The sequence below is a fragment of the Clostridium sp. AM22-11AC genome, assembly GCF_003473545.1.
Classification (GTDB): Bacteria; Bacillota; Clostridia; order Lachnospirales; family Lachnospiraceae; genus Enterocloster.
Map to the genome: position 1 here is coordinate 1 of NZ_QUCM01000009.1, position 104050 is coordinate 104050.

Annotated in this window: 84 protein-coding genes, 2 tRNA genes, 1 other RNA gene, 2 pseudogenes and 1 riboswitch; of the genes and pseudogenes, 72 read left to right on the forward strand and 17 right to left on the reverse strand. The window is 43.2% G+C overall.

What is annotated here, in order from left to right; translation table 11 throughout:
- Positions 1 to 58: 58 nt before the first annotated feature.
- From DW251_RS09990 to DW251_RS10000, 3 genes are all read left to right on the forward strand, one after another.
- On the forward strand, positions 59 to 1009 hold the full coding sequence (locus DW251_RS09990; protein WP_021869117.1) for a GTP-binding protein: 951 nt from the start codon (positions 59 to 61) through the stop codon (positions 1007 to 1009).
- A 249-nt stretch (positions 1010 to 1258) separates the two neighbouring features.
- Complete coding sequence (locus DW251_RS09995; protein WP_021869116.1) at positions 1259 to 2284, forward strand: transglutaminase domain-containing protein; 1026 nt, start codon at positions 1259 to 1261, stop codon at positions 2282 to 2284.
- Positions 2281 to 3282 carry a DUF3878 family protein gene (locus DW251_RS10000; RefSeq protein WP_118300942.1) on the forward strand — a complete coding sequence of 334 codons (1002 nt, stop codon included), beginning with the start codon at positions 2281 to 2283 and terminating at the stop codon, positions 3280 to 3282. The genes DW251_RS09995 and DW251_RS10000 overlap by 4 nt, the downstream gene beginning before the upstream one ends.
- 99 nt (positions 3283 to 3381) lie before the next feature.
- On the opposite strand, the gene DW251_RS10005 is transcribed toward DW251_RS10000, so the two are convergent.
- Positions 3382 to 4635, reverse strand: a complete 1254-nt coding sequence (locus tag DW251_RS10005; protein WP_118300944.1) for a RelA/SpoT domain-containing protein — start codon at positions 4633 to 4635, stop codon at positions 3382 to 3384.
- A gap of 262 nt (positions 4636 to 4897) precedes the next feature.
- Between DW251_RS10005 and DW251_RS10010 the strand changes: the two genes are divergently transcribed.
- On the forward strand, positions 4898 to 5206 hold the full coding sequence (locus tag DW251_RS10010; protein WP_021869113.1) for a metal-sensing transcriptional repressor: 309 nt from the start codon (positions 4898 to 4900) through the stop codon (positions 5204 to 5206).
- Positions 5207 to 5313: 107 nt separating this feature from the next.
- Positions 5314 to 7890, forward strand: a complete 2577-nt coding sequence (locus tag DW251_RS10015; RefSeq protein ID WP_118300946.1) for a heavy metal translocating P-type ATPase — start codon at positions 5314 to 5316, stop codon at positions 7888 to 7890.
- Positions 7891 to 8043: 153 nt separating this feature from the next.
- On the opposite strand, the gene DW251_RS10020 is transcribed toward DW251_RS10015, so the two are convergent.
- Entirely contained in the window at positions 8044 to 8496 is a 453-nt protein-coding gene (locus DW251_RS10020; RefSeq protein ID WP_243034916.1) for a MarR family transcriptional regulator, read from the reverse strand.
- Here DW251_RS10020 and DW251_RS10025 point away from each other — a divergent pair.
- The 6 genes from DW251_RS10025 (at position 8491) to nagE (ending at position 14345) form a co-directional block, all read left to right on the forward strand.
- A complete protein-coding gene (locus DW251_RS10025; protein WP_243034917.1) occupies positions 8491 to 9360 on the forward strand; it encodes an aminotransferase class I/II-fold pyridoxal phosphate-dependent enzyme in 870 nt (289 codons plus the stop codon). The genes DW251_RS10020 and DW251_RS10025 overlap by 6 nt on opposite strands.
- 18 nt (positions 9361 to 9378) lie before the next feature.
- Positions 9379 to 10614, forward strand: a complete 1236-nt coding sequence (locus tag DW251_RS10030) for a dicarboxylate/amino acid:cation symporter (RefSeq protein ID WP_118300950.1) — start codon at positions 9379 to 9381, stop codon at positions 10612 to 10614.
- Between the two features lie 148 nt (positions 10615 to 10762).
- Positions 10763 to 11131: a hypothetical protein gene (locus tag DW251_RS18305; protein WP_243034923.1), complete on the forward strand. Its 369-nt coding sequence runs from the start codon at positions 10763 to 10765 to the stop codon at positions 11129 to 11131.
- Positions 11080 to 12078 carry a Na+/H+ antiporter NhaC family protein gene (locus DW251_RS10035; protein ID WP_243034919.1) on the forward strand — a complete coding sequence of 333 codons (999 nt, stop codon included), beginning with the start codon at positions 11080 to 11082 and terminating at the stop codon, positions 12076 to 12078. Before DW251_RS18305 ends, DW251_RS10035 begins: the two co-directional genes overlap by 52 nt.
- Before the next feature lie 218 nt (positions 12079 to 12296).
- The gene (locus DW251_RS10040; RefSeq protein ID WP_021869107.1) at positions 12297 to 12785 is read left to right on the forward strand and encodes a PTS glucose transporter subunit IIA; all 489 of its coding nucleotides are present in this window, start codon (positions 12297 to 12299) and stop codon (positions 12783 to 12785) included.
- 102 nt (positions 12786 to 12887) lie between these two features.
- Entirely contained in the window at positions 12888 to 14345 is a 1458-nt protein-coding gene (gene nagE, locus DW251_RS10045; protein ID WP_021869106.1) for an N-acetylglucosamine-specific PTS transporter subunit IIBC, read from the forward strand.
- 109 nt (positions 14346 to 14454) lie between these two features.
- On the opposite strand, the gene DW251_RS10050 is transcribed toward nagE, so the two are convergent.
- Genes DW251_RS10050 through DW251_RS10060 form a run of 3 tightly spaced genes read right to left on the reverse strand, consistent with a single transcriptional unit; the run spans position 14455 to position 17540 of the window.
- On the reverse strand, positions 14455 to 15237 hold the full coding sequence (locus DW251_RS10050; RefSeq protein ID WP_021869105.1) for an ABC transporter permease: 783 nt from the start codon (positions 15235 to 15237) through the stop codon (positions 14455 to 14457).
- Positions 15215 to 16006: an ATP-binding cassette domain-containing protein gene (locus DW251_RS10055; protein WP_118300952.1), complete on the reverse strand. Its 792-nt coding sequence runs from the start codon at positions 16004 to 16006 to the stop codon at positions 15215 to 15217. The genes DW251_RS10050 and DW251_RS10055 overlap by 23 nt, the downstream gene beginning before the upstream one ends.
- Before the next feature lie 40 nt (positions 16007 to 16046).
- Positions 16047 to 17540 carry a polysaccharide deacetylase gene (locus DW251_RS10060; RefSeq protein ID WP_118300954.1) on the reverse strand — a complete coding sequence of 498 codons (1494 nt, stop codon included), beginning with the start codon at positions 17538 to 17540 and terminating at the stop codon, positions 16047 to 16049.
- 188 nt (positions 17541 to 17728) lie between these two features.
- On the opposite strand from DW251_RS10060, the gene DW251_RS10065 reads away from it, so the two are divergent.
- From DW251_RS10065 to DW251_RS10100, 9 genes are all read left to right on the forward strand, one after another.
- Positions 17729 to 18169, forward strand: coding sequence for an HIT family protein (locus DW251_RS10065; protein WP_021869102.1), 441 nt, complete (start codon positions 17729 to 17731; stop codon positions 18167 to 18169).
- Between the two features lie 263 nt (positions 18170 to 18432).
- On the forward strand, positions 18433 to 19587 hold the full coding sequence (locus DW251_RS10070) for a D-alanyl-D-alanine carboxypeptidase family protein (protein ID WP_243034921.1): 1155 nt from the start codon (positions 18433 to 18435) through the stop codon (positions 19585 to 19587).
- A 194-nt stretch (positions 19588 to 19781) separates the two neighbouring features.
- Positions 19782 to 21371, forward strand: a complete 1590-nt coding sequence (locus tag DW251_RS10075) for a potassium/proton antiporter (protein WP_118300956.1) — start codon at positions 19782 to 19784, stop codon at positions 21369 to 21371.
- A gap of 331 nt (positions 21372 to 21702) precedes the next feature.
- Positions 21703 to 32955, forward strand: a complete 11253-nt coding sequence (locus tag DW251_RS10080; RefSeq protein ID WP_243034918.1) for a class B sortase — start codon at positions 21703 to 21705, stop codon at positions 32953 to 32955.
- Positions 32956 to 33033: 78 nt separating this feature from the next.
- Complete coding sequence (locus DW251_RS10085; RefSeq protein ID WP_118300960.1) at positions 33034 to 35166, forward strand: transporter substrate-binding domain-containing protein; 2133 nt, start codon at positions 33034 to 33036, stop codon at positions 35164 to 35166.
- A gap of 7 nt (positions 35167 to 35173) precedes the next feature.
- Positions 35174 to 35308, forward strand: a complete 135-nt coding sequence (locus tag DW251_RS18495; RefSeq protein WP_279217530.1) for a hypothetical protein — start codon at positions 35174 to 35176, stop codon at positions 35306 to 35308.
- Positions 35309 to 35439: 131 nt separating this feature from the next.
- Positions 35440 to 36822, forward strand: a complete 1383-nt coding sequence (locus DW251_RS10090) for an ATP-binding protein (RefSeq protein ID WP_182433605.1) — start codon at positions 35440 to 35442, stop codon at positions 36820 to 36822.
- A 213-nt stretch (positions 36823 to 37035) separates the two neighbouring features.
- Positions 37036 to 37299: a phage holin family protein gene (locus DW251_RS10095; RefSeq protein WP_021869095.1), complete on the forward strand. Its 264-nt coding sequence runs from the start codon at positions 37036 to 37038 to the stop codon at positions 37297 to 37299.
- Positions 37300 to 37315: 16 nt separating this feature from the next.
- Positions 37316 to 38110: a M15 family metallopeptidase gene (locus DW251_RS10100; RefSeq protein ID WP_021869094.1), complete on the forward strand. Its 795-nt coding sequence runs from the start codon at positions 37316 to 37318 to the stop codon at positions 38108 to 38110.
- Positions 38111 to 38183: 73 nt separating this feature from the next.
- Here the strand turns inward: DW251_RS10100 and ssrA are convergent.
- Positions 38184 to 38523: a transfer-messenger RNA gene (ssrA, locus tag DW251_RS10105) on the reverse strand.
- Between the two features lie 287 nt (positions 38524 to 38810).
- Here ssrA and DW251_RS10110 point away from each other — a divergent pair.
- On the forward strand, positions 38811 to 39569 hold the full coding sequence (locus DW251_RS10110) for an SIMPL domain-containing protein (RefSeq protein WP_021869093.1): 759 nt from the start codon (positions 38811 to 38813) through the stop codon (positions 39567 to 39569).
- Between the two features lie 154 nt (positions 39570 to 39723).
- Here DW251_RS10110 and DW251_RS10115 read toward each other — a convergent pair whose 3' ends face one another.
- The 5 genes and pseudogenes from DW251_RS10115 to dpaL all read right to left on the reverse strand — a co-directional run bounded on the left by DW251_RS10115 (position 39724) and on the right by dpaL (position 46009).
- On the reverse strand, positions 39724 to 41052 hold the full coding sequence (locus tag DW251_RS10115; RefSeq protein WP_021869092.1) for a nucleobase:cation symporter-2 family protein: 1329 nt from the start codon (positions 41050 to 41052) through the stop codon (positions 39724 to 39726).
- A gap of 18 nt (positions 41053 to 41070) precedes the next feature.
- Complete coding sequence (arcC, locus tag DW251_RS10120) at positions 41071 to 42024, reverse strand: carbamate kinase (RefSeq protein ID WP_021869091.1); 954 nt, start codon at positions 42022 to 42024, stop codon at positions 41071 to 41073.
- Between the two features lie 120 nt (positions 42025 to 42144).
- Positions 42145 to 43338, reverse strand: coding sequence for a knotted carbamoyltransferase YgeW (gene ygeW / locus DW251_RS10125; protein WP_021869090.1), 1194 nt, complete (start codon positions 43336 to 43338; stop codon positions 42145 to 42147).
- Positions 43339 to 43437: 99 nt separating this feature from the next.
- Positions 43438 to 44748 carry a YgeY family selenium metabolism-linked hydrolase gene (locus DW251_RS10130; RefSeq protein ID WP_347474650.1) on the reverse strand — a complete coding sequence of 437 codons (1311 nt, stop codon included), beginning with the start codon at positions 44746 to 44748 and terminating at the stop codon, positions 43438 to 43440.
- A 53-nt stretch (positions 44749 to 44801) separates the two neighbouring features.
- Positions 44802 to 46009, reverse strand: a pseudogene (dpaL, locus tag DW251_RS10135) (diaminopropionate ammonia-lyase).
- Positions 46010 to 46183: 174 nt separating this feature from the next.
- On the opposite strand from dpaL, the gene DW251_RS10140 reads away from it, so the two are divergent.
- The 3 genes from DW251_RS10140 to DW251_RS10150 all read left to right on the forward strand — a co-directional run bounded on the left by DW251_RS10140 (position 46184) and on the right by DW251_RS10150 (position 46852).
- A tRNA-Leu gene (locus tag DW251_RS10140) sits at positions 46184 to 46267 on the forward strand.
- Positions 46268 to 46307: 40 nt separating this feature from the next.
- Positions 46308 to 46391, forward strand: a tRNA-Leu gene (locus tag DW251_RS10145).
- 107 nt (positions 46392 to 46498) lie between these two features.
- Positions 46499 to 46852, forward strand: a complete 354-nt coding sequence (locus DW251_RS10150; protein WP_021869070.1) for an MGMT family protein — start codon at positions 46499 to 46501, stop codon at positions 46850 to 46852.
- A 4-nt stretch (positions 46853 to 46856) separates the two neighbouring features.
- On the opposite strand, the gene DW251_RS10155 is transcribed toward DW251_RS10150, so the two are convergent.
- Together DW251_RS10155 and DW251_RS10160 are read right to left on the reverse strand one after the other, a co-directional pair.
- On the reverse strand, positions 46857 to 48695 hold the full coding sequence (locus DW251_RS10155) for a histidine kinase (RefSeq protein WP_118300963.1): 1839 nt from the start codon (positions 48693 to 48695) through the stop codon (positions 46857 to 46859).
- Positions 48692 to 50242, reverse strand: coding sequence for a response regulator (locus tag DW251_RS10160; protein WP_118300965.1), 1551 nt, complete (start codon positions 50240 to 50242; stop codon positions 48692 to 48694). Before DW251_RS10160 ends, DW251_RS10155 begins: the two co-directional genes overlap by 4 nt.
- Before the next feature lie 202 nt (positions 50243 to 50444).
- Here DW251_RS10160 and DW251_RS10165 point away from each other — a divergent pair, with 202 nt between their 5' ends.
- The 14 genes from DW251_RS10165 to DW251_RS10230 all read left to right on the forward strand — a co-directional run bounded on the left by DW251_RS10165 (position 50445) and on the right by DW251_RS10230 (position 66562).
- Complete coding sequence (locus DW251_RS10165) at positions 50445 to 50672, forward strand: HPr family phosphocarrier protein (RefSeq protein WP_021869073.1); 228 nt, start codon at positions 50445 to 50447, stop codon at positions 50670 to 50672.
- A gap of 273 nt (positions 50673 to 50945) precedes the next feature.
- Positions 50946 to 51968, forward strand: a complete 1023-nt coding sequence (locus DW251_RS10170) for an MBL fold metallo-hydrolase (protein WP_118300967.1) — start codon at positions 50946 to 50948, stop codon at positions 51966 to 51968.
- A gap of 93 nt (positions 51969 to 52061) precedes the next feature.
- Positions 52062 to 52173: riboswitch (THF riboswitch) on the forward strand.
- A gap of 64 nt (positions 52174 to 52237) precedes the next feature.
- A complete protein-coding gene (locus DW251_RS10175) occupies positions 52238 to 52792 on the forward strand; it encodes a folate family ECF transporter S component (protein WP_021869142.1) in 555 nt (184 codons plus the stop codon).
- A gap of 108 nt (positions 52793 to 52900) precedes the next feature.
- Positions 52901 to 54475, forward strand: a complete 1575-nt coding sequence (locus tag DW251_RS10180; RefSeq protein WP_118300969.1) for a polysaccharide biosynthesis C-terminal domain-containing protein — start codon at positions 52901 to 52903, stop codon at positions 54473 to 54475.
- Between the two features lie 134 nt (positions 54476 to 54609).
- Complete coding sequence (nifS, locus tag DW251_RS10185) at positions 54610 to 55797, forward strand: cysteine desulfurase NifS (RefSeq protein ID WP_021869144.1); 1188 nt, start codon at positions 54610 to 54612, stop codon at positions 55795 to 55797.
- 38 nt (positions 55798 to 55835) lie between these two features.
- Positions 55836 to 56273 (forward strand): Fe-S cluster assembly scaffold protein NifU, encoded by a 438-nt coding sequence (nifU, locus tag DW251_RS10190; RefSeq protein WP_021869145.1) that lies wholly within the window; start codon positions 55836 to 55838, stop codon positions 56271 to 56273.
- Complete coding sequence (gene mnmA / locus DW251_RS10195) at positions 56270 to 57346, forward strand: tRNA 2-thiouridine(34) synthase MnmA (RefSeq protein WP_021869146.1); 1077 nt, start codon at positions 56270 to 56272, stop codon at positions 57344 to 57346. The genes nifU and mnmA overlap by 4 nt, the downstream gene beginning before the upstream one ends.
- Complete coding sequence (locus tag DW251_RS10200) at positions 57343 to 58650, forward strand: N-acetylmuramoyl-L-alanine amidase (RefSeq protein ID WP_118300971.1); 1308 nt, start codon at positions 57343 to 57345, stop codon at positions 58648 to 58650. Before mnmA ends, DW251_RS10200 begins: the two co-directional genes overlap by 4 nt.
- A gap of 92 nt (positions 58651 to 58742) precedes the next feature.
- Positions 58743 to 59564 (forward strand): DUF6612 family protein, encoded by an 822-nt coding sequence (locus tag DW251_RS10205; RefSeq protein ID WP_118300973.1) that lies wholly within the window; start codon positions 58743 to 58745, stop codon positions 59562 to 59564.
- Positions 59565 to 59680: 116 nt separating this feature from the next.
- The gene (locus DW251_RS10210) at positions 59681 to 60508 is read left to right on the forward strand and encodes an SseB family protein (RefSeq protein WP_021869149.1); all 828 of its coding nucleotides are present in this window, start codon (positions 59681 to 59683) and stop codon (positions 60506 to 60508) included.
- 113 nt (positions 60509 to 60621) lie between these two features.
- Positions 60622 to 63519 (forward strand): TetM/TetW/TetO/TetS family tetracycline resistance ribosomal protection protein, encoded by a 2898-nt coding sequence (locus DW251_RS10215; protein ID WP_118300975.1) that lies wholly within the window; start codon positions 60622 to 60624, stop codon positions 63517 to 63519.
- Positions 63520 to 63521: 2 nt separating this feature from the next.
- Positions 63522 to 64658: a flagellin lysine-N-methylase gene (gene fliB, locus DW251_RS10220; protein WP_118300977.1), complete on the forward strand. Its 1137-nt coding sequence runs from the start codon at positions 63522 to 63524 to the stop codon at positions 64656 to 64658.
- A 329-nt stretch (positions 64659 to 64987) separates the two neighbouring features.
- Positions 64988 to 65824, forward strand: a complete 837-nt coding sequence (locus DW251_RS10225; RefSeq protein WP_021869152.1) for an Mrp/NBP35 family ATP-binding protein — start codon at positions 64988 to 64990, stop codon at positions 65822 to 65824.
- 24 nt (positions 65825 to 65848) lie between these two features.
- Entirely contained in the window at positions 65849 to 66562 is a 714-nt protein-coding gene (locus tag DW251_RS10230) for a GTP pyrophosphokinase family protein (RefSeq protein WP_021869153.1), read from the forward strand.
- On the opposite strand, the gene DW251_RS10235 is transcribed toward DW251_RS10230, so the two are convergent.
- Positions 66559 to 67404 (reverse strand): GNAT family N-acetyltransferase, encoded by an 846-nt coding sequence (locus DW251_RS10235; RefSeq protein WP_021869154.1) that lies wholly within the window; start codon positions 67402 to 67404, stop codon positions 66559 to 66561. The genes DW251_RS10230 and DW251_RS10235 overlap by 4 nt on opposite strands.
- Positions 67405 to 67621: 217 nt before the next feature.
- Between DW251_RS10235 and DW251_RS10240 the strand changes: the two genes are divergently transcribed.
- From DW251_RS10240 to DW251_RS10300, 14 genes are all read left to right on the forward strand, one after another.
- Positions 67622 to 67984 (forward strand): CidA/LrgA family protein, encoded by a 363-nt coding sequence (locus DW251_RS10240; protein WP_118300979.1) that lies wholly within the window; start codon positions 67622 to 67624, stop codon positions 67982 to 67984.
- A 4-nt stretch (positions 67985 to 67988) separates the two neighbouring features.
- Positions 67989 to 68690: an LrgB family protein gene (locus tag DW251_RS10245; RefSeq protein WP_021869156.1), complete on the forward strand. Its 702-nt coding sequence runs from the start codon at positions 67989 to 67991 to the stop codon at positions 68688 to 68690.
- A 164-nt stretch (positions 68691 to 68854) separates the two neighbouring features.
- Positions 68855 to 70639, forward strand: a complete 1785-nt coding sequence (pepF, locus tag DW251_RS10250) for an oligoendopeptidase F (RefSeq protein ID WP_118300981.1) — start codon at positions 68855 to 68857, stop codon at positions 70637 to 70639.
- Positions 70640 to 70819: 180 nt separating this feature from the next.
- A complete protein-coding gene (pyrF, locus tag DW251_RS10255; protein ID WP_021869158.1) occupies positions 70820 to 71737 on the forward strand; it encodes an orotidine-5'-phosphate decarboxylase in 918 nt (305 codons plus the stop codon).
- 32 nt (positions 71738 to 71769) lie between these two features.
- Positions 71770 to 72555 (forward strand): dihydroorotate dehydrogenase electron transfer subunit, encoded by a 786-nt coding sequence (locus DW251_RS10260; RefSeq protein ID WP_118300983.1) that lies wholly within the window; start codon positions 71770 to 71772, stop codon positions 72553 to 72555.
- A 67-nt stretch (positions 72556 to 72622) separates the two neighbouring features.
- Positions 72623 to 73525 (forward strand): dihydroorotate dehydrogenase, encoded by a 903-nt coding sequence (locus DW251_RS10265; RefSeq protein WP_021869160.1) that lies wholly within the window; start codon positions 72623 to 72625, stop codon positions 73523 to 73525.
- Between the two features lie 56 nt (positions 73526 to 73581).
- Positions 73582 to 74262, forward strand: a complete 681-nt coding sequence (pyrE, locus tag DW251_RS10270) for an orotate phosphoribosyltransferase (RefSeq protein ID WP_021869161.1) — start codon at positions 73582 to 73584, stop codon at positions 74260 to 74262.
- A gap of 20 nt (positions 74263 to 74282) precedes the next feature.
- Entirely contained in the window at positions 74283 to 74432 is a 150-nt protein-coding gene (locus DW251_RS17950; protein WP_021869162.1) for a hypothetical protein, read from the forward strand.
- 15 nt (positions 74433 to 74447) lie between these two features.
- Positions 74448 to 74915: a VanZ family protein gene (locus tag DW251_RS10275; protein WP_021869163.1), complete on the forward strand. Its 468-nt coding sequence runs from the start codon at positions 74448 to 74450 to the stop codon at positions 74913 to 74915.
- Positions 74912 to 75235, forward strand: coding sequence for a hypothetical protein (locus DW251_RS10280; RefSeq protein ID WP_118300985.1), 324 nt, complete (start codon positions 74912 to 74914; stop codon positions 75233 to 75235). Before DW251_RS10275 ends, DW251_RS10280 begins: the two co-directional genes overlap by 4 nt.
- A 77-nt stretch (positions 75236 to 75312) precedes the next feature.
- Positions 75313 to 77394: an aminopeptidase gene (locus tag DW251_RS10285; RefSeq protein ID WP_118300987.1), complete on the forward strand. Its 2082-nt coding sequence runs from the start codon at positions 75313 to 75315 to the stop codon at positions 77392 to 77394.
- 178 nt (positions 77395 to 77572) lie between these two features.
- Positions 77573 to 79318, forward strand: a complete 1746-nt coding sequence (locus DW251_RS10290; protein ID WP_118300989.1) for an ABC transporter ATP-binding protein — start codon at positions 77573 to 77575, stop codon at positions 79316 to 79318.
- Positions 79308 to 81215 carry an ABC transporter ATP-binding protein gene (locus DW251_RS10295; protein ID WP_118300991.1) on the forward strand — a complete coding sequence of 636 codons (1908 nt, stop codon included), beginning with the start codon at positions 79308 to 79310 and terminating at the stop codon, positions 81213 to 81215. The genes DW251_RS10290 and DW251_RS10295 overlap by 11 nt, the downstream gene beginning before the upstream one ends.
- Positions 81216 to 81441: 226 nt before the next feature.
- Positions 81442 to 82254, forward strand: coding sequence for a GTP pyrophosphokinase (locus DW251_RS10300; protein WP_118300992.1), 813 nt, complete (start codon positions 81442 to 81444; stop codon positions 82252 to 82254).
- Positions 82255 to 82380: 126 nt separating this feature from the next.
- Here the strand turns inward: DW251_RS10300 and mgtE are convergent, their stop codons facing one another.
- Together mgtE and DW251_RS10310 are read right to left on the reverse strand one after the other, a co-directional pair.
- Positions 82381 to 83781, reverse strand: coding sequence for a magnesium transporter (mgtE, locus tag DW251_RS10305; RefSeq protein WP_118300994.1), 1401 nt, complete (start codon positions 83779 to 83781; stop codon positions 82381 to 82383).
- 611 nt (positions 83782 to 84392) lie between these two features.
- Positions 84393 to 85811, reverse strand: coding sequence for an FAD-binding oxidoreductase (locus tag DW251_RS10310; RefSeq protein ID WP_021869170.1), 1419 nt, complete (start codon positions 85809 to 85811; stop codon positions 84393 to 84395).
- Between the two features lie 513 nt (positions 85812 to 86324).
- Here DW251_RS10310 and guaA point away from each other — a divergent pair.
- The gene (gene guaA / locus DW251_RS10315; protein WP_118300996.1) at positions 86325 to 87869 is read left to right on the forward strand and encodes a glutamine-hydrolyzing GMP synthase; all 1545 of its coding nucleotides are present in this window, start codon (positions 86325 to 86327) and stop codon (positions 87867 to 87869) included.
- A 105-nt stretch (positions 87870 to 87974) separates the two neighbouring features.
- Here the strand turns inward: guaA and DW251_RS10320 are convergent, their stop codons facing one another.
- Entirely contained in the window at positions 87975 to 88523 is a 549-nt protein-coding gene (locus DW251_RS10320; protein WP_118300998.1) for a helix-turn-helix transcriptional regulator, read from the reverse strand.
- 396 nt (positions 88524 to 88919) lie between these two features.
- Between DW251_RS10320 and DW251_RS10325 the strand changes: the two genes are divergently transcribed.
- The 19 genes and pseudogenes from DW251_RS10325 to DW251_RS10410 all read left to right on the forward strand — a co-directional run bounded on the left by DW251_RS10325 (position 88920) and on the right by DW251_RS10410 (position 103964).
- Positions 88920 to 89105, forward strand: coding sequence for a MarR family transcriptional regulator (locus DW251_RS10325; RefSeq protein WP_012740026.1), 186 nt, complete (start codon positions 88920 to 88922; stop codon positions 89103 to 89105).
- A gap of 92 nt (positions 89106 to 89197) precedes the next feature.
- Positions 89198 to 90394, forward strand: coding sequence for a site-specific integrase (locus tag DW251_RS10330; RefSeq protein WP_118301000.1), 1197 nt, complete (start codon positions 89198 to 89200; stop codon positions 90392 to 90394).
- 104 nt (positions 90395 to 90498) lie between these two features.
- Positions 90499 to 90840 carry a hypothetical protein gene (locus DW251_RS10335; RefSeq protein ID WP_012740024.1) on the forward strand — a complete coding sequence of 114 codons (342 nt, stop codon included), beginning with the start codon at positions 90499 to 90501 and terminating at the stop codon, positions 90838 to 90840.
- Positions 90833 to 91207 carry a TnpV protein gene (locus DW251_RS10340; RefSeq protein ID WP_012740023.1) on the forward strand — a complete coding sequence of 125 codons (375 nt, stop codon included), beginning with the start codon at positions 90833 to 90835 and terminating at the stop codon, positions 91205 to 91207. The genes DW251_RS10335 and DW251_RS10340 overlap by 8 nt, the downstream gene beginning before the upstream one ends.
- Before the next feature lie 27 nt (positions 91208 to 91234).
- Complete coding sequence (locus DW251_RS17955; RefSeq protein WP_172676034.1) at positions 91235 to 91489, forward strand: hypothetical protein; 255 nt, start codon at positions 91235 to 91237, stop codon at positions 91487 to 91489.
- A gap of 266 nt (positions 91490 to 91755) precedes the next feature.
- Positions 91756 to 92118 (forward strand): plasmid mobilization relaxosome protein MobC, encoded by a 363-nt coding sequence (mobC, locus tag DW251_RS10345; protein WP_118301002.1) that lies wholly within the window; start codon positions 91756 to 91758, stop codon positions 92116 to 92118.
- On the forward strand, positions 92097 to 93920 hold the full coding sequence (locus tag DW251_RS10350; RefSeq protein WP_118301004.1) for a relaxase/mobilization nuclease domain-containing protein: 1824 nt from the start codon (positions 92097 to 92099) through the stop codon (positions 93918 to 93920). The genes mobC and DW251_RS10350 overlap by 22 nt, the downstream gene beginning before the upstream one ends.
- Positions 93921 to 94112: 192 nt before the next feature.
- Positions 94113 to 94277, forward strand: a complete 165-nt coding sequence (locus DW251_RS17960) for a hypothetical protein (protein ID WP_182433606.1) — start codon at positions 94113 to 94115, stop codon at positions 94275 to 94277.
- 394 nt (positions 94278 to 94671) lie between these two features.
- A pseudogene (gene dfrF, locus DW251_RS10355) lies at positions 94672 to 95167 on the forward strand (trimethoprim-resistant dihydrofolate reductase DfrF).
- Positions 95168 to 95271: 104 nt separating this feature from the next.
- A complete protein-coding gene (locus DW251_RS10360; RefSeq protein WP_002303420.1) occupies positions 95272 to 95928 on the forward strand; it encodes a hypothetical protein in 657 nt (218 codons plus the stop codon).
- 181 nt (positions 95929 to 96109) lie between these two features.
- Complete coding sequence (locus DW251_RS10365; protein WP_002303421.1) at positions 96110 to 96640, forward strand: dihydrofolate reductase family protein; 531 nt, start codon at positions 96110 to 96112, stop codon at positions 96638 to 96640.
- Between the two features lie 545 nt (positions 96641 to 97185).
- A complete protein-coding gene (locus DW251_RS10370) occupies positions 97186 to 97428 on the forward strand; it encodes a DUF3781 domain-containing protein (protein ID WP_002303262.1) in 243 nt (80 codons plus the stop codon).
- A complete protein-coding gene (locus DW251_RS10375) occupies positions 97425 to 97916 on the forward strand; it encodes a GyrI-like domain-containing protein (protein WP_118301006.1) in 492 nt (163 codons plus the stop codon). The genes DW251_RS10370 and DW251_RS10375 overlap by 4 nt, the downstream gene beginning before the upstream one ends.
- 92 nt (positions 97917 to 98008) lie before the next feature.
- Positions 98009 to 99223, forward strand: a complete 1215-nt coding sequence (locus DW251_RS10380) for an XRE family transcriptional regulator (RefSeq protein ID WP_002303260.1) — start codon at positions 98009 to 98011, stop codon at positions 99221 to 99223.
- A 988-nt stretch (positions 99224 to 100211) separates the two neighbouring features.
- Positions 100212 to 100421: a hypothetical protein gene (locus tag DW251_RS10390; RefSeq protein WP_002303258.1), complete on the forward strand. Its 210-nt coding sequence runs from the start codon at positions 100212 to 100214 to the stop codon at positions 100419 to 100421.
- A gap of 111 nt (positions 100422 to 100532) precedes the next feature.
- Positions 100533 to 102146: a recombinase family protein gene (locus DW251_RS10395; protein WP_002303255.1), complete on the forward strand. Its 1614-nt coding sequence runs from the start codon at positions 100533 to 100535 to the stop codon at positions 102144 to 102146.
- Positions 102147 to 102189: 43 nt separating this feature from the next.
- The gene (locus tag DW251_RS10400) at positions 102190 to 103218 is read left to right on the forward strand and encodes an ImmA/IrrE family metallo-endopeptidase (protein ID WP_118301008.1); all 1029 of its coding nucleotides are present in this window, start codon (positions 102190 to 102192) and stop codon (positions 103216 to 103218) included.
- Complete coding sequence (locus tag DW251_RS10405) at positions 103215 to 103664, forward strand: DUF4411 family protein (protein ID WP_118301009.1); 450 nt, start codon at positions 103215 to 103217, stop codon at positions 103662 to 103664. The genes DW251_RS10400 and DW251_RS10405 overlap by 4 nt, the downstream gene beginning before the upstream one ends.
- Before the next feature lie 114 nt (positions 103665 to 103778).
- A complete protein-coding gene (locus tag DW251_RS10410; protein ID WP_118301011.1) occupies positions 103779 to 103964 on the forward strand; it encodes a DNA-binding protein in 186 nt (61 codons plus the stop codon).
- Positions 103965 to 104050: the final 86 nt, after the last annotated feature.

Consider the following 104050-nt stretch of genomic DNA (forward strand, 5'->3'; position numbering starts at 1 on the left):
ATTAACCAAAATATATGTATTTATGTATCTAAAAGATATTATACGAGGAGTGAAAGATATGATAAAGATCGATCTGATCACCGGATTTTTAGGTGCCGGGAAGACAACTTTTATAAAAAAGTATGCTTCTTATCTGATGAAACAGGGAAAGAAGATCGGAATACTGGAAAATGATTTTGGCGCCATCAATGTGGATATGCTCCTTTTACAGGATTTAGAAGGGGATAACTGCACATTGGAAATGATCGCCGGAGGCTGTGACGCAGACTGCCACAGACGCAGATTTAAAACCAAGCTGATCGCAATGGCTATGGAAGGCTATGACCGGGTGATCGTAGAGCCGTCTGGCATTTATGATGTGGATGAATTTTTTGACACCCTTTATGAAGAGCCGTTAGACCGCTTTTATGAGCCGGGAAATGTGATCGCACTGGTGGATGCAGGCCTGGAAGAGGATCTTTCAAAAGAGGCAAAATATCTGCTGGCATCAGAAGTAGCAGATGCAGGCTGCGTGCTTTTCAGTAAATGCGATGAAGTGTCTCAAGAACAGTTGAAAGCCACCCTTTCTTATCTGAACCAGGCAATGGAACAGGTACATTGTAAACGAAGGTTTACCCTGGATCAGATCCTGTGCAAAAACTGGGAAGATCTGGAAGAGGCTGATTATAAGCGTCTGCTGAATTGTGAATACCGCATGGAAGATTATGAAAAAATGCATTTAGAACAGGGGAAAGTGTTTGATTCTCTGTACTATCTGAATTTTTCCATGGATCCGGATCAGCTAAAAACAGCAGTAGAAAATATGTTTAGGGATCCTTCCTGCGGAAAGATCTTTCGCATCAAAGGCTATATAAAAAAGGGAGAAAACGGCTGGTTGGAGTTAAATGCCACCAGCAGGGAATTTTCTCTGAAACCGGCGCCAAAAGGCCAGGAAGTGCTGATCGTTATTGGCGAAAACCTTTCAAAAGAGGCAGCAGCTCTTTATTTAGGCCGTAAACCGGATGTTTAAGCCAGGTTTTAAACAAAAAACAGTTTACAAAAGATAAGGGACAGGTTATAATATTTCCCGTTGGACAAGGACAGATATGGCAGAGTTGCAGATGCTCTGTGCATAAATAAAATGTTCTCACAAAATCAGGCACAGAAAGATTTTGAGAGGACATTAAGAAAAAGCTGATGGCTTCTGTGAGACAGATGGATTGCAGATGACATCAGCTTTTTTACGGTGACTTTCATCTGATCATGAAAGGAAATTATTATGGAACCATATTACTATACAAAGATGAGCAAGCCCCAACAGGCTGTCTACTATGCCATTTACCAGGGGCTCATGGCACTTTCCGACAGCTTCCAGGTGCCGAAATTAGAAGGACGGGAACTAAGCGACGTATTTTTCCAGCTGCGTTTGGACCATCCGGAGATCTTCTGGGCAGAGGGATTTCATTACCGGTATTATCAGGACTCGGCCAATATCACTTTTTTGCCGGAGTATATTTTTGAAAAAGGAAAGATCAAAGAACACCAGAAAGCATTAAAAGCCAGAGTGGAAAAGCTGGTCCGCCCTGCTATGAAGCTTTCGGAATGGGAAAAAGAAAAGTATGTACATGATTTTATCTGTGAAAATGTACATTATGATAAGTTAAAGAAATCTTATTCTCATGAGATCATCGGTCCTTTAGGACAGGGTGTAGGGGTATGTGAAGGGATCGCCAAATCTGTAAAAGTGCTTTGTGACGCCTTAGGTATCTGGTGTATGATCGCTATCTGCGGAAATAATCCTGAAAAAGGGATCAAATACCGTCATACCTGGAATATTGTAAAAATTGGCGGCACGTATTATCACCTGGATGCTACCTTTGACAATACGTTAGGTAAGCACAGCTTTGGTGCAAAGGAGATCCGCTACGATTACTTTAATCTGGATGATAAAAATATTTTCCGGGACCATGAGCCGCTGATCGCGCCGGCGCCGGCCTGTACGGACGGGGATCATTTTTATTACAAAGAGAAGAAAATGTCCTTTACAAAGACAGAAGATGTGTATAAACGTTCTCTTCAGGCGGCGAAAAAGGGAAAAATGCTTACCTTTCACTGGAGAGGCGGTTATCTTACAAGGGCAGTCCTGGACGAATTGCTGGATCTGATCAAAAAAGCAGGAGCAGAAAAGGGAAAAGTAGCCCGTATTGCTTTAAACTGGCCCCAGGCAGTGCTGCGTCTGGAGTATGTGGAAGATGGCCAGGAAAATGTTACTATGGAAGAGGCAAATGAAGGAGAGCAGGAGTGAGATTAGACTGTTCGGGAATGGAATTTGAAAAGCTGGCAGATCTGTTGGAACAGGGGCAGTTTGAACTTTTGAATCTGCCGGTTGGTGATGAGAGGAAAAAGCCATCGGATATCCGTCTGGTGTATATGATGAATGACACAGCGGAAAGCTTTCTGGTATTCCATGAGGCAGTGCTTACAGGAAATTACCTGCCGGATTACGAGGGAGAACTAAGCGCTTCCCTGGATAAAGAAGAAACAGATAACACGGACGCGGAAGGTGAAGAAAAGGGGCGGTATATCCTGGCGGTCCATCAGGGAGATACAGTCTGCACCCTGTTTTTTAAAGATATCAGCCTGGAATGTGAGCTGTATGATTATGGTGAGATCGGTCATTTCTGGGTGAAGGGATATGAGTATCTGCGCCAGTTAGAATATAAGATCGCTATTTTAGGGGATAAATGGGAATATCTGGGAGAAGATTGCTGCAGTGAAGAAGAGAAAAAACTGGCATCTTTAAGAGAATTTCCGCCTTTAAGTTATCTGTTTTATCCGGCAGCTTCACTGGCCTATGTAAGAGAAAAAGAAGAACCGTGGAAATGTTCGCCGCTGGCAGCAAAACTGGTGGAAGAGGCTGCAAAACAGGAGAAAGATACCTGGTTTGCAAAAATGGTATCCCTGTATAAAAGATACCCCGTCAGGGTACTTGCCAGATACATTGCCTGGATGTTTCACAGAGAAGCCCATAAGAGAGTAACCGATCATCTGATCCGGCAGATGGATCAGGCAGCGGTCATTTATCCAAGACGTTATTTTGGAGAAGAGAACGAAAAAAAGCATAAAATTCTGTTTGAAAAAGCCAACAAACGTAAAAGAGATCTTGAAAAACAGGGGATACAGGCGGAAATCTTTAGAGAAGAACCTTTTGCAAAAGGCGACGATGGACCCTTTAAAGTGTATGTAATGCAGTTTACAGTTAAGAAGGGAAATCGCATATCTGCAGTTGAAGAAATCCGATAATTGCAAATGATCATAACCACATACTGCTATGCATCAGCCCCGTGCGGCTGTTGGCAGGTTTTGCAGACAATATCTATTATATAAAAACAGCAGAGGAATTTACCCCTCTGCTGTTTTCGTTTCTAATAATTTCGTTAATTTTTCCAGTAAAACTTTCGCTTCCTCGCCCTGTTCCCGGATATAAGAAGCTTCCGGTACTTCAATATCATGGATCAGGGAATTTCGCATTTTTCGTAAAAAGGCGATCTGGTTAATACATTCTTTATCAAGCACTCCCAGTCGTTTTAAAGCGTTGATATTAAATACGCTTACGGAACGGGAACTGCGCTTGGTCACACGGTTTAAGAGATTTTCAAGAGGCACCCATTGGCCAAAGAAGTAGTTGATGGCTTCCTGATGTTCCACCGTTAAATTGGAGTCATCGGAGCGCAGCTTCTGGTATGCCTGGTATCTCTTTTCATTTCCGCTGATGATCTGGTCAATGATCTGCTGGGAAATGGTACGTTTGTCTTTTTCAAATTTTACAGACTTTACGATAGGTCCGATATCTTTTGCCCGTAATATCTTTAAGCTGCTTAAAAAGCGGAACAGCAGCTCAATATTTCCCATACGAAGCTTGATATCTTCCGGAAGGAAATTATTGCTTAAATAATTATATAAATAAGAGGCAAGCTCAAACTGATTGGCAAAAGTAGCTTTACTGTTCTGAATCCTTTCATTTCCAGCAGCCTGAAGCCGTTCCAGGGCGATTTCACCGGTAAGCACCAGACCATTTAATTCATCTAAGATAGCCAGTTCTTCCTCAGAAAGTGTTCCCTGCATAGGCTTATACACCAGGTCATGTTCCACCTCAGACCAGGCATGCATCAGGACAGAAGCTACCTGGATCTCGATCCTGGCAGCGCAGTAGCGTTTTTCGGAAGGCTGTACCATTTCCTCTTTCATATGCACCCGGTAATGATTGGCCCAGTAGCCGGAAAAACGTTTGTTATAGGTAGGCGGTTTGGACTGTTCCGGGAACTGTTTGCGCTCGATCACCTGAAAAAGATCGCTGATCAGGGAGTCTACTTTTATGCGGTCACCTGGGAAATACAGGGACACACGGATGCCGCAAAGGTCAGCAATATCCTCGTAGATCTCTTTCATGTTCTTATAGGGAACCGTGCGCTTGACATTTCTGCGCAGTATCTTACTTTTTAAACGGCCGGGGTTTTTGATCCTGTAAGTGACCATAGCCCGGATACCGGCTGACTGTAAGGCATCTTCCAGTTGAGAAGAGGAAATACGTCCCAGATTTTCATAAAAAGTAAGTTTCTTTTTATAGTTTTCAATAAACTGGTTGATCAGATCCATAAATCCTCCTTTGCAGTCGGATATCTGTAAAAATACAGATATAGTAATTTTCAGAATTTTCTGTCACTATTATAGCACAGGAGCAATCGCTCTGCAAGAAAGAGAGCAGTATCCGGGGGGAAAATGATCATGGTCCAGCCAAAATATCTTAATGAGAAAAATTATGGGAACAGCCTACTTGACAATATACCCTGGTGGGGTATATAATGCGTATATTCCCAGGGGAATGGTGGGAAAATAAAGGAGAAAGACAGGAACGTTTATGGAAGAAGAAAAATGCTGCTGTTGCCACCATAAAACAAAAGAGCGTTCAGAAAAGGAATACAAAGACCTGATCCACCGCTTAAACCGCATTGAAGGCCAGATACGGGGAATTAAAGGGATGGTGGAAAAGGACGCTTATTGTCCGGACATATTAATACAGGTGGCTGCAGCCAATGCAGCGTTAAACAGTTTTAATAAGGTCCTTCTTGCAAATCATATCAGGACCTGTGTAGCAGAAGATATAAGAGCGGGAAAAGATGAGGTGATCGATGAACTGGTGACCACCTTGCAGAAACTTATGAAATAAGTGGAGAGGAAAATGAAGGTTCCGCCTGCGTCAGCAGGCAGTGGAGCACGACCGTGTGTGGAACCTAAACAGGTATGAACAGGTATAAGAAAGGAGCCAGTAATACAATGAAGCAGTATACAGTAACGGGAATGAGCTGTGCAGCCTGCAGCACCCGTGTAGAAAAGGCGGTTTCCAAGGTGCCGGGAGTAACTTCCTGCTCTGTCAGCCTTTTAACCAACTCCATGGGCGTGGAAGGAAGTGCCACAGACCAGGAGATCATAAAAGCAGTAGCAGATGCAGGCTATGGCGCGTCTGCAAAAGATGCCGAAGGAGAAAAAAACGGTGGAGCAAACAGCGCTGCAGCTTCTGAAGAGGCCCTTGCAGACCATGAAACTCCTATTTTAAAGAAACGTTTATTATATTCCGTAGGTTTTTTACTTGTCCTTATGTATTTCTCCATGGGACATATGATGTGGAACTGGCCGCTGCCGGCATTTATGGACGGCAACCATGTGATGATGGGTCTGGTACAGCTGTATCTGACAGTGATCATTATGGTCATCAACCAGAAGTTCTTTATTAACGGTTTTAAGAGCCTGTTCCATGGTGCTCCAAACATGGACACCTTAGTAGCCTTAGGTTCCTTTGCCTCCTTCGGCTACAGCTCCTATGCACTGTTTGCCATGACTTATGCTGAACATCAGGGAGATGCAGAGGCAGTGATGGGCTACATGCATGAATTCTACTTTGAGTCCGCTGCCATGATCCTGACACTGATCACAGTCGGAAAAATGTTAGAGGCCCGTTCCAAAGGAAAGACTACAGATGCCTTAAAGAGCCTGATGAAGCTGTCACCAAAGACTGCCGTAGTGGAAAAAGAGGGAAAAGAAACAGAAGTACCTGTTGAACAGGTACGCATCGGTGATGTATTTGTTGTCCGCCCTGGTGAAAATATACCGGTAGATGGTGTCGTATTAGAAGGAAACAGCGCTGTAAACGAAGCTGCTCTTACAGGTGAAAGTATTCCTGTAGACAAGCAGGCAGGAGACCGTGTTTCCGCAGCCACCATTAACCAGTCCGGTTTTATCCGCTGTGAAGCTACCCGCGTAGGAGAAGATACTACACTCTCCCAGATCATCCGTATGGTCAGTGACGCGGCAGCTACCAAGGCACCCATCGCAAAAGTGGCAGATAAAGTTTCCGGTATTTTCGTTCCTGCTGTTATTTCCATTGCAGTGCTGACGGTTATTGTATGGCTGATCGCAGGTGAAAGCGTTGGTTTTGCCCTTGCAAGAGGTATTTCTGTTCTGGTTATCAGCTGCCCTTGTGCTTTGGGACTTGCAACACCGGTTGCGATCATGGTAGGAAATGGTATGGGTGCAAAGAACGGTATCCTCTTTAAGACTGCCGTTTCCCTGGAAGAAACAGGAAAAGTTGAGATCGTTGCATTAGATAAAACAGGAACCATTACAAGTGGTGAGCCAAAAGTAACAGATGTACTGGCGGCAGATGGAACTTCAGAAGAAGAGCTGTTAAAATTAGCATATTCACTGGAAAGCAGGAGCGAGCATCCGTTAGCAAAGGCGATCGTAGCCTATGGGGCAGAAAAACAGGCAGAACAGATCCCGGTTAGTGAATTTAAGGCACTTCCGGGAAATGGCCTGGAAGGAAAAGTGGGAGATGCGGATGTAAAAGGCGGCAGCCTGAAATTTGCACAGAGCCAGACGGAGATATCCGAAAAGATAAAAAGCCAGGCAGAAAAACTGGCAGAAGAGGGAAAAACACCTCTTATGTTCTTAAAAAATGGTATACTTGCAGGTATGATCGCAGTTGCCGATGTGATCAGAGAAGACAGCCCACAGGCAGTAAAAGAGCTGCAGAATATGGGTATTGAAGTAGTTATGCTGACCGGTGATAATGAACGCACAGCCAAGGCCATTGGCCGCCAGGCCGGCGTAGACCGTGTCATCGCAGGCGTTCTTCCGGATGGTAAGGAAGAAGTGATCCGCAGGTTAAAAGAACAGGGAAAAGTTGCCATGGTTGGTGACGGTATCAATGATGCCCCTGCTCTCACAAGAGCGGATATGGGTATTGCCATTGGAGCCGGTGCAGACGTTGCCATTGACGCAGCAGATGTCGTTCTGGTAAAGAGCCGCTTAAGTGATGTGCCCGCAGCCATCCGTTTAAGCCGCGGAACCCTTAGAAACATCCATGAAAACCTGTTCTGGGCCTTCTTCTACAATGTGATCGGTATCCCCCTTGCAGCAGGTATCTGGATCCCCATCTTTGGATGGAAGTTAAACCCGATGTTTGGTGCAGCAGCCATGAGCTTATCCAGCTTCTGCGTTGTGACCAATGCATTAAGGCTGAATTTATTAAATATCAAAGACAGCCGCAAAGATAAGAAGATCCGCCGTAAAGCAGCCGCTCCTGCAGGAGCAGTAGTTGCTGCGGCAGAAATAAATACAGAAACAAAAAAGGAGAACAAAACAATGACAAAGACTATGAAAATTGAGGGAATGATGTGCGGACACTGCGAGGCAGCTGTTAAGAAGGCTCTGGAAGCATTAGACGGAGTAGCGAGCGCAGAAGTAAGCCACGAAAAGGGAACTGCTGTTGTAACCTTAGATAAGGACGTAGATAATGCAGTCCTTACAAAGGCAGTAGAAGATAAGGATTATAAGGTAGTTTCTGTTCAGTAAGCGATCATAGATGAACAAAAATGAATAAAATAGTATAAAATACAAAATAGTATAAAATGAATGAAAGAAACGCAGGAACCGGTCCGAAAAGATGGGTTTCTGCGTTTTTTGTGCCACGGCACATTCTTTTTATAAATTTAGTATATAAAAAAATCAGGGAAGAGGTGTTACGTCTGTCCGTTTGCGTGGGGATTTGTTGATCTCAAAATCTTTTTTAATGACTTCGTTGTAAACAGAGATCACATGGTAAAATGCCTCGATCTCTTCGGCGCTGCACTGTTTCTGAAGCTGGGACATGGTCTTGGCGATATCCAGGATATCATACATTTTATGTGCCTTACTGACACGGGAACCTTCTGCTGTCACATATAGATAAAGGTTTTTCGCGTTTCCATCTTTTTTGCGCTTTTCGATCAGTTCCAGTTTTTCTAATTTAGTAAGGATCTGGGAAATAGTTCCCTTTGTTTTATCCCAGTACTGGATCAGTTCACCGGAAGAGGTTCCGGGATGGTCTTCAATATAACTGAGTGTGTGGACTTCCATCATGGTAAGCGTATAGTTATCACCATACTGGTGTGCGGACATGATGTAGTCATTATAATGCATAAAGAAGGCGATGCGCTTCTGATCCAGCAGCCGGTTTACTATCCATTCCGCGAAGTGATCGAAGATAACGGAAGAATTTTTGTAAATAACCAGCTGCATTATGAAGATGGAAAATACACCATTGATTTTGAAGATTTTGAAAAGAAGATCGTAGATAACAATGTAAAAGTATTTATCCTGTGCAATCCTCACAACCCTGTTGGCAGAGTATGGACAAAAGAAGAACTGGAGAAAATGGGAGATATCTGCTTAAAGCACAATGTAGTGATCATGGATGATGAGATCCATTGTGACTTTACATATCCTGGCTTCAAATTTACAAGCTTCATGACTCTGGATAAAAAGTACCATAACAGTCTGGTACTGTATACTTCTCCAAGTAAGACTTTTAACGTAGCAGGACTTCAGCCAGCCAACATTATTATTAAAAATCAGGAACTCCGCGCAGCATACCGTAAGGCAAATGTAGCAGCAGGTTACAGCCAGGGAAGCATTATGGGACAGGTTGCAGTAAAATCTGTTTATACAAAGGGTGATGAATGGGTAAATGAACTGGTAGAGTATATTACCGGAAATATGAATTACATGCGTGATTTCGTAAAGGAAAACTTCCCGAAGGCTCAATTCGTAGATCCTGAAGGAACCTATCTTACCTGGGTTGATTTTTCAGGATATGGTTTTACAGATGAAGAATTAGAGCACATTATGGTAGAAGAAGCACATCTCTGGTTAGACAGCGGTAAGGTATTCGGACCGGCAACTGCACAGTTTGAAAGATTTAACCTTGCATGCCCGAGAGCTACCGTAGTAAAGGCAATGGAGCAGTTAAAAGCTGCACTGGACAACCACACAAAGTGGGCATAGTCAGGGGGAGGATAAGAGATGAAAACTTTCTGGAATACATATAAATCGTCTATTTTACTGCTGGCAGCTATGGTAGCAGGCGGTGTGATTGGATTTTTCTGGGGACCTGGAGCAAGTGTGCTCCAGCCCATTGCCGATACATTTTTAAATCTGCTGTATTGCTGTGTTGTACCGCTGATCTTCTGTTCTTTAACAGCGGCGATCGCAAAAATGCAGGATCTTGCAAAACTCAGAAAGATCTTAATGATCTTCCTGATCGGTGTTATTGTCTCCGGTGTTATTGCATGCCTGTTTATGGTAGCTCCTTGTCTGGTCATTGATCCGGCGGAAGGTTCTACTGTTTCTTTAACACAGGATGTAGCAGATGCCAGTGGAAGCATGAATGTACTGGGAATGTTTACAGTCGGTGATTTCCCGCTTCTGTTCTCTAAATCTAACCTGATGGCACTGATCGTATTTACTGTTATTTTCTCTATTGCGATCATCCAGACCGGTGAAAAGGGCAAGCCGATCGTAGAAGCTATGGATCGCCTTACAGCAGCTATCGTAAACGTGATCAATATCGTTATGAAACTGGCCCCTTTAGGACTTGGCTGTTATTTTGCGATCCTGATCGGTTCTAACGGCAGTGATGTGATCGGACCGTTGTCAAAAGCAATTGTCATGTACCTGTTTGTGATCGTTGCCTATTATGTTGTTTCACAGACAGTATTTGCTTATATCGGTGGCGGCATGGAAGGTGTACGCATATGGTGGGCAACCTGCGTGCCATCTACCTTAACTGCTCTTGGTACCTGCTCTTCAGCAGCAACTCTGCCAGTTAATTTACAGCAGGCAAAGAAAATTGGTATTCCCGATGAGATTGCAGATCTTGTTATTCCTTTAGGTGCAAATCTTCACAAAGATGGCGCATGTGTGATCCAGATCATTAAGGTAGCGTTTTTATGCTCAGTATTCCATATGGAATATGCAACCCCACGAAACATTTTAATGTCTATCCTGGTAGCTGTTATCGCATCTGTTGTTATGGGAGGAATCCCTGCAGGCGGTTATGTAGCTGAGATCTTTATCATATCTGCATTCGGCTTCCCTACAGTAGCTATCCCGATCATGGTTCTCATCGGAACCATTACCGATGCACCGGCAACTGTAGTCAATGTAACAGGTGATACTGGACTTGTCATGGTCATTACAAGATTTGTAGAAGGAAAAGACTGGATCCACAGAAAAAAAATGGCACAAAAAGCAGCATAAAATAATAATATAACTACGCATCCCTCATGGTCGGACCGGATCTGACATATGGGGGGTATTGCGCGTTTCTTTACAAGCATTTATAATGGTTTAATGGGAATACAAAAATGCTTTGCAGAAGATGCAGGCACGAAAAGGAGAATTTCTTATGGAAAACAAGAAACTGGGGGCGTTGGCCTTTCTGCCGCTGATCATATTTTTAGGAACTTACATTGGTTGTGGTATTGTGTTTTCGGTTATGGGAGCGGAAAGTCCTTTTGGCTATTTCCCACGCCATGTAGCGTTGCTTGTGGGAATTGCGTCTGCCCTTATTCTGGCACCGGGGGTGAAGATTTCAGAGAAGGTAGATGTCCTTACGGAAAATATGGGCCGCAGCGGTGTTATGATGATCGTTCTGATCTATCTTATGCCAGCGGATTTCAGGGCGCAGCAGCAGCTATTGGCGGCAAGACTTCTGTTATTAACCTGTGTTTACACTATATTCCGGTCAAACTTCTGGTTCCTGGCGTATTTATGATGTGCTGCTTTATCTCTACAGCCATCGGAACATCCATGGGTACCATGGCAGCTATGGCTCCGGTTGCTTTGGGCGTAGCGGAAGGCGCAGGCTTAAATCCGGCTATCGTCTGTGCGGCAGTGATCGGCGGTTCTTATTTTGGTGATAACCTGTCCATGATCTCTGATACCACCATTGCAGCAGCAGAAGGCTGCGGATCTGAGATGCGTGATAAGTTCCGCATGAACTTCTTCATTGCCTTTCCGGCAGCTGTTCTTTCTCTGATCTTTTATGGATTTATAGGGGGAGCAGGCAGCGGAAGCATTGAAGTAGGTGCTTTTGACCTGTTCCAGATCGCTCCTTATATTGTCGTTTTAGTAACTGCGTTAATGGGTATCAATGTAGCTGTGGTACTGTTCATTGGTATTTTAATGACCTTTATTGTAGGACTCTTACAGGGAAATGTAGGCTTCTTTGATATCGCCATGGCAGTAGGTGATGGAATGGCTGATATGTTCAGCATCAGTATTGTTGCTATCCTGGTATCCGGTGTGATCGGTCTGGTACGGTATTACGGCGGTATTGAATGGATGATCGATACGATCACCAAAAAGATCAAAAACAGAAAACAGGCAGAATATGGTATCGGTATCCTTTCCGGTATTTTATCCGGTGCTATGGTCAATAATACGATTGCTATCATCGTTACCTGTCCTATTGCAAAAGAGATCGGCAGCAAGTACAAGATCGCGCCAAAGCGTCTGGCAAGCCTGGTAGATATTTTTGCCTGTGCATTCTTAGCTGTTATGCCTCATGACGGCGGTATGCTGATGACATCTGAAATGGCGAACATATCCCCGTTTGCTATCCTGCCATACTCTGTTTACCCATTATTCCTGATTATTGCAACCTGCATCACGATCCAGGCAGGACTTTTAAGGACAGCGGAAGAAAAACAGAAAAAATAGGCAGAAAAAGCAATAATAAAATAGGATTTTTCGGTAAAATAGACAAAGACCGAAAGAAAGTGCATTGACTTATAGGGGTAATGATGATATTATAGCTCTATCGTTATTTTCTTGATAATATTGGTTGCTCTAAGGCAACACGCAAAACCAATTTTGAACGATATTATGTGAAACAGATATTTGTTCAAAATTGGTTTTTGTTTTAAGGGGGAATTATTATGTTTCAGGGAATTAAAAAATTATTCGGTGGAAAAAAAGAGGAAGGCCAGATCCTTGCACCTGTAGCCGGTCAGGCAGTGCCTTTAAGCGAGGTGCCGGATCCTGCATTTGCCCAGGAGATACTGGGAAAAGGCGTAGCCATCCTGCCTTCGGAAAATGAATTTAAAGCGCCTGCATCCGGAGAGGTAACTGTATTATTTGAAACCGGACATGCGGTCAGTATCCGTACAGAGAGCGGTGCAGATGTGATCGTTCACATTGGCTTAGACACTGTGAATTTAAAGGGGCAGTTCTTTATCACCCATGTAAAACAGGGTGACACAGTAAAGGCAGGGGATCTGCTGATTACAGCAGATATAGAGCAGATCAAAGCAGCGGGTTATGAGGTAATAACACCGGTGATCGTCTGCAATGTTTCTGATTTCCCGGATATGGTATGCCATACGGGAAAAGCCGTAAAAGCCATGGACGAGATCATTACTCTGTAATGAACATCAACATGGATATAAAGGGGATTTGAAACCAGGAGAAGGGTTCAAATAAATAAGCCGGGATAAAAAAACGGCAACAAAAGAAAGGGGTTTTTAGTTATGATGAAGTTCTTTCAGAAACTTGGTAAGTCACTGATGCTTCCAGTGGCGTGTCTGCCAGTATGTGGTATCCTTATGGGTATCGGATACATCCTGGCACCGGCAGCTATGGCAGGTGAGGTTCAGGGATTTACTGCGGGGGGCTTAGCTTACTCAATCGGACTGTTCCTGATCAAAGCAGGGGGTGCGTTGATCGATAACATGTCCTGGCTGTTTGCAGTAGGTGTAGCCGTAGGTATGGCAGATGACTCAGATGGTACAGCAGGTCTGGCAGGTCTTGTTTCCATGTACATGATCACCACACTGTTAAGTCCCGGTGCTGTTGCCGGTATTACCGGACATGAGGCAGCACCTGCATTTGGAAAGATCGTCAACCAGTTCGTTGGTATTCTTTCCGGTCTCATCGGTTCTGCATGTTACAACAAATATAAGACTGTAAAACTGCCGGATGCACTGGCATTCTTCAGCGGCAAGAGAGCAGTTGCGATCTTTACAGCTATTTATTCCATAGTTGCAGCTTTAGTCCTGTTTGTTGTATGGCCTCTGGTTTACGGTGGTCTGGTAGCATTAGGCGAAGCATTTATCGGAATGGGTGCTGTTGGAGCAGGTATCTATGCATTCTTTAACCGGCTTCTGATCCCATTTGGCCTGCACCATGCGTTAAACTCTGTATTCTGGTTTGACGTAGCAGGTATCAGTGACCTGAGCAATTTCTGGGGCAATACCGGTGTTTACGGACAGACTGGTATGTACATGACCGGATTCTTCCCATTTATGATGTTCGGTCTTCCGGCAGCCTGCATTGCTATGTATCAGACTGCAAAACCTGGTAAGAAGAAAATTGTTTACGGACTTTTAGCTTCCGCAGCGTTCTGTTCTTTCTTTACAGGTGTTACAGAACCAATCGAGTTTTCCTTTATGTTCCTTGCTCCGGGACTGTATGTAGTACATGCTCTGTTAGCAGGTATTACAGCAGGTATCACCGTTGCCCTGCCGATCCGTGCAGGCTTCTCCTTCTCCGGCGGTGCTGTTGATATGGTACTCAGTTCCTTTACACCACTTGCAGAAAATCCATGGCTGCTGATCCCGGTAGGTCTGGCAGTTGGCGTTCTTTACTATGTTGTATTCCGTTTCGCAATTGCCAAGTTTAACTTAAAGACTCCGGGACGTGAAGATGATGATGCAGAAGAGTTAAAGGCAACTTTAGCAAACAATGATTATACTTCTGTTGCAAAGACAGTCCTGGAAGGCGTTGGCGGTCCTGAAAATGTGGCTTCCATTGACAACTGTATTACAAGACTTCGTCTGGAAGTAAAAGACTATACAAAGGTCAACGAAAAAGTGATCAAATCTGCCGGTGTTGCAGGTGTGATGCGTCCAAGCAAGACCTCTGTACAGGTTATCATCGGAACACAGGTACAGTTTGTAGCAGATGAATTTAAGAAGCTGTGCAAATAAAGAGTATCTGAAAAATTTATCTGGAAAATTAAGTTAGATCATATGGAAAAGATCGCAGCAAAGCGGCATTTAAAACGTCATTTTGCTGCGATCTTGTTTTATTTTCAGGTCATTGTTTTAAAAATTGTTTCTCAAGCATCCCTACTGCCTGATACAACACACAGGACAACAGGCAGAGCATGATCAGGGCGCTCATCAGTTTTGTCATCTCAAAGGTCTGGGAAGCATAGGTGATGAGGTAGCCAAGTCCTGCTTTGGCGCTTAAAAATTCCCCGATGATCACACCGACCAGACAGAGACCGATATTTACTTTCATAGTGCTCATTAACAGAGGAAGGCTTCCAGGAAGAAGAACCTTGGTAAGTACCTCTTTTTTTGCGCCGCCTAAGGCATAGATCAAACGTATTTTGTCTGGATCCATCTGGTTAAAGCCTGTATACAGAGTCATAACAGAGCCAAAAACAGCAATGGACACAGCGGCTACGATAACTGTGCGCATACGGTTTCCAAGCCATACTAAAAGAAGAGGGGCGAGAGCCGATTTTGGAAGACTGTTTAAAAGTACCAGAAACGGTTCAAAAATCTGGGCTGCAAAAGGACTGGACCAGAGAAAAAGGGCAGTTAAAAGGCTGATAAGGGTACATAAAAGAAAGCTTAAAAGGGTTTCTGTTAAGGTTACCCCTGTATGGAGAAAAAGGCTCTTATCAAGAAGCATGTTCCACAGACAGAAAAGGATCTGGGAAGGGGAACTGAAGATAAAGCGGTTGATCAGGCCAAGAGAGGCAGTCAGCTCCCAGAGGGATAAAAACAGGATCAGAATCATTATACGGCAGATCCGGATCTGGCGGGTCTGCAAAAGGAGGCGGGCTTCATATTCCTGCTGTCTGGTCATCTTTTATCAGCTCCTTCCATAAAGTATTAAAGTAATGGGAAAATTCCGGACAGTTGCGCCTTTTTAGGGGGCTGTTACAGTCATCAGGAAAAGAAAGGTAAAGGACTGTGCGGATACGGCCGGGTCTGGGAGTGAGGACGATAATACGGTCAGCAAAACTGATAGCTTCTGACAGGTCGTGGGTCACTAAAATAGCAGTCTTTCCATTTTTCCTTAAAATAGAGCTGATATCATCACATACCATAAGCCTTGTCTGATGATCAAGGGCAGAAAATGGCTCATCTAATAAAAGCAGATCCGGTTTCAGTGCCAGTGTACGTATGAGAGCGGCTCTCTGACGCATACCTCCGGAAAGGGCAGAGGGCTTTGCGTGTTCAAAACCGGCAAGTCCATAGTCAGAGAGCAGGTCAGAAAGTTCCTGTTTTGTTTCAGTATTCAATTTTTTCTGGATCTCAAGTCCAAGGGAAACATTGGAAAAAATATCCCGCCATTCAAAAAGGTGGTCCTTCTGGAACATACAGCCGATCCCGGTGGCATTTTTGGGATTTTTTTCCAAAAGTTCCCCATCCAGAAAAATGGCGCCTGCTTCCGGCATGTTCAGTCCGCATAAGAGAGATAAAAGAGTGGATTTTCCGCAGCCGGAAGGACCTACAATGGCTATAAATTCTCCGGTATCTACGTTAAAAGAAATATCAGAAAGGGCCAGCGTTTCCCTGTTTTTACTATGGTAGGAAAAGCTGACCCTGGAAACCTGCAATTTGGGTTTCATAGAAAGGCTCCGAAAAGAAACGTTCTTGCTTTAATATACGTTACTGTTCTGGTTCTGGTGCAGGTGTTTCATTTTGTGTATGTCCGTAATTCCATGTAACAGGAGTAGGACGGGAAGGATCAAAGATCTGGGAAGCGTCAAACAGATCGCTTAAACGCTTTTTAGCAGGATCTTCCTGGATCATATCTTCGTACAGGCGGTAACCATCCAGGTTTCTTCTGGCCATTCGCAGATAATCAGGTCCCTTCTGGATCCATGCAGGCTTGCTGGCATCTACATTACAGAAGTAGCGGAAACCTTTGGAAGCAAGGTACTGGTAACGATAGTTTTCCTCTGTATACGGGTGCCAGTCAGCAACATCGTTTCCATTAGGATAGATGTAAATATCGGTCGGTCCGATCAGGGACTCCACCTCATTTTTCCATTTATCCGTATCTGTGTAGAAACGTTCATCACTGATTTTGTATGGATTTTCCGGATCGTCGGAAACGCCCATCCACAGGTGTCCCCAGCTGTGACTTGCCAGTTCCCAGCCGTCATCCCGTAAGCACTGGGCTACCCTGGCAGCCTGCTCTTTCTCGCTTTCATAATCTGGGGTTTCGCTGTAGGAAGAAGCAGTGCGGTATCCTAAGATCCCTTCATAACCGGTAAGTGCGATAATAGCCTTGGCTCCTTTGTAGGAGAAATCCGGGTGCTCATCAATAAAGTCGTTTAAAAGAGGGATCAGGTCATAAGAACCTGTGGAAATGCTGCCGTCATCCATTTTCATTTCGCAGGTAGGCCGTCCGTCCTCGCCGACTACGATCTTGCTTGCAAATCCGTCTCCATCCATATATGGATAGTAGCATACGTCATCCTGGGACATAACAATGGGCTTTTTGCCTTCCGGCAGCATGATCGTTCCCCAGGTGAAAGCAGGATTTCCGTTTTCATCTGTTGTTTCGTAGGCAATATCGTGGATGCGCACTAAAACGTAGCCGTCATTGTAAAGGGCATCTAATATTTTTAAGAACTCATCCTTGGTAGTCATAACGGAATTATATCCTTCCATACGGGAGTCACCGTCAAATGCTTTGGAAGTGTCCATGATCAGAGAGTGGAAAAATACATGGGTCACATTTTTTACATCTGCAGCTACCAGAGAGTCCTTTTGGGACTGGAAGGAAGCAAGGGCTTCGCTGATCCGTGGATCGGACTGAATGGAAGGATCCTGGGACAGAAGTTCCATTGCTTTGTCGTAGTCATAACCTTTTGCCAGACGGTCTGCCTGATCGATCAATTGCCCAATGGGATCGTCGGAATCAGCTTCTGCTGATGCAGACGGGGTCCCGTTGCTTTTCGTAGCTTCAGAAGCAGTGGCAAAAACCGGACGGTCTCCAGGCTGCTTTTTTAAAACAAAGCGTGAAAAGGCAAAAATACCGCCCCCGAGAACAAGGGCGATCACAAAAAGAACTATAAAAGTAGGAAGGTGGCGGGACAAATGGAAGAAAAATCCCCGGCGGTTCCGTCTCTTTCTAAAATTTAAATTACTCATAAAATCTCCTGGTCATATTTCTGATAATCATATTGCTTGTGGTATTGTTGAAATTCCTTTAAGTCTATACAGTATAGCATAAAATACGCCTGTTGGATATAACATATAGTCCTTTTTGTTGATTTTTTAACATCTCCGTGGTATTCTAAGAAATGAAGTAAAATTCAACAGAATGTGAGGTCTCAAAAATGGGAGAAATGGTTAAAGATCCAAATTGCGCATATTGTGTGGAAGGAGAACTGTTAGCTAAGTTTGGTTATCCTTGCTGTGAGATGAAGACAGGTAAGCTGTATGTATTCAAAGAGCAGAGCAAGAGAGGAAGAGTGATCTTAGCTCACAAGAAACATGTCAGCGAACTGATCGAACTGACTGATGAAGAGAGAAATGACTATTTTGCAGATGTTGCAAAAGTTGCCAGAGCCATCCACAAAGTATTTAACCCTGATAAGGTAAACTATGGTGCATACGGTGATACCGGACATCATTTACATTTCCACATTGTTCCAAAATACAAAGGTGGAGAAGAATGGGGCAGTACATTCGAGATGAACAGCGGCAAGACCATTCTTACAGATGCAGAATATGAGGAAATGGCTGAAGCGATCCGCCAGGCATTAAAGGAAGTCTAAAACAGAATAAAATTGAAACAGGATCCTGTTTCATAAAAATGAGAACTGCGGCCGAAACGGTGAGAGATCATCCAGGGCTTCAGTTCTCTTTTTATTTAGAAACCGTCAGGTTATACAGGTGCTTCTTTTTTCATATTTATGTTAAAGAAATAAATTGCAGAAGATCTGTAAAAGGGGAAGATATGAAAAAAAGAAGATGGATATGTATGTTTCTGCTGCTTCAGGTTCTGTGGTGCAGTATGACTGGGATGGCAGTATATGGGATGGAGCCGGATATTCCGGTATCAGCGGTTGTTTCAGGGCAGGCGCAGGCAGTTTCCATACAGGCACCTTCCGCTGTTTTAATGGAAGCATCCACAGGAAAGCTGTTGTTTGAGAAAGATGCAGACGAAAAGCGCAGTCCTGCCAGCGTGACCAAGGTAATGACACTGCTTCTGATCTTTGATGCTTTAAAAGCAGGCAAGATCCAGATGACGGACCAGGTGACCACCAGTGCATACGCAAAGTCCATGGGCGGTTCCCAGGTGTTTTTAGAAGAAGGAGAAGTACAGACCGTAGAAACACTGATCAAATGCATTGTGATCGCTTCCGGAAATGATGCTTCTGTTGCTATGGCAGAATATATTTCTGGGACAGAAGAGGCTTTTGTAGAAGAAATGAACAAACGGGCAGAGGGGCTGGGAATGACCAATACCCATTTTTCGGACTGCTGTGGCCTGACAGAAGATCCGGATCATCTGACCACAGCCAGGGACATTGCCCTTATGACCAGGGAACTGATCAACTGCTATCCTGAGATCCATAATTATTCCACCATCTGGATGGAAAATATCACTCATGTGACGAAGCAGGGAACCAAGGAATTTGGCCTTGCAAATACAAATAAGCTTCTGAAAATGGCAGCAGATTTCCAGGTAACCGGTTTAAAAACAGGTTCCACCTCCAGGGCAAAATACTGTCTTTCCGCTACTGCACAAAAAGACGGGATCCGCCTGATCGCCGTGATCATGGCAGCGCCGGATTATAAAGCACGTTTTTCTGATGCCAGAAATCTTTTAAGCTATGGTTATGCCAGATGCAGGCTTTATGAGGACAAAGAAAAAATGCCTCTTCCTGAGATGAAAGTTGCAGGAGGAGTGAAAGAAAACGTACTGCTGGAGGCAGAGGGAACCTTTACCTGGTTGAGCACAGAGGGGGAAGATCTGGGAAAGATCGAGAAAAAACTGGAACTGGCAGAGCAGATGGAAGCACCCTTAGCCAGGGGGGAACGTGCCGGCATGATCGCTTATTATATGGACGGGGAAAAGCTGGGAGAACTTCCGGTTGTGACGGCAGAAGCAGTAGAAAAGGCCGGATACATAGACCAGCTGCAGAAATTATTTGGAAAATGGGCGGGTTTTCGCAATAAGGCAGCATAAAGAAGCTGTTAAAATGCAGGAAATGACAGGGAAAACCTTTGACGGGAGCGGTTTTATACCATTATAATACCTTTCATATTATCATGATACCAGGGTCAAAATATAATCTACCCAGGCAAGAACGGTCACGTCAGAAGACAGGGACGTATGCAGGTGTGGGAAAAGTGAGTCTGGGAAACGGAAAGAGGTGGACCATGAACCAGATCTTACTGCTTACAGGGATCGTCATTGTGATCTGTATTCTGTCAGGACGGCTGATCGATAAACTGGGAGTTCCGTCATTACTTGCATTTATCCTTCTGGGAATGTGCTTTGGGGTAGATGGTATTTTTAAAATATCCTTTGATGAGTATCAGTTCAGTGAACTGATCTGTTCCGTCAGTCTTATTTTCATCATGTTTTATGGTGGTTTCGGAACGAATATTAAAGAAGCGGGGCCGGTGATCCCCAGGGCTGTTCTGCTTTCAACAGCCGGTGTTTTATTTACAGCCGGGATCACAGGACTGTTTATTCATCTGGCGTTAAAACTTCCTCTTCTTGAAAGTTTTTTAGTGGCATCTGTGATCGGTTCTACAGATGCAGCTTCTGTATTTAATATCCTCAGGTCAAAAAATCTGAATCTGAAAGAAAATACAGCCTCTTTACTGGAAATGGAGTCCGGTTCCAATGACCCTGTTTCCTATATGCTGACGGTGATCCTTACAGCAGTCCTCACAGGACAGTCTGTAAATGTAGGTTCCATGCTGGTTTTCCAGATCCTGTTCGGCATTGGCTGTGGTGTGTTTTTTGGAAAAGTCACAGCGTTTATTTTAAATAAAGTGGAATTTGATATTGCCCAGGGAAAAACCATTCTGGTATTTGCAACGGCTATACTGGCATATACAATTCCTTCCATGATCGGCGGAAATGGATATTTAAGTGTATATCTTTGCGGGATCCTGTTAGGAAATTCCTACCTTCCTCACAAGCGGGATATGGTGTTGTTTTTTGATGTGCTTACAGGTGTGGCACAGATGATGAGCTTTTTCCTGTTAGGACTTTTAGTAACTCCAAGCCAGCTGCCACAGGTGATCATTCCTTCTTTTGTGATCATGATCTTTCTTACCCTGGTTGGCCGTCCTGTGTCTGTAGCCGCACTTTTAGCTGGTTTTCGGGCATCTATCGGGCAGATGGGACTGGTGTCCTGGGCGGGACTTCGGGGTGTTGCTTCCATTGTTTTTGCAATCTATGTAGTGCTGCGCCAGGTCCCTTTAGGATATAACCTGTTTAACCTGGTATTTTGCATTGTACTGTTGTCCATTTCTATCCAGGGAACCCTGCTTCCATGGATCTCAGGAAAGTTGCAGATGATCGATGAAAATGCAGATGTGCGCCGTACATTTAATGACTATCAGGAAGAAGAGAGCATCAGCTTTGTAAAGTTTCATCTTTTTAGCCAGCATCCTTATGTGGGAAAATGTTTAAAAGAGATCACATTGCCGCCTAAACTGTTGGTTGTGGTGCTGATCCGGGGAAAAGAAGTGTTAGTTCCCAATGGAGATACCTGTTTGCAGGCAGGAGATCTGATGATCGCAGCGGCAGAGGAATTTGAAGACCGGAAAAATATGACGCTCCGCGAAATAACCGTGGATAAAAATCATAAATGGAAAGGAAGATCTTTAAGCCGTATCCCTATGCAGGCGGGAACTTTGATCGTTATGATACGAAGGGGAAAAGAAACTGTGATCCCTACAGGAAATACAGTGGTGTATGAAGGGGATGTGCTGGTACAGGCAAAATTTTAAAGTATTATGATCATCAAAGTGCTATGAAAAGGGCAGGTCTCATTGACTTGCTCTTTTTCTTATGTTATCCTAGTACCATCGGCGGGGAGATCTCCCTGTCAGATCTGTTTATTCTATTTATTTTTGGTCGTTTCAGACCGCAGTTTCACAAAAATTGTAAAAAAGTGAAAAAATGAAAAAGGAGGGGAAAGTTTGGATTAAAATATCAGGGGATTTTGCAACATTTCTAAAATTCAGATCATGGAAAAGATCAAACATCAAATCTAAACACATCACATCAGGACAAATCAGATCAAACACATCAAAACACATTCCAAAGGGGGAAAAACAATTGAATACGAAAATATGGAAACGAATGATGGCTGGCTTACTGGCAGGCGTCCTTATTTTTACAGGAATCCCGTTTTCTGCCTCTGCAGGTGAACCGCCTGTGCAGATGATCATCAGGGGAGATGCCTTTCAGAACAGGCAGATCAACATTTTCGGCCACAGTCACCGGTCGATCACCTGCTATTATGTAAATCCGGTGGAAGGACATGTACCGGCATTTTGCCTGCAGCCGGGAAAGAAACTTCCCAATCACACCCAGGCATCCTGGGAGAGGTACAGTGCGTCACCGGAAACCTCCGTACCGGTCATAGGAAGTTTTGATCGGTATCTGCCTATGACACTGGCTTATGAGTGGATGGTTTCAGGAAATTATTATGATAAGACCCGGTATGCCATGGTGCAGACTTATTTCTGGGGCTGTCTGGCAGGTTTTGAGCAGGACTGGGATATCCAGGAAGAGACCATGAAAAAACTGGAATGGGCTATAAGAGACGGAAGGGTTCTCTCCCTGTTTCATGAAATGAGGTCGGTAGTGGAAAAGGGCCTGGAAGAATATGAGTCGAATAGCGGAAGCAGTCTTCCTGCCTGGAATGGCCGTAAGGAAAATATGATCTTAAAAGACGGTCATTATGAGCTGACCTTAGATCTTAGTTCCTGTCCCCAGCTTAAAAACGCAAACTGGCAGTTCCCGGATAAAAACTGGAGTTTTACACAGGGACCAGGGGAAAATGAGATCACATTTCTTTATACAGGAGAAGAACCTTCCGGACGGATCAGCGCAGGAAACGTGGAAGGCTTGGATGACCGGTATTATGCCTATATCTTTTATCCGGGAGAGTCTTATCAGATGCAGATGGGCTGGCTGGATATGCAGCGTCCCCAGGCAGAAGTATGGTTTGAAACAGGAAAGGGGAGTGTCCAGGGCGGTCAGATGCAGCCTTTAGAACGGTTCCGCCACAGGGAAGTTTTTGAGGCAGATTACAAAATAGATCTGGAAAAATATTGTGCAGAAACAGGACAGCCTCTTGCAGGAGCGGATTTTCAGGTATGGGAAAGTTTTGACCATTCCCAGATCAATGAACATGGCTATGAAGAAGGGGAGCCGGACGGAACGACAGGTCAGGTTTACAGTAACTGTATGTCCCCGGAACCGGAAGAAGAATGGCTGTGTGACGTGATCACCACCGACGAAGAAGGAAAGGCTTTTCATAAAGATATCCGCAATTACAATTACAGCAAAACCTACTGTATGGGCCATCCGGCGCCGGAATGGATCGAATGTGATCACGAAGGAGATGGCGGTGATGGAGAAGACGGGGAAGGCGAAGAGGAAGAATGTAACTGTGAAGAAGAAAATGAACGTCTCAGGGAGCAGTGGCTTGAGGAACAGGAACTGTGTGAAGCTTCCAGCGATTTCCATGTATCCAATGAGGATGAAGAGGACCATGAACAGAGTACAGAAGCAATGGAAGCCATGTTAGAGGACCGGGATGAAACCTATGAAAATTTTATTGCCCTGGAGTATGGCTATACATTAACAGAGAAAAAGGCCAGAACCGGCTATATGGTCCACGGGACACACAGGGAAGATTTTGAAATCGAGAAAATAACAGTGGCTTCCGCCCAGGCACAGAGAAATACAGCAGGAAAGGAAGGTACAGGAAGAGAAGATCCGCAATCAGAGGTGTATCTGGGGGAAAATACGCAGCTGCAGTTTCATCCCGCTCCACAAAAAAAAGAAAAGAAAAACGGATATGCTTATGAAACCGGAGCGCAGGAAGAAAGATCAGCAGAGGAACTTAGAACGATCCATGAAGTGAAGCTGACCGAAGATATTTATGAAGAAGAGGAAGATGACGAGGATGAGATCTGGGATGACCGGGCAACGGAAAGTAATGCAAAGATAAGCAGGACAACAGCAAATACGGCAACAGAAAGCAAAGCAACCGCAAGTGATGCAGCAGAAGATAACGCAGTTGTAGCTGCTGCCACTGCATCGAACGCAAAGAAGGATCTGGAAACGACAGAACAATATATTTATACAAGAGAAGAAATTTCCCTGGAACCGATTTCTTTATGGGAGTCTTTACGGGAAAATGTATGGAATTCTGTAAAAGCAATCTTTTTTTCCTCAGAAGACGATGATGATTTTGAGGGGATAACAGCATTTCTTCCTGATTTTCAGGATGATGATCTGGGAGAGATGGATGTTTCCTGTTTTGGTGATCCATCGAATTCCCTTTACTGTTTTAAAGTCTGGGACCACCGCACAGAAGGAAGGATCTATATAAATAAACGGGATCTGCATCTTTATGAAAAGGACCAGGAAGAAAGCTATGGCCGGACCCAGGGAGACGGAACTTTAGAAGGTGCTGTATATGGCCTTTTTGCAGCCGCAGACATTGTACATCCGGATGGAAGATCCGGTGTGATCTACCAGAAAGATGATCTGACAGCCGTGGCAGCAACAGATCAGGATGGTAATGCCTCATTTTTTGCATACACGGAGGTCCCGCATACAGTAGTAAAAGAAGATGGGACCATTGAGGCACCGGAAAATTTCCTGGGGCCGGAAACCTTATATAACGGCAGTACCATTAATTCTTCTGATCATGGATTTGGAAGCTATACCTATCCGGACAGAAAGGAAGAAAATGGAAATTCCTGGATCGGAAGACCGCTGCTGATGGGAAGTTATTATGTGAAAGAACTAAGCCGGTCAGAGGGATATGAACTGTCTGTAACAGGAAAGAACCTGGTGGAGACGAACCGGGGGTCAGGAGAAGAAAATGTAGTGCGAAAGGCAGGGCAGGTACAGGTAAGCGCAGGTCTGTCTGAGCATAACAGTATGGAAGCAGACGGTTCCTGGAATGATTTTACAGTAGAAGCATTTGGAACAGAAAAAGGGTATGAGATCACAGTTTCCGGTTATCCGGAAAATACAAAGTTTTACCGTTTAAGTTCACAGGAGCAGAGGGAAAATTTAAAACAGATCACAGGAATGGAAAAAATTCCCAAAATGGATCATTTGGGAAATCCTGTATATGAAAAGGCAAAAGGCGGAGAATTAAAACGGGATCTTAATGGCAATCCTGTTTTAAAAGCAGATGCGGGGGAAGACGAAAAAGTACCTGCATCTGAGACTGTGCCCTATCATTTCCGGACAGCCCCTTATATAAAAGGAGAAGCAAAACCGGAAGATCTGTCTAAATGGGATGAAGACCTGGATCCTGATTATGTGATGGAACAGGCACAGGCAATGCTTATGCAGTTAGGCTATAAAGAAGCTGACGGGGAAGGGGCACCATGGGTTTCTATAAATCTGGATTCTATGAATGGAAAGGCCGTAGAACAGATCCTTGACTGGTATACAGAACACAGTTTTTATAATATGGCCGCCGTTTCTGAGATAAAGGAAGAAGAGGGACAGTGGCAGGCAAAACTTTTTTATGACTATTCTGGAAATACAGAAGCAGGATCTGCAGTTTATGACCGGGCAGACGGACAGCTTTATGTGAAAAAAGAAAGGGAAAATGGTCATTACTGGATCTGCATTCCCAAAGGAAAATTCCGTTTAAGCAGTCATACCGCTTACATAAAAGAAAAATGGGAATATGTGGAAGATGAGCTTAAATTAATTTATGAGCCTGTTTATGAACGGTATGAAGAAGGAGAGGTTCTTTTAGATCCAAACGGAGTACCGATCCAGGAAATGGAACAGGTCCCCATTTTTGAAGAACGGGAAACCACGTATGTGACTACGAAAGAGGAGCCGGTAGAGGCTTTCTGGGATCCTGAAAAAAGAGAGTATCATATTTTGGTGGAAAATGAAACAGACTGGTCCGTGGAAAAAGAAGAGGTAGAAGAAACGTTCCGTGCAGTGACCGGACAAACCACCATTTCTATAAATGGAAAAGAGGTTCCTTATAATCAGTATCTGGTATCCATGGGAGCAGCTGTGGATGTAGAAGCAGAACAGGAAGAAACAGATCCTGGAAGTTTTGTAAAATATGTTCATCTGGCATATCCTGGTCAGAACCAGACAGTTCAGGATGGTGGAACAGAAAAAGAACCGGTTCAGGTTTTGGAACGGGCGATCCGGCAGCCGGTACGCATTACCAAACACATTTCCCAGTCTTCTTATGAAAATGTAAATACCTACGGTTCTGTGCATAATGATCCAGTCACTACCTTTTTAGGCTTATTCCGTAAAAATGGATCTGCAGAAGGCCGGAAACTTTTAGATCAGTTTTCATTCAGGATCTACCTGAAGCAAAATCTTTTAAACATTTATGTGGATGATGAGGGAAAGATCCTGTCAGAAGATATCAGTTCACCAGCTTATAAGGAGCTGGTACAGACTATTTATCTGCCGCCGGAAGATGCAGAAAACAGGGGTCATCAGCTGATGGAAAGAAATGAGGATGGCAGCTGCAATTACCGGAAATTTTTTGACGCAATGGAAGGCGCAGAAAAGAAGAAGGGCGGTATTTATCCCAAAGAGGTACTGACCCAGTTTGCCCTGGATCATTATGATATAAGATCCTATAAGGAAGAGATCTTAAAAGACCGGCCATATATGGACAGTGACAGGGCATACAAACAGGCTTTAGACCAGGCGAGAAAAGAAGCAGCCCGTTATCTGGATCAGTTTACAGGGTTAAAAGAGCGTCTGTCTATTGAATGGGAACGGGATGCAAATGGCGGTACGGATGGTAACAGGAAGACCATCCAGTGTAACCAGAGAAATGGAAAAGACGATTATTATGAGTATTCCATTCCTCTCCCGTATGGTGAATATGTGATCGAAGAGCAGATGCCTTCTGATCTGGAAAAAGAACTGGCAAACAGGCATTATAAGATTGAGGAACCAAGGGAGATCACACTGCCCTTTGTGCCGGAGATCATACGAAATGAGGATACCGGGGAAGAAACGGTTTTAGATGAGATCGGCAGTGCCTATTTTCGTTATCACAGTAGTGACAGTCCGGATGAACTGATCCGCAAATACAAGATCCGCTTTAATGAAGAGGACCGGAAGATCCTGGCAGATGGTATAGATGGTTCCTTTGCCATTTATCCTTATGGGCTTGATAAAGATATTTTGCCGGAATACAGTACGGGAACTATTTCACAAAGTGAGGATCATGTAATTTTAGATGGTGTGATCTATGACGGAAGTGAACGGGAAAATGGCCAGATGGAAATATGTGACCAGGTTCCTGGTATGAAGGGGAAAAATACTGCCATTGAGGGCAAATTTGCGCCGATGCTGGTACCGTGGAGCATCCTGACACCGGAATATGACCGAATCAACCCGGATACGGGAAATATAGAAACCTTACAGCCTGGGGGAAGCGGTGCCGGATTTAATTATATTGCATTTGCCCAGGAAGATTTTGAAAATACCTATTTTAATTCAAGGCTGCGGATCGAAAAGATCGACAGTGAAACAGGGGAAAATCTGATCCATGAGGGAGCTTTATTCCGCATTTATGCTGCAAAGCGGGATGCACAGAAAAACGGGATAAACAGTGTGACCGGAACCGGACAGGTGCTGTTTGGACCGGCAGAGGATGCAGAAGGAAATAAGGTTGTGGACGCAGATGGAAAGGAGATCCTTTATCCGAGAGTGGGGCAGGACAATGGTTCACAGGATGATCTTCCTGTGAAGTTAGACCAGGATGGGGTCCCTCTTTATGATGAAACCCAGCGGATCAGCCAGGTGGATGAAACCGGCACAGAGAGAGGGATATTCCGCTCTTTTACTACACTGCGGGAAGTCTTGATCCATGGAAAGCTGGAAAAACTCCCTGTGGGATACATTGAAACGCCCAGACCTTTAGGGGCAGGTGCCTATGTCCTGGTAGAAGTACAGGCACCGGAAGGTTACGTAAAAAGCCGTCCGGTTGCTTTTGAAGTTTATGGGAACGAAGTATCCTATTATAAGGAAAACGTGTACAGAGACGGTACAACAGATGGATATGAACGGAAAACAGCTGCAAACTATGAGTATGCCATTCCGGTAACGGGAGATGGAAATAAAAATGCTTACGAAACAGTCAGCCAGATCCCGGTGGAAAATTATCCTTCTGTAATGCGGATCCGGAAAGTAGAGGATGGCGATTCCCTGGTTGGAAATGAAAATGGCCTGTTAAAAACGGATGCTTTAGGCCAGGAAGAAACAAGCGGCGGCCTGGAAGAAGATATATGGGTAAATGACAGAGGAGATGAAATCATTTACCAGGTATATGGAAGAAAGGAGAAGTTAGAAGAAAGAGGAGATGTAAGAGAGATCCATTTTGACCGGGAACTGGGGACATGGACCGGGAAAGTAACAAAGAAAATGGATTTCTGTTCAGAAGAGATCATAGAAGGTGCAGAAAAAGAACTAAAAGCAATGGAAGGAGTAAAACTCCTTTATGACCGGAAGGGGGAATTTACAGGAAAAGGGATCCGTTTTAAAGTAACGGTCTCAGGAGCAACACTGGCTTTATACCAGGGACTCTGGATGGAAAAAGAAGAGGACGGAAGTTATAAGGGAGTAACAGCTGAAGTTCAGGATGGTAAAACCATAAAGATCACTGCTTCTGAAACAGGAAGCAGGCGGCAGATCCTGGAGACAGGAAAAGATGCCGGTCCTGCCGGGCTTGCTATATGGCAGGATGAGAAGGTGGAAAACCAGCCGGAAGATCTGTATTTTTATGATCTGGACCAGTTAAACGAAGAAGGGCGCCTGGAGAGGACAGAGGACAAGTCTGTATACAAAGTATTAGATGAACGGGGAAACTTCATCTGTTATGCAGACGTAAAAACAGGAATGGCCTTTGTATACGATGATCATGAACGGATCATGGCTTACATTGCAGATGAAACGGGAGAAAAGAAGCTGGTTTATTCTGTCCAGGTCTATAAGGACAAGAATGGGGAGTCTGTTTATAAGGAAAAACGTTCTGTAGATGATGAAAATGGTCTGCCTGTTTACGATAAACAGGGGCATTTCACAACAAAGGAGGAACGCTGGACCAGTGACAACAGCACAGACTCCAAAGGGGAAGCAGAGCGAAGAGGCGGCCTTCATGAGATTAAGCGCCTGCCTTTTGGGGCCTATATCCTTCAGGAAGAACAGGTTCCGTTTGAACAGGGCTATGTGCAGGCACCTTATCAGGGAATTCTTTTTAAAGACAGCATAGAGCCTCAGGAATATTTCCATTCCAATGCCTTTACAAGGGCAGCTTTCGCCAAGGTAGACACCCGTACACAGGAAGAGATCAAAGGGGCTGTGATGACGTTTTATGAGGCTGCGACAGATGAAGCGGGAAGGATATTAACAGATGAAGACGGAATTTATCTGCCTGGAAAGAAATATGCTTCCTGGGTCAGCGGTTATGCCTGTGACGATCAAGGCAATGTGAAAACAGATGAGGAAGGAAACCGGATCGAAACAAAAAAACCTCACTGGATCGATCATATTCCGGTAGGGGAGTATGTATTAGAAGAAACAGAGTGCCCGTATCTGCAGGGCTATGTGCAGAGAAAACGGCAGAATATCCAGATTTTGGAAACAGAACATGTACAGTCTTTTACTATGGAAGATGATTTTACAGCTGCAGAGATCCGCAAGGAGGATGGAAAGACGGGAGAACTTCTCTATGAAGACAGTCTGGCAAAACTGGTCCTTTACCAGGTGCCGGAAGGAGAAGAAGATAAGCCGTTAGCGGATCTTATGGGAGAAGATAATAAGTTGTTAGACTTTGAACGGGCCGGTTTTAAAGAATGGATGGAAATATGGGCTACAGGAAGAGAAGAAGCAGACGCTGCCGGCTTAAATCCCATTGCAAAATACGATCATCGGTGGGAGAATGTGCCGGGTACGCTTAAAGGCAGGTATTGCTTTACAGAAGAAGGAACGGTACGGTTTGAATATCTTCCTGTGGGATCTTACATTCTTGCAGAAAAAGAAACGCCTTCCGGTTATGCCACAGCGGATCCAATTTTATTTGAGATCACAGATACCGGTCATTTGGAAAAAATCCATCAGGTGGTTATGAAAGATGAACCTTTGAGTCTTGTGGTCAGCAAGAATACGATTACCGGAGGAAAAGAAGTAGCAGGAGCAAAGCTGGGAATCTATCCGGTGGATGAAGAGGGCACAGTCAGCGAAAAGCCGCTGCTTTTGCATATTCCGGAGGAAGAAGGGCGTTACAGGGATGAGGAAGCCATATGGTTTTCCGGAACTGATGGAGTGTATACAGAAGAAGAGAATGAAAATGGGGAACTGCCAGAAGGATTTGAAGTGGGAGATCTGAAACCACATCTGATCGAATACATTCCTGTTGGTTCTTATATTTTAAGAGAAGAAATGACGCCTTATGGATTTTTACAGTCTGTGGATATCCCATTTGTAATAGAAGATACCAGAGAGATCCAGAAAAAGGAGATGCAGGATGAAATACCAGAAGGCAGGCTGACGGTGATCAAACATGATGCAGATGATGCAGATCAGGTTTTAGAGGGAGCAGAATTTGAACTCTTTAACCAGACCTTGGGCATATCCTGTGAAAAGCAAATAACGGATGAAATGGGGAAAACTCAGTTTTCTTCCCAGCCTATTGGCTGCCTGGATCAGGAAGGAAAATTCAGTTCTTATGATTATCTGGTAAAGGAAACAAAAGCAGCGCCGGGACATATGCTTTCTGAAAAAACGCTGGAATTCCAGTTTGAATATAAAGATGAAAAAACACCTTTGATAGAGCTTACTTATGACCCGGTAAATGACAGCAACCGTGCACTGGTGAAAAAGCTTTTAAGGGATACAGAAGAGTATCTGGAAGGTGCTGTTTTGAGACTGGAACGGGAAGAAAAGGTAATTTTGGAACCGGATGAAAGAGGTGATCAGGGCGAAAGTCAGAAGAAAGATCAGAAAAAATATCAGGCGAAAGATCAGATGAAAGAGGAGAAGACCTGGGTAGTAGTAGAAACATGGATCACAGGAAAGCAGCCCCATCTGATCAAAGGACTTACAGCCGGAGATTACAGACTGGTGGAAGAAAAAGCACCGACTGGATTTACGAAATCAGAAGAACCGGTGTATTTTACCATTACAGATGGAATGACAGAAATACCGGAGATTACACTGCGCAATTATGGCACCATTATATCCGTAGAAAAAAGAGAAGCCAGTTCAGAAAAACTTCTTTCCGGCGCAAAGCTGGAACTGGTATGCAAAGATACCATGGAAGTGATCAGCCAATGGATATCAGACCAGGAAAATGGTCAGGTATTTAACGGTCTGGAATCGGGAACTTATATCATCAGGGAAATAGAAGCACCGGCCGGATATGAGAAGGGCAAAGAAATGGAGATCCGGATCTTAGACCAGGCAGAAACAGTGCAGGAGTTTGTTTTCTATAACAGCCGGATCCGTTCATCTGGCGGAGGCGGAAGTCATACAGTGCCAAAGAAACTGTATATTTCCTTTAAAAAGACAGATGAAAAGGGAGAACCTCTTGCAGGAGCTGTGTTTGCATTTTATGACCAGACAGGACGATTGGCAAAGATAGCAGAAAGTGGCCCAGATGGAATGTTCAAGATCATTTGCCCGCCAAATGGAACTTATATTTTCAAAGAGATAAAAGCACCGGATGGTTATGAACTGAGTCAGGAACTGTATCATTTTACAGTAGAAAAGGATCAGACTGTAAAAGGTGTATTTGAGATCAAAAATGAAAAGATACAGAAAAAGACAAAAGGAAGGATCCAGGCTTTTTACCAGGTAAAAGGAAGAAATGGGAACTTTAAGGGCTTAAATGGAAAATATTCCGGCAGCAGTGTTAAGACAGGAGACAACAGTCAGATTGGATGGATCCTGTTGGTGACATGTGTGTGTCTGGCAGGGGCTGGCTGGTGTTTTTCTGATAGCAGCCGAAAAAGAAAAAAGATGGTTTTGTTTCTGGGACTTGTGATGGGTGCAGTGAGCCTGTTTGCATTCAGTGCAATGGCCCAGGAACAGGATGCAAATCTCTATGATGAAAGCTTTTATGCATCCCAGGAGATCATTTACAAAAAGATGGAAGGAGTGGATACAGTACCGGAGACTGCCTGGGTCCAGGTAAAGGACCGGACAACGGGAAGAAAAACAAAGCGGATCCTGCCTTTAGAACAGTTCAGCTGTTTTAATGAGCACTGGGAAGATGGGCTGGAGATCACGATAGAACAGGAAAAGGAATTTCAGAATGAGATAACAGAAGCAGAAATATTAGACGAAGCGGGTTTACCCGCTTCGGACTATGAGATCACACAGATCGAGAAAGGAGAAGATGGAAAACTGGTTGCCAGGGGCAGAAAAAAGGTATTTGACTGCAGGGCAGTATACAGTGGGCTGATCGCAGAGAAAGATTGGGACAGGGAAGAAATGCCGGATACGGATCTGAAAAGAGAATGGGAACAGGATGTAGAATTAAAACCAGCTGTCACAGGATCAAAGTTTGTAGGAAAAATGGTTCTGGCAGTGGTAACCGGCAGCTGTGTCGGTATTGGCGCCTACTGGATCCTGAAAAAGGGAAAGTTAAATAAAGCAAGTTTAAAGATCAGGGAAAAGCGCCGGATCTTAGGGATAATTCTTTTGACAGGAGCTGCAGCCGGAATAGTCTATACCGGAAATACAGTAAGAAAGTATCGTCTGGCTGCCGAAAAATACGAAAGTATCCGCAGGGAGGTACAGAAAACAGAAACTTCTTATGCCCAGGACCATTCTGGTACGTCTATAGATGAAATAACAATAGAGGAAGCAAAGTTAAAAGAGATCAATCCGGATTATAATTGCTGGATCCGTATTCCGGGAACGTCCATTGATTATCCAGCTGTCTGGGGAAAAGATGACAAATATTATTTAGATCATGGGTTTAACGGGGAAAAGCAGTCAGGAGGAACAATCTTTGCGGACAGCCAGAACATTCCTTTTGTATCAGCCAATACCATTTTTTATGGACATAACATGAAGGATGGTTCTATGTTTGGTGATCTGAAAAAATACAGGGATCCCGGATTTTTAAAGGAACATCCCAATGTAGAGATCTTTTATCAGGGGCAATGGATCACCTGCCCCATTATCCTGGCAAAAGTAACAGATGAGACAGATGGAACACCTTATCAAAAAGGAGAAAGAAAGATACTGACCTTATCCACCTGTTATGGAACCAGTAAACGGATGATCCTTCAGGCACTTATTCCGGTTGCGGGGGGAATGAATTGACAAGAAATTTGCTGGACAGTATAATTAAATCAGTTAGATATACGTAGCTGAAAATGGAAAAGAAAGCATGGGTGAGAAATGAAGATAAGTGGGGCACATAAGGCGATGAAGCGGGTGCTGATCTTTCTTGTTACTTTGGGAATTATTGTTCCGATCCTTTTTACAGCCGGGCAGATGGGGCTTTTTTCACCAGAGCCTACAGTAGAAATAGAGGCTGGTATTACAAGTGAATCAGCGCCGGTTTTGCGGATCGCAACAGATTATGATTTCTGTCCAAATTCCTATTACAATAAGGATGGGGAATTATCAGGTCTTTATGTTGAGATCATGATAGAGGTGGCAAACCGCTTGGGAATGCGTCCGGAGTTTAAAACGGCTGACTGGATGGGCTGCCGGAAAATGCTTACTGAGGACGAAGTAGATGTTTTGACGGGACTGGAAATATTTTCCAATATGGAAGGGACTTTAAGGACGATCCCTTTCTGTTCGGATGAACTGCGTGTATATGGCAGAAGCAGGATCGACAGTGCGGCTGCCCTTGCAGGTAAGAAGGTTGCGTTAATGGCGCGTTCTGTGATCGCAACCACCTATGATCTGCAGTGTGATTATCTGGAATACAGCACCAATACGGAAATATTGGAGGCAGTAGAGCAGGGAGAAGCAGATTTCGGGATCTGTCACGGTGCAGTTGCCACAAAGATCATTGAAAAAAATCATCTGCATCTGGTGCCAAGCCTTGTGATCACAAAGAGTTATCCGGCTTTAGCAGTTCATGATACACAGCCAAAACTGCAGCGCATGATCAATGAAGTGGTCCGGGATATGTCTGAAGACGGAACTATTGGAAGGCTGCAAAATAAATGGATCACGGAATTTGCCAGAAACAGGTCCTTAGAATATGTATTCCACCAAAATGAAGTATTTTATATTACATTTATACTGGGGATCATCATTGTACTGTGTATTACAGCCGGTTACTGGGAAGTAGATAGACGTCAGGAAAAATATATCCGCACCCTATTGGAATATCAGGAAAAACTGCAGCAGTCCAATGAAGAGACGAAACGGGCCAATCAGGCCAAAAGTGAGTTTCTCTCCCATATGTCCCACGATATCCGCACACCGATCAACGGGATCATGGGTATGGTGGAGATCATCAAGAAAAATCTGGATGATCCGGAGCGGATCAAAGACTGTCTGGAAAAGATCGATAAAGCATCGCATCATCTGCTGTCCCTGATCAATGATGTTTTGGATATGAGCAAGATCGGAAGCGGGAAGGTCCATCTGGAAGAAATACCGGTGGATCTGGATGAGGAGATGGAAAAGATCCATGCGATTGCAGATGTACAGGCGAAGAAGCAGGAAATAAGGTTTTCTATTGAGGATGAAGTTGTCCACAGACAGTTTCTTGGCAGTCCGGCCCATTTGAGAAGGATCCTTTTAAATTTGATCAGCAATGCCCTGCGTTATAATAAAAAAGGGGGAAAGATCTGTCTGGCCATCCGGGAAGTGGAATATGACGGATCCCATATCGGTCTGGAGTTTAAGGTTCAGGATACGGGAATTGGTATGAGCCGGGAATTTGTGGAAAAAAGCCTGTTTAAGCCATTTACACAGGAAGATGACCGTGTAAGGACCGAATATCGTGGAACCGGTCTTGGGATGTCCATTGTTTATGAACTGGTAAAGCAGATGAACGGTACGATCGATGTAAACAGCAAACCGGGGGAAGGTACAACATTTACAGTAAAGTTGGCATTTAAGACAGTGGACCCTGCATGGAAAAAGAAGGAAATACAGGAAGAAAACAGGAATATTACCGGGATGAACATACTGGCTGTAGAAGATAACCAGTTAAATATGGAGATCCTTCAGTTCCTGTTAGAAGAAGCCGGAGCGAAAGTAACGGCAGTATCAGACGGAAAACAGGCAGTAGAATATTTTGCGGATGCAGCATCAGGCACCTATGATGTGATCCTGATGGATATTATGATGCCAGTCATGGACGGTCTTGAAGCGTCAAAAAAGATCCGTGAACTGCCGGAGGGCAAGGGAAAAGACATTCCGATCATAGCGATGACGGCCAATGCATTTGTAGAAGATAAGGAAAAGACAAAAGAGGCGGGAATGAATGCCCATCTGACAAAGCCTGTAAACAGGGAAGAGATCATCCGGGTTCTGGCAGCATATTGGAAAAATAAAGGTTAACGAGTACATGAGAGAGTTTTGGAAGAAGACCATCCAGGTCCTGCTGTATGGAGGTCTGGAAAAAGAACAGTATAAGAGAATCTCTGCTGAGATCAACGAGGCGAACAGAAAAAGCATTGTGGTGCTGTCAACACACCAATAAGATCATATTTATGGGAGCCATCCTTTTATTTGGAATGTTGGCATTTGTAAATTTCAGGATCAGAAACAATCCGTTTCTGATCCATGTTTGCGCCTGTATGTTTATGGCATTTTATCTGGGGGTGGGTATCCTTGCAGCCATCGGAGAAGGAAGCATTCAGGAACGGACGGGCTCAGGAAATACAAAAATTAAATGAAGAACTGGCTGCCAGCCAGGAAAAACTTCAGGCTGCTTTAGTGGCTGCTGAAAAGGCCAGCCGGGCGAAAACCACATTTTTAAGTAATATGAGCCACGACATCCGGACTCCTATGAATGCCATTGTCGGACTTACCACTCTTCTGGAACATGAGATCCATGAGCCGGAAAAACTGCAGCTCCACATCCAGAAGATCCAAAATTCCAGTCAGCATCTGCTGGGACTTATCAATGACATTCTGGATATGAGCAAGATCGAATCCAGTGAGGTGAAATTAAATGAAGATCCCGTTGATCTGATGGAGCAGGTGGCACAGATAGACAGTATCATCTGTCCACAGGCAGAAGAACGGGGACAGGAGTTTAAGATCCATGTTCACGGGATCGATCATGGACATCTTCTGGGAGACTCTGTGCGCCTGCGCCAGATCTTTATCAATCTGCTGTCCAATGCTGTTAAATATACACCTGTTGGGGGAAGCGTTATCCTGGATCTGACAGAAGAGCCAAGCAGTATACCGGAACATGCCAATATATCCATTACAGTTACAGATACCGGATATGGAATGACGCCGGAGTTTATAAAAACGATCTTTGAACCTTTTACCAGAGCAGAAAATTCCACGACCAACAAAATACAGGGAACAGGACTGGGTATGGCCATCACGAAAAGTATCGTTGACCTGATGGGCGGCAGGATACAGGTGAAAAGCGAGTTAAATAAAGGAAGCTGTTTTGAAGTGGTACTTCCTTTTGCAATAGATCCCAATGGTTCACAGGAAAAAAATGGAAAATATCTGCATCAGGAAGGTGAAAAAGTTTCCGTATTAAAAGGAATGAAATTTCTTTGCGCAGAAGATAATGAACTGAATGCGGAGATCTTAGAAGCGATTTTGGAAATGTACCAGGCATCCTGCAAGATCTGCCCAGACGGTGAAAAACTGGTTGAAGCCTTTGAAACTTCTGCTTTCGGAGATTATGATGCTATTTTAATGGACGTACAGATGCCAAATATGAATGGCCTGGAAGCAACGAAAAGGATCCGTAATGGCAAAAATCCTCTGGGCAGGACCATTCCCATTATTGCTATAACAGCCAATGCATTCAATTCAGATGTACAGGAATGTTTAGATGCCGGTATGGATGCACATGTGTCCAAGCCGTTGGATATAGGAAAAATAATAAATAGTTTTAAATTCCCTATAAATTTATCTTTAAAAACTAGATATGAAATAGGTAAAAATGTGATAGAAGAGAAAATAATTGATCCTTCTGTAGAATATAAAATTCAAAAGGTGCAAGATGATGATAATGTATAAAATGTAAAATTTAAAAGTATTTCCATTATATTTGGAAAAATATGTTTAATTACATATTTAGAAAAACTAGTAGGAGTATTTGCCATTTCTGTAGATTTCAAAAATACAGAAAATATTTCTGATCGGTCCTTTTAGGCTGTTCCAGCATATGATAAATTATGAGGACAATGGAAGATATCCCCATAAATATTGCTGGAAAGAGAGGAAGAGGATATGGATTTTGGGATTGCAGGTGTGGCGGCGATCACGGTGATCTGCTATTTAGGCGGAATGGCGTGTAAGACGACGGAAAAAGTAAAGGATGAGGTGATACCGGTAGTCTGTGGCGTAACCGGCGGAATTCTGGGGGTTGCAGGCATGTATCTGATACCGGAGTTTCCGGCTGGTGATGTGATTAACGCAGCAGCTATTGGTATCGTTTCCGGGCTTGCTTCAACGGGAGTACACCAGGTGATCAAGCAGGTGGGGAAAAAATAAGGGAGGTACCGTGTATATGAGAGATATTGCATTGTGCCACCCGCGGATGCAGAAGATAGCAGCTCAGTGGATCACCGCCTGCAAGGCAGAAGGAATTAATGTTGCTATTTCTGAAACACTGCGTACTGCAGCAGAACAGGATGCTCTCTATGCCAAAGGCCGTACAAAACCGGGAAATATCGTAACTAATGCAAAAGGCAGTTCCTACCGGTCACAGCACCAGTGGGGGATTGCCTTTGATTTTTATCTGAAAATGGATGTGGATGGAGATGGGAAGATAGCAGATGACGCTTATAATGACAGTAAAGGTCATTTCAGGAAGGCTGCTGAAATTGGCAAGAAACTTGGTCTTGCCTGGGGCGGAGACTGGTCCAGCATTGTAGATAAGCCCCATTTGTATCTGCCTGACTGGGGAAGTACGCCCACTCCATTAATCAAACAGTACAAAACACCGGAAAAGTTTATGAAAACATGGATAATGGAACCAGTGAAAATGGGATGGCAGAAGGAGAATGGCGGCTGGAGATTTTATCTGAAAGATGGTTCGGAAAATTATGTTGTTAATGATTGGTATAAAGATGGCGATCTCTGGTACTGGTTTGATGGCAATGGAATAATGGTCCATAACGTGTGGTATCAGTATAAGGGACATTGGTATTATCTGGGAAGGGATGGCGCTATGGTGAAAGGACTGCAGACCATCAGCGGGAAATGGTATTATTTGGATGAAGACGGCCGGATGGCAACGGAACCGGTGGTGCTTACGCCGCAGAAGGATGGGGCGCTGCAGTATCCAAAGCTGACAGAATAGAACCATATGCAAGATGAAATGTAATACAAGTTAAATTGGAAAAAGAAAAAACCGCGTGTTTGCGCGGTTTTTTTAGTGGAGCTGAGGGGAATCGAACCCCTGTCCGAAAATCAATTCCCTGTTCTTCTACTATCATAGTTCCTTATTTGACATTCCCTCTACCGTCCGGGAAGAAACACTCTGACGGTTTTAGTAGCTTCATAATACGCCCGCATGCGCAAAGCTTTGCATGTGTCGTTTCCTACATAGTCGATGCCAGGGCCTTAAAGTGTAGGTGCCTTAAGTCTGACAGCTGCCATTAGGCAGCGTATGCTAATTCGTCGTTAGCGTTTATTTTTAATTTTGCCATTTAACCCATCGCATGGGGATAGCTTCACCAGCTGCATGACCCCCGTCGAAACCAGTACAACCCCTGAATGGAATACTCAGTTTTTGTTTATCTGGTAGGCCAACGAAGAAATGCTACTCTTAGTATCATATCATTTTCATTCTTTTATGTCAATACAGCAGAGGGGAGAATTGTCTGCATTTTGTGTAAGATAATGTGCCATTTATTTGTCAGGTATTTGTAATAAACAGGCAAATCATTATTAAGAGAAAAGAAAACAAAAATAATCTTAATCTGCTAGAATAGAATTATAAAAGAGGTCAGCAGATGTCCTCTAAAGGAGAAGAAAACAGTAAAAGGAGGAAACGTATTATGAAGAAAACTTATAGAAACATGGCGCTGGCGGCAGCTTGTGTTTTAACGGCAACAGGACTTTGGGGATGCAGCACCAGTGTGCAGATCCCGGATACTGTAAAGGTGCAGCAGGGAGATAGCAGTGACAACCGTATTACAGTAAGCGGTATGGAAGAAGTAAAGGCAGTGCCGGATATGGCCCAGATCCAGTATAGTGTATACACACAGGCAGCGACAGCCCAGGAATGCCAGGAAGAAAATGCGAAAAATGTAAATCAGACCCTGGAGACTTTAAAAGGTCTGGGAGTGGAAGAGAAGTCCATCCAGACATCGGATTATGGTTTGAGTCCTATTTACGATTGGAATTCCGGACGCCAGAAGATTACAGGTTATCAGATGAGTACCAGCATCACAGTTTCAGATATCCCGGTAGAAAACGCAGGAAAGATCATTACAGCTTCTGTAGCTTCCGGTGTCAATGAACTGGACAGTGTTCAGTATCTTTGCAGTGACTATGATGAAAAATATCAGGAAGCATTGAAAATGGCTGTAGAAATGGCAAAGAACAAGGCAGATGCCATGGCAGAGGCTGCAGGAATGACGGTTGTAAAGGCAGTAAATATATCGGAAGATGGTTATTATCCTCAGGCGAGATACAATACAGCAGGTGCTTCTGCCAAGCAGATGATGATGGAGGATGCTGCTGCAGATATGGGCGTTATGCCGGGAGAAGTGTCCATAGAAGCCCAGGTAAGCGTAACTTTTGAGATGGAATAGAATGAGTGCGTTAGCGCGTGTTTGTGAGTCAATAGATACACAAATTAAAAGAGGGATGTCACCCGGCTTAAAAAGCCGTCAGGTGACATCCCTCTTTTGAGGATAGAAAAGAGACCAGATTAATAATGAAACATTTTAAACATTCTGAACATCATTAATTGGCTTTTTTATCTCTTGGAAGTGTTACATTCAGGATAATAGCTACTAATGTAGCAATAACTACCGGAGATTTTCCGAAAATAGTTGTTACCCATGCAGGGAATGCGGAAAGGGACGCAGACGCCTGAGAAACACCCATACCAAGAGCTGCTGCAAGACCTACGATAGAGGTATTGCGGTAGTTCATATCTTCTGTCATAACCAGTTTCATACCGGTCATGGCGATGGATGCGAATACGGAAACGGTTGCACCGCCCAGTACTGCATATGGAATAGTTGTTAAAAGAGCAGAGAATTTAGGAAATACACCTGCAATAAAGATGATCACAGCTGCAAGACCAAGAGTTACTCTGTTTACAACTTTTGTAGTAGCAACGATACCAACGTTCTGGCTGTAAGTTGCAGTAGGAAGACATCCTAAACATGCGCCGACCATATTGGAAACGCCGTATCCAAGGATAGCACCCTGAAGCTCATTTGTAGTTGGTTCACGGTCTAAACCGCCGGAAGTAGTAGCGGAGAAGTCACCGATAGCCTGTACAGAGTTGATGACAAACAGCAGTCCTAAGGCGATACATGCAGATGGTTCAAAAGTAATGCCGAAATGCAGGACCTGAGGAAGCTGGAACACACCAGCCTGAGCTACGTTGGAGAAACTTACCATACCAAAGAAGCTGGAAAAGATATATCCGATGATCATACCAATCAGGATAGATGCCAGTTTTAAAAATCCTTTTGCAAAATGATTTAAACCAGTAACAACTACCAGAGTAAAGATAGCGACCAGCCAGTTCTGCCAGGAACCATAAGTAGCGCTTCCTGTACCTCCCGCCATATAGTTGATAGCAGTTGGGTAAAGGGAAAGGCCGATGGTGAAAACTACGGTACCGGCGATTAAAGGTGGGAAGAACTTACGGATCTTTTTGATCGTCAGTCCTACAAGGATAGCACAGACACCGCCTACGATTTGGGCGCCCAGGATAGCCGGGATGCCGCCTTGATCAGCAATGGCCTGCATACTTGGCACATAGGCGAAACTTACACCGATGATAACGGGAAGTCCGGCACCTAAGTGAAAACCTGTCTTCTTTCCGATTGGGAAGAGCTGCAGGAGAGTAGCAAGTGCAGACACAACTAAAGATGCCTGTATCAGCAGTACACGGTCTGCGGTTTCAAGACCGGCTGCACCGGAAATGATGATGGCAGGTGTAACGCAGCCTACGATCATTGCCACAACGTGCTGTAATGCCAGAGGAAATGCCTGGCTTAATTTCGGCACGCCGTCTAATTCAAATAAAGATCCTTCTTTACTGGTTGTATTCATATGCAATGCCCCCTTTATTTACGCTAAATGGATATGGGTACCGGTCTTGCCCTGGATACCGTCTTTTGCTTTCTCCAACAGCGTAATGAGCGCAGTGCGTCCTGGTTTTGATTCAGCAAATTTAACAGCAGCCTGAACTTTTGGAAGCATAGAGCCAGGAGCGAAATGTCCTTCTTTGATGTACTTTCTAGCTTCTTCGGTTTCAAGGTCATCCAGCCATTTTTCTTCCGGCTTTCCGAAGTTAATAGCAACTTTTTCAACAGCAGTGAGGATGATAAGGAAATCTGCATCCAGATTTTCAGCTAACAGCTCACTTGCAAAGTCTTTATCGATAACAGCGCTTGCGCCCTTTAAGTGGTTGCCCTGTCTTGTAACAGGAATACCGCCGCCGCCGCAGGCAATTACTAACTGACCGGAGTCAACTAAGGAACGGATCGCGCCGATCTCAACGATCTCAGCTGGCTTTGGAGAAGCAACAACACGACGGTAGCCTCTTCCGGAGTCTTCTTTCATGATATATCCGTACTTTTCTTCAGCAATCTTAGCCTGTTCTTCTGTCATGAAGTGACCGATTGGCTTGGATGGAGCGTCAAAAGCAGGATCATCTGCGTCTACACGTACCTGAGTGATCATGGTAGCAACCGGGATATCATAGATATTGCGGTTGTAAAGCTCTTCTCTTAAAGCATTCTGTAAGTCATAGCCGATATATGCCTGGCTCATTGCAACACAGACAGAAAGAGGAGTGTTAGGCTGGTTTGCATCTTCACGGCTTAATGCAGCCATAGCGTTGTTGATCATACCAACCTGCGGACCGTTTCCGTGAGCTACGATCACTTCGCAGCCTTCCTCGATCAGGTCTACGATAGCCTTAGCGGTGATCTTCACTGCCTTCATCTGCTCAGGAAGAGTATTTCCTAAAGCATTGCCGCCCAGAGCAATGACGATACGTTTTTTCTTCTTGTTTTCCATTGTTAATTACCCCTTTTTTCGATAAAAAGAGCCACCGGTAGCCCGAGTGCGTCTGACAGAAAGCCATTTACGACGCGCTCCGGTCCGGCAGCTCAGAAACACCTATCTTTTAACTAGATTTTATTTGAATACTCTTGGAGTTCCTTTTTCTTCCAGTTTCTTTAAGATCTCAGCAGGATCAGCAAACTTAGCCAGCATGATCATAGCTGCGATAACGTATGGCTTGTAGCTTGCTTCTTTGTACAGAGGATCACGGTAACGATCGAATACAGAAGCCTCAACCTCGCCGTCCTTGCAGCTTACGCCGTTGATATCAGCTGGTAAGCAGTGCAGGTACAGAGCCTTTCCGTCCTTGGTTGTCTTCATCAGCTCTTCTGTACAGCACCAGTCTTTGTGCTCTGCGTTCTGAGCTAACAGTTCTTTCTCAAGAGCCTTGATGCCATCGGTATCGCCTTCAGCATACAGGTTGGTTCTCTTTTCCATAGCTGCAAATGGAGCCCAGCTCTTTGGATAAACGATATCAGCATCCTTGAATGCGTCAGCCATGTCATGAGATACACGGAAGGAACCGCCGGACTTCTCAGCGTTCTTTCTGGCAACTTCTTCAACTTCTGGCATTACTTCGTAGCCTTCTGGATGAGCCAGAACAACTTCCATACCCATACGTGTCATCAGACCGATAACGCCCTGAGGAACGGATAATGGCTTGCCGTAAGATGGAGAGTAAGCCCATGTCATAGCCAGCTTTTTGCCCTTTAAGTTCTCTACGCCGCCGAATTCATGGATGATGTGCAACATATCAGCCATACACTGGGTAGGATGGTCGATATCACACTGTAAGTTTACTAAGGTTGGCTTCTGCTCCAGGATACCATCTTTGTAACCCTGGGTTACAGAATCAACAACCTCATGCATGTAAGCGTTGCCCTTGCCGATGTACATATCATCGCGGATACCGATAACGTCAGCCATGAAAGAGATCATGTTAGCTGTTTCACGTACAGTCTCGCCATGGGCAACCTGAGACTTGCCTTCGTCCAGATCCTGAACTTCCAGACCAAGCAGATTACATGCAGAAGCAAAAGAGAAACGGGTACGGGTAGAATTATCGCGGAATAAGGAAATACCCAGACCGCTCTCAAATACTTTTGTAGAAATATTGTTCTCTCTCATGTAACGGAGAGCATCAGCAACAGTCCAGACAGCTTCCAGCTCGTCGTCTGTCTTCTCCCAGGTCAGGAAGAAATCGCCTTCGTACATTTCTTTGAAGTTTAATGCTTTCAGCTTGTCAATGTAATCCTGTAATGTTTTCATGATTCAATTCTCCTTTTATATGTAGGTTTATGGAATTTAAAGAATTTCTTGATGGAAGCGCAGCCCCGAAGGGCCACGCAGACTGGCTAAAATAATTGATTACTTGCAGTAAACAGTTGGAAGAGCTGCATATACAGCTGCACAGGTTACCAGATCCTGTTTCCAGGTCTTCTCGTTCGGAGCATGAGCCTGAGCCTCAGCGCCTGGTCCAAAGCCGATGCAAGGGATTCCGTTACGTCCCATGATGGATACGCCGTTGGTAGAGAAGGTCCACTTGTCAGTCAGAGGACGAGCGGTTCTCATAGCCAGAGTTTCCTCAGCACCGATACGCTCTTCACCGTACAGGTTGTGGTAAGCTTCTTCCAGAGCCTTGGTTACATCATGATCCTTCGGGATTACCCATGTTGGGAAGTAGCACTCGATTGGATATACCAGATCAGTGTAGGAAGGACGATTGTATTCGTACATGGAAACCTTAACGTCATCGCCGTACTTCTTAACAGCCGGAAGGGCACGGATCTCGTCTAAGCAGCTTTCCCATGTTTCTCCGGCGGTCATACGACGGTCAAGAGATACTGCACAGGAGTCAGCAACTGCACAACGGCTTGGGGAGGTGAAGAAGATCTCGGATACAGTTACAGTACCACGTCCAAGGAAGTTAGCCTCTTCCCATTCTGGATTGTATTTCTTGTCTAACATCTTAACAAGGCCCTTAACTTCCTTGTCATCAGCTGCGTCGTTCTCGTTCAGAGCACGAACGTCCTGAAGGATGTCAGCCATCTTGTAGATAGCGTTGTCACCACGCTCTGGAGCGGAACCATGGCAGGAAACGCCCTTAACGTCGATACGGATTTCCATACGTCCTCTCTGTCCACGGTAGATACCACCATCAGTTGGCTCTGTGGAAACTACGAATTCAGGACGAACTTTGTCTTCGTTGATGATATACTGCCAGCACAGACCGTCACAGTCTTCTTCCTGAACAGTACCGGTTACTAATACAGTGTACTTGTCAGACAGCATGCCTAAGTCTTTCATGATCTTAGCGCCGTAAACAGCAGATACGATACCGCCACACTGGTCAGATACGCCACGGCCGCCGATCTCGGTCTCGTTCTCATATCCCTCGTATGGATCGAAGTTCCAGTTATTTCTATTACCAATACCTACAGTATCGATATGAGCATCAAATGCGATCAGGGTTTTTCCGGTTCCCATATAGCCAAGTACGTTGCCCATTGGGTCGATCTCAACTTTGGTGAAGTCTAACTTTCTCATTTCTTCTGCGATGCGGGTGATGTGAGCCTTCTCGTCACAGCTCTCACCTGGGTTCTTAACGATCTCACGTAAGAACTTAGTCATATCTTTCTGATAATTCTGAGCTGCTTCTTTGATTTTTGCGTAATCCAGATTCATTTTAAATATCCTCCTCTTGTTTTGCAATTACTTTTGATGGTTAATAGTTATTTGTCAAGGCCTTTCCATACAATGTTCTTGTAGCGATCAGGATCGGTATCGCCCTCTGTAGAGAAGAGCAGTACTTTGGAGTTTTCATCCAGGCCAATGTCATTTCTTAAATCTTTGTATTCGTCCATGGTCATCATAGCTGCTAATGCACCGAATGGAGCAGCACCGGACTCACCGGAGGTGATCGGAGCATCGCCCTTAACAGGAGCAGCTAACATACGCATACCATTTGCAGCAACCCAGTCAGGAGCAGCAATGAATACTTTTACATGGTTCTTTAAGATGTCCCAGGAAATGGTGTTCGGTTCACCACATGCAAGACCTGCCATGATGGTCTGCATATCGCCGTCTACAATGCGGATGTCTCCATCACCGGCAGCAGCACCCTTGTAAAGACATGCAGCAGCTTCAGCCTCAACAACTACGAATGTAGGTAAGTTGTCAGCATACAGATTGGAGAAGTAACCAACAACTGCACCAGCTAAGGAACCAACGCCTGCCTGTACGAAGATGTGGGTAGGACGCTCACATCCCTGAGCTTTTAACTGTTCACCAGCTTCCATTGCCATGGTGCCGTATCCCTGCATGATCCATGCCGGGATCTCTTCGTAGCCGTCCCAGGCAGTATCCTGTACGATAACACCTCTTGGAGTTTCATCCGCTTCCTTAGCAGCCAGACGAACACAGTCATCATAGTTTAATTCCTGGATGTCTACCTGAGCGCCTTCTTTTGCGATATTCTGAAGACGGGTCTGAGTAGTTCCCTTAGGCATATGAACAACTGCCTTCTGTCCAAGACGGTTAGCAGCCCATGCAACACCACGGCCGTGGTTGCCGTCTGTTGCTGTAAAGAAAGTAGCCTGTCCGAATTCTTTTCTTAACTGTTCGGAAGTAAGTACGGAATAGGGAAGTTCAGAAACATCCTTTCCGGTTTTTTTGCGATGTAACGAGCCATTGCAAAAGATCCGCCCAGTACCTTAAATGCGTTCAGACCAAAACGGTAAGACTCATCCTTTACATATACTTCCTTAACTCCTAAATAGGAAGCCATGTGAGGCAGCTTGGTTAATGGTGTTTCGCTGTACTGAGGAAAGCTCTCGTGGAAAGTACGTGCCTTTTTGATCTCCTCAAGTCCCATAATTGGAAGGTTTTTGTCATCTGTTTTAGGCATCTTGTTTACTGCCCACAGAATCTTCTGATCCATTTTATATTGTATCAATTTAATTTCTTTCCGGCTAGTCCAAAATAGGATTGATTGCAAAAGAAGAGTGAAAATGTCTCCAAAAAACATCTGAAAAATAAATTTGAAAAAAATTAAAAAAATTTCAAAAAAACTATTGCCAAACTGAAAAACCTATGGTATATTATAACACGTGCTGCGGGAGTGCTGGAATTGGCAGACAGGCAAGACTAAGGATCTTGTGGTTGCATGATCGTGTGGGTTCAAGTCCCATCTCCCGCACTGGTACTAAAAAGTACCGTGCTTAACTAAATAAGCAAATGCAGAAGTGGCGGAATTGGCAGACGCGCACGGTTCAGGTCCGTGTGGTAGTAATACCTTGAGGGTTCGACTCCCTTCTTCTGCAGGATTTAAACAGGAACTTGGAAACAGGTTCCTGTTTTTCTTTTGCAAAAATGATGAGTGCAATCTTGTGTTGGCTTTCGGCACGGGGATTGGAAAGAGGAATGAAAAATGGATTTTTACAAACGTCTGGGGATCGTATGCCGGGCAGTGCCGGAGGGAAAAGTCATTACCTATGGTCAGGCAGCTCTTTTGTGCGGTTATCCAAAGAATGCCAGACAGGTGGGTTATGGGTTAAAAAAAGAGCTGGCAGGAGATGTGCCAGCTTATAAGGTAGTAAACAGCCAGGGAGTTCTTTCCGGTGCCGCTTCTTTTGAGCATCCGGGTCTTCAGCGGATACTCCTGGAAGAAGAAGGGATAGAAGTCTCTATGGACAACAAAGTAGATCTAAAGAAATATGGATGGAAAAATTCCCTGGAAGATGCAGAATTTTTCCGGGAAACATTTCGCAGGAAGGGGATCTAGTTATTTAAAATTCTTCTTCCTCCTGGGCCGGTATACGTACCGTCACCTCTGTGCCCTGTCCGGGAACACTGGTGAAAGACAGGCCGTATCCGCTGCCGTACAGGCTTTTAAGACGCAGGTTGGTATTGGATACGCCTACATGGCGGGAAGAGGAGCCTACGGCTGCCTGGGTGCGTTCATCTAAAAGAGAGTCCAGCTTTTCCGGAGGAATACCGGCCCCATCATCCGAAATTACAAAAACAATATCATTTTCTTCGCGCCAGCCTGTAAGAAGGATGGTGCCTTTTTTTTCTTCTTTCATCATAATGCCATGAAGGAGGGCGTTTTCCACGATCGGCTGAAAGGTAAGCCGCGGGATGGAAAAATGGTCAAGCTCCGGCGGAACGTCCGCAATAAATTCCGCACAGTTGTTGTAGCGCATGTTCTGAAGCTGCATATAAAGGGAAACATGGGTCACTTCGTCCTGGACGGTGCTGATCAGGTCTTTGCTTCCTAAAGTCAGGCGGTAGAAACGGGTAAGAGCCTGGACGGCTTCCGTTACTTTTTCGCTTTGCCCGGACTGGGACAGCCAGTTGATCATATCCAGGGTGTTATAGAGAAAATGGGGATTGATCTGTGCCTGGAGGGCGCGAAATTCCGCGATTCGCAGTTCGGTGGCTGCTTTTTCTTCATAATCCATCAATTGATTGATCTCCGCAGTCATATAATTATAGGTTCCTGAAAGAACACCGATCTCGTCATTTCCCGCAGCTGTCAGTTCTAAAGGCTCCGGCCGTCCTTTTCGTATGGTCTCCATCTGCAGGGCTACGCCAATAATACGGTCTGCAATAGACTCAGACAGTTTATAGGCGATAAAAAGGGCAAACAGGGCGATCATACCATAGGTAAAGGCAAAGTTAAGGACAACGGAGTGACCGATCCCTGCAATCTGGTCCCTGGGGATCAGGGAAACCATGTACCAGTCTGTATTTTTTAAAGAGAAACAGGCTGTATAGGCAGAAAAATCCTCGTAGTTCACTAACTGAAACTGTCCGCTGGCATCCGGGTCTGACTCAAAAGCGGTAATTGCAAAGTTACCTGAAAAAAGAGAAATGTCGGAAGCGGCTACCAGGTCCAGATCATCATTGATCAGAAAAGAAAATTCCCCTTTAAGGGAAGAGTCTTTTTTCAGGATCTCTTCAAAGGCATCTTCGGAAAAATAGATGGCTGCATAGGCAGCGATCTTTGGGACATCTTCTTCGTTGGAACGGTAAAAAATAGGCTTGATATAGGCTAAAGGACCATTTTCATCTGCCTCTTTTTCAGACAGGGCACTTTTTGGAAAAAAGAACTTTGACCAGCCTTCTGCATTAAAGTATTCTAGCCAGGGACTGGAAACTTCGGAAAGAGGGACAAACAGTCTTTGGGCATTGGTATTAAACTGCTCCAGGCGGTGATAGGTATGGTCATCATAATAAAACCGGACAGACTCAATGAGAGAATGATCGGTAAGTGTATCTGTTAAACGCATCAGGTTGCTGATCTTGCTTCTGGATGGGATCAGCCCCTGGGCCTGGGCATTGGAAATATCAAACATATCCCGGATCACATAGGAAGAAGTCAGGGTATCAGAAGCATGGGTCACATGGGAAACAAGGTTTTCAACAGAAAGTACGGACTGGGAACTGAGGGCCTGTTCGGAGCGGATGGTATCATCCATAACGATCCGGAAGATATTTAAGAAAAGAAAACAGATCAGAACAGCCGTAGGAATAAGAAAAAGGATGGTATGGGATACCACCAGCTTTTTCTTTAAACGCATGTCATAGATATAATAATGAAGGATACGGTTAAAAAAATTCATCGAAGCATTTTCTCCCTGTATTCAGATGGTGAGAGCCCTACGATCTTGCGGAAGGCCTTGCTGTAATAATTTCCGTCGCTGTAGCCTACTTTTGCGGAAATGTCTGTGATCTTATAAAGGGGATCACTTAAAAACTGTTTGGACATTTTTATGCGGTAATCTGTAAGATACTGGTTTAAGGTCTGACCGGTTTCATTTTTAAACAGGGTACACACATAGGTAGGAGACAGGCGTACATGTTCGCTGATATCCGGAACAGAAAGAGATGGAACCGCATAATTCTGATGGAGATATTCTTTGATCTGGAATACAACAGGGTTTTCATCTTTATTGGAAGCCAGACGGCTGAAATACAGTTTTATTTTTTCACAGAAGAACTGGTGGAGGGTCTTTAAAGCAGCACAGTCCATGATCCCTTCCCAGATGGACTCTGACTCCAGGCCTTCTCTCTGCCACAGGGAAATGTGGTTGGACATGCTGATCTCGTCTAACTTAACCAGATATTTAAAATACAGATCACGGACCTGGCTGGAAGAGATATTCTGGCTGCTGCATACAGACTGATAGAAGCGGTCAGCGGCTGCAAGTGCGTCTTCTTCATTATTATTGGTAAGAGCTACGGTCAGATCCATCATAATATCAATCAGGGGATGACGGTTGTTTTCGCTTTCTGCTTCCATTAAAAGGGTATTTGGTTCATGGAAAAAACTGCGTTTTAAAAGCTCTCTTGCTGTTTCAAAGGAAAAAGAAGCCCGCTTAAATCCCAGAACAACCGGTCCCATGGACAGGAAGAAAGAGGAAAGTTCTTTAAAATGCTCCATAAGATTGTTGGCACAGTCAATTAAAACCGGTTTTTCCGGTTTTTCACTGCTGTAGATAAAGCAGATGATAAAACGGTCTGTTTTAATGAAATCAAGGGCATGGAAGCCTTTTTCTGCCAGATAAGCCCAGAACCTGCGCCGGATCTCTGTAAGCAGGTCAGAGGAAAGTTCCGATATTGGCGTCAGGCATTCCAGGATCAGGGCAGTAAAATATGAATTTTCCCCTACAGGAGGCTTTAATTGTGCGCCGATCACAGGAGCCTGTTCTTCCGGATCTGTTTCTGTTAAAAGCTGTGCCAGCTGGGAACGCAGGTTGTCTTCATGCATCCACCGGGCGTTCAGTGAGGTGTACATGGAGCGGTACTGGTGGATGCCCTCGGCTAAGGCTTCTGTCAGCTCATTCATATCAAGAGGCTTATCCACATAGCTGACAGCCTTTAATTTAATAGCAGCTTTCAGATATTCCTTATCTGAGTAGGCGCTCATAAACAGGATAATGGCATTGGGAAGGGCTTTCAGGATTTCTTCTGCCATCTCCACACCGCTCATACGGGGCATGCGCACGTCAGTTAAGATAAGATCCGGTTTTTCTTTCAGGGCGATCTCAAGGCCGTGGACGCCGTCATCTGCCATAAAAGTGTGGTGAATCCCCAGTTTTTCCAAAGGAAGACTTTTAAGAATACCTTCACGGGTCAGTTTTTCGTCATCAACGATCAATAATTTCATAGAATATATTGCTCCCCTTAATAAAATCAAAAAATATTACTGTATATGATAGGATTTTACCATGGAATTAAAAAAAAAGGAATGTTATCATAAAAATGTCCAAAAGATAACCCGCACAGCCGGGACCTGGCTTATTGTAAGCCACATCCCCAACGGGTGCCGGTTGTGATTATTTTTTATATACGATCAGGAGGAACTGAAAATGCAGAAGATAGAGTTAAAGTTTGACCAGCCAGAAGAGATCATTGATTTTGTACGTATTATGAACCGTTATGAGTGCGATGCAGATGTAAAATACGGCAGCATGGTAGTGGATGCAAAGTCCATCGTAGGTGTATTATCCCTGGCACGTTCCAAAACTGTAGAAGTGATCCTTCATACAGATGAATGTCAGAACCTCTTAGATGAGATCGCACAGTTTGCAGCATAATACAAAAATATTGTTAATCTTCCCCTGGAAAGCATCGGTAAAGTACCGGTGCTTTTTTATGTACTAGGAAATTCCGTTGGAACTCCCTGGTACACAAAAAGGCACGACCTGCCCACGATGCGCACTCGCGCGATGAGGAAGTTTGTCGCAAGCGACCGCGCTCGGCGCGAGAATGTGCCAAGGCACATTCTTATTTACATATGGATTTACAAAAATAAATGAATGTTCTATACTTTATAAAAGGGTAGTACGCAAGGAGGAAGGTTAAAGATTATGACAGAATTTCTGCCGGGTATTTATAAGGTTCTTCAGAAAACAGATCGTGGCAATACCACGGAGATCAATATATTTATTATTCCTGGAAAAAAAGGGGAAAGAAGCCTGATGATCGATGCCGGGTTTCAGGATGAAAACTGTCTGGCACAGATGGAGGGAGTATTAAAAGAGCTGGATATTTCCTATGAAGATCTGGATGTATTTTTAACCCATAAACATCATGACCATTTAGGACTGGCAAGTGTGTATGCAGACCGTGGTGCTACCATTTATATGAACCCGTTAGAGGAACGCCACCATTATGACTGCCTGTTTTACAGCACCAAGAAAACGGATCCCCAAGAACAGGATAAAGTCCTTCACAGTGTAGGAGTTACAGAAGAGGGTACACCGGAAGTCTGGGATATGTTTGAACGGGTGAGAAAAGTAGTGGAAAATCACAATGGCTGGACCTTTGAGGTGCAGGATTTCCCTTATAAGCCCATAGCACCGGGAGCTGTACTGCATTACGGTGACTACACATTTGAAACAATAGATCTGAAAGGACATACCTTTGGACAGCTGGGACTTTTCGACAAAGAGCATAAGATATTTTTCTGTGCAGACCAGGTGATCGATGGGATCGTTCCTATTGTTGCAACAACGTATCCGGATGAACATCTTTTAAGGGATTATTTTGTTTCTTTGGAGCGTTTCCACCACGAATTTAAGGACTGTCTGCTCCTTCCGGCACATGGAAAGGAAATTTCTGATGCAAAAAAAGTCATAGACCGTATTGTATTTTCCTATCTTGACAAGGTAGAGATCATGCATAATATCCTGGAACATTCCAGAAAAGCAAGGACGATCCGGGAGATCGCAACCATTGTCTACGGAATGCCTCATCCTCCGAAAGATACAGCAGAATTTATTAAATTAAAGATGATCATGAGCAAGTGTTTCTCCTGCCTGGAATATTTAAGGGATGAAGATTTTGCGGTCCGTGAGGAAAAAGACGGGACCTTTTACTGGCGGCCATAATTTCTTTCAAATACAATGTCAGTGAAAAAGTACTTGCAATTCCATAAAAAAAGAGTATAGTTACTTAAAATAGCTATCAAAACAACATAAGAAAGCAGAGTAGGTTTATGTGCGTTAAGTGCCGGCTGAACAGGGAGTTGTCAGTCAGACGAAAGGAATTTTGAAAGAAAAGGTTCCTGCGGTACATAAGCCGCATCCCGCTGCATCAGAGAAAATCTTGATTATCTCCGATTGTAGTATGAGGTATCTGCAAAGGAGGTAATTTTTTTATGGAAAGATTAGCAACTTTGTTTACCGGTTCCTTCAGACAGTTAAAACAGGTAAAAACGGTTACGGTATGTGCCATGCTTGGGGCTGTTGCCATTGTTCTCGGTTCATTAAGCATCGAGCTTGGAAGTACCCTGCGTATCGGTTTTTCCGGTATTCCCAATGAGATCGTCCACATGCTGTTCGGTCCTGTAGTGGGAAGCGTTTTTGCAGGCACTATGGATATTTTAAAATATCTGATCAAGCCTACGGGAGCATTTTTTCCAGGCTTTACGCTCATAGCCATGCTTGCAGGCCTGATCTACGGCAGCTTTTACTATAAGAAGGAATTAAATTTCTGGAGAGTGCTTGCAGCCCATATTACAGTGGCTCTGATCTGCAATGTGCTCCTTAATACCTGGTGTCTGTCCATTCTTTACGGAAAGGCATTTGCAGTGCTCCTTCCTGCAAGACTGGTAAAGAATGCGATCATGTGTCCTATCGATGCTTTTATTTTTTATCATATTGCCAAAGTTTTAGATGTAACAGGTGTATTTAAGATGATCAGAAAAGAATAAGATCTTAACTGAAAATAACTTTTGCGAAAAGACCTGAGGTTTGAATACTTCCGGTCTTTTTTTCATACATTGAAATAACGTACATTGGGGCAGTAAGGAGAGCCGGCTATGGACTTTCATATAAGCCAGTTTCTTTCACCGGGGAGAAAAGAATTTGTAAAAGGGACGCTGCTTCTTACAGGGGCCGGGCTTTTCTGCCGTGTTTTAGGCTTTTTTTACCGGATCTACATGTCACGTACCATAGGGGCAGAAGGTCTGGGACTTTACAATATGATCCACCCGCTGTTCAGTATTGCCTTTGCGGTTTGCGCCGGTTCCATCCAGACGGCTCTGTCCCAGTACATTGCCGCCAGCCAGGAAAAAGGACCGGCTGTTTTTAAATGCGGTCTGTTCCTGTCTCTAAGTCTTTCTGTGATCCCTCTTTTGCTGTTGTGGAAAGGAAAAATGTTTCTGGCTGGGAATATCCTTTCGGAACCCCAGGCAGCCCGTTATCTTCCGGTACTGGCAGTTTCCGTACCATTTGCCTGTCTCCATGCCTGCATCAACGGCTATTATTATGGAATGAACAAGGCTCATATTCCGTCTTTTTCACAGATCGCAGAGCAGGTGATCCGTATGGGTGCAGTGTGGCTGTTGGTGGGGTATCTGGAAAAAAATGGAAAATCAGTTACAGTAGGTCTGGCAGTAGAAGGCCATCTGATCGGAGAAATGGCATCGGCAGCTTTTACATTTCTGGCGCTGTTTCTGGTGCCGCCGCAGAGGAAAGAGAGACAAAATGAAACACTGATAGGGGAAACAGGCAGGCAGAGGCGGGAGCAGAAGCGTGTTGAGAAAGAAAATGTCCTTGGGGGTAACGCGGTATTTGCAAATCTGGGTCCGATCTTAATTTTGGCACTTCCTCTTATGGGCAACCGTCTGGTGTTAAATCTTCTTGGAAGTGCGGAAGCTATCCTGATCCCCAGCCGCCTGATCGATTATGGTCTGACCAACAAAGAAGCATTATCCATATATGGAGTACTTACTAGCATGGCGCTTCCCTTTATACTGTTTCCTTCGGCTCTTACGAACTCCATGGCAGTACTTTTACTTCCATCGGCTGCCAAGGCACAGGCGGAAAAAGACGAAAGCCGCATTTCTACCATGGTCACACTGTCTTTCCGGTACAGCTGTTACATGGGTATCCTGTGCATCGGTCTTTTTACCCGGTTTGGCAAAAGCCTTGGCACGATCATTTTCCATAATGAGCTGTCCGGCTCTTTTATTATGGTACTTTGCTGGCTCTGTCCGTTTATGTATCTGGCAACTACTATGGGAAGCATCCAAAATGGCCTTGGAAAAACGGGTATTACCTTCCTGCAAAATATGTTTGCCATGGGGATCCGTCTGGTATTTGTGCTGTTTGCAGTGCCGCTGTTTGGTATCCGGGGATATTTATGGGGCTTTCTGGTCAGCGAACTGCTTTTAGCCTTTTTATGCTGTTTTTCTGTCCGCCGTCAGGTGGAATTTCACTGCAATATGGCAGACTGCGTTTTAAAGCCGGGGCTGGTGCTTTTGATCAGTCTGGGGCTTGAACTGGCCTTGTGTACAGCTATTCCTGTAACAGGCAGTTTTCTGGAAATAGTATTCCATATGGGTATAATAACCGTCTGTTATGGGGCATTTTTAGGGGTGATCCTCAGATAAAGGGGAGATAAACCAACTAACTTTGTATGAAATTAAAACAATCGGGTATTCACATTGAGTTTCATGGAATACTATGTTATAGTAAAGGGTAGCGATAAGGCAATTTTTTATAGAAGAAAGGCGGAAATATTATTATGGAAAAGCTGATTTATCTTGATAATGCAGCCACTACCAAAACAAGGCCGGAGGTTGTGGAAGCAATGCTTCCTTATTTTACAGAATATTATGGAAATCCATCTTCTGTATATACATTTTCATCAGAAAGCAAAAAAGCAGTTACCAATGCAAGAGAGATTATTGCAAAGTCTTTAGGCGCAAAGACAAACGAGATCTACTTTACAGCAGGCGGAAGTGAGTCTGACAACTGGGCATTAGTTGCTACAGCAGAGGCTTACAGCGCAAAGGGCAAGCACATCATCACCAGCAAGATCGAGCATCATGCCATCCTTCATACCTGCCAGTATCTGGAGAGCAGAGGTTATGAGGTAACTTATCTGGATGTAGATGAAAACGGTGTTGTTAAATTAGACGAATTAAAGAAAGCCATCCGTCCGGATACTATTCTTATTTCTATTATGTTCGCAAACAATGAGATCGGAACCATTGAGCCAATTAAGGAGATCGGTGAGATCGCAAAAGAACACGGCATTTTATTCCACACAGACGCTGTACAGGCTTATGCCCATGTGCCGATCAATGTAGATGAGTGCCACATTGATATGTTAAGCTCCAGCGGCCACAAGTTAAACGGACCAAAGGGAATTGGTTTCCTGTATATCCGTACCGGTGTAAAGATCCGTTCCTTTATCCATGGCGGAGCTCAGGAGCGTAAGCGCCGTGCAGGTACTGAAAATGTTCCTGGCATTGTAGGTTACGGAAAAGCAGCTGAGATCGCTATGGCAAACATGGATGAGCGTATTGCAAAAGAGACTCAGTTAAGAGATTATCTGATCAAACGTGTAACAGAAGAGGTTCCATTTACCAGAGTTAACGGTTCCAGAACCAATCGTCTGCCAAACAACGTAAACTTTGCATTCCAGTTTATCGAAGGCGAGTCTTTACTGATCAAGTTAGACATGGCAGGTATCTGCGGTTCCAGCGGTTCTGCATGTACTTCCGGATCCTTAGACCCATCTCATGTACTGTTAGCCATCGGTCTGCCTCATGAGATCGCACATGGTTCCCTGCGTCTGACCTTAAGCGAAGAGAACACAATGGAAGAAATGGATTATGTAGTGGAGCAGATCAAGGAAATCGTTTCTTACTTAAGAGGTATGTCTCCTTTATACGAAGATTATATGAGACGCACAAAAGAAAAATAAGTATAGGTAAATAACCAACCATCAGGAGGAATTTTTTCATGTATTCAGAAAAAGTAATGGACCATTTTCAGCATCCAAGAAATGTGGGAGAAATAGAAGACGCCAGCGGCGTAGGAACTGTAGGAAACCCAAAATGTGGTGACATCATGCGTATCTACTTAGATATCGATGACAACCAGATCATCCGTGACGTAAAGTTTAAGACTTTCGGCTGCGGCGCTGCAGTTGCAACCAGCAGTATGGCTACTGAATTAGTAAAAGGAAAGACTGTTCAGGAAGCAATGGAAGTTACCAACAAGGCAGTTATGGAAGCATTAGACGGACTTCCACCAGTAAAGGTACACTGCTCCCTGTTAGCAGAAGAAGCCATCCACGCAGCTTTATGGGACTATGCTCAGAAAAACGGTATTAAGATCGAAGGATTAGAGCAGCCTAAGGAGAACATCGGCGAAGAGGAAGAAGAGGAAGAGTATTGAGTAGAAAAGTAGTAGTAGGCATGTCAGGAGGAGTTGACTCCTCCGTGGCAGCCTGGCTGTTAAAAGAACAGGGTTACGACGTCATCGGCGTGACCATGCAGATATGGCAGGATGAGGATACCCTGGTTCAGGAAGCAGAGGGGGGCTGCTGCGGCTTAAGCGCTGTAGATGATGCCCGCCGTGTTGCTATGGACTTGGGTATCCCTTATTATGTCATGAATTTTAAAAATGAGTTCCGCACCCAGGTCATGGATTATTTTGCTGCGGAATATATGGCAGGACGTACCCCAAATCCATGTATCGCCTGCAACCGTTATGTAAAATGGGAGTCTCTGCTTCGCCGCAGTCTTTCCATTGGAGCAGATTACATTGCTACCGGACATTATGCGAGGATCGAACAGCTTCCAAACGGCAGATATGCCATTAAAAAGTCAGTAACTGCAGCAAAGGACCAGACTTATGCCCTTTATAACCTGACCCAGGAGCAGCTTTCACATACCTTAATGCCAGTAGGAAACTATCACAAAGACGAGATCCGCGATATGGCGCAAAAACTGGGACTTCCGGTAGCTTCCAAGCCGGACAGCCAGGAAATCTGCTTTATCCCGGACCATGACTATGCATCCTTTATTGAAGAATACACAGGAAAGACCATGGAACCAGGCAATTTCGTAGATTTAGATGGAAATGTGCTGGGACGCCATAAAGGTATCTCCCATTACACCGTAGGCCAGCGAAAAGGTTTAAACCTTGCTATGGGATATCCGGTCTTTGTAGTAGCTATCCGTCCGGAGACAAATGAAGTTGTACTGGGAAATGGCCAGGATGTATTTACAGATGTAGTCCGCTGCAACAAGTTAAACTGGATGGCATTAGAAGGTGTTGGAGAGGAAGAGATTTCTGTCAATGCCAAGATCCGCTACAGTCACAAAGGCGCACCATGTAAGATCCGCCGGATCGGAGAAGACATGGTAGAATGCCGCTTTGAAGAGCCGGTACGTGCTGCAACACCTGGACAGGCAGTTGTATTCTACCAGGATGATTATGTAGCAGGCGGAGGCACGATCTTATGAGAAAAAGAAGAGAAAAAGTCAGTGTAAAGGCAGCTGCCATTATCCTTGGAGCAGCGCTTTTGACAGCAGGCTGTTCCGGGTATCAGTCCAGCGAAGAACTGAGGAAAAATGCGGAAAACGTTCAAGCTGAAATTGTGCCTGGTGAGGAAAACGAAACTGAAAATGGTTCTGACGAAGCAATCGGCGAAAAAGCAGAAAAAGAAAACACGGAAGCATCTGTTAAACAGGGCAGCAATCCCACCGCAGAGATCATCCAAAGCGAAACAGAACGCACCACAGCCCCGGCGCCGGAGTTTAAAACGGTTTCCGATACCGTTTATGTAAAGACCAACGGCGGAAGTGTCCGTGTCCGTTCTTCCTGCGACACTTCAACCAGTGATAACATTGTAGCAAATATTGGAAATGCAACAGAACTTACCCGTACAGGTACCAGCGAAAAATGGGACAGAGTGGAATATGAAGGAAAGACAGTCTATATTTCTTCTGACTTTGTGACCACAGAAGTTCCAAAGGAGCCGGAGACAAGCGCAGCTTCTTCTAATGCAGCTGCAGATGGACAGGTGACATTAAATTCTTCCTGGAAATACGCGGATTTTGCCAAAATAAAATCCGGGGCAGCAGTCCTTTACCGCAGTACAGCTTCTGAAAAGAAGAATAAGGTGATCGCAGTGAATGCGGGTCACGGAACAAAAGGTGGAACTTCTGTAAAGACCCAGTGTCATCCGGATGGAACAGCCAAAGTTACAGGGGGTACTACAGGTGCAGGTGCTACTTCTGCAGTAGCTGTTTCCACAGGAATGACATTTTCTGACGGAACAGCAGAGAGCAAGGTAACACTGGCTATGGCAAAAGTACTGAAAGACAAGCTTTTGTCAGCGGGCTATGATGTACTGATGATCCGTGACGGGGAAGATGTGCAGTTAGACAACATTGCAAGAAGTGTGATTGCCAATAACGCAGCAGACTGTCATATTGCTCTTCACTGGGACTCTACAACCAGCAACAAAGGTGCATTTTACATGAGCGTTCCAGATGTGGCTTCCTATAAGAACATGGAACCGGTCAAGTCCCACTGGCAGCAGCACAACGCACTGGGAGCAAGCCTGGTAGAAGGCCTTAAGAGCGCAGGTGTGAAGATCTTTTCCGGCGGTTCTATGGCAATGGATCTGACACAGACTTCTTATTCTACCGTACCTTCTGTTGATATTGAGCTGGGAGACAAGGCGTCTGATCATTCACAGAGCACCTTAAACCAGTTAGGAGATGGCCTGGTAGCAGGTGTAAAAGCTTATTTCGGACAGTAGTATGTAACTTCCCGCATCCTGTGCGGGAATGGTGTAGTTGCTTTGCATGGGGAATGTAAAGTTAACGCTATATAGCAGAAAGGAGTTACGTTATGAGAAAGGTAAAACGTTTTGCAGCAATCGTCCTTACAGTAGCACTTTTAAGTCCTACGACTGCCTATGCAGGCAATGTGGAAGATGCCAAAGCTCTTTATGAGCAGGTAACAGAAAAGCAGAAATCCGTTACGGATATGAATGCTTATTATGATTATCAGATCCATCTTTCCGGCAGTGCCTTAGAAGGCGTGGAAGATCTCAGCAATATGCGTCTGGAAATGAATGTGCGGATGAACCATTTAACAGACATGGGAAATCTGCAGTACAGCAGTTACAGCCGTGCCACAGTACCTGGACAGGAACCGATGATCAGTACCATGTATTATAAAGATGGTACCTGCTACATGGAAACTGCCGGAACGAAGATCAAATATCCTATGGATCTGACACAGATGGCGGAACAGATCAGCAGTCAGACAATGATGCTGGCTTCAGGACAGGCGCAGGAAGATCTGATGACAGATTTCCGCCTGTGGACAGAGGGAGAAGACCAGGTAATTGGTTTTGTGATCCAGGGAAGCAAGATGACCGATTATATGGATCAGTTATTCGGCAGTCTGGGAATGGGAAGTGCCCTGCTTTCTGAAAGCGGCATCACCATGAAATTTTCAGATATCCCATGTGAATATGTAGTAGATCCAAACGGTGACTGCATTAAAATGCGTATGAAGATGAACATGGAAATGGGAGTAGAAGGAAAGAATATTGCCATTGACATGGACGGGGATGTAGGAATTGCAGATCCAGGCAGTCCTGTAGAGATCAATTTCCCGAATTTAAGTGAATATAAGGATATGTCAGAGGCTTTTGCAAGATAAACAGGCCTGGTGATTGCGTCCTTTCGGGGAATGTGGTACAATCATATCCAATGAAGCAGATGTTTTTCTGAAAATTGCAGGAAAACATTAAAGTAGCAAAGGAGATTAAAACTGGAATGAGTGAGACACCGAATACAATTACGGCCATTAAGAAGGAACTTCTTATGCGCCTTGGACATGATGCAGATATTTTCGCCCTGATCTCTCTGTGTACAAGAGAGCCATACGTAGTATGTGATGAGGAGACCTTTGATGATGAGGTATTCTTATTCCTGGACGAAGAAGAAGCAAAAAAAGAAGCTGCAAAACTGGCAGAGGAGAAAGTACCTGTTACAGTTGCCAAGATCAATGGAAAAGATATGCTGGTATTCTTTACCGGTCTGTATACACTGGGTGTAAATGCCCTGGTGGTAACTGACAAGGGAGAGAAGGCTTCCATGCAGATAAGCGACATTGTAAAGCGCAAATCCCCGGAAGATATGCCACAGGGAACTGTATGGGTAGAAAATCCGGCCTTACATCTGACAGCTGCTTATCTGGCACAGGAAATGCGCCGTCCGGCTGCATCTGCAGATAAGGAAAGAATGGCTGAATTAAACGAAGAGCTGACTGCTGACTTTAAGAAGGGAACCTTTATTTTTGCCTTGCAGAAAGAAGAAAAGGGTATTCCGTTAGTAAAGTTAAAAGACGGACAGCTGTATCAGCCTGCATTTACTGATATTTTAGAGTTCCAGAAATTTAACCGTGAGAACAAGATGCGCCCGGTTGTAGTAGAAGCTGCCAAAGTACCAACTGTACTGGCAAATGAAGCACAGGGCATTATCTTAAATGTAATGGGTGTAAACCTGCCTTTAACTGTTTCCAGACCAAAGGTACAGGCTGCAGAACCTAAGCGTACCATTCCGGTTCCGGTAGAAGAGATCAACAAAGCACTTGAAAAATAAATTCAGGTTTTTGTTTCATTGATGAATGTTCAGCCAAAAAGGGACTGCCGTATATTCTTGTATGCGGCAGTCCTTTATGACTATAGGAGTTTTACTGTTTCAGGAGGTGTTTTATGGGCGGACAGGAGCCGGTTAAAACAGAAAAATATTTCAGCACAGGTCTGCTGGCCCACGTAGATGCAGGAAAGACCACACTTTCAGAGGCACTTTTATATCTTACCGGTGCCATACGGAAAATGGGAAGAGTGGACGACCGGGATGCATTTCTTGATACCTATGAATTAGAGAGAGAACGCGGTATTACCATTTTTTCAAAACAGGCCATATTTGACCTTGGGGATACCCATGTAACCCTGCTTGATACACCGGGACATGTAGATTTTTCCGCGGAAATGGAGCGTACCATTCAGGTTCTGGATGCAGCGATCCTGGTAGTAAGCGGTGCAGACGGAGTACAGGGACATACAAGAACGGTATGGAGATTGTTAAAACGTCATCACATTCCTGTATTTTTATTTGTAAACAAAATGGATCAGTCCGGCTGTGATGCGGCTGCTCTTATGAAGGACCTGAAAGCAGGTTTAGATGAAAACTGTGTGGATTTTGGCGGCTGGTCCGGTGAAAAAGGAGAATGGGATCCTGAAAAAGAGGATACAGATACCTTTTATCAGGAGCTGGCAGTCTGTGATGAGGCAGTGATGGAAGCCTATTTTGAAAATGGTTCCATAGGATCAGATGAGATCGGCCGTTTAGTCCGTGAACGAAAGGTATTTCCCTGCTATTTTGGTTCTGCCTTAAAATTAAAGGGTGTGGAAGAACTGTTAGCAGGCTTTCAGCGCTATGGGATGGCAAAAGGGGAAAGGAAAACGGAAAAAGACAGTCCTTTTGGAGCAAAAGTATTTAAGATATCCAGAGACAGTCAGGGCAACCGCCTGACCCATTTAAAAGTCACCTCCGGTGTGCTGAAGGTGAAAGATGCCTGGGGGGAAGAAGAAAAGGTCAACCAGATCCGTATTTATTCCGGGGCCAAATTTGAAAGTGTAAAAGAGGCTCCTGCAGGCTGTATCTGTGCAGTGACCGGCCCTATCCATACCCATCCGGGACAGGGAATTGGCAGTGAACCGGCATCAGAACTGCCTATGCTGGAACCGGTTCTTACCTACCGCATCCTGCTGCCGTTTGACAGTGATGTACATAAATGTCTGCAGCAGTTTAAGCAGTTAGAAGAGGAAGAACCGGAACTTCATGTTCTCTGGAACGAAGAACTGGGAGAGATCCAGGTACAGCTTATGGGAGATGTACAGATCGAGATCTTAAAGCATATGCTGGAAGAGCGGTACGGTCTGTTGGTAGGCTTTGATACAGGAAATATTGTATACAAAGAGACCATTTTAAATACAGTAGAGGGCGTAGGGCATTTTGAGCCGCTGCGTCATTATGCAGAGGTGCATCTGCTGTTGGAACCGGGAGAGGCCGGAAGCGGGCTGCAGTTTGATACGGTGTGCAGTGAGGATGTATTGGAACGGAACTGGCAGAGGCTGATTCTGACTCATCTGGAAGAGAAGATCCACAGAGGTGTGCTTACAGGAGCGGAGATCACAGATATGAAGGTGACTTTGCTGACAGGGCGTGCCCATATGAAGCATACAGAGGGCGGAGATTTCCGTCAGGCTACTTACCGGGCGCTGCGCCAGGGACTGATGCAGGCGGAAAGCCAGCTGCTGGAACCGTATTATGGATTTACACTGGAACTTCCCTCTGAAAATCTGGGACGGGCCATGGCGGATATGGACCGGATGTTTGGAACCTTTGAGCCGCCTGTGACTACGGAGGACGGTGTTCTGTTAACAGGAAAGGCGCCTGTTGCCTGTCTGCGTGATTACCAGAGAGAGGTGATCGCCTATACAAAGGGCAGAGGTCACTTAAGTCTCTGGTTTAAGGATTATGAACCATGTCACAATGCAGAAGAGGTGATCGAGGCAGCCGGTTATGATCCGGAGGCAGATCTGGAAAATACAGCCGACTCCGTTTTCTGCTCCCACGGAGCCGGATATCTGGTGCCATGGTACCAGGTGAAGGAATATATGCATGTGGAAAGTCCGCTGGAGAAGCTGGGGCGGCGAGCAAATGGGGAGAATGATACTGAAGGGGGCATGCAGGGAGATATGGGCCGGTTTGCTGGTGATGCAGGTATTGGTTCAGTTGCGAATGGCTCTTCCTCTGGTGTTGGAGGCGGCAGACCTGTGTCTGGCAGTGCTGTTTCAACGTCTGGTTCGTCCACATCTGCATCAGCAGCTGGAAAACGACAGGGAGGTTCCGGTCCTGGCACCTCCTGGAGTGATGACAAAGAACTGGAAGAGATTTTCAACCGCCGTTTCGGTGCAGGAAAATGGCGCAGCAGACCGGATACACAGAGTAGTCCCACTGCCCCGAGGACCAGAAATTATTCTGCAAACATACCCTTAAAGGCGAATGAAACAAAGAAGCCGGAAGAGGAAGAATATCTCCTGGTAGACGGCTACAACATTATTTTTGCCTGGGAAGAGCTGCGGGAACTTTCCAAAGTAACCATTGACGGAGCCAGACAGAAACTGATGGATATTTTATGCAATTATCAGGGATATAAAAAATGTACCCTGATCCTGGTATTTGACGCCTATAAAGTGACAGGAAATACCGGCGAAGCCATCGATTACCACAATATCCATGTAGTGTATACAAAAGAAGCGGAAACTGCCGACCAGTACATTGAAAAACTGGCCCATAAGATCGGACGCCAGTACAATGTAACCGTAGCTACTTCTGACGGACTGGAGCAGCTGATCATCTATGGACAGGGCTGTCATCTGATGTCAGCCAGAGACTTAAAAGAAGAGGTTGCCTGGGCTAATGAGCAGATCCGGGAAGAAAAGGCAAAACTGGAAAAATCTGGGAAAAATTATCTGTTCCATGGTGCAGATGAAGAACTGGCGGCATATTTAGAAGACGTCCGTCTTGGCAGGAGAGAATAGAAATGCTTTACACATATCCACATTATTATAGAAAGTTTCAGTGTATTGCCTCAGAATGTGAGGATACCTGCTGCGCAGGCTGGGAGATCATGATCGATGACAAGGCGCTGGAAAAATATAAAAAGGCAAAAGGTCCTGTTGGAAACAGGCTGAAAAATTCCATTAACTGGAAAGAAGGCTCTTTTTTGCAGTATCATCACCGCTGTGCCTTTTTAAATGATGAAAATTTATGCGACCTGTATACAGAAATGGGACCGGACAGCTTATGCCGCACCTGCCGCATGTATCCCCGCCATGTAGAGGAATTTGAAGGCAGCAGGGAGTATTCTCTCTGTCTTTCCTGTATGGAGGCAGCGAAGATCATTCTTGGCTGTGAGGAAAAGGTGCAGTTCCTTACAAAAGAAGATGAAAAAGAGGAAACTTATGAGGATTTCGACTTTTTCTTATATACCAAGCTGATGGATGCCAGGGACCTGATCTTTAAGATCTTACAGGACAGAAGCCTGGATATGCGGCTTCGCATGGCAGAGGTTCTGGCATTAGCCCATGATCTGCAAAGAAGAGTGCGGGACAATGTGCTTTACCAGACAGATGCTTTATTTGAAAAATATAATAGTTCCAGAAGAGATGGTTATTTCAAAGAAAAACTGGCGGGAATTACAGGATACAGCCGTTATGAAGTAATAAAAGCGATCATGGATCTTTTAGAAAAAATGGAACCGCTAAATCACCAGTGGCCGGAGTACAGAGATGAATTAAAAGTCTGTCTTTTAGGTGATGGGGAAGCAGCTTACGAAGAGATGAGAAAAGCCTTTTTCCAAAGCCCGGAAGCAGAAAAAATGAACCTCTGGACAGAACAGCTGATGGTGTACTTTGTATACACCTACTTCTGCGGTGGCGTATACAATGAAAATCCCTATGGAAAAATGAAAGCCGCCATCGTATCCACCATTATGATCCAGGATATGATGATGGTCCACTGGAAAAAACATGGTACACTGACTTTAAAAGAGGCAGCAGATGTAGCCCACCGTTATTCCCGTGAGATCGAGCATTCCGATGAGAATAAGGGACTGTTGGAAGAGACGTTGACCCGCGAAGAAGAGTTTCGTTTGAGGGCACTGCTTGCGGCTTTATGAAAATAGGTATATAATGAGTGAAGGGAAAAACAAGCGGCTGCGAAGCAGACATTTGTTTTTCACGAACCATTAACGAATGAGTCGTCTGCGTCAGCAGACAGTAGAGCGCGACAGCGCGGGACTCATGAGTGAACAAGAGTGAAGGGAAAAACAAGCGGCTGCGAAGCAGACATTTGTTGCTAAGCATATCGAGGAGGCGCCTGTGACGCGTCCGCTGATTTTTCACGAGCCATTAACGAATGAACCGTCTGCGTCAGCAGATAGTAGAGCGCGATAGTGCGTGTTCATGAGTGAACAAATGAGATAGAAAATTAAAGGAGAAGATACAAATGAGTGAATGTTCCCATAACTGTGGTACCTGCGGCGAAAACTGCAGCAGCCGTACCCAGGATAAAAAAAGCTTTCTGGAAGCGCTGGCACCGGAAAGTTCTGTAAAAAAAGTAATTGGTGTTGTCAGCGGTAAAGGTGGTGTAGGTAAATCACTTGTTACCTCCATGATGGCAGTAAGCATGAGCCGCAAGGGCAAACATGCAGCAATTTTAGATGCGGATATTACCGGTCCGTCTATTCCTATGGCATTTGGCGTTGCCCATGAAAAAGCAGGTGTTTCCGAAGACGGAAAACTGATGATCCCTGCAAGATCCTTAGAGGGTGTAGATATCATGTCTGCCAACCTTCTGTTAGACCATGATACCGATCCTGTCATCTGGAGAGGTCCTGTGATCGCAGGCGCTGTAAAGCAGTTTTGGACTGAGACACTGTGGAAAGATGTAGATTACATGTTCGTAGATATGCCTCCGGGCACTGGCGATGTTCCGTTGACTGTATTCCAGTCACTTCCTGTAGATGGTATCATTATCGTTACCTCTCCTCAGGAACTGGTAGGAATGATCGTAGCCAAGGCAGTAAATATGGCAAAGAAGATGAATGTGCCGATACTTGGTATTGTAGAAAATATGAGCTATCTGGAATGTCCTGACTGCGGAAAGCACATTAATGTATTTGGTGAGAGCCATACAGAGCAGGTTGCAGAAGAATACGGCTTAAAGCTGTTAGCCCAGATCCCGATCGATCCAAAGATCGCCCAGATGGTAGATGGCGGTCAGGTAGAATATATTGAGATGCCATGGTTTGAGGAAGCTGTAAAGGCAGTGGAGAACCTGTAAACACAGGCGGAAAGTGGTGACACGATGAATATCAATCTTAATCCTAACAGTGAGCTGAACCAGTCCATTGTCAATGTGCCGGATGTGGTCCAGGTCCCGGATGTATGGATCAATGAAGCAAGACAGTTTAGGATGGCAATGATGATGTATGCCTGTGCCATCCGTGAAGTAAAGACAAAATTAGAAGTACTCAATGATGAATTATCCATTAAAAACCAGAGAAACCCCATTGAAATGATCAAATCCCGTGTAAAGAAGCCTATGAGTATCTTAGAGAAGCTTCAGCGCCGGGGGCTGCCGGTATCGGTGGAGTCTATGGTGAAAAATCTGGATGATGTGGCAGGTATCCGCATTATCTGTTCTTTTGTAGATGATATTTACGAAGTAGCGGAAATGCTGGTGCGCCAGGATGATGTAACTGTTATTGCGATTAAGGATTATATTAAAAATCCAAAGCCAAACGGCTACCGCAGTTACCATATGATCATTGAGATCCCGGTATTCTTCTCAGACAGTAAGAAGCCCATCCGCGTAGAGGTACAGATCCGTACCATCGCTATGGACTTCTGGGCAAGTCTGGATCATCAGTTAAAGTATAAAAAATCCTTTGTGGACTTAAATGGTGAGATCAGCGGTGAATTAAAACAGTGCGCTGATGTGATCGCCCAGACGGACAACAAGATGTTAGAGATCCGAAAGAGGATCGAAGCCCAGGGTGTGACTGTATCAAGGGATTAATACTCATAAAAAGACAGGGTTTGCGTAATGCAAAACCCTGTCTTTTTATACAGGGCCATGGCCGGGAGATTTTCTGAGGAAACCTGAAGCTTTATGGTCTTAAAGCCTTTTTTTGCCAGCTGGGGAAGGAGGACAGATAAAAAGGCAGTGCCTAAATGTTTATTTCTAAGTTCCGGGAGAACTTCAAGGCTGTATAAATAGACAGAGTTTCCCTGGGGTTCAAGAAAACAGGTGACTTCCGGTGCGGTCAGATTTTCTGCAGTATTCTGTGTTAGAAGGCTGCGGCTGCCAACAGCCTGCCAGGCTGTGCTGCTAGTATTTTCCAAAATCCGGCAGTAAAGCATATCTGCTGTTTTTTCATTTGCCATTGTTTCAAATCCCGTTAATTCCCGCTCCATCATATATTCATCCCAGGCATGCTCTGCCCCAATATGTTCCAGGACATTTTTCCACAGTTTATTTTCAGTACCACAGGAAAAATACACAGAGCCTTCTCCTGGAATTTGGTCTTCTTCACAGGCAGCAGCCAGGATAGAAGAAAAAATTCCCTTTTTACGAAGATCCGGGTGCACAAAAGGCACACATTCAAAGCTGTCATCTCCTGTTTGGTATACAGCCATACAGCCGGACAGGTACGTTTTAGAGACCGGGCATGATTTAGAAATCAGGTCCGGATCAGAAGCTGCAAACCACCAGCCGTCAGCATCCAGTATATCTGTAAGCGCTGGCGTGATACCCCAGGATCCGGTATTATCTGTAGAGGCTGCCATGGATGCACACAAAAGCTGTTCTATATATAATTGGTCTGATGAATTTAAGTTATCTTTAAAGAAAATGTCCATGAAATAAGCTCCCAATATAGTTTTTATAATGTTTTTATTGTAATCCAATGGTTTTCAGGGCGCAACCACTGTTAAATGCCCGGATTGTATTTTTTGTGTATTTCCGGCATTATCTCTTGAATATGAAAAAACGCAGTGGTAGAATAATCCAGAAAAATTTAACGGACGCAAAAGAAAAAATATTGTCATCCGCTAAAACATCAGGAGGAAAACAAAGATGAAATACGTAAGACAGATCGGTATTATCCTGGGTATTACTCTGGCTGGAGAATTTTTAAACCAGATCCTGCCCCTTCCTGTTCCGGCAGGTGTATACGGTCTTTTTCTTATGCTGGCAGCCCTTATGTCAGGTGTTGTGAAAATGGAAAGCGTAGAAGGAACCGGCAATTTTCTTATGGATACCATGTCCATGATGTTTGTACCGGCAACTGTAGGCATTCTGGAGTGTGCAAATGAGCTGAAAGCCGTTCTTATTCCATTTCTGATCATTATCGCAGTTTCTACTGTTGTAGTAATGATCGTTACCGGAAAAGTGGCACAGTTTATGATGGAATCAGCAGAGAAGAAAAAGGAGAAATGATCAAATGAGTACATTAAGAGAGATCCTGGGAAATTCCCAGTACTGGGGACTTACCTTAAGTATAGCAGCTTATCTGTTTGCCTGCTGGCTGAAACAGAAGACAAAGCTTGCCTTTTTAAATCCGATCCTGGTATCTGTTATCGTGATCATTGCATTTTTACTGGGAGTAGGAATTGATTATGATACATATAATAAAGGAGCATCTTATTTAAGCTGGCTCCTTACACCGGCAACTGTATGTCTGGCGATCCCGCTGTATAAGCAGCTTCACCTGTTAAAGAAGCATGGTGCAGCCGTTGCAGTAAGCATTACTTCCGGCGTTGCCACCAGTGCAGTGAGTATTTTCCTCATGTGCCGTGTTCTGGGACTGTCCCACACCCATTATGTAACACTGCTTCCAAAGTCCATTACAACTGCTATTGGAATGGGTGTCAGTGAAGAAGCAGGCGGTATTGTAACACTGACTGTTATCAGTATTATCATCACCGGTGTTTTAGGAAATATGGTTGGCGAGACTGTACTTAAACTTGCAAAGATCGACCACCCGGTAGCAAAGGGACTGGCATTTGGTACCAGCGCCCATGCAGTAGGTACAGCAAAAGCACTGGAATTAGGAGAAGTAGAAGGTGCCATGAGCAGCCTTTCTATTGCAGTGGCAGGTCTGCTCACTGTGATCGCAGTGCCGATCGCGTCTAAGTTTATATAAGCGCAGAGAAATCTTCAAATGCGTCACTGGCGCATTCTTGATATGCATGGCAAAACAAGCGGCTGCGTTAGCGCGGAAATCTAAGTCTATATAAAGATATTTCACCTGCCCCGGCATTGCCGGGGCACATCTGTATTTGCAAATAAAAGAAAGGGGTTACGTTTATGAAGAAAAGAAGTGAAGCAGAAATTTCTACCACCTGGAAGTTAGAGGACATGGTCCCGGATAATGAGACCTGGGAAAAACAGTTAAAAGAAGCGTCTGGTGAGCTTGAAAAATACGGGGAATTTAAGGGCAAGCTGGCAGAGTCAGCAGAAAACTTATACCAGTGCCTGAAATTTGATGATGAGTTCAGCTTAAAAGCAGAGCGCCTGTACGTATATGCCAGAATGCGTTCCGACGAAGATACAGCAAATGACCTGTATCAGGACATGTTTTCCAGGGCACAGCTTTTAAATATCCGGGCTTCTGAAAATTCAGCTTATATGGTTCCGGAGATCTTATCCATTCCGGAAGAAATCTTAAAAGAATACAGAAACAGCCATCCGGGCCTGAAACATTTTGACCGCCTGTTAGATCAGCTGTTAGAGCGCAAGAGCCACACACTTTCTAAAGAAATGGAACAGTTACTGGCTCAGTCCTACGAGGCAACCCAGGGCGGAAGCCAGGTATTTACCATGTTTAATAATGCAGATGCCCGCTTCCCGGCTGTTCATGACGCAGAGGGAAAGGAAATTCCTCTTACCCATGGAAATTATATTGCTCTCCTGGAAAATCAGAACAGAGACATCCGAAAAGAGGCTTTTGAAAACCTGTATAGTGTATACAAGCAGTTTTCCAATACCTTATCCGCAGCTTTTGGTGCCAATGTAAAACAGGCTGTATTCTATGCAAAGGCCAGAAATTATACTTCCAGCCGTCAGTCAAGCCTTTCCGGGAATGAAGTTCCTGAGTCTGTATATGACAATCTGGTGGCATCTGTGAGAAAAAGTCTCCCACTGCTCCACAGATATGCTTCTCTGAGGAAAAAACTCCTGGGCGTAGAAGAACTTCACATGTATGACTTGTATGTGCCTATGGTGGCAGAAGCAGACCGTCATTATACCTTTGAAGAAGCCAAAGACATTGTAAAAACAGGTCTTGCACCTATGGGCGAAGAGTATCTGGGCCTTCTTCAGGAAGGTTTTGACAACCGCTGGATTGATATATATGAAAATGAAGGAAAACGAAGCGGCGCTTATTCCTGGGGCGTTTATGGCTGCCATCCTTATGTATTATTAAATTTCCATGGAACTTTAAATGATGTATTTACACTGGCTCACGAAATGGGCCATTCTATCCACACCTGGTACTCTAACAAGAACCAGTCTTATACTTACAGCGGTTATAAGATCTTTGTGGCAGAGGTAGCTTCCACCTGTAACGAGGCTCTGCTGATCCGTCATTTATTAAAGAACAGCAAAGATAAACAGGAAAAAGCCTATTTATTAAATTATTTCCTGGAAAGCTTCAGGGGAACCTTATTCCGCCAGACCATGTTTGCGGAATTTGAGCAGAAAGCCCATGAGATGGCAGCAGCAGGCGAGAGCATGACTTCCCAGAGTCTTTGCAATATTTATAAGAAGTTAAATGAAGACTATTTTGGTCCGGATACAGTGATCGACCCTGAGATCCAGTATGAATGGGAGCGGATCCCACATTTTTATACCCCATTTTATGTATATCAGTATGCTACCGGTTTTTCTGCAGCCATCGCTATCAGCAGGAAGATCTTTAACGGGGAACTTGGCATTTTAGAAGGATATAAGAAGTTTTTAAGCGGCGGCTGCTCCGATACACCCATCGAACTGTTAAAACTGGCAGGTGTGGACATGTCCCATACAGGCCCGGTAGAAGAGGCACTTAAGTTCTTTGAGGAGCTGTTAAATGAGTTTGAGGAACTGGCATAAAACCAGTTTAGATCCGCTGCAAACATGACAATATTGAAAAAAAGTGTATAATCCCAAGTTTTCTTGAAGAAATAGGTTATCTATGTTAAAATTAGGATAATCATTCAGAACGACCAGTTTTGGATCATGGAAATACCTGTAATGAATATACAAATGTAGTGTAAACCAAGGAGGAACATTATGATCAGTCAGTTAATCGAAAAAATCCAGAAGACAAAGGCTCCAATCTGCGTAGGCTTAGACCCAATGCTTTCCTATGTGCCAGAGCACATTGTAAAAAAAGCATTTGACGCTTATGGAGAGACCTTAGAGGGAGCTGCAGAAGCAATCTGGCAGTATAATAAAGAGATCATTGACAATACTTATGACCTGATCCCGGCAGTAAAGCCACAGATCGCTATGTATGAGCAGTTTGGCATTGAGGGATTAATGGTTTATAAGAAAACCGTAGATTACTGCCAGGAAAAGGGGCTGGTAGTCATCGGTGATGCAAAGAGAGGTGATATCGGCTCTACTTCCGCTGCATATGCAACCGGACATCTGGGCAAAGTACAGGTAGGCTCCAAGTCCTACAGCGGTTTTGCTACTGATATGCTGACTGTAAATCCATACCTTGGAACAGATGGCGTAAAGCCTTTCGTAGATGCATGCAATGCAAACGATAAGGGAATTTTCGTTCTGGTAAAGACCTCAAATCCATCCAGCGGCGAGTTCCAGGACAAACTGATCGACGGCCGTCCTCTTTACGAATTAGTAGCTGAAAAAGTAGTAGAGTGGGGCAATATGTCCATGGACGGAACCTACAGCAACGTAGGTGCAGTAGTAGGCGCTACCTATCCGGAAATGAGCAAGATCTTAAGAAAGCTGATGCCACATACCTACTTCCTGGTACCAGGATACGGCGCACAGGGCGGTACTGCAGCAGACTTAAAGCACTGCTTCAATGAAGATGGTCTAGGTGCTATTGTAAACTCCTCCAGAGGTATCATTGCAGCATATCGTCAGGAAAAATACAAACAGTTTGGTCCGGAGCACTTTGCAGAGGCTTCCAGACAGGCAGTTATTGACATGGTTGCTGATATCAACAGTGTACTGTAATTAGCAAGAAATAAAAAGGTTGGAAAAACAACATGGCAAAATTAAAAATGACAGCTGCTGTTACCTCACAGGTACAGCTGGCAGAAGGAATTTATGACTTAAGACTGGCTGCGGGTGAGATCGCAGCCCAGGCTGTGCCTGGACAGTTCGTATCCCTTTATTCCAAAGACGGATCCAGACTGCTTCCAAGACCCATCAGCCTTTGTGGTATTGATAAAGAAAAGGGAGAACTGCGTCTGGTATACCGTGTGGCAGGAGCCGGAACAAAGGAATTTTCCGCACTGACAGCAGGAGATACTATTGACGTATTAGGACCTCTTGGAAATGGTTTCCCATTATTAGAAGGAAAGAAAGCATTCCTCATCGGCGGCGGTATCGGTATCCCGCCAATGCTTGAACTTGCAAAAGCATTAAGCAAAGTAAACGGTGGTGAAATGGTACAGTCCGTTATCGGCTACCGTGACAGCCACATGTTCTTAAAAGAAGAATTTGAAGCATACGGCTCTGTAACTGTTGCCACAGAAGACGGCAGTGTAGGAACAAAGGGAAATGTATTAGATGCCATCCGTGAAAATGATCTGAAGGCAGATGTGATCTATGCCTGCGGACCGACTCCTATGCTTCGTGCCTTAAAGGCATACAGCCAGGAAAAAGGCATCCTCTGCTACTTATCCCTGGAAGAGAAAATGGCCTGCGGCATTGGTGCCTGTCTGGCATGCACCTGCCAGACAAAGGATGTGGACGAACATTCCCAGGTACATAACAAGCGTATCTGTAAGGATGGCCCCGTATTCCTGGCAGAAGACATTGAACTGTAAAGTACAGTAAAAATTGCCCGGATCAAAACGGGCGGACATGTGAGAAAGCAGGAGGCAGGACCGAATTATGAATATGAGTGTAAAGATCGCCGGAGTGGAATTTAAAAATCCGGTTATGGAAGCGTCCGGCACCTTTGGTTCCGGTATGGAATACAGCGAGTTTGTAGATTTAAGCCGTCTTGGCGCTGTTGTCACAAAAGGTGTGGCAAATGTGCCGTGGCCGGGAAACCCGACACCAAGGATCGCAGAGACCTACGGCGGCATGATCAATGCCATTGGTCTGCAGAACCCGGGTATCGATGTATTTGCAAAGAGAGATATCCCATTTTTAAAGAAATATGATACAAAGATCGTAGTTAATGTGTGCGGAAAGACCACAGAAGATTACATTGATGTAGTAGAGCGCCTGGGAGATGAGCCGGTAGATATGCTGGAGATCAACATTTCCTGTCCAAACGTAAAAGAGGGCGGTATCGCCTTCGGTCAGGATCCTAAGGCAGTAGAAGCTATTACAAAGGCAGTAAAAGCCCATGCAAAACAGCCGGTTGTTATGAAATTAAGCCCGAATGTAACAGATATTACAGTTATGGCAAAGGCAGCAGAGGCAGGCGGCGCAGATGCCATTTCCCTGATCAATACTTTAACCGGTATGAAGATCGACATCAACCGCAGAACCTTCGCAGTTGCCAATAAAACAGGCGGACTTTCCGGTCCGGCTATCCGTCCGGTAGCTGTACGCATGGTCTATCAGGCAGCCCAGGCAGTAAAAGTGCCGATCATCGGTATGGGCGGTATCTGCAATGCAGATGACGCGCTGGAATTTATCCTTGCAGGCGCAACTGCAGTAGCTATCGGTACTGCAAACTTCCACGACCCATATGCAACTGTTAAAACAGTCGATGGCATTAAGGCATATATGGAAAAATATGGAATTGAAGATATTAACGAACTGATCGGTGCAGTGAAGTAATAAAACAGTCACATAAGAAATTTGGGAAAAATTGGAAAAATAAGGAGGGCATTACCATGGAAAGCTATAAGCAGGAATTTATTGAATTTATGGTAGAAAGCAATGTATTAAAATTTGGAGATTTCACCTTAAAGAGCGGAAGAAAGTCCCCATTCTTTATGAACGCAGGCGCCTATGTAACAGGTACCCAGTTAAAGAAATTAGGTGAGTACTACGCAAAGGCTATTCATGACAACTTTGGTCTGGACTTTGACGTACTCTTTGGACCGGCTTACAAGGGTATTCCGTTAAGCGTTGCAACCACCATGGCGATCAGCGATTTATACGGAAAAGACATCCGTTACTGCTCCAACCGTAAGGAAGTAAAGGACCACGGTGATACCGGTATCCTGTTAGGAAGCAAGATCAAAGACGGCGACCGTGTTATGATCATTGAGGACGTTACCACTTCCGGTAAGTCCATTGAAGAGACATTCCCAATCATTAAGGCTCAGGGCGATGTAGAGATTAAGGGTCTCATCGTTTCCTTAAACCGTATGGAGCGTGGAAAAGGAACCAAGAGTGCTTTAGACGAGATTAAAGATCTGTACGGCTTCCCAACTGCAGCCATCGTTACCATGGCAGATGTAACAGAGTGCTTATACAACAAGGAATGCAACGGTCAGGTAGTGATCGATGATAAGATCAAGGCAGCTCTTGATGCATATTATGAACAGTACGGCGCAAAGAACGAATAAGAGCCGGAGGTAGTTGCAATATGGAGAGAGTATATAAAACAATGAAGGTTACAGGAGCCGGCTGTATTGCAGCAGGTGTTGTGATCCTGGTGACAGGTCTTGTGGTAGGCATTATTTCCATTGTCAATGGAGCGCTGCTTTTAAAACGCAAATCCGAAATTGAATTTTAGGATGCGGGGTCACAGATGATCAGAAACACAACTAAACGCCAGAAGATGGGATGGGTACTGTTTATACTGTACCTGTGCCTTCTGGCGTATTTCATGTTTTTTTCAGAGTCATTCGGACGAACGGATACAGACAGGGACTACGCCTATAACCTGATCCTTTTTAAAGAGATCAGCCGTTATTTCAAATATTATAATGTACTGGGATTTCCATTGTTTATGATCAACATTGTGGGAAATATCGTTGCTTTTGCACCCTTTGGATTTTTTCTGCCGGTCATCAGCAGAAGAAGCAAGAAATGGTATAATACAGTGACTTTTGGTTTTACCTGGAGCCTGATCTTAGAAACATTGCAGCTGATATCCAAAGTGGGCAGTTTTGATGTAGATGACCTGTTCCTTAATACACTGGGAGCAGCTTTCGGCTTTGGCTGTTACTGTCTGGTACAGCATATGCGATTACGTTACAGGAGGAAAATACATTGAGACAGATCGGAAACAAGGTTTCCTATGTGAAAAATCCCTTTGCAAAGAACAGTTTTTACTGTCTGGGTCTGGGAATCGCCTCCCTTCTTTTAGGTGCCTTAAGCATGTATTTTTCTGTTAAAAACGCAGGACAGGGAGGCTTAAATACAGGAGCCTACGGATTTTCCAGTATGGCAGCAGCCATTATGGGGCTCTGGTACGGCATCCTTTCCTTTACAGAAGATGACTGTAATTATATTTTAGCCAGGATCGGGATGGCTTTAGAGGGGATCATACTTCTTGTCTGGGTCATCATTATATTTACCGGTATCTTCAGATAAGTGATACCAGGATCAAAAGGGCAAAATATAAGTATCAAAGCAGGCAGATGCGGATGTACAAGGAGGGAATACATTTTATGGATTATAGAACAATTTTACAGGAAGAAAACGATGCCGTAAGAGAACGGCTGGACCTTTCCATGGAGCGCGTGGCAGCCATGGGAGAAGATGATATCCGGCAGCCTTACGGCAATTATTTTAGATGCGTTTCCCGCTTTATATTAATGATCGGGGAACTGGTAAAAGAAAGAGAAGAGGGAAAAAAACTTTCCCTGCCTCAGTTACAGGAGCGAAATCACAGACTTTATGAAGATATTTTGCCTGAGCACTATGAGGTAAGCTTTGCAAACCCGGACTATGCGGTAAAAGAACTGGGAGAAGGCTACGGACAGATCTTATCTGCTCTTTATACAGAAATTCGTGGAGATATTGTCTATGCCTTTGAAATGCGCCTGGAAAATATCACGATCTTAAATGAAGTCTTTTTAGAGGTGTATAACCTGTTTGTCCAGGCATGGGAAGAAGGAACCGACCAGCCAAAAGAGCAGCAGATCAAAGATGCTTTTTACTGGTATGTCAGTGATTATTCAGACCTGCTGCTTCCATGGCGGATCAGGGAAGGACTGGACCCGAAACTTTCTTTTGCAAAAGATATCATTATGGAAAGTGACTTAAATGATCTTTCCTATTTATATGAGTTTGGTGAGTATATCTCAGAGTCTGAGTTAAAGCTGGCTGCTTTTATGAACACCCTTCCTCAGGAGACTGTGGATAAAATGGCAGATACCTATACAGAAGGTTACCGCAAAGGCTTTTCTGTTATGGGAAGAGACATTACCAAAAAGAAGACGGTGGTTGTAGAATATCAGCTTGGCTTTGAGCGGATGATCCGCAAAGCAGTGGAAAATTTCCAGAAAATGGGACTGGAACCCATCTTTTATCGTGCTGCTGTAGAGTCCTTAAACCGCAGACCAAACGGAAAACGAGGCTATTTTGGCGCTTCTGCCAACAAGCAGTATGATTATGATCACCGTTATGACAGCGCCCTTTATATGGGAAATGCCTTTAAAGAGAGAAAACTTTCTATTTTAAAGGCTGCTTATGAGCAGTACAGTGAACTGGCTTCCTGGTGTGCCGGCCCTGCTGTAGTAGAGACCTTCGGGGAAGAAGGCTTTACACCGGTAAATAAGAAAACAGCCCTTGCTTTAAATGATCATCAGCAGGAGCTGACACTAGCTTATGCAAATGAGTCACGCCAGGTCATCAACCAGTATATGCCGGGAGATGAAACCAGCTTTACTATTATTGCTTTCCCGAAGCCGGAGATCGGACCGGATTTTGAGGACATTTTCCGTGAGACCATTGCCATCAACACACTGGACTACGAAAAATACCAGAAGATCCAGCAGAAGCTGATCGATGCCTTAGACAAGGCGGACTATGTGGAGATCACAGGACGGGATGGAAATGAAACTTCCATGAAGGTGCAGCTTCATACGCTGACCGACCCTGAAAAGCAGACTAATTTTGAAAACTGCGTATCCGATGTAAATATTCCGTTGGGAGAAGTATTTACCTCTCCTGTGCTTACAGGCACAGAAGGCCTTCTTCATGTAAAAGAGGTTTATGTGGAAGATTATCTCTTTAAAGACCTGCGTATGGTATTTAAAGACGGAAAAGTAACCGAGTTTGGCTGCGGAAATTTCCCAGAGTCCAAAGAGCAGGGAAAAGACCTGGTAAAACAGGTGATCATGCGCGGCCACAGCTGGCTTCCGCTGGGCGAGTTTGCCATTGGAACCAACACCACAGCTTATGCGATGGCAAAGAAATACCAGATCGGCAGCAAGCTGCCTATCCTTATTGCTGAGAAAACAGGTCCACATTTTGCAGTAGGAGATACCTGCTACAGTTTTGCAGAAGACTCACCTATGTACAACCCGGACGGCAAAGAAGTGATCGCCAGAGACAATGAGATCTCCCTTTTAAGAAAAGAGGATATGTCAAAGGCATATTTCAGCTGCCATACAGATATTACGGTTCCTTATTGCGAACTGGGAGATATTGTGGCTGTGGGAAAAGACGGCAGCCGGATCACACTGATCAGACAGGGAAGATTTGCCTTAGAGGGAACAGAAGGTTTAAATGAGGCTCTGGATTAATATTTATTTCACAAAAAGTTCATTATTTTACTCTTGTAAAGAAGAGTAGATTTAGGTTATGATTAAAAGTAGCCTAAAATGCACATGTTTCAGTATAAGTACTGAAGAAAGCATTCAGGACGTTCGCACTGCGGGCGTCCTGTTCTTATTGTTTACAGAAAGGAGTATTTTACCTACTATGCTGAAAGTTTTATCAAAATGCATCCGTGAGTATAAGCAGGCATCCCTGAAAGCACCTTTGATGGTATCCCTGGAAGTGGTAATGGAGTGTATCATTCCATTTATCATTGCACAGCTGGTAAACCGGATGAAGGCAGGTGCCGGTTTCAGTGAGATCGCCATGTATGGACTGGTGTTGGTCGTTATGGCAACACTTTCTCTTATATTCGGCATCACTGCAGGTAATGCCTGCGCCACTGCTTCCTGCGGGTTTGCAAAGAACGTGAGAAAAGACCTGTTTTATAAGATCCAGGACTTTTCCTTTGAAAACATTGACCGGTTTTCATCTTCATCTTTAGTTACCCGCCTGACTACAGATGTGACTAATGTACAGATGGCTTATATGATGATCGTCCGTATTGCCATACGTGCACCATTAATGCTTGTTTTTGCCTTTGTCATGGCGTTTATCATGGGAGGCAGAATGGCATGTATTTTTATCATTGTAGTGCCCATACTGGGAATTGGTCTTTTTTCCATTATCCGTCTGGTCATGCCGCTGTTCCGCGCTGTATTTAACAAATATGATGCTTTAAATAATTCTGTTCAGGAAAATATTAAGGGCATCCGTGTTGTGAAATCTTATGTGAGGGAGGAGTATGAAAAAGAGAAGTTTGACCGTGCAGCAGAAGATGTATGTGGTGATTTTACCCGTGCAGAAAAGATCCTTGCATTTAACAATCCGCTGATGCAGTTCTGCCTGTATACAGTTACGATCTTTGTGCTGTCTTTTGGTTCCTATACCATTATCACCAGCCGGGGACTGGATCTGGATGTAGGACAGTTTTCCGCTCTTTTAACCTATAGTTTCCAGATCTTAAGCAGTCTTATGATGGTGTCTATGGTCTTTGTTATGATCACACTGGCTTCTGAGTCTGCAAAGCGAATCGTAGAAGTTCTGGAAGAAAAGAGCAGTCTGGTAAATCCGGAAAATCCGGTTTACGAGGTAAAGGACGGTTCTGTTGATTTTGAAAATGTAAGCTTTAAATATTCTAAAAAGGCAGAGAGAAACGCTCTGGAGAACATTAACCTTCATATTAATTCCGGTGAGACTATTGGTATTATCGGTGGAACCGGTTCTTCCAAGTCTACTTTGATCCAGCTGATCTCCCGTCTGTATGATACCACAGAAGGTGTGGTAAAGGTGGGGGGAAGAGATGTAAGGGAATATGACCTTAAGACACTGCGAAACCAGGTTGCTGTTGTTTTACAGAAGAATATCCTGTTTTCAGGTACTATTGAAGAAAACCTGCGCTGGGGTGATAAAAACGCCACTCCAGAGGAAATAGCCCATGCCTGCAAACTGGCCCAGGCAGATGAATTTGTTCTCCGTTTCCCGGACAAGTACAAGTCTTATATTGAGCAGGGCGGTGCCAATGTTTCCGGTGGTCAGAAGCAGAGACTTTGTATTGCAAGAGCGCTGCTTAAGAAGCCGAAGATCCTGATCTTAGATGACTCTACCAGTGCAGTAGATACAAAGACAGATGCTCTGATCCGCAGCGGATTTAAGGAATTTATCCCGGAGACCACCAAGATCATTATCGCACAGCGTATTTCATCTGTTCAGGAAGCCGATCATATTATTGTAATGGACGGCGGTAAGATCCAGGCAATTGGAAATCACGAAGAACTGATGAAGACCAGCCCGATCTACAAAGAAGTATACGACTCACAGAACAAAGGAGGCGGTCAGGATGAAGAATAATGGAAAAGGCATGGCAAAGGCTGGAAAAAAGACGTTTTTGCGCCTGATCCGCACCATTTTCGGATTTTTCCCGGTGCTGATGCCTCTGGTACTCATAGGTATTTTATTTAATGCTATTGTAGGTTCTATTCCGGCAGTTTTTATGCAGAAGGTTATTGCTGTGGTAGAACAGAACTGGCAGTCTGGTGACTGGAATGGCTGCAAGGATGAGATCCTGCGTTATACAGGTATCCTTCTTACACTTTATGGTCTGGCGCTGGCGGCTTCTATCTTCTATAACCGGAAAATGGCTGAGATCACTCAGGGAACTTTAAAGAAGCTGCGTGAAAAAATGTTCAACAGTATGCAGGATTTTCCTGTAAAATATTTTGACACCCATAATCATGGGGATATTATGAGTTACTACACCAATGATATTGACACGCTGCGTCAGCTGATCTCCCAGAGTATTCCGCAGTTTTTAAATTCTGCTGTTATGGTAACTACAGTATTCTGCGTCATGCTTTACTATAGTATCTGGATGGCACTGGTGGTAGTTGCAGGTGTTGTGCTCATGCTGCATATTATAAAGAAAGTAGGCGGAAGTTCTGCAAAATTCTTTATCCAGCAGCAGAAAGCTATTGGTAAGACAGAAGGTTTTGTGGAAGAAATGATGAATGGCCAGAAGGTCATTAAGGTGTTCTGCCATGAAGAAGAAAGCGAAAAGGCTTTTGATGCTATTAATGATGAGCTGTTCCATGTGTCTGAAACAGCTAATAAATACGCAAATACCTTGGGACCGATCTTAAACAATATCGGTAACCTGCTGTATGTGGCAGTAGCTCTTGCCGGAAGCTTATTCCTGATGTTTAAAGTGCCTAATTTAAGCATTTCCCGATTACCATTTTCTATTAGTATCGTAGTGCCGTTCTTAAACATGACCAAACAGTTTGCAGGAAACATCAACCAGGTTTCCCAGCAGATCAATGCCGTTGTCATGGGTATGGCAGGTGCAGAGCGTATTTTTGGCCTGTTAGATGAAAAGCCGGAGGAAGATGAAGGATATGTAACACTGGTAAATGCAGTGGAAAATCCTGACGGAACTCTTTCAGAGCACAAAGAACGTACTGGTGTCTGGGCATGGAAACATCCCCACAGTGACGGAACGGTTACTTATACCAGGCTGACAGGTGATGTACGTTTTGAAAATGTAGATTTTGGTTATGATCCTGGTAAGACAGTTCTTCATAATATTACACTGTATGCAGAACCTGGCCAGAAGGTAGCTTTTGTAGGTGCGACTGGTGCCGGAAAGACTACTATCACTAATCTGATCAATCGTTTTTATGATATTTCTGATGGAACCATCCGTTATGATGGCATCAATATCAGGAAGATCAAAAAGTCAGATCTGCGCCATTCTTTAGGTATTGTTTTACAGGATACCAACCTGTTTACAGGTACTGTAATGGAAAATATCCGCTACAGTAACCCGGATGCAACAGATGACGAGTGCATAGGAGCAGCAAAACTGGCTGGTGCCCATGACTTTATCACCCGTCTGCCGGAAGGCTATGAGACTGTTATTACCGGAAATGGTGAGAATTTATCTCAGGGACAGAGACAGCTGATCTCCATTGCCAGAGCAGCCGCTGCAGACCCGCCAGTTATGATCTTAGATGAGGCAACATCCTCTATTGATACACGTACAGAGGCTATCGTACAGCGGGGAATGGACGCCCTGATGCAGGGACGCACTGTATTTGTCATTGCACACAGACTGTCTACAGTACGAAACTCTGATGTGATCATGGTACTGGAACAGGGCCACATCATCGAGCGCGGCAGCCATGATAAGCTGATCGAGGAGAAAGGAAAGTATTATCAGTTGTATACTGGGGCGTTTGAGTTGGAATGATAGCGCGGGTTTGTAAATAGGATTTATAGATTTGTGAGAAAAAATGTTCGCTCGGAGTCTTTCTGTGCCTGATTTTGTGAGAAGATTTTTTGTCAGTTGTGCCCATATTTCTGAGGCATACGCGGCGCGTATGTTGATGAAATTTGGGTGCGACTGGCGGAAAATCGGCCACAAAGGCAGGTGCATGAAAGGCTTCGAGAGGACATATAGAAAAGGGGGAAGGCAGATGGTTGATAAAATGGCGTTCTTAAAAGCGTATAACATTGACGAAGACGATTTTAAGGCAGCTGACATTTCCTGGGAAGAGCTGGCAGCGATCTATGATGATTATCTGTTAAAAGAAGAAAAACTTCGTGGGATCGGCAAAGACTTTGTCAACGATTATCTCTATGATATTGAGCGGGCAGGAATTCATTCCTACCGCTACCGTACCAAAAATCCGGGACATCTTTTAGAGAAGATCATACGAAAAAGAAAAGAAGATCCGGAGAAATTCAAAGATCTGAACCGGAGCAATTATTACAAATACATGACCGATCTGATCGGTATCCGTGTATTCTTCCTGTACCGGGAAGACTGGATCTACTTCCACAAATATATTACCACTGTATTTGAAAATGATCCAAGTATCTACGTAAAAGACCGAGGCCGGGATTTTGACGAAGATCCGTCCCACTGCTATATTGCAGAGCGTCCAAAGGTATACCGTAGAAATGGTGATACACGCATTTATGATGAAAAACTGATCGATATCAAGTCAGACGGCATTTACCGTTCTCTCCACTACATTATCAAGTATAAAGGATATTATGTGGAGATCCAGGGAAGAACGCTGTTTGAGGAAGGCTGGAGCGAGATCGATCATGACATCGTCTATCCATATTATAAAGACGATGAAATGTTAAAAGATTTTTCTACCTTATTAAACCGCCTTTCCGGTATGGCAGATGAGATGAGTTCCTATTTCCGCAGGATGCGCAGTGTGAGAGAAGAGCAGGGGTTACTGTCACACCATTCGGGGGAAGGTAAAAAAGAATGATAGTTCAACCATGACAGTAACAAAAATACGCTTTCTTTTCCAGGTTCCAGAAGGAACCATAGAAGAGAAAGCGTATTTTTTATATACAGCAGTGAGCAAGAATGTTATACTCACATGCTTTCTGTTTTAACCAGCCAGATGCAGTACATTGATCAGTAAGATCCAGCTTAATCCATAGTAAGAAACAACAGCAACCAAGTCGTTTACAGTTGTGATCAGTGGACCGGAAGCAACGGCCGGGTCAACATTGATCTTTTTAAAGAACAGTGGGATACAGGTACCTACGGCACCGGAGATCACCATTGCTAAAAGTAACGCAGCTCCGATACAGCCGGATACAGCATAGGCGAATGCAAAAGGCTTTCCTTTTGCGACCACAATGTATAAGCCAATGGCTGTGAAAGAAAGTACGCCAAGGATCAGACCATTTGAGAAGGCAATGCGCATTTCCTTCCATACCAGTTCCAGCTTCTGCTTTCCGGTAAGGGACTCGTCCATAAGCACACGGATGGTAACAGCCAGAGACTGGGTACCAACGTTTCCGGCCATGTCCAGAATCAGGGACTGGAAGCACATGATCAGTGTCAGCTGGCTTACTACCTGTTCAAAGAGGCCTACAACAGAGGAAACTACCATACCCAGAGCCAACAGAACTAACAGCCATGGGAGACGTTTCTTTAAACTTTCTTTTAAAGGTTCCTTTAAATCTTCCTCAGCAGTCAGACCTGCGAACTTAGCGTAATCTTCACCCATCTCATCATCGACCAGGTCTACGATACTCTGGGAAGTGATAACGCCTAACAGTTTGTTGTTATTATTAAGGACTGGGATAGAGTCCTCGGAATAGTCTTTCAGTTTTTCAATACAGTCATCGATCAGTTCATGACCATATACATAAGGATAAGAGGTAACGATCAGATCCTCCAAAGCGGAGTCCTGTCTTGCAATGATCAGATCCTTCAGATCCATTGCACCATAAAAGGTCTGATCCTCTGTTACCATAAAAATGGTAGAAATATTGTCATTCTTAGCTGCCTGTTCTACCAGACTGCTCATAGCCTGCTTTACGGTCAGATTTTCGCGGATCACAATACAGTTTGTGGTCATCCAGCTACCGATCTCGTCTTCATCGAAGGCTGCGATCACGGCAATATCTTTTTTTGCGTCATCATCCAGAAGTTCTGTAAGAAGAGAGCGTTTTTCTTTGGAAGTCATTTTCAAAACATCCACAACAGCGTCTGTTTCCATAGCAGAAAGGATAGCAGCAGCTTTCTTTACGTCCATTTCATCCAGATATTCCGCTGCCTGTTTCTGGTCGATATGCTCGAAAATATCAGAAAGCATATCTGTATCAAGGATACGGCAGATCTTGCGCCGTTCAGCTAAGGTCAGTTCCGGGAAAATGTCAGCAAGGTCGTTTTCATGGTAATCTTCCAGTTTATTTCTCAGAATACCCGGTGAGGCATTGCTTCGGATTACAGACAGGATCTCCTGGCTGTGATCCTGAACTTGAACTTTGTTTTCCATTTCAGTCTCCTTTTCATCTTTATTTTATTCAGTTTTCAACACGCCATCCTGTATAAAACATGATTTTATGGGCACAACAAAACCTGCACCTGTAAAATGTGCAGAAATAATAAACGCAGCATGTATCTGTGCGTCTGAGGATACGCGTGACAACTAAATTGAAAGACGGTATCCGTCCTCCATTTACAGTTTTGCGATGGATATTACAGGAGTTGTAAGAACGGGATAAGAAATGAAAAAGAAGTCCTGTATTTCAAGTTATATGAAATTATACGAAACAGAACAGACCGCTGTTTCCTTTATATCCCGTGCGTCTACTTCGCCCATGACTATCGCAACCGTCCATTCTGTTCACCTGCCTTTTTCGTAAGATTAATGACCTGATGGCCTGAAGCGTTTATTAACAACTTCTTTACATATTATAAAGCCTGAGCTCAAAATTTTCAATATAAAATGTGTACAGGTACTGATAAAATTGTGTAAAATTTCTCAAAAAGGATATGAAAAAAAGATGGCACGAAAAATAGAAAAAGTGTTTCGCACCATCTTTTATAGTGAGATATTCTTAACGCCTGATATCTGGCAGAAAGGGGCTTATAAATATAAATAGGTTACAGTCGGTAGCATACTTTGCCTGGATTTAAGATCATTTTCGGATCAAATACACGTTTGATACCTTCCATTAACGCCATGTTGGTCTCACCAATAGACTCTACCAGATACTGGATCTTACCGGAGCCGATACCATGTTCACCGGAAACAAGTCCGCCCTGTGCGGACGCCTCTTTATAGATAAGGTCAAAGAATTTATCTACTCGCTTTTTAAATTCTTCTTCTGTAAGGTCATTGGAGCACTCATAAATATGAAGATTTCCATCACCTGCATGTCCAAAGGAACGGATCACAAGACCACATTCTTCACCGGTCTTATTTACAAATTCAAGATAAGAAGCGATCTTTGTAACAGGAACGACTACATCACACTCATCAAGGAGCTTAGTCTCTTCCATGATCACTTCCAGGAAAGCAGAGCGGGCTGCCCAGGCGTCACGCATTTTGGCAGGACTGTCAGCAACCAAAACGTCCATGGCACCGGCGTCAAGGACCAGTTCAGCTGCCTGTTCAAGAAGTGTATATAACTGGTCTTCGCTGTCAGAATCCAGTGTGATCAGAAGATAAGCGCCTACAGGCTGTCCTTCCATTTCTCTCGGGAAAGTAGAACGTCCGGTATGGCGTTCGGAAGCCAGTACGATCTCACGTTCCATAAATTCGATGGCCTGAGGATTTAAAGAAGACATTTTTAACTTCGGTACTGTTTCAAGAGCAGTTTTCAGATCTTCAAATGGTACGATCAGGGAAGCGCTTGCCTTTGGAGCAGGAATGATCTTTAAGGTCAGTTCCGTAATGATGCCTAATGTACCTTCAGAGCCGATCATAAGGTTCAACAGAGAATAACCGGAAGAGGTCTTGGAAACCGTAGCACCAAGGTGGGTGATCTCGCCCGTTGGAAGCACAACGGTCATGGCGCGTACATAATCTCTGGTGGAACCATATTTAACAGCGCGCATGCCGCCTGCATTGGTAGCCACATTTCCACCTACGCAGGCAAATTTTTCACCTGGATCCGGCGGGTACATCATGCCTTTTGTCAGGCAGTCTGCAGCAAGGTCATTTAAAAGAACGCCACATTCAATATTTACAACGAAATTTTCCAGATCATAATTTAGGATCCGGTTCATTTTTGACATATCAAGAAGAACACCGCCAAGAAGGGGAACAGCGCCGCCTGCAAGTCCGGTTCCGGCACCTCTTGGTGTAACAGGAATGGTATTTTCATAGCAGATCTTCATAATAGCAGCTACTTCCTCTGTGGAACGTGGTTGGACTACCAGGTCGGGCATATGAGTGCCGTAAATAGGCATTTCATCTCTGGAAAAATCAGGGTTGATATCATCGCCGGTAAGGATGTGATCCGATACCGCTTTCAGCTTGGAAATGATCTCAGGTGTGAGAGTATTATATTGATCCATAGTTTATAACCTCCTGTGCTGTATATCAGGGCGTATCTTTTTTAAAACAGAGCCCTGTTCATCTGGCAGTTTCATTATATAAAAAAGGGCCAAAATTGTGCAATGTGTAAAATATACAAAGATAAAAAGGGGATTTTGTATGTAATTTTATTAACAATGCACAATAAAACAGGGGTGACTTTTTCATGATTTTCCGGAAAGGATTTTCCGGAAAAGATGAGAGGGGAGGAAAAAAACGGAAAGGCTTTGCCGGTTTTTAAACTATGGTTTGTTAGAGAATTAACGACCTTGAAACGGCAGTAAAAATGACAGGAAATACCATGAGAAAAATGCTGTTTTTTTATGTTGAAAATCAACAAAAATTGTGAAAAGTGAAAGAGGAATGGGAAAAGCGCAAGGATTTTGGGGAATACACTTGTATAGTGAAATTATTTTAGGTATAATGAAATGAAATATACTAAGATGAAACGGGCAGACTGCCGTTTTATCAGACAAAAAATAGGAGGAATACTCGTGAACAGAGAGAAGATTATTGTAATCGACTTTGGCGGTCAGTACAATCAGCTGGTTGCCCGCCGTGTACGTGAGTGCAATGTTTATTGTGAGATCTATTCTTACAGAACTGATATTGAAAAGATCAAAGAAATGAATCCAAAGGGTATCATTTTAACCGGCGGACCAAACAGTGTATATGAAGAAGGCGCTGCAACCTGCAGCAAAGAACTGTTTGAACTGGGAATTCCGGTACTTGGACTGTGCTATGGTGCACAGCTGATGATGCATTTATTAGGCGGTCATGTATGCAAGGCACCTGTTCGTGAATACGGAAAGATCGAAGTAACCGTAGATCAGTCCAGCAAGCTGTTCAGTAACGTATCTGAAAAGACCATCTGCTGGATGAGCCACAACGATTACATCGAAAAAGAAGCTCCTGGATTTAAGATCATCGCTCACACAGACAACTGCCCGGTAGCAGCTGTAGAGTGTGCAGAAAAGAACCTGTATGCGATCCAGTATCATCCAGAGGTACTTCATACTGTAGAAGGAACCAAGATGCTGTCCAACTTCGTATACAATGTCTGCGGTTGTGCAGGTGACTGGAAGATGGATGCATTCGTTGAGAATACCATCAAAGCCATCCGTGCAAAAGTTGGAAACGGTAAGGTGCTGTGTGCACTGTCCGGCGGTGTAGACTCCTCTGTAGCAGCAGTTATGCTTGCAAAGGCAGTTGGCGACCAGCTGACCTGTGTATTCGTAGATCACGGTCTGCTGCGTAAAAACGAAGGCGACGAAGTAGAAGAAGTATTCGGACCAAACGGCCCATACAACTTAAACTTCATCCGTGTCAATGCCCAGGACCGTTTCTACAGCAAATTAGCAGGTGTAGAAGAGCCTGAAAGAAAACGTAAGATCATCGGTGAAGAATTCATCCGTGTATTTGAGGAAGAAGCAAAGAAGATCGGCGCTGTAGATTTCCTGGTACAGGGAACCATCTATCCAGACGTTGTAGAAAGTGGTCTGGGCGGTGAATCTGCAGTGATCAAGTCCCATCACAATGTAGGAGGACTTCCTGACTACGTAGATTTCAAGGAGATTATCGAACCTCTCCGTGACCTGTTCAAAGATGAAGTACGTAAAGCCGGCTTAGAGCTTGGTATCCCGGAGAAACTGGTATACCGTCAGCCATTCCCAGGCCCAGGCCTTGGAATTCGTATCATCGGCGAAGTAACCGCTGAAAAAGTAAAGATGGTACAGGAAGCAGACGCCATCTACCGCGAAGAGATCGCAAACGCAGGTCTCGACCGCAGCATCGGCCAGTACTTCGCAGCACTGACCAACATGCGCTCCGTAGGCGTTATGGGCGATGAAAGAACCTACGACTACGCCATCGCATTAAGAGCCGTAAACACCATCGACTTCATGACTGCCGAAGCAGCCGAGATCCCGTGGGAAGTACTTGGAAAAGTGGCAAGCAGAATTGTTAATGAAGTGAAGCATGTGAACAGAGTGCTTTATGATTGCACTGGAAAGCCACCGGCTACGATTGAGTTTGAATAATTTTCAAAAGCTCGCAAAGCCTAGTAAAATGGGCATTTGCGAGCTTGTTTTTTGCCTTGTGGTACTAAAATGGTACTAAAGTGAGCTGTGCGTGAATAGTTTCATTTACGCCTGAGGCCATGTTATTTTCCACTCAAAATATTCATTAGGAGAAATCTCTCCACTATTTAATTTCGTTTTCATTTCACACCATTCCGAAAGGAAATCATTTACCAATCCATATTCAAAAGTTAATGCGACAGGTGAGCCTGTACTGTCATAATCATCTTCGTTGTAAGTTGGTCTGGCAGCCTCGGAAGATTTTGCAGGTGTCATTGCAGTCAGATGAATCAGGTTGCCGGGAGCTGTGTACTCTGGGAATCTTGTACCTTTTCCACGGGCAGGAAGTGATGTGGCACTTTCTTCAAGCCAGAAAAGTGTTTCAATGATATCTTCAGCAGAACCAAGGCTGTAATCAGAGATTGCCTTGTAATTGCAGTGCAATGCATCAGCAAGCTTTAGAATCATATCTTCACCGGGAATGCGTGCACCGGTTTCATACTGGGATATGCGGACCGACATATTTTTGCCCTCAAATCCAAGTGCACCGCCCAGTTCATCCATTGTCATTTTACGGAATACCCGTATTTTCTTTATTCTTTCACCAATTGTCATAGTGTAGTCACCTCCGTTTATCTGTCCCTGATGGACTGTTAAAGACAGTATAACACGTAAAAAATGAAAATGGAAGTTTTTCTATACGAGAACATTAGAAAAACTTCTTGACAATTCAATACTATACAGTATAGAATAATATCAATTCAATTATCTATACGATATGGTATTGAAAAATAACTAAATGAGCGGTACCAGAAATCTAACAGGCATTTGCCAAGACATTCATAGGAATCGAGCGAATGTAGACACTCCCCCCAAGCGGACCGAGTACCTCGAGCAGGAGCGGGCGGTATTACAGGAGATTATCTCAGGTAAGGAGGCTGGTTGTGACATCAGCAGAACTGGTATGGAGAAACGCCAAAACAAATTTTAATGGAAAGGTGGTGAAAGGGCATGAACGAAAAGTTTTTAGAAGTAGGAGATGTGATGCAGATTCTTGGGATTTCAAAATCAGCAGCATACAAGCTTATGAGACAGATCAACAGTGAACTTGAAAAGAAGGGTTACATTGTTATCCGTGGAAAAGTAAGCAGAAAATATTTTGAAGAACGCATTTATGGTATGAGTGATGCAGGATAAGCAACAGGTAAGAAGATTGTGATAGAGGTAGGTGCAGAAGCGATACGGCTTAGGCATCTGCTTCTTCATATGGAAAGAAGGAGATGATGAATATGCCAGCTTATAAAGACAGTAAGACAGGCACCTGGTTTGTCAAATTCTATTGTAAGGACTGGACCGGGGAAAACAAACAGATAAAGAAAAGAGGTTTTGCAACAAAGAGGGAAGCACTTGATTATGAGAGGAATTATAAAATACGGCAGGAGAACAATCTGGATATGACATTTGGAGAGTTCTGGAAGCTGTATACAGAGGATGTGAAAAATTATGTCAAACTCAACACGTGGCTTACAAAAGAACACATTGTGGATACAAAGATACTTCCATATTTTAAGAATCTTAAGATGAATGAGATTACACCGGGAGATGTACGCAAGTGGCAGAATGAGATGGTAGCATTCCGTTATGAGAATGGGAAATGTTATTCCCAGACTTATAAGAAGACAATGCATAACATCTTAAGTGCGATATTCAATCATGCGTGCAGGTTTTATAATCTGAAATCAAATCCGGCAAGGCAGGCTGGAAATATGGGTAGGGAAGAAAAGAAGGAAATGCTTTTCTGGACAACTGAAGAATATAAGAAGTTTTCAGAAGCGGTGATTGATAAGCCGGTTTCATTTTATGCATTTGAAATGCTGTACTGGACGGGAATGAGATTAGGTGAGCTGCTTGCACTTACGATGGAAGATTTTGATTTTGAAAAGAACACTGTCAGAATAAATAAATCGTATCAGCGGCTGCAGGGGCAGGATGTTATTACAACACCGAAAACACCTAAGAGCAACAGAACAATCAAGTTGCCAAAGTTCCTTGCCGAAGAAATGCAGGAATATTTTGCAATGTTATATGACCAGACACCAACAGACAGGATATTTCTGGTAACAAAGAGCTTTCTTCATCATGAGATGGAGCGTGGCTGCAAGTTATCAGGTGTGAAGAAAATAAGAATTCATGATCTTAGGCATTCGCACATTTCACATCTGATTGACCTTGGGTTCTCCGCAGTTGCAATAGCTGACAGGGTTGGCCATGAGAGTATTGATATCACATATCGTTATTCACATCTGTTTCCGTCAAAGCAGGTGGCAATGGCAGACAGACTTGATGCTGTCAATGCAAGCTTTGAGGATTGCGAAGAGCAGGATGATGATGTAGAAATCATGCAGACAGAGGAAACAGAACCTATGATTGATATGGATGCGGCTGCGGAAAAAATTATAAGCATTGATAAGTACAAGGCAGTCTGATAATGCCTATGTAAAACATTATGAATCATGCCGGTACAAGTTTTGCTGGATATATGCAGCAGAAATTAAAAGAATAGATTTTATATCGGAAGGAGCAGATTATTATGAGCGAGAAAAGGTTGGATGCCAAGAACAGATGGAGAAATGTTGTAGTAGCGTTTCGTATGTCACCGGAGGAAGCACAGGAGCTGAATGTGAAGGTTTCACTCAGCGGACTTTCAAAACAGGATTATATCATCCAATGTCTTCTGAAGCATGAAATCAGGGTTGTTGGTGGAATGAAGGTGGCAAAGAAAGTACAGGTGCATCTTGATACGATACTGGAAGAATTACAGACATTAGATGAATCTGACAGAGGTATAGATGTTGAAGAACTGCTGGTTCAATTAAAGCATGTGCTTGATATTCTGCAGAGTGATGAGAAAGGCGGTAATCATTATGAGTAAGACAACATTTGAAAAGCTTGGCATCCCATATGAAGAAAGGGATGGAATCTTTTATCCGGTGCTTGTCGCAGGAACAGAGAAGGCAGATATAGATGTAGGAAAGTATGGGCGTATGTGGATTAAATATATCAAGGAAGAATATCCAATGAGATATAAGAGTCTGGTGCGGTTCGGTGAGCTTGAAGAGAGAGCGGATGAAGTCAATGATACAGCATATGAGCTGCTCGATGATATTGAAGCTAAGTGGCTGAAAAAGCATAAGCCAAAGAATCCAAATTCATTTACAGAACAGTTACAGCTAAGAACACAGACCAGGATGATGGCAGAGGAAATCGTTATTATGGATGTGGTAATGCAGTTTCATTAGTGTGGGGGCAAAAAGCGCCGTCAAAACATGAAAATGGGGGCAAAAAGCGCCCCCAAAACCACAAAGTGGGGGCAGAAAGCGCCCCCGCACAAATCAGAGCTGAAAAAAGTGTGGGGGCAAAAAGTGCCGTCAAAATGCAAAAGTGGGGGCAAAAAGCGCCGTCAAAACAGCAAAGTGACGGCAAAAAGCGCCACCACTCAGATAAGCGAGAAAAAAGCCATGGTGGCGGAAAGTGCCATCAAAATGGAAAAGTGGTGGCGGAAAACGCCACTAAAACAGTAAAGTGATGGCAAAAAGTGCCACCATATCAGTAATTGTGGTGGTACATTAACCACCACATATTATATACAGGGTGCAGGTGCTCCTGCCAAGACGAAAAATTATGTAAACGCTGATGGCGTTTATATTTTTTCGGGAAAAGGTCCGACCTTTTCCGCATCTTACAAAACCTATGAACACAATTTTAAGAAAGGTTGAAAAAGCAATGGTACAGATAAAAAGAGATTGGTTTGATACAGTATTAGAAAACTACGAAAGGGGAGAAACGTATGGCAGATGGAAAGAGAAGATACAAGTCTGACAGGAAAGATTATAAGGTATCTGTGAAGCTGTCAGAGAAAGATATGGATATTCTAAAAGCAGCACTTAAACGAACAGGAATGACAGCAAGTGCATATATAAGAGAATTGATCCGGACAGGCGGCAACATTGATACAAATTATCCAGAGGACAGGGCAAGAGTAATCCGTGTTATTGCCGGTATTGCAAATAATATTAATCAGGCAGTAAAGCTTGGCAATTCACAGGGAAAGTTATATTACAGCGATATTGATAAACTGCAGAGCAGTCTGGATGATGTAAAGAAAACGTTTGGGGAGGTGCTGGAAGTATGGCGATTACAAAGATCTTAAATATACAGGAGTCAGATGGCAGAAATCCGGCATCACACCTGAAGAATGCTTTGGAATATATACAGAATCCGGATAAGACAGAAGAATGTGTACTGGTGGGCAGTATTAACTGCCTGCCGGATACGGCATTTGAGCAGATGGAGGAGACGAAGAATATATTTCATAAGACAGGTAAAAGGCAGGGCTATCATGTGATCATATCATTTTCACCGGAAGAAAAAGTGACGGCAGAGCATGCAATGTATGTGCTGGAGCACTTTGCAAAGGATGTGCTTGGTAATGATTATGAGGCGGTGTATGCAGTTCATACTGACAGGGAACATATGCATGGGCATCTGATCTGGAATAGTGTGAGTATGACAACCGGCAAGAAATATAATTCACCTAAAGGCAATTGGAAGAATCATCTGCAGCCGATTACAAATAAATATTGTGATGAGCTTGGACTTTCCATAATGCCGGCAGAGTATAGCAGAAATCCAAAGAATATCAGCAGAGACAAGTGGGAAAAGGAAATGTCCATGAAGGATATTATACTTCGTGATGCTAAGATGTGTGCGTATGCAGCCGGAAATGTGGAGCATTTTAAATATCTGATGAAAAGACTTGGATATGTATTTAAGAAAGACGCATGGATGGAGGTGCAGGCACCGGGATTTCGGTATTATCATAAACTGGCAAAGCTGGACGAGATGTTTTCTGAAGATATGTTACGGCATTATGTGGATATGCCATGGATGGCAAAACCTTACTTTTATTCGTCGGATATCAGGGGACTGCACAGGGCGAAGCTGTCACCATTCCAGAAGAAGTTTTATGCAAAGCTATACAGATTAAGGGTTGTAGAACAGAAGCGTTTTGTAGTTGGTGGAGCAAAGTATGCAGAGGATTTGAAGCGGTTTCATCAGTTACAGGACGAATATCTGCTGATTGTAAATAATGACATCAAAAGTGTTGTGGATCTTGTGGATTTCATAGGTGAGCAGGAAGAAAAAATCCAGCAGATTGAGGACAGACAGAAGGAAATATACAGAGAAAGCTCTAGCCGGAAACGCAGTATAAAGAATGAAGAGCAGTACCGGGAATATCAGATATGGCATATGGAAGTGCAGGAAGAACTGGATGAGCTTAAGCAGGAGAAAAGGGAAATTAAGAGACAGATACAGCTTGCTGATGACATTATAAAAGAAGATTTGTATACGGCTTATTATGCGGTGTCTGGGAAAGAAGAAATCGTTGCAGACAGGGATGTTGAGATACCGGGGATGGATGAAGAGACTGAGGTTGAGAAAGCAACGGCAGTAGTTGTTGAGCATGATGCAAATGTTGATGTGATGAATCCTAACAATAAGCAGAATGAAATAGGCAGACTGAGAGAGCAAGCTGATAGTGCGAGAAAACAACAGACTGATTTAGATGGCATAGGAAAAACAGAGATTCATAATTCGTCTGATGTGAATGTGGCAAGAATGGACAAAAGTATGACTGATGTAACAGATAAAGGTGAATATGTGGAAACTAAAGAAAATGAGCCAGTGGACAAAGTTAGCTGGATTGTCAGGAGAATATCAGAGCTTGGTGGTTATGAAAATATCAGTGATTCAGTTAAGGCAGATGTATTCGGATTCGATATTGCTGATGTGAGTGGAAGCATAAGGTTGTTCTCAGATGTAATGAAAAGGCTGGGGATAAAAAAGGATGGAGATGAAATGTATGAGGAGTTTCAGAAAATTTATGATGAGAGTGTTGGCAGAGATACTGATAAGAAAAAAGTGGAAGATAGGACGCAAAACAGGGGCTGAGAAGAGGAAATGGTTAGGTTTTAAATAAGGATTTTTTTAATAAGAATATGTTAAACCTGTATGAAAAGTGGTAAATTTAATATCTTTGAAACGAAAAGTGTGATATTATAATTTCAGAAAACATGACAATTAGCCTGTTTTGTTAATATATATTATAATGCCAAATATTTTCAAAGGGAGGTGCATACTTGTATGGGTGCAAAAAAATATGCATATGTAAATTATAAAATGCTTGTATGGGCACGTTCTGAAACACCATTTGGCACAACAAGTGATGTTGCTAATCATATTTCTGGGTTTAGGTCAGAAGTAATTGATAAATGGGAAAGAGGTGTTTCCCAAACAAAAAGATATTAAGAAACAGCCCATGTTTACCTGCTTGCAAACAAAAGAATATTGCTACTAGACTAAGAGATACTACATAAGTGTGTTGGTATCTCTTTTTTGTTGCCGTGAAACAGCAGACTATTTCATTTCTGCTTGATTACCTTAAAACTTATTAGTCTATGGTTTGTCAAGGGCTTGTTGCGTGAGAAATGCTGAATATCACCCTTTACAAAACATAGGCTGATAAGTAACTTTTCAAAAGCAGAAAAGAAATGGCAATGCTTATAACAATATGATATAATGCAGATGAAGACAAAAAAGGAATTTGTCGAGCTGGTTAGTTCGAGATAATTTTGAGTTTGTTAAGATGTGGTGCACTTGATGGAATCACAGGTACGACATCATATTATGGAGGATGAAATAGATGATAGGTTTGATTGTTGCGAGGTCAAAGAATAATGTTATAGGCAAGAATGGTAATATACCATGGAAAATAAAGGGAGAACAAAAGCAATTTAGAGAGTTAACAACGGGTAATGTGGTTATTATGGGGCGAAAGTCTTATGAAGAAATCGGTCATCCGTTGCCTAATAGAATGAATATTGTTGTTTCCACCACAACAGAGTATCAAGGAGATAATTTAGTTTCAGTTAAATCATTAGAAGATGCATTATTATTGGCTAAAGGACGAGATGTATACATATCTGGTGGATATGGACTATTTAAGGAAGCTTTGCAAATAGTAGATAAAATGTATATCACAGAAGTAGATTTAAATATTGAAGATGGAGATACATTCTTTCCAGAATTTGATATCAATGATTTTGAAGTTTTGATAGGGGAAACACTTGGTGAGGAAGTGAAATATACGAGAACATTTTATGTAAGGAAAAAATGAATTGAGTAAATTTTGGATTTAGGGTGTTTTCATAAATATATTGCTTTTTATGCATATATAAATTGTTGTAAGACAAATTCCAGTTTGTATGGGGCGATAAAATCAGAATTTGAGAGAGGATTGAATATGAATAAGGAATGGTCTGAACTTAATAAAACAATGCAGGCACAAATAAAAAAGAAAGATACTTATAAGAGGGGTATTGATACTTTACTTACTTTACGAAGTCAGTTAATACAAACCTTAGTATCTTTCAAAGAAGAATTATGCAGAGAAGATTTTAACTCAATCCCCTTCATAAACGCTGATGGTTATCATAGTAAGACGATTGCTTATTCTATTTGGCATATTTTCCGCATTGAAGATATAGTTGTGCATACAGTGATAAATGAAGATGAACAAGTATTTTTTGCAGGCAATTATCAAGAGCGTATCAATTCACCTATCATTACAACAGGAAATGAACTCATGAAACAGCAGATTGCAGACTTTTCAAAACAGCTTAATCTGGAAGAATTATATTTATATATTTTCGAAGTATGGGAAAGCACTGAGAAAATGCTTGAACGGTTATCTTATGATGAATTGAAAAGAAAAATACCGAAAGAAAGAAAAGGATACTTAGAATCGTTGAATGTAGTAAACGACAATGAAAAAGCAATTTGGCTGATTGATTATTGGTGTAATAAAGATATTTGTGGACTAATTCAAATGCCGTTTTCAAGACATTGGATTATGCACACAGAAGCCTGTTTGCGTATAAAGAACAAGATACATTCATAGGCAAAAATTTCAGTTTGTAGAACTAAGGAAATTGGAATTTAAGGAGGAATAAAGTATGGTTAGTGATTTTATAAGAGCAGCATTTCCATGGATTTTAATGGGTTTATTTGTAGCAATCAGTTGTTCCCTTATGAGTAAAAAAGAGAAATAAATTCCTGTTTGTATTTATAAAAGAGAAAAAATGAGAAAAGTAGTTTTATTTATTGCCATGAGCCTTGACGGATATATTGCGGACGGTAATGGTGGAGTAGCTTGGCTAAATGGTCATGGAAATGACAATGAAAACATCGACACTTATACAGAATTTACCAAAGATATAGATACTGTCTTAATGGGGTGGAATACTTCTCATCAGGTTGTTACTGAACTTTCTCCGCAAGAATGGGTATATAATAAATTTACAACTTATGTATTAACACATAAAGAGTGCAATTCTTCCCAACAAATTCATTTTACAAGTGAAAATCCTGTTTTATTATTGGAACGGCTAAAACAAGAAGCAGGAAAGGATATTTGGATTTGTGGCGGAGCAAATCTTGTTCAGCAGTTGGTAAGCAAAAATATGATTGATAAATATTACATTTCTGTTATTCCTACTCTGTTAGGAAATGGGGTTCGTCTTTTGGGCAACATAGACAGGGAAATAAAGTTAAGGCTTTGTAAAACACAGACTTATAACGGAATAACCGATTTGATTTATATGCGTAGATAACTAGAGAGAAACAGAAAAGCTGTTAAACCGACGGAGCGATCCGACCACGTTGGCGGGAAAATCCTTAAGATTTTTCCGCCATGCTTGCAAGGGGGCGGTTCGCTTCGGCGGTTCGGCGAGCTTGCGAGCCGTTCAAAGCCCCCGTTATCTAACAAGGGGGGCACAAAAAACAAGAAACACTATACACTAACAAGCGGAAAACGCTGTATTTATAAGGCAAAACCCCATTTTTACAGTAGTGATATAAATTGTACCTATATCACTATGAAAATTGAATAGTAAATATGAGAAAGACAGTTGATTTCAAAAAATAAGAAATTGATTGTCGTTTTCTTTTGCAGAAATTTAAGTGCAGGCAATTATGGTAGTTGTCGTAATTGCTGTCAGCTCAGTGTTTATCACTGATGGTGTGAAAGATTTACGGTTGGAGATGTTCAATAAGATTATTGGTGCTTAATTATTTTTATTGTAGTGCTGATATGAGAATGTTATAATTGGGGTATAAAACATACAAATAAATTTGCTGAAAAATGAGGTATCAAAATATGGAAAATGAATTACTGGAAAACTTAGGAAGACTTCACACAACTGAACTTGGCGTTATTAGAATTAAAAAGAACTTATCTTTGAATGTAGAAAATGTAATTGAATGGTGCAAAGAAAAAATTAGCCTTTCTAATGCGGAAATCACAAGAAAAGGAAAAAACTGGTATATAACGATTGATAATTGTATTATAACGGTAAATGCGTACAGTTATACCGTTATCACTGCTCACAAGGTAAAATGATAAATTTTTCTATAAAGGAATTAAACGCATTTGCAGTTATTGGGCAGGAAGTAGAACTGACTAATTATCAAAAAAAGAATATTCAGATTAGTACACAGTTTTGGAGAAAGTTTAACAGTAGTTTGAAAAAAGCGTATCTTTCACAATCAGGAAATTGGGTAAAATATGCTTTTATGGAAAGAAGAAATGGAAAACTTTATTATTTCTGTTCTATTCCCCAAAGAACCATTACCCCAGAGGGCTTTCTGTATAAAGAAATACCGTCTTATAAATATTTGGTTGTGGAGCATATTGGTGCTATGGATAAAATATATGAAACTTATGGCAAGATTTATGAAGAAATTATTCCTAGTACATCGTATATTCCTATAAAAGATATTATCCTACACTTTGAAAAATACGATTATCGTTTTCATTGGAATAGTGATAATTCAGTTACCTATTCAAGATTAGAAGCAATTTTATATCCATACACACAAAGCAGTTAGTCTTAGGATTGACTGCTTTTTCTATACAGATTTTTAATGACAGGCAATTATCAATTATGGTAGTTGCCTTTTTTGATTGGAGGAATTGAAGAATGAATGATAAAAACTTTATTGAAGAACTAAGACAAAAGCGTGAGGAATACGGAGTAACACAAACAAGGCTTGCTGTTGCCTGTGGTATCAGCCGTGAATATTACAACCGCATTGAAAAAGGAAAACAGCCATTGAATGACGAATTAAGAGAAATCATAGAAAAACAGATTGAGCGTTTCAATCCGCAAGAACCACTATTCTTATTGATTGATTACTTTCGTGTCCGCTTTCCTACTACGGACGCATTGGCGATTATCCGTGATGTATTACAACTGAAATCTAATTACATGCTTTATGAAGATTATGGAAAATACGGATATGAAAGCAAATATGTACTTGGCGACATCAATATCATGTGTTCCATGCAGGAGCATTTAGGTGTTTTATTGGAACTGAAAGGCAAAGGCTGTCGGCAAATGGAATGTTATCTGCTGGCACAGGAACGCTCATGGTATGACTTCATGCTGGATTGTATGACGGCTGGTGGTGTGATGAAACGGCTTGATTTGGCTATCAATGATAAAGCAGGAATATTGGATATTCCAAAGTTAAAGGAAAAATACAAGGCTGGCGAATGTATGTCCTACTTCCGTATGCAGAAAGATTACAGCGGTACAGAAAAATGCGGTAGCGATTTACCAAAGAATACAGGAGAAACCTTATATCTCGGTTCAACAAGTAGCGAATTATATATGTGTGCTTATCAGAAAAATTATGAGCAGTATGTCAAGAATGGCACAGAAATTGAAGATACGGAGATTAAGAACCGTTTTGAAATACGCATGAAGAACGAACGAGCCTATTATGCGGTTGTAGATTTACTGACCTATCGGGACGCTGAACGCACCGCTTTTTCTATCATCAATCATTATGTCCGCTTTGTTGACAGAGAGGACGACAAGCCAAAAAGTCAATGGATAACAAATGATGATTGGGCATGGTTTGTAGGGGAAAACAGAGAGCCGATACGCTTAACCACAAAGCCAGAGCCTTACACTTTACAAAAAGCGTTGCATTGGCTACAAAGACAAGTCGCACCAACCATAAAAATGGTACAGGCATTAGACAGAGAAAATCGTACAACGATACTGAAAGATATGATTGAGCAGGCAGAACTAAAAGACAAGCATAAACATTTATTACAATTAGAGAAATCAACCATAGAAGAACGTATAGATACCGCTGTTCCACAAGAGAATGACGGTATTTTTTAATGTAATTGAAAAATTTCAGATTTAGTCAGCAAAGAGCTGTTTTCATTCCCTATGTGAAGTGAAAGAAGAAAAATAAATTTTTTATTAAATCTGCAACAAAATGGCTACTTGCGTACAGATATGGTGCGAGAAAAGGAAATCTAAACTTTTTTTGAAAATAGGTCATTAAATCGGGGCTTGCTGTCCCTATATGAAGTGAAAGAAGAAAAAAGTTTTGAAAAAATGACGGAAATTCGTGATTAGTGGACAGTCTTCTGTGAAAAGAGGAAAAACATCATCATTTTGTATTCAAACAGGCATTAGCAGTTGAGTGTTGATGTGAAAAGATGAAAATACTTTGTTCTCAACTTAACAATTTAAGGTTTCCGTTCCCTATATGGTGCAAAGAAAATATTTCATTCTATTGTTGGCAGTAACGGTATGGTTTGGGTAGTTAGGGTGTGAAAAGGAAAATATTCTTTTTTCATCATCAACTTAGCAAAATGACATTTTCTATCCCTATATGGTGCATGAAAAGAAGTTAAAATTTTTCCATTTAAACTTAGCAAATGGACGTTTGCTGTACAGATAGTAGTGAAAAAGGAGAAAATCAACCGTTGATTGCCAAAATGAACCGTTCCATTTGTACTAATAATGGAAAAAGTTTTGGATTTTGGTTACGTTTCTCCTCTTTTCCAACGCGATATATAGGAAAGACGATTTTTTTCTTTCAATCGTTCTTTGACAACTGAATAAAGCTATTCAATACGTTTGACAGACAGCTAGCCGTTGAAACAAATACGCCACGACCTTTCCCCTGCAAGAGCGAGCGAAAACCTATTTGTGTTCTTGTAAAAGATTTGTCCTCTTTTATCGCCATGACCTGTACTGTCAGATAATGATACTCCCGTACAGCCACAGCTTGAGCATTAAGAGCGTCGCACGCAATGGGTACGGCTACATAAGAACTATGCAGAGGTGGAACTCCTGTGGGCTATGACAAAAGCCGTTGAATTGCTTAGAAAGATTTTACAGAAAGGGGGTATGTGTTATTGATAATGCTGTAAAAACAATTCAAAAGAAAAATGGCAAGTGTGGCATTGGCAACAGAGGAAAGACAAAGATTGTAGTAAAAGAGCATTTTTCCGAAAAGGGCAAAACAATGGAAGAACTTCTAACTGATGTCATGCTGGAAAAAGCAAAGCAGACAATCGCATAAAATCGGTGCAGTTGTAAGAAATAGATTGAATGACAAAAAGTACCCGTGTTATACTTTACTTGCAAGCAGGTATTGTAAACACGGGTTAGTTATAAAGGAGGATAACTGACAATGAAACAACAGATTTACAATACTGCACTTTATCTTAGGTTAAGCCGAGATGATGAATTACAGGGCGAAAGTTCCAGCATTACCACACAGAGAAGTATGTTGCGTTTATATGCAAAAGAACATCATTTGAATGTCATTGATGAATATATTGATGACGGCTGGTCGGGAACAAATTTTGACAGACCGAGTTTTCAAAGAATGATTGAGGATATAGAGGCAGGAAAAATCAACTGTGTTGTAACGAAAGACCTTTCCCGTCTTGGCAGAAATTATATTATGACAGGACAATATACAGAATTGTATTTCCCTAGTCATAATGTCCGCTACATAGCGATTGATGACGGTGTAGACAGCGAAAAAGGCGAAAGTGAGATTGCACCATTTAAGAACATCATCAATGAATGGGTGGCAAGAGATACAAGCCGTAAAGTCAAATCAGCATTTAAGACAAAGTTTGCGGAGGGGGCTCATTACGGTGCTTATGCTCCGTTAGGATATAAGAAACACCCTGACATCAAAGGAAAACTGTTGGTTGATGATGAAACAAAATGGATTATTGAAAAAATCTTTTCCCTAGCCTATCAAGGTTACGGAAGTGCAAAAATCACAAAGCAGTTAAGAGCAGAAAAAGTTCCGACAGCGTCATGGCTAAATTTTACAAGATACGGTACTTTTGCACATATCTTTGAGGGAAAACCCGAAAGTAAGCGTTATGAGTGGACGATTGCTCATGTCAAGGCGATATTGAAAAGTGAGGTTTATATCGGAAACAGTGTTCACAATATGCAGTCTACGGTATCGTTCAAGAGCAAAAAGAAAGTGCGTAAGCCCGAAAGTGAATGGTTTCGAGTAGAAAACACTCACGAGCCGATTATTGACAAGGAAGTGTTCTATCGTGTGCAGGAGCAGATAAAATCAAGACGCAGACAGACAAAGGAAAAGGCAACGCCGATTTTTGCAGGGCTTGTCAAGTGTGCGGATTGTGGTTGGTCTATGAGATTTGGAACGAATAAGACAAATAAAACGCCTTACAGTTATTATGCTTGCAGTTACTACGGGCAGTTTGGCAAAGGTAATTGTTCTATGCACTACATTCGTTATGATGTGCTGTATCAAGCCGTATTGGAACGCTTGCAGTATTGGGCTAAGGCAGTACAGCAGGACGAAGAAAAGGTATTGAACAAGATACAGAAAGCTGGCAATGCAGAGAGAATACGGGAAAAGAAGAAAAAGGCAAGTACATTGAAGAAAGCCGAGAACAGACAAAATGAGATTGACCGTTTATTTGCGAAAATGTATGAAGATAGAGCCTGTGAGAAGATAACAGAGCGAAATTTTGTGATGTTGTCCAGCAAGTACCAAAAAGAACAGATAGAACTGGAACAGCAGATAACAAGCCTAAGAGAAGAACTAAGTAAAATGGAACAGGATATGATAGGTGCTGAAAAGTGGATTGAGTTAATCAAGGAATATTCCGTACCAAAGGAACTGACAGCACCATTATTAAATGCCATGATAGAAAAAATCCTCATACATGAAGCAACAACGAATGAGGATAACGAAAGAATACAGGAAATTGAGATATATTACCGATTTATTGGAAGAGTTGAGTAATCAACAAGAGTAATATTTTTAACTAAGGGAAACCGGCGAAGAGTTGCCTTCAATTACAGAAGCAAAGAAACTTGCTAATTTATACAAAGTTCCATTTGCAACATTTTATTTATCTAATCCACCTGAGAAAAAAACAAAAGCTTATACCGATCGTAGGACATACAATGATACTGTTTATAGAGAAACAAGTTATGAATTGTGGTCTGAAATTGGTAGAATAACTGGTAATAGGCAAATTATAGTTAATCTATCTGATGATACGGAATATAGGAGCTTGCCCAGCGTTGGCCCGAAATTAAGCGAAAAACAGATAGCAGATGTAATAAGAAAGTATTTTGAATTAGATTTGCCATTTAAGAATAAATCAGCATATAGAAATAATGGATTTAATTATTATAGAGCCCTTTTAGAACATTATGGGATAATGGTTGCTCAGATAACTGGAGTATCATTGTCTGAGATGCGAGGCATTTCTATGTATTATGATACATTTCCTATCATTGCAATTAATAATAAAGATTTTGAGAGAGCTAAAGTTTTTTCATTATTTCATGAAGTTGCACATTTGGTTAGAAGGTCTTCATCATTATGCTTAATAGATTTTGATGAGCGTAATGATGAAGAAGAAAAAATATGTGATAGAATTGCTGCAGAAGTATTAATGCCAGAAGAAAGTTTTAGATATGTGTCATCAAATGCGCTTAATTTATATGGTGATTGGTCAGATTTATGTTTAATATCTATTGCGGATAAGTATGCAGTAAGCACATTTTCGGTAGTAAGAAGGTTAAGAGAATTAGATATTATTAATGGGTCAGATTATTATTCTATATACAAGAGGATTAGTGACTCATTTAAAGAAGAACAGGATTCTATTATTCAGAATAAGAAAGATAGAGAATTCAAAGTAAAATATTATATTACCTACTTGAGTAAAGAAGGCTATTTGTTTCCAAAGAAAGTGTTATCTGCTTATAGCAGAGGTGATATATCATATGGTGAGATGTGTAGTACACTTAGTATAAAAGGTAAACACATAAGTAATATAGAACGGGCGGTGATGTTCATATGAGTAAAAAGTATGTAATAGATGCCTGTGCACTTATTAATGCATCAAAGAACTATAATATGACTAAGAAAGCATTTTCACATATATGGCAGGCTTTTAATGAACTTGTAGAAAATGGACAACTTATTTCAAGTTCGGAAATATTTGAAGAATTAAAAGATGATGATATTGTAAAATGGGCAAAGGAACACAAAGATGCTTTTTTGCCTTTATCAAAAGAAGTACAGTTAAAGACTACAGAAATATTACAACAATTTCCACAAATAATAAAAATTCAAACAAAGGGAAGCTCAAATGGAGATCCATTTTTGATTGCAACAGCTATTTTAGAAGATGGGATTATAGTAACTGATGAAGGAAACAAGAATAATGGAATTCCAATGGTATGTGAATCATTAGGTGTAGAGTATATGAAACTTAATGATATGTTAGATGAGGTATTGGAGTAATGAATTAGAGGGGGAGAAATCCTTCTCTTTTTTGTTTGTATTATTCCGATAAACGATGTATAATCAAACTAGTTTTATGTTTCTGCTTATGTATGATTTTGAAGAGGTAAGATTATGGAGTATTTAACGACTGTGGAATTATCAGAAAGATGGAATATCACTTCACGTCGAATAGGTGTTTTATGTGCAGAAGGAAGAATTGAAGGTGCAATAAAAAAAGGAAAAACATGGTTAATTCCTTCAGATGCAATAAAGCCTGCTGATGGACGATACAAGAAAAATCAGAAAAGTAAGATGTAATACGAAACAGGATTTATAAATATATGAGAATATATAACTAAAACTTCCCACACCGATGTGGTGTGTTGAACCTTGAAAATTCAATA

Bases quoted from the DNA above. Each gene is read 5' to 3' on its own strand.
- DW251_RS09990 (WP_021869117.1), top strand. From the start codon at position 59: ATGATAAAGATCGATCTGATCACCGGATTTTTAGGTGCCGGGAAGACA.
- DW251_RS09995 (WP_021869116.1), top strand. From the start codon at position 1,259: ATGGAACCATATTACTATACAAAGATGAGCAAGCCCCAACAGGCTGTC.
- DW251_RS10005 (WP_118300944.1), bottom strand. From the start codon at position 4,635: ATGGATCTGATCAACCAGTTTATTGAAAACTATAAAAAGAAACTTACT.
- DW251_RS10010 (WP_021869113.1), top strand. From the start codon at position 4,898: ATGGAAGAAGAAAAATGCTGCTGTTGCCACCATAAAACAAAAGAGCGT.
- DW251_RS10015 (WP_118300946.1), top strand. From the start codon at position 5,314: ATGAAGCAGTATACAGTAACGGGAATGAGCTGTGCAGCCTGCAGCACC.
- DW251_RS10025 (WP_243034917.1), top strand. From the start codon at position 8,491: ATGCATAAAGAAGGCGATGCGCTTCTGATCCAGCAGCCGGTTTACTAT.
- DW251_RS10020 (WP_243034916.1), bottom strand. From the start codon at position 8,496: ATGCATTATAATGACTACATCATGTCCGCACACCAGTATGGTGATAAC.
- DW251_RS10030 (WP_118300950.1), top strand. From the start codon at position 9,379: ATGAAAACTTTCTGGAATACATATAAATCGTCTATTTTACTGCTGGCA.
- DW251_RS18305 (WP_243034923.1), top strand. From the start codon at position 10,763: ATGGAAAACAAGAAACTGGGGGCGTTGGCCTTTCTGCCGCTGATCATA.
- DW251_RS10040 (WP_021869107.1), top strand. From the start codon at position 12,297: ATGTTTCAGGGAATTAAAAAATTATTCGGTGGAAAAAAAGAGGAAGGC.
- nagE (WP_021869106.1), top strand. From the start codon at position 12,888: ATGATGAAGTTCTTTCAGAAACTTGGTAAGTCACTGATGCTTCCAGTG.
- DW251_RS10050 (WP_021869105.1), bottom strand. From the start codon at position 15,237: ATGACCAGACAGCAGGAATATGAAGCCCGCCTCCTTTTGCAGACCCGC.
- DW251_RS10055 (WP_118300952.1), bottom strand. From the start codon at position 16,006: ATGAAACCCAAATTGCAGGTTTCCAGGGTCAGCTTTTCCTACCATAGT.
- DW251_RS10060 (WP_118300954.1), bottom strand. From the start codon at position 17,540: ATGAGTAATTTAAATTTTAGAAAGAGACGGAACCGCCGGGGATTTTTC.
- DW251_RS10065 (WP_021869102.1), top strand. From the start codon at position 17,729: ATGGGAGAAATGGTTAAAGATCCAAATTGCGCATATTGTGTGGAAGGA.
- DW251_RS10070 (WP_243034921.1), top strand. From the start codon at position 18,433: ATGGAGCCGGATATTCCGGTATCAGCGGTTGTTTCAGGGCAGGCGCAG.
- DW251_RS10075 (WP_118300956.1), top strand. From the start codon at position 19,782: ATGAACCAGATCTTACTGCTTACAGGGATCGTCATTGTGATCTGTATT.
- DW251_RS10085 (WP_118300960.1), top strand. From the start codon at position 33,034: ATGAAGATAAGTGGGGCACATAAGGCGATGAAGCGGGTGCTGATCTTT.
- DW251_RS18495 (WP_279217530.1), top strand. From the start codon at position 35,174: ATGAGAGAGTTTTGGAAGAAGACCATCCAGGTCCTGCTGTATGGAGGT.
- DW251_RS10095 (WP_021869095.1), top strand. From the start codon at position 37,036: ATGGATTTTGGGATTGCAGGTGTGGCGGCGATCACGGTGATCTGCTAT.
- DW251_RS10100 (WP_021869094.1), top strand. From the start codon at position 37,316: ATGAGAGATATTGCATTGTGCCACCCGCGGATGCAGAAGATAGCAGCT.
- DW251_RS10110 (WP_021869093.1), top strand. From the start codon at position 38,811: ATGAAGAAAACTTATAGAAACATGGCGCTGGCGGCAGCTTGTGTTTTA.
- DW251_RS10115 (WP_021869092.1), bottom strand. From the start codon at position 41,052: ATGAATACAACCAGTAAAGAAGGATCTTTATTTGAATTAGACGGCGTG.
- arcC (WP_021869091.1), bottom strand. From the start codon at position 42,024: ATGGAAAACAAGAAGAAAAAACGTATCGTCATTGCTCTGGGCGGCAAT.
- ygeW (WP_021869090.1), bottom strand. From the start codon at position 43,338: ATGAAAACATTACAGGATTACATTGACAAGCTGAAAGCATTAAACTTC.
- DW251_RS10150 (WP_021869070.1), top strand. From the start codon at position 46,499: ATGGATTTTTACAAACGTCTGGGGATCGTATGCCGGGCAGTGCCGGAG.
- DW251_RS10155 (WP_118300963.1), bottom strand. From the start codon at position 48,695: ATGAATTTTTTTAACCGTATCCTTCATTATTATATCTATGACATGCGT.
- DW251_RS10160 (WP_118300965.1), bottom strand. From the start codon at position 50,242: ATGAAATTATTGATCGTTGATGACGAAAAACTGACCCGTGAAGGTATT.
- DW251_RS10165 (WP_021869073.1), top strand. From the start codon at position 50,445: ATGCAGAAGATAGAGTTAAAGTTTGACCAGCCAGAAGAGATCATTGAT.
- DW251_RS10170 (WP_118300967.1), top strand. From the start codon at position 50,946: ATGACAGAATTTCTGCCGGGTATTTATAAGGTTCTTCAGAAAACAGAT.
- DW251_RS10175 (WP_021869142.1), top strand. From the start codon at position 52,238: ATGGAAAGATTAGCAACTTTGTTTACCGGTTCCTTCAGACAGTTAAAA.
- DW251_RS10180 (WP_118300969.1), top strand. From the start codon at position 52,901: ATGGACTTTCATATAAGCCAGTTTCTTTCACCGGGGAGAAAAGAATTT.
- nifS (WP_021869144.1), top strand. From the start codon at position 54,610: ATGGAAAAGCTGATTTATCTTGATAATGCAGCCACTACCAAAACAAGG.
- nifU (WP_021869145.1), top strand. From the start codon at position 55,836: ATGTATTCAGAAAAAGTAATGGACCATTTTCAGCATCCAAGAAATGTG.
- DW251_RS10200 (WP_118300971.1), top strand. From the start codon at position 57,343: ATGAGAAAAAGAAGAGAAAAAGTCAGTGTAAAGGCAGCTGCCATTATC.
- DW251_RS10205 (WP_118300973.1), top strand. From the start codon at position 58,743: ATGAGAAAGGTAAAACGTTTTGCAGCAATCGTCCTTACAGTAGCACTT.
- DW251_RS10210 (WP_021869149.1), top strand. From the start codon at position 59,681: ATGAGTGAGACACCGAATACAATTACGGCCATTAAGAAGGAACTTCTT.
- DW251_RS10215 (WP_118300975.1), top strand. From the start codon at position 60,622: ATGGGCGGACAGGAGCCGGTTAAAACAGAAAAATATTTCAGCACAGGT.
- fliB (WP_118300977.1), top strand. From the start codon at position 63,522: ATGCTTTACACATATCCACATTATTATAGAAAGTTTCAGTGTATTGCC.
- DW251_RS10225 (WP_021869152.1), top strand. From the start codon at position 64,988: ATGAGTGAATGTTCCCATAACTGTGGTACCTGCGGCGAAAACTGCAGC.
- DW251_RS10230 (WP_021869153.1), top strand. From the start codon at position 65,849: ATGAATATCAATCTTAATCCTAACAGTGAGCTGAACCAGTCCATTGTC.
- DW251_RS10235 (WP_021869154.1), bottom strand. From the start codon at position 67,404: ATGGACATTTTCTTTAAAGATAACTTAAATTCATCAGACCAATTATAT.
- DW251_RS10240 (WP_118300979.1), top strand. From the start codon at position 67,622: ATGAAATACGTAAGACAGATCGGTATTATCCTGGGTATTACTCTGGCT.
- DW251_RS10245 (WP_021869156.1), top strand. From the start codon at position 67,989: ATGAGTACATTAAGAGAGATCCTGGGAAATTCCCAGTACTGGGGACTT.
- pepF (WP_118300981.1), top strand. From the start codon at position 68,855: ATGAAGAAAAGAAGTGAAGCAGAAATTTCTACCACCTGGAAGTTAGAG.
- pyrF (WP_021869158.1), top strand. From the start codon at position 70,820: ATGATCAGTCAGTTAATCGAAAAAATCCAGAAGACAAAGGCTCCAATC.
- DW251_RS10260 (WP_118300983.1), top strand. From the start codon at position 71,770: ATGGCAAAATTAAAAATGACAGCTGCTGTTACCTCACAGGTACAGCTG.
- DW251_RS10265 (WP_021869160.1), top strand. From the start codon at position 72,623: ATGAATATGAGTGTAAAGATCGCCGGAGTGGAATTTAAAAATCCGGTT.
- pyrE (WP_021869161.1), top strand. From the start codon at position 73,582: ATGGAAAGCTATAAGCAGGAATTTATTGAATTTATGGTAGAAAGCAAT.
- DW251_RS17950 (WP_021869162.1), top strand. From the start codon at position 74,283: ATGGAGAGAGTATATAAAACAATGAAGGTTACAGGAGCCGGCTGTATT.
- DW251_RS10275 (WP_021869163.1), top strand. From the start codon at position 74,448: ATGATCAGAAACACAACTAAACGCCAGAAGATGGGATGGGTACTGTTT.
- DW251_RS10285 (WP_118300987.1), top strand. From the start codon at position 75,313: ATGGATTATAGAACAATTTTACAGGAAGAAAACGATGCCGTAAGAGAA.
- DW251_RS10290 (WP_118300989.1), top strand. From the start codon at position 77,573: ATGCTGAAAGTTTTATCAAAATGCATCCGTGAGTATAAGCAGGCATCC.
- DW251_RS10295 (WP_118300991.1), top strand. From the start codon at position 79,308: ATGAAGAATAATGGAAAAGGCATGGCAAAGGCTGGAAAAAAGACGTTT.
- DW251_RS10300 (WP_118300992.1), top strand. From the start codon at position 81,442: ATGGTTGATAAAATGGCGTTCTTAAAAGCGTATAACATTGACGAAGAC.
- mgtE (WP_118300994.1), bottom strand. From the start codon at position 83,781: ATGGAAAACAAAGTTCAAGTTCAGGATCACAGCCAGGAGATCCTGTCT.
- DW251_RS10310 (WP_021869170.1), bottom strand. From the start codon at position 85,811: ATGGATCAATATAATACTCTCACACCTGAGATCATTTCCAAGCTGAAA.
- DW251_RS10320 (WP_118300998.1), bottom strand. From the start codon at position 88,523: ATGACAATTGGTGAAAGAATAAAGAAAATACGGGTATTCCGTAAAATG.
- DW251_RS10325 (WP_012740026.1), top strand. From the start codon at position 88,920: ATGAACGAAAAGTTTTTAGAAGTAGGAGATGTGATGCAGATTCTTGGG.
- DW251_RS10330 (WP_118301000.1), top strand. From the start codon at position 89,198: ATGCCAGCTTATAAAGACAGTAAGACAGGCACCTGGTTTGTCAAATTC.
- DW251_RS10335 (WP_012740024.1), top strand. From the start codon at position 90,499: ATGAGCGAGAAAAGGTTGGATGCCAAGAACAGATGGAGAAATGTTGTA.
- DW251_RS10340 (WP_012740023.1), top strand. From the start codon at position 90,833: ATGAGTAAGACAACATTTGAAAAGCTTGGCATCCCATATGAAGAAAGG.
- DW251_RS17955 (WP_172676034.1), top strand. From the start codon at position 91,235: ATGAAAATGGGGGCAAAAAGCGCCCCCAAAACCACAAAGTGGGGGCAG.
- mobC (WP_118301002.1), top strand. From the start codon at position 91,756: ATGGCAGATGGAAAGAGAAGATACAAGTCTGACAGGAAAGATTATAAG.
- DW251_RS10350 (WP_118301004.1), top strand. From the start codon at position 92,097: ATGGCGATTACAAAGATCTTAAATATACAGGAGTCAGATGGCAGAAAT.
- DW251_RS17960 (WP_182433606.1), top strand. From the start codon at position 94,113: ATGGGTGCAAAAAAATATGCATATGTAAATTATAAAATGCTTGTATGG.
- DW251_RS10360 (WP_002303420.1), top strand. From the start codon at position 95,272: ATGAATAAGGAATGGTCTGAACTTAATAAAACAATGCAGGCACAAATA.
- DW251_RS10365 (WP_002303421.1), top strand. From the start codon at position 96,110: ATGAGAAAAGTAGTTTTATTTATTGCCATGAGCCTTGACGGATATATT.
- DW251_RS10370 (WP_002303262.1), top strand. From the start codon at position 97,186: ATGGAAAATGAATTACTGGAAAACTTAGGAAGACTTCACACAACTGAA.
- DW251_RS10375 (WP_118301006.1), top strand. From the start codon at position 97,425: ATGATAAATTTTTCTATAAAGGAATTAAACGCATTTGCAGTTATTGGG.
- DW251_RS10380 (WP_002303260.1), top strand. From the start codon at position 98,009: ATGAATGATAAAAACTTTATTGAAGAACTAAGACAAAAGCGTGAGGAA.
- DW251_RS10395 (WP_002303255.1), top strand. From the start codon at position 100,533: ATGAAACAACAGATTTACAATACTGCACTTTATCTTAGGTTAAGCCGA.
- DW251_RS10405 (WP_118301009.1), top strand. From the start codon at position 103,215: ATGAGTAAAAAGTATGTAATAGATGCCTGTGCACTTATTAATGCATCA.
- DW251_RS10410 (WP_118301011.1), top strand. From the start codon at position 103,779: ATGGAGTATTTAACGACTGTGGAATTATCAGAAAGATGGAATATCACT.